The following is a 115,343-nucleotide window of genomic DNA, read 5'->3' as shown; positions in this document are numbered from 1 at the left end:
CGTCGATGCCCGCCCAGGCCGCCACCTGGGCCGTCGACGCGACGGTGGTGGCGGCGCTGCGCCCAAGGGCGCACAGCACCGGCAAGTCCCGGATGGACGCCTTGGGCAGGTCGGGGCTCCGGGCCACCCGCTCCAGTTCCGCCCGGTTCAACCCCACCCGCAGGCAGCCGTCGAGGATCGCCACCGTGGCCGGGACCGCACCCGCCCGCCGGACCTCCTCTTCCACCGCCAGGGCCATCTCCAGGTTGTCAGGATAGGGAAAACCGTGGGCGATGATGGTCGACTCCAGGGCCACCACCGGCCGGCCCCGGCTGAGCGCCTCCCGCACCTCGTCCCCCAGGTGGAACCGGGGCGGTGGGGAACCCGGGGGGAACCCGCCCTGGAGCCCGGTGCGAGTCCCGCTCCGGAAAGGGGCGGGTGGCGCCGCGGGTCCGGCCGGGGCCACCGGGCCGCCGGGACCCTCCTCTCTTGCCGGGGACGCCCCGGCCTGGGACGGGGTCTGGGACCGGGTCTGGGACGTCATCCTCGTGCTCGCTCCTCCTCGGCCCGGGGGTGAATGGGGCCCGGCCGGTCGCGGAGGAACCCGCCCTTCCGGCCGTACCGCACCGCCTGCACCTCCGCCAGCAGGCTGCAGGCGATCTCCTCGGGCGTCTCGCCCCCGGTGTCAAGCCCCACGGGGGCATGGATCCGGGCCAGTTGTTCTTCCGCCGGCTCGATCCCGCGCCGGCGAAGTTCGTCAAAAAGCCGCTCCGCCCGGTGGCGGGGGCCCAGAAGGCCAATATACCGCACCGGGCTGTTCAGAACGGCCTCGAGAAAGCCCGCGTCCTGCAAAAAGTTATGGGTCATGATGACCACGAAGGTGCGGTCGTCCAGGGTGACGTGGCGCCGCAAGTCCTCGGGGTGGGTGCGCACCACCCGCCGTGCCCGGGGGAACCTGTCGTGCCGGGCGAAGGCCGGCCGGCTGTCCGCCACCACCACGTCGTAGCCCAGGGGCGCCGCCGCCTCCACCACGGGCACCGCGTCGTGCCCGGCCCCGCAGACCAGGAGGACCGGCGGCGGCAGCACGACCTCGATGAAGAACTCGCCCTCCCCGGGCACGGCCAGGGTGCCCGTGCGGCCGGCGGCCAGCCACTGGCGGGCCGCGGCGGCGCAGTAGGCGTCCCGCTCCGGCGAGCCCAGGGAGCCTTCGCTGCCACCGCCCGCCCACACCACCAGCTGCCGGCGGGGGACGAACCGGCCGGCCCCGCCCCCTGCCGGGCGGCCGGTCCCGCGGGCCCCCGCCGCGCCGGTCTCCGTCCCGCCCTCCGCCGCCGTCCCGGGCAGCGGAGCTCCCGGGGCAGCGCCGGCACCGGCCCCGGGGGAGACGCCGTCCCCCTCGCCCGGCCACGCCGTCGCGCAGCCGGCCACCACCCCGCTCGCGTCCGAACGGCCCGCGGTGCCCGCTGCCGGCTCGGCCCCCGCCGGGTCCCGGGGCTCCAGGGGCGGCAGGGGCACCACCACGGCCAGGCGATGCCCCTGCTCCCGCCAGCGGAGCACCTGCCCGTGCCCGGGGTGCAGCGGCTCGACCAGCACGTCGACCGCCCCGTTGCAGCCCAGACCCAGGCCCCAGACGGCATCGTCGTCGGCCGTCATATCGTACCCGACCCGCCGGGGTCGCCCCGTGGCGATGACCTCCGCCGCCACGGCCAAGACGTCGCCCTCCAGGCAGCCGCCGCTCAGGCTGCCCACCGGCTCGCCCGCAGCGGGGATCCACATCCGGGCCCCTTCCCGCCGGTAGGTGGACCCCCGCGCCCGGGTGATGGTCGCCACCGCACCCGCCCGGCCCTCCTCCAGGGCCGCCAGGATGGCTGCCGTCACCGCCTCCATGGTTCCACCCCTCTCCCGGACTCTCCCGAACGCCCTCGCGTACCACGCTCCGTACCCACCGCGCCGCCCGGCATCGCCCCCGGCGCCGGGAAACCGGTGCTCACCCGGCGCCGGCCCCCACAGCGCCCTCAACGCGGGCCTAGGGCTCGCCCCGCACCGAGGCCAGGATCTTCTGCAGCTCCCCCCGGCCCAGCCGCTCCACGTCTTCCACGTGCTTGAGGACGCAGCCCAGGGTCGCCTCCACCGTCTCCTCGTCCAGCTCGTCCCGGTGCAGGGCCACCAGCGCCCGGGCCCAGTCCAGGGTCTCGGCCACCCCCGGCGGCTTGTTCAACCCGAGGGTGCGGAGCCGCTGGATGAACCGCACGATCTGCTCGGCCAGCCGCCGGTTGATGCCGGGCAGGCGGGCCTCCACGATCCGCGTCTCCTTGGCGAAGTCGGGATAGCCGATCCACAGGTACAGGCAGCGTCGCCGCAAGGCCTCCGACAGCTCCCGCACCCGGTTGGAGGTGAGGACGACAAAGGGCCGGTGCCGCGCCCGGATCGTGCCCAGCTCGGGAATGGTGACCTGGAAGTCGGCCAGCACCTCCAGCAGGAAGGCTTCGAACTCCTCGTCGGCCCGGTCGACCTCGTCGATGAGGAGCACCGGCGCCCGGTCTTCCCGGGTGATGGCGTCGAGCAGCGGCCGCTTGAGCAGAAACTCCGGGGAGAAGATCTCGGCCTCCCGCTCGGCCGCGTCCCGCCGGTCCCCCTCCTGCATCCGGATCCGCAACAGCTGGCGCGGGTAGTTCCACTCGTACAGGGCGGAGGCAGCGTCGAGCCCTTCGTAGCACTGCAGGCGAATCAGATCGGTCTCCAGGACGTCGGCCATCACCCGGGCGATCTCCGTCTTGCCCACCCCGGCATGCCCCTCGATGAGGAGAGGCTTCTCCAGCCGGATCGCCAGGTGGATCGCCGTGGCGATGGACCGGTCGCCGATGTAGCCCCGTTCCTCCAGCCGGGTCAGGATGTCCTGAACGGCCTCGTGCACCCCCGTGTCCCTCCCGCAGCCGGGGCTCCGCACCCCGTGCTCCGTTGCGTTGCGTCAGGAAAGGACATTCGCCGCCGGCCAGCCGATTCCCCCCCAGTCCGGCGGCTCCCACGGCCCTCCGGGCGCTGGCTGGGGTCTTGGGGAGCCGGGGCCGGCAGGAAACGGGGCCGGTTCCAACTAAGTTATTTACCGTTAGCAATTATCTTGGGAGGTCCGCCACCGCACCATGAAGCGCCGGCCCCCACAGCAGGGCAAGGGCAAGGGCTTGGCCACACCTTCCGGCCGGCCCCAGCTGCTGCGGCTCCACAACCGCACCCTGATCCTTTCCCTGCTCCGCCAGCAGCCGCTCTCCCGGGCCGAACTGTCCCGCCGGGCCGGGCTGGCCTTGCCCACCGTATCCCGCCTGGTCGACCAGCTGATCCGCGACGGGCTGGTGGAGGAAGGCCAGAAGCAGGCCACGGGCGGGCGCCACGCCACCCGGCTGCACCTGCGGGCGGAGGCCGGCTTCGTCCTGGGTGCCGAGCTGGGCCGGGACCAGATCTCCGTGGTGCTCAGCGACCTGCAGGGCGGCGTCCGTGCCCAGGCCGGCCAGCCGCGGGGCGAGACGGCCGAGCACGACGTGGCCCGGCTGGCCACCATGGCCGGTGGCCTGTTGAAGGAGGCCGGGGTGGATCCCCGGCGCCTGGTGGGCATCGGGGTGGGTGTGCCCGGCCCGCTGGACGCCAGTGCCGGCACGGTGATCCAGCCGCCCAACTTCCGCGGCTGGTCCTACGTGCCCTTGCGGGACCTGCTCCGGGAGCGGTTCCGGGTGCCGGTCTGGATCGAAAACGACGCCAATGCCGGTGCCCTGGCCGAACACGTCCTCGGCTATCCCCAGAGCCGCAACCTGGCCTTCGTCCTGGCCGACGCGGGCGTCGGCGCGGGCCTGGTGCTGGAGGGCCAGCTGTACCGCGGGGCCGGCGGCGCCGGCGAGCTGGGCCACTGCCCGGTGCAGCTGGGCGGCCCGCCCTGTCCCTGCGGCCGGCGGGGCTGTGTGGAGGCCATCGCCTCCACCGATGCCATGCTGGAACGCTTCGCCGCCCTCCGGCACCAGCCTGCCGGCCCGGCGCCCGCCGGTTTCGATGATCTCCTGGCGGCCGAGGCGGCGGGAGACCCCCTGGCTCGCCAGGTGCTGGCCCGGGGCGGGCGGGCCCTGGGCGCCGGTCTGGCCATCCTGGCAAACCTGGTGAGCCCCGAAGTGGTGGTCCTGGGGGGCCGGTCCATCCGCAGCCCGTCCTTCCTCCAGGCGGCCCGCCGGGAGCTGGGGCGCCGCCGGTTCGGCACGGGGGAGGTGAAGCTGGCCACCACCCAGCTGGGTCGAACCAGCGTGGCCCGCGGGGCCGCGCTGCTGGCGCTGCAGGGTCTCTTCCAGTCGCCCTTCACCATGGGTGCTGAGGCGCTGCCCCCCTCGGGGCCGGTGCCCCAGGGGGCCGGGGGCTAAGCGAAGAGGCGACCCGCCCTTTCGGGATGGGCTGCTGCGACGATGCGGCAGGCAATCCCCAGGAGGGGGGTCCCGTCCAGACGAACTCCGCCCGGAGCCGGAGCCGGGCGCGAAAAGGGGGAGCTACGGTGAACCTCGTCGCCTGGTTCAAGCAGCGGGCACTGGGCCGCTGGGCCCGAACCCTGACCGTGCTGCTCGCCACGGCCGTGCTGGCCACCGGCTGCTCGCTCCCGTCCGCCGGTGGCGGCCAGCCCTCCGGTTCGACCGGCAGCAGCGAGCCGGCCGCCGGCGGGTCCGGCGGCGAGAAGGTGACCATCCGCCTGGCCACCTGGGCCCATGCCGAGGAAGCCAAGGAGCTGCAAGCCATCCTGGATCGGATCAACGCCGAGAGCGACCGCTGGCAGATCGTCCACGAGCCCATCCCCAGCGACTACGCCACCAAGATCCAGACCATGCTGGCGGGCAACACCGCCCCGGACCTGTTCTGGCTGGTCCAGGAGGACGTGATCCCCTTCGCCGCCTCCGGGGTGCTGCTGAAGCTGGACGAGCACCTGCAGAATGATTCCCGCCCCGCGGCCAACCTCGGCGACTACTTCGAGCCCATCCTGGGCGCCTTCACCCATGAGGGCGGGGTCTACGGCCTGCCCTGGATCGCCCAGCCCGTGGTCCTGTACTACAACAAGGCGCTCTTTGACGAGGCCGGCGTGCCGTATCCGGACGAGACCTGGACGTGGGACACCTTCAAGGAGGCCGCGGCCAAGCTGACCCGCGACACCAACGGGGACGGCAAGCCCGACGTCTACGGGTTCACGATGAACGGCTGGCCGCCCTTCGCCATGTTCGCCTGGCAGGCCGGCGGCGACATCGTCGGCGAGGACGGCCGCACGGCCCCCATCGACTCGCCGGAGGCCCTGGAGGCGGCCCGGTTCTACCAGGAGCTGATCTACAACCCCAAGTACGCGGTGCCCGAGGAGGTCATCGCGGAGCAGGGCTTCGCGGACATGTTCAAGGCCGGCAAGGTGGCCATGTTCATGGGCGGCGCCTCCGACGACCTGGACCGGGTTCCCGGCCTGGACGTGGGCGTGGCACCCGTGCCCAGCGGGCCCGCAGGCCGCGTGACCTTCGCCTGGACGGCGGCCACGGTGGTCAACGCCCGCTCGCCCCACGTGGAAGAGGCCGTGGACGCCCTGATCGAGTTGACCGAAGGCATCCACCACTGGAAGATCGTGGCCCCGCGGAAGTCCCTGGCCACCCGGGAGCACCTGCTGGCTTCGGAGCCGCGCAAGGAGAAGGCCGCCGATGTGATCCTCCAGTCCCTGGAGTTCATGCGGCCGCTGCGCATCGTGCCGCAGTACAAGGCCTTCGACCAGGCCCTCTGGGAACAGTACCTGGATCCTTTGTTCCACAAGCAGGGGAAGCCGGAGGAACTGGCCCCCAAGGTGCGGCCCGAGCTGGAGAAGATCCTGCAGCAGTCGTCGTGAGCGCGTAGCCCGGCGGGGGCGGGGGCTCGGGGGTACCGGCCCCCGCCCGCCCTGCCGGAAAGGAGGGGGTGGCGGTGTGGTCCTGGTACGCGGACGCCCTGCGGGACTACGTGGCCACGGTGGTCCTGCTGGGCGCGCTCATGCTCCTGGTGTACGCGGGCTTGCGAGCCCTGGGGCGTAGCCGTGACACGGCCCTGGGCTGGACCTTCGTCCTGCCCTGGCTGGCCGGTTTCCTGGCCTTCCAGCTCTTTCCCTTCGTCGCCTCGCTCTACCTGGCCTTCACCGACTACGACGTGCTCACGCCTCCCCGCTGGGTCGGCCTGGCCAACTTCGCCCGCCTGCTGGACGATCCCAAGTTCGCGGCGTCCCTGAAGTTCACGGCCCTCTATGCGCTCTTCAGCGTGCCCCTGGGGATCGTGGGGTCGCTGGCCTGTGCCCTGCTGCTCAACCGCAACATCAAGGGCGTGGGGTTCTGGCGCACGCTGTATTACGTCCCCGCCGTGATTCCCGCCGTCGCCACCGCGGTGCTCTGGCGCTGGCTGCTCTCCACCGACGGGCTGGTCAACACGGTGCTCGCACCCGTCTACGCCCTGCTGGGCATGGAGAAGCCCCGCTGGTTCCTCGACCCGGAGACCATCCTGCCGGGGTTCGTGCTGATGAGCCTGTGGGGCGTCTTCGGCGCCAACACGGTGATCCTGCTGGCGGGCTTGAAGAACATCCCGCGGGAGCTCTACGATGCCGCGGCGGTGGACGGCGCCACGGGCTGGGGCCGGTTCCGCCACGTCACCCTGCCCATGCTCAGCCCGACCCTGTTCTACGTGCTGGTCACCGGGCTGATCGGCGCCTTGCAGATGTTCACCCAGGCGTTCTTCATCGAGACGCCGCGCTCCACCGTCACCTTCCTGCAGGTTTACATCTACCAGGAGGCCTTCGGACTCCGGCACATGGGCTACGCCTCGGCCATGGCCTGGGTCTTCCTGCTGGTGATCCTGGGGTTGACGCTGCTGGTGTTCCGCTCGTCGCCCCTTTGGGTGTATTACGAGAGCGAGGTGCGAGGTGAGGACCGTGCCGCGCGAGGTGCAAAGGCGCCTGGCCGACGCCTTGACGTATTTCGTGCTGGCCTTCGGCGGCGCCTTCGTGCTGGTGCCCCTGCTGTGGATGATCAGCACGTCGCTTAAGGGCCGGGACCAGCTCTACGTCTACCCGCCGCAGTGGTTCCCCTCGCCGGTGCGGTGGGAGAACTACGTGGAGGTCTGGACCACCCTACCCTTTGCCCGGTTCTTCCTGAACAGCCTGTTCATCACCATCCTGGCCACGGTGGCCGAGGTGGCCAGCGTGGCGGTGGTCGCCTACGCCTTTGCACGTTTCAACTTCCGCGGGCGGCACTTCCTGTTCATGTTGATGCTGAGCACCATGATGCTGCCCAGCGTCATCGGGATGATCCCCACCTTCCTCATCTGGCGCGAGCTGGGGCGGCTCGACACCTTCACCCCCCTGACGGCACCCGCCTGGTTCGCCTGGGGGCCGGCCAGCGTCTTCATGCTGCGCCAGTTCCTCCTGAGCCTGCCCCGGGATTTCGAAGACGCGGCGGTGCTGGACGGGGCCGGGCCCCTGCAGGTGCTGCGGCACGTGGTGCTGCCCATGGTGCGACCGGCCTTGCTGGTGATCGCGCTGCTGGCCTTCCAGGGCAACTGGACCAACTTCATGGCGCCGCTGCTGTACCTGAACACGCCGGACAAGTTCCCGGTCACCCTGGGCCTCAAGTTCCTGGAGACGTCGCTGGGGCCGGGCAGCGAGGCGCCCATGTGGAACCTGATGATGGTCGTCTCGCTGCTGGTGGCGCTGCCGATCCTGGTGCTCTACGCCCTGGCCCAGCGGGCCTTCATCGAAGGGATCCGGCTGGGCGGGACCAAGGGCTGAGGGCTGAGGGCTGATATTCCCGAAAGGAGTTGTAGCGGTTGCTTCGCGTCCTCGATCCGCAGCACGCCAGGGCCTATCTTCTGGGGCCCTTTGCGAAACACCCCGGGAACCCCATCCTGGGTCCCCAGGGCACCACCTGGGAGGCCAAGGACGTCTTCAACCCTGCCGCGGTGGTCAAAGACGGGCGGGTGTACATGCTCTACCGGGCCGAGGACCACACGGGCCCCGGCCAGTGGAACGGGACGTCCCGCATCGGCCTGGCCGTCAGCGACGACGGCATCCACTTCGAGCGCTACCCCGACCCGGTGCTGGAACCCACGGAACCGTACGAGCTGCCCGGCGGCTGCGAGGACCCGCGGGTCGCCTGCATCGACGGGCGGTTCTTCCTGACCTACACGGCCTACGACGGCACCTCCGCGCGGCTTTGCCTGGCCACCTCGGACGACCTGGTGCGCTGGGAAAAGCACGGCGTGCTGTTCCCCGAATGGGACGGGGGAACGGGCCGCATCTGGTCCAAGTCCGGGGCCATCTGCCCGGTGAAGATCGGCGGCCGCTACGTGATGTACTTCGGGGACACCTCCATCTGGATCGCCACCTCGGAAGACGGCCTGCTCTGGGAGCCGGAACCCGAGCCAGTTCTTCAGGTCCGCACGGCCGGCGACGCCTTTGACACCCTGCTGGTCGAACCCGGCCCCTCGCCCCTGATCACGGACCGGGGCATCCTGCTGATCTACAACGCCGCCCACCGCCTGGCGGACGCCCCGCGGGTCCGCCGCCGCGTCCAGGCCGCCATGGCCGGGAACGGGGCCGGCGGCCCGGCGACGGAGCTCGAGGGAGAGAACCCGGTCGCCGTGGGCCAGCCTGCCGCCGGCCGGGCGCCCGGCGCGGAGCAGCCTGCCGCCGCGGGCCAACCGGCCGTCCCGGGCGAGCCCCCCGCCTACGGGGGACCCGCGGGCTCGGGCTATGTACGTTACGCCGCGGGGCAGGCGCTGTTCGACCTGAAGGATCCGCGCAAGCTGATCTGGCGGTCGGAGATCCCCTTCTTTGAACCCGAAACGCCCGAGGAGATCCGCGGCCAGGTGGACCACGTGGTCTTCGTCGAAGGCCTGGTCGAGCACCGCGGCACCTGGTTTTTGTACTACGGGATGGCCGATTCCCGCATCGGCGTCGCCACGTACCGGCCCCAATCCTGACACGAGGTGACGCCATTGGCCAGCGAGATCCTATCGCCGATCCAGGGCGCGGCCCCCCAGCCGGGGGCCGCGCGGGGTGCCGGCATACGGCCCGGCGCCCCGGCCCGGCCGGCCTCGTCCTTCTGGCTGGGCGTCAACTACTGGGCCAGCGGCCAGGGGGTGGCCATGTGGCAAGACTGGCAGCCTGAGGCCATCGCCGCCGAACTCCGGGCTCTGGCCGCAGCCGGCTGCCGGGTGGTCCGGTTCTTCCTCAGGTGGGTCCACTTCCAGCCTGAAGAGGATCGCGTGGACCCCACCGCCCTGGCCCGGCTCAAGGCCTTTTGCGACCTGGCCCATGGGGTCGGCCTGGCCGTCATCCCCACCTTTTTCACCGGCCACATGAGCGGAGAGAACTGGGACGTGCCGTGGCGGCGGGGTCGCTGCCCCTACACCGACCCGGCCATGCTGCGGGCCCAGGTGCGCCTGATCCGGGCCGTGGCCGAGACCATCGGGCACCACCCCGCGCTGCTGGCCTGGGACCTGGCCAACGAGCCGGACATCTTCGCCCGGCCGCCCTCGCCCGACGCCGGCTGGCTGTGGTGCCGGCTGCTCTACCGGGAGCTGAAGTCCGTGACCCCGGGGGTTCCCGTGACCCTGGGGATCCACGTGGCCTCCCTTGTGGACGACTGCGGCTTCCGGCCTGCCGACGTGGCCGAAGCGGCGGACTTCCTCTGCATGCACCTCTACCCCATCTACTCGCCCTGGTGCCCCGATCCCGTGGGGACGATCCGGCCCAACCTGCTGGTGCCCTTCGGCGACCGCCTGGTGGCCGCCATGGGGCAACGGCCGGCCCTGGCCGAGGAGTTCGGCGGGACGACCCTGATGATGTCGCCCGCCCGTCACGGCCGTTACCTCAGCGCCGTGCTGGGCAGCCTGCTCCTCCACGGCAGCATGGGGGCCGTCGCCTGGTGCGGCCTGGATTTCCGCTGCCAGGAAGACCTGCCCTACGACAGCACTCCCTACGAGGTGGCCTTCGGGATCCTGGACGACCAGGGCCGGCCCAAGCCTGCCGGCGAGGCTTTCGGCCGCTTCGCCCGGCTGCTGGAGCGGCTGCCCGGGGGGCTGGCGCCTGCCCCGCGCCCCGCGGCCATCCTGCTCCCCGAGCGCTATTACGAGAACCAGGACCCCGACATCACGCCGGAGCGCAACTTCGCGGTGCTGTTCAACGCCTTCGTCCTGGCCCGGCGGGCCGGCCTGCCCGTGGACCTGGTGCGCCCCGACAGCGACTGGGCCGGTTACAGGCTCCTGATCGTCCCCTGCCTGCCCCGGCGCAACAGCCTGTCCAACCGGACGTGGAACCGGCTGCGCCGCTGGGTGGAGCAGGGCGGCACCCTCTACCTCTCCTACGACGGGGCCGCCCTGCCCGGGATGGAGGCCGTCTTCGGCATCCGCATCGAGGACGCTTACCCGCGGGAAGCCGTCCACGGGCCGGGCCCGTGGGATCTGGTCCTGGATCTGGACCTGCCGCCCGAGCCGCAGGGCGGCCCGGAGACGCGGTGCGGCCCGGGGCCGCGTGGCGGTCCGGAGCCGCAGACCAGCGGCAAGGGCAGCCGGGACGGTGCCGCACTGGGGACACTGGCGCACTCCGGCCTGCAGCCTGTGGTCCGGCTGATCCCCGCGCCCCGGCCAGCCCCCCGCAAAAGGCTGGTGGCCTCGCCCGCCGGCGCCCGCGTAGCCGGTTGGATCCGCCCGGCCCCCGCCACCGGCACAGGCCCAGCGGGTCCGGTCCACCCTCCGGCCGCCGTGGCCCACGGCGGTCACCCCACAGGGCCCCTGGAGGAACCGGCCGTGTTCGTCCACCGGTACGGGCGGGGATGGGCGGTGCTGGTCACCGATCCCCTGGAATGGATCCTGGCGTGCACGCCCGGCGCCTATGGGAGCCAGGCCCACGGGAGCAGCGCCTGCGGGAGCGGCGCCTTCGGGAGCAGCGCCTGCGGAGTCGGCGCCAGCGGGAGCGGTGGCGAACACCACGGGCCCGAACCACACCGCGGATACGGGAGAAGCCAGGATGGCCCCGGCAGCGAGGGGGGCGCAGGACCCGAGGGCGAAGCGCGGGCTGAAGCACCCGCAAGCTCTTCCGGCCTCGCCACCGCCGGCCGCACCCGACCGGAACAGGTGTACCGGCTGGCCGCCCGCCTGGCCGGCATCGTCCCTGAATGGGAGGCCGACCACCCGGATGTGGAGGTGGGGGTTCTGGTCCAGGGCGCGCCGGGCCAGCCCTTGACCGGCGGACTCGAGCCGGGCAGCCGGGCCACCGGAACCGTTCCCGAAAGCCTGCCCGTCACCGGGCCCGCCCGCTATCTCGTGGTGGTCAGCCACCACCCGCAACCCGTGATCGTGGTCCTGTCAGGGCTGGCACCTGCCCGGCTGGTCGACGCCGAAACCGGCGCCACCCTCTACGCCCGCGCCGAAACCGCTCCACAGCGTGGTGCGATACATACGAACGGCCGAAGGCCCGTACCAGCCCCCTGGCCCCGCGCCGCCGTTCCCGACCCTGGTGCCAGGCCGGCTCCCGGCACCAACTGGGCCGCGGAGGCCCCTCCGGCGGGCGCAGGTGCTCCCCACCCCTGGAGCCATGGCGCGAGCCATGGCAAGGCGGGGCGCTGGCAAACGCCCCCCGTGCGGCTGGAACCGGGCAGCTGGCGGGTGTTTCGCATCGAAGACCTGGACCAGGAGATCCCCCGTGGCGATGACCCGCCTTGTCAATCGTCCAATCCAGATGTTGCGATCCAGGTTCATCACCGTTGACAGCCAGGTCCCAAGGTGCTGAACAGCCCGCTCACCGGTGACGGACACCCCGGCCGAACCCCCGGCCGGAGCCGGGGCCGGTACCGGCGCCCGTCCGGGACAGATACCGGCGGGCGCCGGGCCGGTTCCTCCGGTGAAGCTGGCGGAAGGTCGAAGGATGCCGCCGCAACCACAAGGCCAGTTCAACCAGGCTTTGCAGGCTGTGGGCCGGCGCCAGGACATCGATGTGGGGAAGGGCCACCTGCATGCCCCGGGCCAGCGGTTCGTAGCGAGGATCTCCCGCCAGGGGGTTCATCCAGACCACAGCCCGCACCCGGCGGCGGCACCAGCGCAAGGCCCGGTCCAGCAGGTCCAGGTTGCCCCGGTCGAGCCCGTCGCTGATGACCAGCAGCACGGTGTCGGCGTCGAGCAAATATGCGTACCGCTGCGCCAGGACCCAGAGTCCCTCGCCGAGCCGGGTTCCGCCGGACCAGTCCACGGTCACCACAGCGGCCCGGGCCATGGCGATCTCCGGCCGCGGGGTGCGCAGGACAGACGTCAGCCGGGTCAGCCGCGTTCCGAGGGCGAAGGTTTCAACCCGCCCGCCCTGCTGCTGCAGGCCGTGAAGGAAGTGCAGGAAGAGCTGGCTGTAGACGTCCATCGACCCGGACACGTCCAGGACGGCGACGAGGCGCAGCTGGCCGGGACGCCGGCGCCGGCGGGGCCAGCGGAACAGGTCGCCCGCCTTGCGGGCCGCCTCCCTGAGGGCACGGCGGCCATCGATGGGGCCCTTCCGTGCCCGGACGAACCGGCGAGACGGGCGCGTGGCCAGCCAGCGCCCCAGCTCGCGGGCCGCGGCCATGACCAGGCGGCGGCTGGCGTCGTCCAGCAAATGGACGTCGCGGCGAGTGAGGACCGCCAAGGGGCTGTAGCCGCCGGGGCTTCCTCCTGCCCGTGCCCGCCAGGCGAGGCTGCTGGCTGGCGCATCCTCGGACCCAGGGTTGCCTCCCTGCCCACCCGGTCCCTCGCCACCCGGTCCTTGGCCGCTCGGCCCCTGGCCGCCCGGCGCCTCGCCTCCTGCCCCCGCAGCCGTGGAATCGTGCCCGCCCGCACCCCCCTGGCCCGGGCCCTTGCTGGGGTCATGACCTGCGGTGTGCGGGTCATCCGGATTCGGGCTGCCTGCGCCTTGAGCTCCCGAACCCCAGCCGCCGCCGGGGGTATCGGGGCCGGGACCGGTGGCGTCACCGCGGGCACCCGGGGCACCGTCCGGCCCCCCCAGGGACACGGTGCCCGCCGGCGAGAGCAGGACCATGATGAGGTAATCCGCCAGCTCGGCCGGATCGACCACGAGGTTCGTGCCGTAGGATTCGTGTCGATCGCCGGGCTGGCCGGGAAGGGCGGTGATGTCCGGCACTCCGGGGTCCACCCCGGCCAGGCTGGGGTCATGCACGGGGAAACCTGCCGGCCCGTACGGGGAACCCAGGCCGGGGATGGAGCCGGGGCCGGCGGCGGCCATTGCCTCGCTGGGCGAGGCTGCGGTGGCGGCGGGTGCACCTGCGGAGGATGCGGCAGCGGCATCTGCGCTGGCGGCATCGACGCTGGCGGCAGCAGCGCCGGCCGAGGCCGCGTTGGCGTTGGCGGCGCCGGCCAAGTCCGCAACTGACGGCGGAGCTCCGGTCGGCGGCTCACCATCACCCGCCCCCCAGGGACCACCAGCGGGATCGCCCGGATACCCTGAAGGGCCTGAATCCGCCACCGGGCCTGCCTGGCCCGGGCGCCGGCGGGCCAGCCATTCGGGAACCCGCCGGTTCACCGGTTCACCCCAGAAGAAGGCATCCAGCGCCCGCTCCAAGACAGCCAGGTGCTCGGGCCGGCGGGCCAGGATCACCCGCAAGGCCGCTCGCACTTCCGCCGGATCCTCAAGGTCCACGTGCTCGAGCGCAGCGAGGACGTTGACCGCGTCGGCCGGACTTGTGGGAACTCCCGCGGCCCGCAAGCGACGCACCAGGTGGATCACGTGGTCCCGCAAGGTCTTGGCCGGCGCCTCCAAGGGATCATCCCCCCCGCGATGTTTTCGGCGATGTTTTCGGCGCTCTTTTCGGTGCTGGTCCGTAGGATCGGCTTTTCATGCAGCTGTTTCCGGTTGTTCGCGCAGCCGCGCCCGTAGGCGTCTCTGTAACCGTTGCCGCAGTCAGTGTCCACCTACCCTAATGTTTTCTGTCGACCTCCGAATTCCCCCAAACCCCCGGAGGTCGACAGCAGGACCCACGTTTTTCCACCCCTTGGCCAGCAAGGCTTTGTCGCCTATTTGCATACATGAGGACCCAGTTGACCATTTTCTGGATCGACAGCACTGCCGTCGGTGAAGCCAAGAAGGACAAGGCTTCGGCGGGGCGAATGACGGGTTTGTAGGGTACCTATGAGGGATCGAAACTCACTTCCTTCGTAGCAACCGCCGCAGCTACTTCCGGTTTGTAGGGTACCTATGAGGGATCGAAACGCAAGAGAGGAGGATAGAGCTAACTGCCATGTCGCGTTTGTAGGGTACCTATGAGGGATCGAAACGACACTTCGCACTCAATGCCGAGGGAGACCGTCGACGTTTGTAGGGTACCTATGAGGGATCGAAACGGCGAGATGGCGAGCCGCGACGAGTTTGCGCGGGCTCGTTTGTAGGGTACCTATGAGGGATCGAAACGTGCGTCCACCTCGTACCGCACCCCCAGGCGCGCGCAGGTTTGTAGGGTATCTATGAGGGATCGAAACAATTCCCTATCGCACTCAATCGCAATCGCATTCTTGGTTTGTAGGGTACCTATGAGGGATCGAAACTCCGGCACCCGCTGGCAGCCGGGCGTGGTGGAGTGGGGTTTGTAGGGTACCTATGAGGGATCGAAACAAGTCGGGGCGGAAAAGACGATCACGAAGAGCAACAGTTTGTAGGGTACCTATGAGGGATCGAAACGGCATTCCGCCACGAATCCGGTGCCATGGCACTCAGGAGTTTGTAGGGTACCTATGAGGGATCGAAACTCAGAAGATTCAGCGCATTGACCAGCTTATGCAAGTGTTTGTAGGGTACCTATGAGGGATCGAAACATGTCCACGAGCCGAAATCCGTTGGTGTTCGAGGCCGTTTGTAGGGTACCTATGAGGGATCGAAACTGGGACCGAATTCACCGGCCGCTTTTTGCCCACGTGTTTATAGGGTACCTATGAGGGATCGAAACTACACCACGAGCCCGTTACCGTCGATGTAGACCCAGGTTTGTAGGGTACCTATGAGGGATCGAAACCACGGGTGACTCAGATGGCTTCACTGAGTGAGCAGGTTTGTAGGGTACCTATGAGGGATCGAAACGCAGGACCGGAATCGGCACCAACACCAGGACGCAGGAGTTTGTAGGGTACCTATGAGGGATCGAAACTTCCGGCGGCTCCGGATCCGGGCCGCCGAGCGCGGCGTTTGTAGGGTACCTATGAGGGATCGAAACAAGAACCTCCGAACGCGGCTCGTGTCCCGCACCTGCGGTTTGTAGGGTACCTATGAGGGATCGAAACCGGTGTGTCCCCCATGTCGCGTGGTAGGCTGTCACAGTTTGTAGGGTACCTATGAGCCTGTTTCACTGACCCTGACGAGATCAGAACTGGGGGAACGTACCGGGTCGATTCGGCCATGTCCCGTGGGCTGACGGTCAGGACGGGGTAGGCCGGCGGCCCGGTCGTTACCCTTCTACGCCAACCCCCCCGCCATCCAACCCAAGGGCGAGGATGAGGACGCCTCCGTGACCCTTCGCCAGAGCTTCAGCAAGTTATGGGTCAGGCAGAGCAGCTTCCACTCGCTGTCACACGCCGCCAGACCCCGACGGAGGAACCGGTCGGCGCCTCGCACGGTCTTGATCTGCCCGAACACCGGCTCCACGGTCTGGCTGCGCTTGGCGTAGATCGCCTGCCCTCGCCGGGTCCGCAGCTTGCGTTCCATCCGCTCCCGCAGGCTCAGCCCCTTGGGGATCCGGCCCCGCGGAGGGGGTGCATCCTTCCAGGCTTGGCGCTGCTTCCACTCTTTACTCGTCGCCAGGAACAGTTCCGGCCCATCCGCCGGCTGCGCGTGCTAATCGAAAACTTGACCACCGTGCTAACTTAATTGTTGACCACCCCGGCATCGGAGTTGACCCGGTTTCGTGGACGGGTTGAGGCTTATGCCACAATCCCTTCCTGGGGCTGAACCTTTCGCTCCTGCTTCCAACGCTCCTCGTATTCGTCGGGCGAGAGGTAGCCAAGTGCCGAGTGACGGCGCCGCCGGTTATAGAACCCTTCGACGTACTCGAAGATCGCCATGCGCAGCTGATCCCGGCTCGCCCAGGTTTGCCGGTCGAGGAGTTCTGTCTGCAGCGTCGCGTAGAAACTCTCCGCCACGGCGTTGTCCAGTGCATCGCCCACCGAACCCATCGATCCGGCGATGCCGAGGGCCTCCAAGCGACGGGTGAACGCCAGCGAGGTGTACTGTGCTCCGTGGTCGGAGTGGTGGATCAGGCCGGGCCCCGGCCGGCGACGCCGCACCGCCATGGTGACGGCGTCGACCACCAGTTCCGCCACGGGCCGGTCGCCCATGGCCCAGCCCACCACGGCGCGGGAGAAGCCGTCCACCACTGTGGCGAGGTATAACCATCCCTCTTCGGTGCGGTGCTGCGTGAGGTCCGCCACCCACACCCGGTTGGGGGCATCGGGCACAAATTGGCGATGCAGCCGATCGGGGTCGACCGGGCGCCGGGGATCCCGGCGTGTGATCCCCCGGGCTCGGCGCCGGTGCACGCCAGCCAGCCCCATGGCCCGCATCAGCCGGGCGATGCGCTTCCGCCCGCAACGGACGCCATGAACCATCCGCAGTTCGGCGTGAACGCGCGGAGCCCCGTAGGTGCCCCGGCTGGCGGCATGAATGGCTCGGATCTGCTGACTCAAATCCGCGTCCTCCTGGGACCGTCTGGAGGCACCACGTTGCCGCCATGCGTAGTAGCCGCTGGTCGAGACGCCCAGGACACGGCACAGCGTGGCGACCGGGTGGTGGGCCTTCTCCTGCTCGATGAACCGAAACACCGTCACCGGTTCCGTCGGCTCTCCTGGGCAAAAAAGGCCGCGGCTCCCTCGAAAATGCGGCGTGGGCTTAGGCGGCGGACATGGGCTTCTCAAGTGTGACCTTGTAACCCAGCGCCTCAAGACGTGCCACGGTCCGCCGGACGGTGGCCTGCTCGTTGAGCCGTTCGAAATGCGCCGCCCCAAGATCGTTATAGCGTGTGCCGTGCTTGATCATGTGGTAGATGATCACCAAGATGCTATGGGCGACGGCCACTTTGGCACGGTTCTTGCCCCGCCGCGCAGCGAGGCGGCGGAATTGGGCCGCCAAGTAGGTGTCGCGTGTCCGCGCCGCAGCCTGAGCCGCGCGGACCAGGGCCGCCCGTAGATAGGCGTTCCCTTGCCCCGTGTTCCCACTCCGGCGCTTTCCGGCACTCTGGTTGTTGCCCGGACAGATCTTGGCCCACGAGGCCAGGTGACGATGCGTCGGGAAGCGGCTCATGTCGACGCCGATCTCCGCCAGGATCTCCTCGCTTGTGCGCCGGGCCAGGCCATCCAGCTCGTCCATCCGCTCCAGGATGGCTTCATAAGGGCGCATGCGCTCAGCGATCTCGCGATCCAAAGCGGCAATCTGCTCATCCAGGAACTCGACGTTGGCCAGCTGTGCAGCCAGCAACCGCCGTTGGTGCGGGCCGATCAAACCCGTCAGCGCTTGGACCAAGCTCTCCCGCTTGCTCCGCAAACGACCCCGGGCCAAATCCGCCAGCTTCTCCGGATCCGTCTCTCCGGCAATGATGGCCTTTAACATCTGCCGGCCGGAGACACCCAGGACCACGCTGGTCACATCCCCGAGTTTGATGTTGGCACCTTCCAGCACCTTTTGGATCCGGTTCGCTTCCCGGGCTTGCTCCTGGATCAAGCTCCGGCGGTAGCGCACCAGTTCCCGCAGCTCCCGCTGGTTGCGATCCGGGATGAAGCTGCCCCGCAGCAGCCCATGCCGGAGCAACTCCGCGATCCACGCGGCATCCTTGACATCCGTCTTGCGACCCGGTACCTGCTTGATGTGTTGCGCATTGACCACCAGGACCTCGATCCCGGAGCCCTCGAGCAGGTTGTAGACCGGCTTCCAGTACACCCCCGTGCTCTCCATGGCCACGTGCGTCACGCCGTGGTGTTGCAGCCAAGCGACCAACTCCAACAACGGCGCCGTCATCGTGCCGAAGGTCCGCGTCTCACGGACCTCCGGGGTGATCACACAACCGGTCACCGTCTGCTTATGCACGTCCAGCCCCGCGCACCGCTCGTGCACCACGTCCACCGCCACCGCCCCCCGTCCCAGGGAACTCACCGGCGTGGCGATCGCCTCGGTCAAGATTCTCCCTCGCGTGCTCCCCCGTGCGGAGGGCAACAGTTCGTGGTGCCGCGCGATCGCCAGGATCAGACTTTTTTGCGGGCTTGCCGGCACCAAGCAAGCTCGATCTCATGCAACCGGTGGCACATACAACTTTGGCTGGACGCCATTTTCGTCCTTCGTGGTGCCGCCGTAGGCGGCATGGAGGACTTTTTTTAGGATTTCACGCTCCTCCCGCAGGATCCGGTTCTCCCGCCGCAGCCGGTTCAGCTCCTCCCGCTCGGCTGTGGTCAACCCGGGGCGCTGCCCCGCATCGATCTCGGCTTGGCGGACCCACTTCCGCAAGCTGGCTTCCGAAACGCCGAGATCGGCAGCAACCTGCTGGAGCTTCTTCCCGCTTTCCCGGACGAGGCGGACGGCTTCGGCCCGGAACTGGGGAGGATACGGCGGCTTGGTAGCCGGCATGGGGATCACCCTTTCCGGGGCTTACGCCCCAAGTATCGGGGTGTCCACTAAACCGGGGCAAGTCCAGGTGTGTGACGATCGGCGCCATGCGAGAGCGGGCGCCGGCATAGGGTTTCAATCCTCACCCGGCCTTTCGGCCGGGTGTGACGGCGAGCAGGCGAGCTTGGCGCTGCCAGCGGGCGATGTTTCAATCCTCACCCGGCCTTTCGGCCGGGTGTGACCACGCCTTGATGCGCCGGTTCGGCTTGAGCAACCGGTTTCAATCCTCACCCGGCCTTTCGGCCGGGTGTGACCGGGAGGGTCGTGTGATGGGGCGCGTCGTGCTCCTGTTTCAATCCTCACCCGGCCTTTCGGCCGGGTGTGACACCATCCCCGAGTCCGGGGAGCGGGAGGGCTACGGGGTTTCAATCCTCACCCGGCCTTTCGGCCGGGTGTGACCGCAAGGTGGCCGGAGGTACGCCGGTGCCAACGCGTTTCAATCCTCACCCGGCCTTTCGGCCGGGTGTGACATCCGGCACGGGGATCTCCCCGCGCTCGTACCGTGTTTCAATCCTCACCCGGCCTTTCGGCCGGGTGTGACGTATGTCGCCTTTGTTTACGACGGAAACGGTGGCTTGCGTTTCAATCCTCACCCGGCCTTTCGGCCGGGTGTGACGGTGCAGGTGATTCAGCAGGGCGTTGTACGCCTCGCCGTTTCAATCCTCACCCGGCCTTTCGGCCGGGTGTGACGGTTCAGGGGCGTCCAATCGATGCTGAGGGGCTTGTTTCAATCCTCACCCGGCCTTTCGGCCGGGTGTGACGGTTCAGGGGCGTCCAATCGATGCTGAGGGGCTTGTTTCAATCCTCACCCGGCCTTTCGGCCGGGTGTGACTGCAGAGCGGGCCCGTGTGGGTTGAGCGGGATCAGTTTCAATCCTCACCCGGCCTTTCGGCCGGGTGTGACCACAAACCGCGTCGTCGACGCCAGCAGTGCGATGTTGTTTCAATCCTCACCCGGCCTTTCGGCCGGGTGTGACACGGCGACTATGCCGAGGAGAAGATGCTGGCCCCGTTTCAATCCTCACCCGGCCTTTCGGCCGGGTGTGACACGGCGACTATGCCGAGGAGAAGATGCTGGCCCCGTTTCAATCCTCACCCGGCCTTTCGGCCGGGTGTGACTCAACTACGCCCCCGACGGCAAGCTGGCGAGCGTGTCGTTTCAATCCTCACCCGGCCTTTCGGCCGGGTGTGACCCGCCGCTCTTGCGGCCAGCCTCCGGCGCCAGGCGGTTTCAATCCTCACCCGGCCTTTCGGCCGGGTGTGACGACGAAGAGACCCCGGCGGCCGTCGAGCGGGTCTGGTTTCAATCCTCACCCGGCCTTTCGGCCGGGTGTGACGCCCCTGGTCGACCGCCGCCTGAAGGGCCGCGTGAAGTTTCAATCCTCACCCGGCCTTTCGGCCGGGTGTGACCCTCGCCTCAAGCACGGCCCTTGCCAGGTACCGTGCGTTTCAATCCTCACCCGGCCTTTCGGCCGGGTGTGACCAGCACCCTCGCAATCACGTCATGCAGCCAGGCGTTGTTTCAATCCTCACCCGGCCTTTCGGCCGGGTGTGACTGTGGCGGTTCGCCGAATCCAGCAGCTCGTAGCGGTTTCAATCCTCACCCGGCCTTTCGGCCGGGTGTGACCTGCCCGCGTAGAGCCGTTCGCCCCACGGCGCGGGGGGTTTCAATCCTCACCCGGCCTTTCGGCCGGGTGTGACCTAGCCAACGGCGTGGAACTGTAGGGGGTGTCGCCGTGTTTCAATCCTCACCCGGCCTTTCGGCCGGGTGTGACACGCCAAGCTCGGTCCAGGAACCAACTCCACCGAGGGTTTCAATCCTCACCCGGCCTTTCGGCCGGGTGTGACGGCAGCCTTACGCGCGAAGTCGCTTGTGCGCAGGGGTTTCAATCCTCACCCGGCCTTTCGGCCGGGTGTGACGCTCCGGCGCCGTCCATTGCTGGTCCTCGATCTGGTTTCAATCCTCACCCGGCCTTTCGGCCGGGTGTGACCTGCGAGCGCTGCAGGCGTTCGCCACGGCCGCCGGCGTTTCAATCCTCACCCGGCCTTTCGGCCGGGTGTGACCGAGCGCATCGAGGCGTGCTGCAGCCTGTTCGCCTCGTTTCAATCCTCACCCGGCCTTTCGGCCGGGTGTGACGCCGCTCGCGCTCCGCTCGCGGGCCACGGGGTCCACGTTTCAATCCTCACCCGGCCTTTCGGCCGGGTGTGACGGCCGATGAGCTGCGCCGGAGGTTGGGCCTCAAATGTTTCAATCCTCACCCGGCCTTTCGGCCGGGTGTGACCTTTGTGGCCTTGCCGAGCTCGTCCTGGCCCCGGGGTTTCAATCCTCACCCGGCCTTTCGGCCGGGTGTGACCGATGCTCAGCGTAGAACTGGCGGAGCCAGGTGAGTTTCAATCCTCACCCGGCCTTTCGGCCGGGTGTGATGGCGCGGGGTAAAAACGCCCATCGTGCTTGAACTTCTCGACCCAATTGCGCGAACCCCGTCTGGAATCTCTATATCGGAAGCGCCCGTCCTCACCCATCACGTCCCAAACCCTTGTTTCACAAGGCTTTTCGCGCCCCGCGAACCTCCCAGGTTTTCCGTGATCACTAGGGGTTCGCGCACCCCATCATGGCCACGCTGACCGATTCTGATGCCCCGGAGATCCCCACATGGTTATACAATGAGCGGATCCTCGAAATCGATGTAGCGGTCGATTCCATGAACCCTTACAAGGCGGTTCCGACCCCCCGGTAGAATGTAAATGCGCAGGCTGTCCTTCTTCCCGTCGATGATCTTCACCAGCCTTGCCTCGAGTTCTTCCAACTGGGCCTGTGTTACGCGACATTCAAAGAGGGATTTCTGCACCCTTTGCCCAAAGCCGGTACAAACGCGGGCCACACGTCGCAACCGCCGTTGTCCCTCTTTCGTTTCCGTGTTCACGTCATATGGGACCAGTATGTCCACGGCATCCTTCACCTCTCGGGTTCTTACCGAATGCTGTACGGAACGTACTTCGGGGTGTCGCCGCGCAGGAACCGCGCCAGCAAGCGTGCCTGGACATAGGGGACGAGCCCGATGGGTATGCGCTGTTCTAGAAGTGGATGGGTGACTTCCTCCTGTTTGCGCCGCTGATACGCATCCAAGAATACTCGCCTGGCGTCATCCTTGAGGACGACAGCACCACCCGGCCGAACGTCGAAGTCCCCCGGCTGAACCTGGCGACGGTTGATCAGAGAAACAACCAGGCGGTCGGCGAGCACACTTCGGAACTCTTCCGCAAGATCAAGTGCGAGCGACGGACGACCCGGCCGGAGGGCATGCAGATAGCCAACCTGGGGATCCAATCCCGCACCCTCGCAGGCCGCGACGCAGTCGCTGACGAGCAACGCGTAGGCAAAGGAGAGCAACGCATTGATCGGATCCCGGGGTGGACGCCGGGTGCGCCCCGTCCAGACGAACTCGCCGCGAATCAGGTGTCCGAGTGCGGTGAAGTAGAGATTCGCGCCACGCCCCTCGATACCGCGCACCCCGTCCAGTGACGATGCCTGTTGGACTTCGTTAACAAGGACTTGCAGATTGTCCGCCGCCTCCTCGATCGCTGGTACAGAGCCCGGAAGGTCACGCAGCCCCCGAAGCAGGACCTGACGTGAATTCCTGAGTTTTCCTGAAACGATATACCGAGCAAGATGCAAGGTACGAGCACGATCACTCAACACCTCGTGCTGCGCGCGGCGCAATAGCACGTTGCCCGACGTTGGGCCGTGAAGGCGACCGACGAAGCGTCCCGATGCCGAAAACCACACGATAAACCGGCCATCTTCCGCAAATCTTTGAATGAGATAAGGACTCACCAAGACATTGCCAAACACCACCACGCCCCCAAGATGGTGCAAGGGCACCTGCAGCCTGACCTCTTCTTCGACCTCTACCCGGACCGTATCCTGATAAAGGTGGATGTAGGCACCTTGGGTTTGGACGTAGAGCGTGTTGAGGATCACGTGGGTCACGTGGACTCGCTCCCAGAATCCCCGGCGATACAGCGACGTATAGCAAATGGAAGGCACGTATCCAAGAGTGAGCAGTGGCAGCAGCGGCGGTCTGCCACCGGTGCCGGCAGTTGCTGCTGCTGCAACAGTCGGCGAACCTCCTGAGTCACCCGCTCGACCTCCTCCCGCAGGGAAGGGGTGAACGCAATTTCCCTTCGTCTCCTGCCGCCATGGTAGTAGAGGGCGCCACGGGGTACGGGTCGTCCAAACATCGCCTCCAAGCAGATGGCTTGAGCGCAAAGTTGCACCTCGTCGGCCCGGCGAGCCAATCGGGGACCCGATTTGTATTCAACCGGAAACGGCGTACCGTCGGGGAGAAACTCGACCACGTCAGCCTGCCCGATCAGGCCAAGCCTCTCCGACCAGATCGGCAAGGCCCGCTCCACCCGCACTCCCTCGCGAACCATCGTCCCGGGTGTATCGGCACGCTCGTGCACACGCCGACCACGCAGTGTGAAGACATTCTCCCCCCAGGCGCGCTCGACGTGGATCAGGGCACACTGCCGGGGGCAGTACACGTAGTGCTGTAGGGCGCTGATAGGCACTGGCTCGTCATCCGAGACGGTTCCTGAATGCACCCGCTTCTCCCCTCTCACTGGGCGGAAGAGGCTGGGGGCGCCACTCCGGTGATCCGAGGTTGCGCCCCCAGCCTGGGAATGCCTACGGCTCCACCAACACGCTCAGGGTGACCCCCGGGGGCAGATCGTCGCGGTGGATGACCACCGCATAATCGTGGTACCCTCGGGGCACCGACACCCCGTCACGCCGCCTGACCGTCACAAGGTCAAATAGCTTGTGTGCCGGAGCATTTCCCTTGGGGTTGTCATGGGTGAAGACGATCAGGCCGCGGACATGCATCTCCCCACGGGCCGCCGAGCGGTCGAACTCGAACAGGTTCTGCAGCGCGTCCCACAACGTCTCGAGGTCCTGGGTGGTGACCCCCGTTTCCTTGGCGAGGTACGGGTTAAAGTAGCCGTGCGCGCGGTAGAGGCCATACGGCACCACCGGCTTTCTGCCCATCTCAGCATTGCCCTTCTTGCCCATGCGCACGGTGTTTGTGCGGGCCTGCCGTGTGATCGTGAGGTCCAGGGGTTGAATAGGATCCACAGTACGGGCGAAGGTAAATTGTACTGGTCCCCGAACCTGCCCGGCGTTGAGTCCCGTCGAGAGGACTGCACCGAATATGCGGATGTCGTAATACTTGCGGCATAGTTCCTTGCGCGCGTCCTCCTGCTTTTCTCTGGCACTGACCTGGCCAGCACCCTTGTTGAGCACGTCACCTAGCCGGCGGGCGATCCTGGTCAGTTTTTGGCGGAGCTGCTGGTGCTCTTCCGGCAGGCCGTCGGTCAGTTCCCGCTGGATGTCCCGCCGGTTCCTTGACTCCCCCGAGTAAAGGAGGCGTTTTCCGTCCACAGAGAAGCCCACATCTCCTTTCTCTTGGAGCCACTCCACTAGGTCCTGATCATCCAGTTCTTCAGGGTCGAGGTCTATCCCAGGCGGGACGTAACCCACGCTCTCGAACGCTTCCCGAATAAGGGTGTTGAGAGTTGTGCGGCTCTGGATGAAGATAGGAATGTTCAGGACCCCGGACACGTAATCCCGCACCTTGCGCTTGAGAGCGACATCGGTCACCAGCCCATACATGGTTTCAGGGTCGATCCGGGGCATGTTGCCCGCATCGGGGTCACCATTGGGGTTGCCATCCCTGACGTCGAACAGAAGTACAAACTCGTGCCGCCTCGCAGGGTCCGTGTATACCATCACCACTCCCTGCCTCCTTCATCCTTGATTTTGCGGCGCTGGTCCCGAAATGCGGCGCGCTGGTGGTAGAACCCCAGACCGAACTCCGCCTGTTCGACTAGGCTCAGCGTCCGGGGGAAACCCCCCGCCTTGTCGAGGCTGGCCGCCACCTCTTCCACAAGCCGGTTTAACTCCTGATCGGTCTTCGGCAGATGGGCGGTGGTCGCCAGCCTAAGTAATCCACCGAATGTTGCCGCCGGGGCCGTCGAGGCCGCCCCGTAGAACCGGCCCACCAGCGTACGGTTCAAGTTGAAATTGGCAGCCCGGAGCTGAGCCTCCTCAAGGATGGCCAGGAGCCGCCCGCACAAGTAGGCCGGGCTGTTCAAGGTGGTATCAAGTGCGCTCATCCGTTCTACGCCCTCCTTTCCATACCACAGGCTGAGTTTAAGGACGCTCGCCACCGCGTGCAGGCGTGTGGTCTCCCGCAGGTCCTGCAGGACGCGAGGATTGCGCAGGACCGCAACGCCTCGAACCAACAGGCCCGCGGGAGGCCGGGTGCCGGTGAAAGCGGTGCGCAGCAGACCGCGTACCATTTGCGGGTTCTGCGTCCCCAACCCGTCGATCAGGCTGCCGATGGCCAGGGGCCATGGTGGATCACCGAAGGGTGAGACAATGCGAACAGCCTCCAGATAGCGGCGCAGGTGTTCCTTGAACTCCTCCAGCGAAACCTGGATCCATTCGCGGAGAGCGACGCGCGCCACGTTAGGCGACACAACAGCGAGGTAAAACGCATAGTCATCGAGCCGGAGCGCAGCGTCTGAGGGCTTCCACGGCACTCTGAGCAATTCCAGTAGCTGGGATGGCATCGGCTCCGGCGCCGACTCCGAGGCGTGGGTCTCCATCAGTATGGAACCCCAGTCGACCTCTGTCAGATCAGCTACATCCACTACCCGGTCGCCTACCTGCACCGGCACCGGTGCTGGCGCCTTCAACCAGAAAACGGCTATCTGGTTGCCCAAACCTTCGCGTTTCTGGCCGTCACGTACCAGCTCCCGGTGATGCTGGTCCGAAGTGCTGAGATGGTTGAAAGCGCGCGCGGCGGTATCGCCACATCGGAGGCACACGCTCAAGTGCGACCGCTTGGATGTACCGCCACCGCCGTAGAACGAAGTAAAGGCGTCCCTGTTGAGCGAGTGCAGGGGTATCGGCCTTAGCCCGGGCAGCTTGACTCCCAGAGGGATCCGCTTCACTAGAGGCCGTACGTCACCGCAGACCGCGCACTGACCGGATAGGCGGAACTTTTTGCTCGCCCCTCCCACATCGGTGCGCCGCTCGAGCTCCACGAGCCAAAAGGCTTTGGCGTCGGGATGTTCAAACAGGTGACGCCCTCTTAACGGACCCTCCTCGGGTACGAACGAAACCCAGTCCTTTGCTAGGATCTGTGGGTAACGCGGATCCTGGTGAACGAGGCCATCATCCAACGCCCGGCATAGCCATTCCAAAACTTCCCGCAACGCCGGGTCCTGCAGGCCGTCCCAGGCGCGGAACGCGTCCACCAACTTGCGGAAGGCGGCATGTTTTTCCCGGGCGCGCTTGTCGTCACCGCCGTCCTTCTCTTTACTCACAGCCAACGCATACGCCGCCTCGTCTGTCAGCAAGTACGCCCGGATTCCTCTCGTACGGCCCGCGTCGTACGGCCGTGGTACGTATATTTCGGCCGCTTCCAGATACACGCGGTCCGGCCAGAGATGGACAATCCATTTGATCGGCTGGGTGTAGTCTCCATGAAACCCCGGCGGCAGGAGGACGCCATCTTCCTCCAGATGCCGCCCCAACACAACAAGCTCCTCAAACACGCTGACCCTCCTCCAACCGGTAGAGTTCGAGATACCTCTCACGAGGGATGGCAAGCCACCCGTGCTTCACCTCCGCCTCGAAAAACAGCGCCATAGCGTACCCCTTGACCGGTTCCGCCCTGCCGGGCCGCTTGAATTCAAGCTCGGCACGGTTCGGGTCTTCGACAAAGGCGATATCGAACAGCATCGTCCCGATGGTCAGGTTGAACGGCGCCGGTGCTTCGCCATTGACGGGGGCAAAGTGCGCCGCGAACTCGCGGGTTCCTAGGTAAGGCGTGTGGTGGTACTGTCCCCGTTCGACCCGCCTTTGGAACTGCTCCACGTACTTGATCACCGGATCTGAAGCATGGGGTCGCAACTTCATCTCCGCCTCGATGATGTAATCCACGTCCTTCAGCAGCAACGTGGAACGTTGCTGGCGATGATCTTCAACATAATAGGGCTTGCGTCCCTGACGTTCCCCGAGCTCGTTGCGCAAGATCACCATTTGTTTGCCAGGTTTCACCACGCCGATGCGCCGAATCTCGTACCTGAATTCCGGCTTCCAAAAGATCGCCTCGAGCAGACCCCGCGCGGCACTAGGGGTCATGACGGGGTAACTCACGCGCTCGACCTTGAACTCGGGCCGCGTGAAGCAGGCGTACTCGCCCCACACGCGTACCCTTACCGTGCTGCTGGTGAAACCCAACCGGCATCCCCTCCTACACGATCAGGTCCGCAGGATCGGCGTAGCCCTCCACCATGCCGAGACGTTCATCGTAGGCGCCCTTCCAGAGGTACAGGCTATCGGCGACCCTCTCGAGCCACTCGCCCCTGGTCGCCACCTCATACGCAAACAGGTTAACGATATATGGTTGCAGACGACGCCAAGCGACGTAACCGGGCCGCGCCAAGAACTCCTCGAGCTGCGCTGCGGCATCCATGTAAGGGACGACGACGGGCACGGTATCGCTCTCGATCAAACGGTAGCGCTGCGCGACCTCCGGGTAGTTCAGCGCTTGGCGATACTCCTGGATCCGCTTCTTGTCGAGGTCGACATCCGCGAACAGGCGCCGGAAGTACTCGCGATATAGATCGGGATCGTGTAGATGGCTTACAGGGTGATGGCGGAGCAGCAACCGGGCTTTCTCGAGGCCTACTTTGTAAGGTCCCGAAGGAGTCCTGCCTCCTGCGGGCTCGAACACGATCACCCGGCCCGGTCCCGAAGGCAGGCGGCCCTCGCGATTACACCGCCCCGCGGCCTGCACGATCCGGTCGAGCGGTCCGACGGCTCGATACACTACGGGGAAATCGAGATCCACACCCGCCTCCACGACCTGCGTGCTGACCAGCCTGACGGGCTCGCCTTGCCGGAGCCGCCGCTTGACCTCTTCAAGAACCCTCTTCCGATGCGCCCCGCAAAGCAGAGTCGACAGGTGAAACACGTCCGGGACGTCTTCCAATGCGGACAGCAGGGCGAAGGCGTCCCGTCGGCTGTTGAGCACCACCAGAACCTGATGCAGCTGCTCGACCTCACCGGCGAGTGTATCCCACGTTATGGCGTCAGGACGCCACTCGTACTCCACCCGCTTCAGCAACGCAAAATGCTTTGGGAAGTCGGGGACGATCTCAATAGCCCGGGCCAGGTGCGGGTGCTCGGAACCGCAGACTGCCTCCAGCGCGGGTTGGGTGGCGGTGCTCAGCACCACCGTCGAACCGAAGCCCCCCTCCTCGACCGGCGTCGCCAGCCATCCCAGCACATCGAGGGTGGGGCGCAAAAGCTCGGGGGGCAACGCCTGCACCTCGTCAAGGACGATGACTGCTCCGCTTAAGCGGTGAATCTTGCGTACCTTGGACGGTCTGTTGGAAAAAAGACTCTCCAGCATCTGGACGGTAGTGGTGACGACGATGGGCGCGTCCCAGTTCTCTGTCGCCAACCGGTGCCGCACGACCGATTCATCTTGTCGTTCGTCCTCCTCCGGCACCTGCAAGGCCGAGTGGTGCTCGAGTACCGCTTCGTCGCCTAGAATCTCGCGGTACACCCGGGCCGTCTGATCGATGATGCTCGTATACGGGATGGCCACGACCACTCGACGCAGGTCGTGAATCAGCGCGTGCCGGAGGGCAAACGCAAGACCACTGCGCGTCTTGCCACCACCCGTAGGCACCGTCAGGCGATATACGCCCGGCGGACCAGATGCCGCCCGCACACAGGCCTCGTACACCTCCCGGCGGATCCGATTCACCACCGTCGAATCGTCAAGGATCTTACGCTGTGCGGCCTCGAGCCGGTGCCACAGGGTCTCGAGCGAGGGTCCGCGACCGCGCAGGCTGGCCTGCTCGGGTTCGAAGTGCCTCTCGGTGTCCAGGTAGTCCGCGTCCACCAGAGCCGAGAAAACCATCCGGATGGCGAACTCCCGTTGCGTGGAGGTCGTGAAGGCCGGCACGCGGGGCACTGGCAACCGCAGGCCAGCCGCGGCGAGGCGCTTCTGAGCCTCTACCACCTCTGGTCCGCGCTCCTGCCAGAAAGCATCGAGCTTGGTAGCCGCGACGCCCGCGTCCTCCAGACCGGCGTGATGACCAAGAATGGGAAGAGCGAGTTCCTTCCAAACGTCGGTGCCGCCGCGGATACGGGCTAGACCATAAAGCAGAGCGGCTCCCCATACAGCATGGGGCACCGAAGAAGTGGCCCTCCCCTCGTGCGTAGCTCGCAAGTAGTGCTGGAACTCGGGGTTGAACTTGCCCAGGTCATGCAACAGTCCTAAGAGGTACGCGATATCCCCCATTCCGAACGCGTCGGCAAACGCACGAGCCATCTTGGAAACAGAACGCAGGTGTTCCACAAGTTGATGCCATTGACCCGTCGCACCAGGAGAATGGGCGTAAAACGCCAGGCTTTCCTCCATGAAATGTCACCCTCAGCCGGCATCCGGTGCTCGGTTCAGCGAATTACTTCGGCCTTGATGAGGCGTGGCTGGCTTGTTCAATCAACAACCTGTTCCGCCTCCCCGGCCGCCGCTGCCTCGACGGTGGCTTCGCCGTTGGCGGCGGGCCGGCCGCCAGGGACGATCGTGGTGGCGGGGCCCCCGTCCCGGTGGGGCAAGGGCCACCCGCGCGGGGGCAGTACGTCGCAGAGCCCAAATCCCTGAGCGTTCTTCGAACCAAAACCGGCCTCCAGCCCCAGGGCGATCAAAGCGGGATCGCCGGTGGCCTCGAAGATGCCTGTAAAACCTTTGATGATTCCGTGGCGGAACCGGGCCACATGGCCGCGGGCGGCGCCCCGCCAGCGGATCTGAATGCCCGGCCCCTCGTAGGTGCGCCCGGTGAAGGCCTCCCACTTGCGCACCACATTCTCGGCCACCAGCCGCTCGAACTCCCCGCTGCGTGGCTCGAAGAAGTACGTAAAGCGGCTGCCGTCGGGCCGGTTCACGGTGCTGTACACGGTGATGGGCGTCCGCGCCCGCAGGGTGACGGGCGGGGTGATGGAAGGCAGCTCTTCAAAGCGAACCGACTTGATTTCCACCAGCTGGCTGCCAAGCCGGAGCGTACCCAGCTGCAGGGCCCGGGAGGCCAGGGCATGGACCACCGGGGCGTAGGGCGAGCTCACCGTAAGGCGGACGCTCCCCGCAAACCGGATCATCTTGTTGCCGGTCGAACCGTTGGAGCCGGTGCCGCTGCGAAGGCCGGTACCGTTGCTGGGGCCGGTGCCGATACCGTGATCGGGGCCGCCGGCCTTGTGCGGGCCCATGGTGCCGCCGGTGCCAACAGGGATGGTAACGCCGTTGGAGCCGGTGCCGGACCTGCCGGCGTTTCCGGACGAACCGAGGATGCCAGCGGCGTCGCTGGTGCCGGCGGTGCCGCCCGCTTCTCCCTTGCCAAGCGGGCCGTTGCCATCCGGGCTGCCGCCCGCGCCCAGCCCGCTCCGGCTCCCGCGCCCAACGGGCCCTCCGGGCGACCGCTCGATGGTGTACAGCCCCTCCAGCCGGGAGAAGGTGAACATCTTGTACCGGCGAGCGCCGCGGGTGAACCCCTGGTCATGGAGGAACTCCGCCACATCGGTGCCTTCGAGAAGGTGGTAGACCAGCCCCTGAAGCAGGCTGTTGTACTGCAACGGCAAAACCAGCTGGCCCGAAACCGGTCGCAACTCCATGATGACCCGCATGGATGATGACTCCCCCCTGCTCCCCCCCGCTGGGGACATCGCTCGGCTTCCCCTCACCCGGCGGCCCCACGGGCCCGTGGACTGCCTCAACCCTTGGTGCCGGCCCGGCGGCCCCGTTTGGTCCAACCGGGCTCCGTACGGGCCGGCTGCGCCACCTCCTTTCGGACCCGGCCGTTAGGGTGGTCATCTCTCCACCCTGGGTCCCTCCGTGTGCTTTCATCGCGAGGGCTTTCAGTGCGTGTGCTTTGCGTGTGCTTTCGTACTCAAACGTAAGGGATCCGGGCTGACAAAACGTGTCATCCCCACCCGCGCCCTGGAGGGGACCCGTTTCCGGACCCTCCGCCAGCCCGCCACCATCCCGCCGCTCCGGGCCGCCCTCACCGGTAGAGGCGCGCCATGGCCTCGACTTCCGCAACCATGGCCTCCCGCAGGGAGGCGGGTTCCAGCACCTCGACCCCAGCCCCAAACTGCAAGAGCCAGCGCATGATTTCTTCCGTTCCGAGCACCCGGAAGGATAGCACCAGCGATCCGTCCTGCTCTTCCCGGGACTCCTGGCTGGGATGCCAGGTCCGGCCCCGGACGTAACGTGCCTGGGGCGGATGGAACCGCACCACCACCTTCTGCCGCTCGGCGCCCCTCTGCAGGCGCCAGGCCTCGCCGAAGTAGACGTCGGGGGAAAAGCGGTCGGGGGTCGGAGGAGGGAAGGTTTCCGCCAGCACCTGGATCTCCCGGATCCGGTCGACGGCAAAGGTCCGCACGTCCTGGCGCCAGCGGCAGAACCCCGCCACGTACCAGGCACCGTCGTAGTACCGCAGGTGGTACGGTTCGACCAGGCGCGTGGTCTCCTGGTCCCGGGAGGCGGTGTAATACCGCAGCCGGACCACCCGGCACGCCTCGATGGCGGCCCGCAGGGCTCCCAGCCGCTCGCCCACGGCCTCCGGGTCGCCGCGGGCCGGCTCGAAGAAGAAGGACACCCGGTGGGCCAGGGACGCCAGGTCGACCGTCACCTGGTCCGGCAGCAATTCGGGCAGCCGTTGCAAAAGCGCCCGGAAGGCGTCTTCCAGCCCGTGGGCCCGTACCGCCTCCAGGGCCTGCAGGCTCAAAACCAGTGCCAGAGCCTCACCGGCGCCCAGCCGGGCCAGCCCCGCGCCCACCGGCGGCTGCCAACCCGGATCCGCCAGGTAATAGCCGTTGCGGCGCCGGTCGAACTCCAGTGGAGCGTGCCAGTCGTCGCGAAGCACGTCCAGGTCGCGGTGGATGGTCCGGGAGGTCACCTCCAGTTTCTCCGCCAGGGTACGGGCATTGGGATAGCGTTTCGCCCGCAGCTCGTCGACGATGCGCACCAGCCGGTGGAGCTGGGCACGGTTCATCGGCATCGGGTTCCCCCACCCCCAGGAACTCCCCCGAAAAACGCTGAAAACTCCCCTGTGGGATATGACGCTTCAGGAAAGAATTCCAAGGGATGGGTCAACTTCCTGCCGAATGTTGGCGCGAATTGTCGTGCATTGTCCAAATCAGCGAATGTGAACAAAAGCGCCGGGTAAGCCGCCCGAGGCGGCCCACCCGGCGCAGCCACGCTCGCCACCCGCCGCAGGCGGCCGGCAATCCAACGAGGCGGGCGCCACCAGTTGCCGGTACCGGTCGCCAGCTCTGACAGCCTCAACCCCCCAACCCCTTGCGGCCTGCTCGCACTCCGGACGAACCCGGTTCGCTCCAGTTGCTCCCGGTCACGCCGCTCCCCGGCCGGACCTTGCGGCCCTCTCGCGCTCCGGACGAACCCCGCCCGCGACCTGGACACACAAGGCCCGGGACCGGGACGAACCCGGCCCCGGGGCCGGCGTCAGCGGGGTGCAAACATCAGGCGGTACAGGGCCCGGGCGTAGATCCGGACGCAGCGCACCAGGTCATCGATGCTCCAGTACTCGTCGGGCTCGTGGGCCAGTTCCCGCTGTCCGGGGAAAAGGGGGCCGAAAGCCACGCCGTTCCTGAGCACCCGGGCGTAGGTCCCGCCGCCGATGGCCAGGGGCCGGGCCGCGGGATCCTCCGCCTCCTCCCGGTAGACGGCCAGGAGCTGGCGCACGATCTCGCTGTCCTCGGGCACGTGGTGGGGCGGCATGTCCTCCCGGGATTCGAACCGCCAGCCGGTTCCCGCCAGGGCGGCCACGACGCGCCGGGCCAATTCCTGGGCCAAAGCCGTGACCGGGTAGCGCACGTTGCAGTCGGCGTAGAGGATGGCAGCCGCCGTCCCGGCCCGCACGGCACCCCGGGAGGCCTGGGGCGCCGCCTCCCCCGGCGGATCACCGGGCAGGCTCGCCGCCCCTGGCGCCGGATCGTCCCCCACCAGCCGGATCAGGCCCAGGTTGACGGTGAGCGGCCCCGACACCGGGTCCGCCACGGCGATCCCAAAGCCCGAGCCGTCGGTCCGCACCCCCGCCCCGGCCAGGAACGCCAGGTCGGACGAGCGCGGCAGGGCGGGCCCCAGCGCCCGCACCAGGGCGTTCAGCAGACCGGCTACGGCGTTGATGCCCTTCTCCGGGTGCATCGCATGGGCCGCGGCGCCGCGGGCCTCGACCACCAGCCGTTCCCCCTCCACCCGGGCCGTGATGCGGGCCCGCCCCGGGCCGCCGCCGTCCTGGAGGCGGCGGGCCAGTTCGTCCAGGGAGGGGGCCCCGGGACCCTCGACGACCAGTTCCGCTGTGGCATGTTCGGGTACCACGTTGACCCGGGTACCGCCCTCCAGGCGGAGCAGGCGGGCGCGCCAGCCGGCGCCCGCGGCCTGGGCCTCACCGGGCAGCTCCAGGCTGAGGCGGAAGGTCCAGATCCCCTTCTCCGCGTTGACCAGCGGGAACATGGCGTCGGGGCTGAAGCCCAGGGCGGGCTGGGGCTCGCGGGCGAAGTAGTACTTGACGCACTCGAAACCCGACTCTTCGTTGCCACCCACCACCAGGCGGGCGCGGCGGGCGGGCCGGCGGCCTCTGGCCAGGGCCAGATCGGCCACGGCCTTCAGCGCATAGAGAGCCGCCACCGTGGGGCCCTTGTCGTCGACGGCGCCACGGGCGTAGATGCGGCCGTCGTGGATCTCCGCCCCGTACGGCGGGTAGGTCCAGCCCGTGCCTTCGGGCACCACGTCCACGTGGCCGAGGACGGCGATCCACTCCTCCCCCTCGCCGATCTCGGCATCGACGGCATAGCCGTCGATGTTCCGGGTTCGGAAGCCCATGGCCTCGGCATGCCGGCGGATCCACTCCAGCGCTTCGGCCACCCCGGGCCCGAAGGGCTGGCCGGGGGCCGGTTCGTCCTGCACGCTGCGGATGCGGCAGAGGGCCTGGACGGCTTCGATCATGGCCTGGCGGTGCTCGCCCAGCCAGCGGTCGAGCTCGGCAACGAAATGGGCCTCGCCGGCAGCATCCTCGCCGGCCTGAGGCCCATGCCCGGCACCGCCTGCGTTGTCGCGCACCTCACCCTCGCCTGCCACGGCTGGCACTCCTTCCTGAATGGCAATGGCCCGGCACGGCACCGGTCGGGGGCGGATCAAGCCTGGGCGTGCCAGAGGACCCGGCCCAGGAAATCCCGGGCCCGCGGGTGGCCGGGATCGCGGAAGAACTGCTCCGGCGGCACGTCCAGCAGCACGCGCCCGTCGTCCATGAACACGATGCGGTGGGCCACCTCCCGGGCAAAGCCCATCTCGTGGGTGACCACCACCATGGTATACCCCTGCCGGGCCACGTCGAGCATCACGTTCAGCACCTCGCCCGTCAGCTCGGGATCAAGGGCGGAGGTGGGCTCGTCGAAGAGGATGACCTTGGGCCGCATGGCCAGGGCCCGGGCGATGGCCACCCGCTGCTGCTGGCCGCCCGACAGCTTGGATGGCCGGTGGTCCATGCGGTCCGCCAAGCCCACCCGGGCCAGCATCTCGCGGGCGATCCGCTCCGCCTCCTGGCGCGGCATCCGCCGGACCGTCACCAGCCCCTCCATCACGTTCTCCAGGGCCGTCATGTGGGGGAACAGGTTGAACTGCTGGAAGACCATGCCGATCTCCTGGCGCTTGCGGTTGATCTCGGCCGGGGAGTCTTCCACCCAGCGGTTGCCCTGGCGGCGCCGCCCGATAGGCTCGCCGTCGACCAGGATCTCCCCTTCCTGCACCGGCTCCAGGTAGTTGATGGTGCGCAGGAGGGTGGACTTGCCGCTGCCGCTGGGACCGGCGACGACCACCACCTCGCCGCGGCCGATGGTCAGGTTGATGTCCTTGAGCACGTGCAGGTCGCCGAACCACTTGTTGACGCCACGGAATTCGATCATGGGCGCCTCACTCATACTCCTTCAACTTCCTTTCCAGCCACGACCCCAGGGTGGTGAAAAGCGTCGTCATCACCAGGTAGTAGAACGCGGCATAACCGAAGAACCATACCGACTTCAGCGTGGCAGAGGCAAACTGCCGCGAGTTGAGCATGATCTCCTGCAGCCCAATGACGGACACCAGGGACGAGTCCTTGAGCAGGATGACGAACTCGTTCACCATGGGCGGGATCATACGGCGGTACGCCTGCGGCAGGATGACCCGGCGCATGGCCTGGCCATAACTCATCCCCAGGGACCGGGCGGCTTCCATCTGGCCCCTCGGGATGGACTCGATGCCCGCCCGGATAATCTCCGCCAGGTAGGCTCCCGAGTTGATGGACAGCGCGGCCACTCCCGCGGGGAAGGCTTCCAGAACGATCCCGTAGTCCGACAAGCCAAAGTAGATGAGGTAGATCTGGACCAGCAGGGGCGTCCCGCGAATGATCCACGTGTAGGCGGAGCCGATGGTCCGCAACACCCCGAAGCGAGAGAGTTTCATGAGGGCCACCAGCAAGCCGATGGCCAAGCCGAGGACGATCGAGACCACCGTCAGCTTCAACGTCAACCAGGCACCGGCCAGGTAAATCGGTGTCACCCGGTGCAACGCACCCCACAAGCCCAGATCCACCAGGCCTTCTTGCGGCATCTTCCGTCGCCGTCCTCCCATCCCCCGGGGTCGAGAGCCCGCCCGGCCCCGCACGCGGCTCCGGAAACCGCACGCCGGCGCTGCGGTTGCCGCGCGCCGGCGTGGCTCGTGCTCCGGACTCTCATCTCACCCGGCGTCGTGTGCTGATCGTGGTGGCGCAGGCGGGCCGGCCCACCTGCGGCCCGCCGGGCGGCCGCTCACTGCCCACCGAACCACTTGGCGTAGATCTGGTCGTAGGTCCCGTCCTGCTTCAACTCGTCCAGGGCCTTCTGGATCGCCTGCACCAGGTCCTCGTTGCCCTTTGCCACGGCGATCCCCACCGGCGCCCGCTCAAACGGTTCGCCCACGAACTCGTACTTGTCACCCTCGATGTTGGCGTAGTAACGGGCCACCGGCTCGTCCAGGATGGTGGCGTCAGCCCGCCCCACGTGGACCTCCTTCAAGGCGTCGGGGAAGGTCTGGAAGGTCTTCACCGTCGCGCCCTCGATCCCCCGGGCAATCTCTTCGTTGGTGGTGCCGATCTGGACGGCGATGACCTTGCCCTTCAGGTCATCCAGCGAGTGGATGCCCTTGGGGTTCCCCTTCGCCACGACGATCATCTGGCCCATCTCGAAGTACTGGACGAAGTCGGCGCTCTTCTGCCGCTCCTCGGTGATGTTCATGGAGCTCATCACCACGTCGTAGCGGCCGGACTCCAGACCTGCCAGGATGCCGTCCCAGTCCACCACCACCGCCCGGTGCTCCACGCCCAGCTTCTCGGCGATGGCCTTCCCCAGATCGATGTCGAACCCGATCAGCTCGCTGGGGTTCTCCGGGTCGGGGAACTCCATGGGCGGGTACGCGCCGTCGGTGGCGAAGGTCATGTACCCGCGCTCCTTGATCTCATCCAGCAGCGACTTCTCGCCACTTTCGCTCCCGGCGCCGGTGCCCGTGCCGCTGCTGGTACCGGAGCTGCTGCCCGAGTCCCCCGCGGCCGGCTGGCCGGATCCACCGCATCCGGCGACGATCACCAGGGCGGCCACCAGGGCCAGGGCGGCCCACAGCCGGGCCATGCGCCCCCTACGACCGAAGATTGCCAACACGTTCTCCCACCCTTCCTGCCGGAAACGCATAAAAATACAAGCAACACGTTTGAAAATAAAGATTCGGGGCCGGCTCGTCAACTCCTTGTGGACAGCGGCGAATTTCTGTCGTTTTTCGTTGCGGGGCCCGTTGGTTTCCAGAGGGAACGGCGCACCCGCGGCGAATCGCTGACGGGTTACGACAGCGATCGACACCGGCCCGGCAGTGCTCTTGGGCCCCGGCGCGGAGGGCGAAGGGTGCCGGCACCGGGCCGGCCAGCGAAAGGAGGCATGTCCTTTGCAGTTCGAGGTCGTCATCGTGGGCGGCGGCATCGCCGGCCTGCAGGCCGCCTGGCACCTGCGCGAGACGGGGATCCGGCGGATCGCCGTCATCGAGCAGGGGGCTGTGGGGGGCGGCGCCACCGCCCACGGGGCGGGGTTCCTCTCCCACTTCACGTGGAACCCGCTGGACGCCCACCTGGTCCGGCGCAGCGCGGAGCTCTACGCGGCCCAGCAGGCGGAACTGGGCGGCTCCTTTTTCCGGGTCACGGGCTCGTACGTGGTGGTGTCGCGGGCCGTGCCGCAGCCGGGGGCCAGCGGCCATGGAAGGGCGGCAGCAGGGATGGCGCGGGCCCGGACCCGGCAGGAGCCACGGGCCGAGGCGCCTGCGCCGCCCCACCGGGCAGGGGAGCCAGCACAGGCGGCAGCCACCGGCGGCCAGGCGAACCAGGGTGGCGAGTTGGACCAGGAGCCCATGGACGAGGCGGGCCGGGAGCACAGGGCCGAACAGGTCGCCCGCCAGCTGGCCGCGCGGGCTGCCATGGTGCGGGAAGCCGGCATCGCCGTCCACGACCTGACCCCCGCCGAAGGTGCGACGGCGGTGCCCGCCTGGAACTGGGCGGACGTGGAGGCGGCCTGGTTCGTCCCCGGAGACGGCACCTTGCTGCCAGGCGAGGTGGCCCGCACCCTGGCCCGGCGGCTGCGCCAGCGGGAGGTGGCCATCCTGGAGGAAACGCCCGCCCTGGAGCTGGGGCTGGGGCACGGTGCCGGCGGCCCGGCGGTGGCCGGGGTCCGCACCCCCCAGGGCCCCGTGGCGGCCGATGCGGTGGTGGTGGCCACGGGCGTCTGGACCCGCCGGCTGCTGCAGACGGCGGGACTGGACGCGCCCATCAAGCCCTATCGCACCCAGCTGTCCTTCTGGGCGCTGCCCGGCGATCTTGACCCCTCCACCGTGCCGCCCCTGCACGACGTCACGGGCGAATATTACTGGCTGCCGCGGGAGGGCTTCCTGGCCGTGGGCGACGGCACCCAGCTGGTGGAACAGGACCCTGCCGCCTTCCGCCGCGAGCCCGACCCCGAGTTCATCGCAGCCTGCCGGGCACGGCTCGAGCACCGGCTGCCGGCGGCCCGGGGCGCCGAGCTGGTTCGCGGCTGGGCTCACCTGTGTGATGCCACCCCGGACCGGCGGCCGCTGCTGGGTCCCTACGGAGGCGTTGAAGGCCTGCACCTGGCGGTGGGCTTCAACGGCTTCGGCGTGATGCGAGCACCGGCGGTGGGGGAGCTGGTCGCCCGGTTCGTCCTGGGGGAAGAACCGGCGCTGGGCGGCCGCCCGCTGGAAGGCACCGAAGCCCTCCGCGCCAGCCGGTTCAGCGGCTATACCGACTTTGAGATGGGGCAGGGCTTCAACACGGCCGGCGAGGGGTAGCGGGTGGCCGCGCGAGAGCGCGGGTGCGGACAGGAGCGGGCCGGGCGCCCCACCAGGCCCGCAGCCCCGGCCAGCGGCGTGTTCGGCAGGAACCGGGCCGCCCGCCCCTAAGCAATCACAAAGGACAGCCGTTCAAGGAATCTTCGCGCGCCTTCGACTTTCGGGTCGCGTCGTCTGGAGGGTCATGCCCGTGGACAAGCAGATTCCGGCCCCTGCCGCGGCCGCGGCGGGGGCCATCGACCTCTCCTGGTGCCGGGCGGAGTTCCCCGCCCTGGAGCTGACCGTCAACGGCCATCCTGCAGCCTTTCTGGACGGGCCCGGCGGGACCCAGGTCCCCCAGGCGGTGATCGAGGCCATGGCCGCCTACCTGGTCAAGAAGAATGCCAACACCCACGGTGCCTTTATGACCAGCAGGGCCACCGACGAAACCATCGCCGAGGCCCGGGCCGCCCTGGCCGACTTCCTGGGGGCCACGCCCGCCGAGATCGCCTTTGGTGCCAACATGACCACGCTCAACTTCAACCTGGCGCGGGCCATCGGCCGCACCCTGCGCCCGGGCGACGAGATCGTGGTGACCGAGCTGGACCATGACGCCAACGTCAGCCCCTGGCTGGCCCTGGAGGAACAGGGGGCCGTCATCCGCTGGCTGCCCGTGGACCCGGAGACCTGCACCCTGGACCTGGATCAGCTGGCAGGCCTGCTGGGGCGCCGCACCCGGGTGGTGGCCATCGGCTGGGCCTCCAACGCGGTGGGCACCATCAACGACGTGGCCCGGGCCGTGCGCATGGCCCACGACGCCGGCGCCCTGGCGGTGGTCGACGCCGTCCACTACGCGCCCCACGGGCCCGTCGACGTCCGGGCCGTCGGCTGCGACTTCCTGCTCTGCTCGGCCTACAAGTTCTTCGGCCCCCACGTGGGCGTGCTCTACGGGCGCCGGGCGGCTTTCGAGGCGCTGGCCACCTACCGGGTGCGGCCCCAGTCGCCCTCGGCACCGGAGAAGATCGAGACGGGGACCCTGAACCACGAGGGGCTGGCCGGGGTGGTCGCGGCCATCGACTTCATCGCCCGCCTGGGCCGCCGCTACCTGGACACCTTCCGGCCGGTGCTGGGCGAGGCCACCGGCCGCCGGGCCGAGATCCTGGCCGGCATGCACGCCATCGAGGCCCACGAGGCGCCCCTGGCAGCGCGCCTGCGGGCCGGCCTGGCCGCCCTGGCGGGGGTCAAGGTCTACGGGCCTCCCGAAGGCCATCCCCGCACCCCCACGGTGTCCTTCACCGTGGCCGGGCATCATCCGGCCGACGTCGCCCGGTACCTGGCCGAGCGGGGCCTGTTCGTCTGGGACGGCGACTTCTATGCCGTCACCTTGGTCGAACGCCTGGGCCTGGCGGCGTCGGGCGGCCTGGTCCGGGTGGGCCTGGCGCCCTACAACACGGTCGCAGAGGTTGACCGGCTGCTGGCGGCAGTGGAGGAACTGGCCCGCCGCTGATCCACGGCCCCGCCGGCGCCGGCCCCGCCGGGGCCCCGAGGGGAGGGAAGCCCACCACCATGGAGCTTGCTGGTCAAGGGCCGGCCCGCCCCCCGGCCCGCCGGCCGCGCCGCCTGCGGCGGCACCGGTTCGTCCCCGTGGACTTCGAGACCTTCACGTCCTGGGCGGAAGAGATCGTCGACCGGCTGCCGCCCCGGCTGCTGCAGGAGCTCGAAGGCGGGGTCCAGATCGACCCCAAGGCCCGGCGCATCCCCTCGGACCCGCCGGGAGTCTACCTGCTGGGCGAGTACATCACCGAGCCCTACCTGGGCCGGTTCATCCGCATCTACTACGGCTCCTTCGAGCGGGTGCTGGCGGGAGAACCCGCCGGCGTCTGGTACGCCGAGCTGGAGGAGACCATCCTCCACGAGCTGCAGCACCACGTCGAAGGGCTGGCCGGCGTGGACTGGCTGGGGCTCGAAGACCTCCGCCAGCTCCAGCAGCTCTGGGAGGAGGCACGCCGGGGCAGGGCCCCGGCCTCCGGCGCAGCCCCCGGCCCGGAGGCGCCCGGAGAGGCCGCCGGTGCCCAGGCCGGCACCGGCGCAGCGGCCGCCGTTGAACAGGCGGGCACCGGCCCAGACCCCGCCGGGCCTGCGCAGGGTACCCTCGCGGGCACCGGGGCCGGGCCGGAAGGGGCGCCCCGGGCGGAAGCCCCCGGCAACGCGGAGGAGCCGCCCAGGCGGGGCGGCTGAGGAAGTACAGGCCGCGCTCCGCACCAGGGGGCTGCTCCCCGGGGGCCTCGACCCCCGGAGAGCTCCGCCCCCGCGGGCTCCGCACCCGGGGCCACCGCAACCGCGGACTCGGCAGCCGGAAGTAGGAAGGCAAGGACCCGCAGGCCATACGCCACCGGAGGGAGGAACGGACGGTGAAGGGCCGCCAAGGACCGCTTCAGGGCATCCGCGTCCTCGACCTTTCGCGGGTGCTCAGCGGGCCGTACTGCACCATGATGCTGGCCGACTTCGGCGCCGACGTGATCAAGATCGAGCGGCCCGAGACGGGGGACGACACCCGGGCCTGGGGACCGCCCTTCGTCAACGGGGAGGCGGCCTACTTCCTGTCGGTCAACCGCAACAAGCGCAGCGTGGTGGTCGACCTCAAGGCGCCCGAGGGCCGCGACCTGATCCGGCGCATGGCGCGGCAGTGCGACGTGGTGGTGGAGAACTTCCGCCCGGGCACCGCCGCCAAGCTGGGCATCGGGCCCGACGACCTGCTGCGGGAGAACCCGCGACTGGTCTACGCCTCCATCTCGGGCTTCGGCCAGGACGGGCCCTACCGGGACAAGCCCGGCTATGACGCCATCGCCCAGGCCATGGGGGGCATCATGCACGTCACCGGCGAGCCCGACCGGCCCCCGGTGCGGGCCGGCGTGGCCATCGCCGACATCGGCGCCGGGATGTGGGCCGCCTTCGGCATCCTGGCCGCCCTGTGGGAGCGGGAGCGCTCCGGCCGCGGCCAGGTGGTGGACGTCTCCCTGCTGGAGGGCCAGATCGCCTGGCTGACCTACGTGGCCGGCAACTACTTCGCCACCGGCCAGGTCCCGCGCCGCTACGGCTCGGCCCACCCCAACCTGGTGCCGTACCAGGCCTTCGAGACGGCCGACGGCCACCTGATCGTGGCGGTGGGCAACGACAGCCTCTGGCGGCGCTTCTGCGAGGCGGCGGAACGGCCCGACCTGGCCGCCGACCCCCGTTATGCCACCAACGCCGGGCGCGTGGAGCACCGGGAGGAGCTCCTGCCGGAGCTGGAGGCGCTGATGCGCCGCCGGACCACCGCCGAGTGGCTCCGGCGCCTGGACCGGGCCGGGGTACCGGCGGGTCCCATCCTCAGCATCGCCGACCTGGCCCAGGACCCCCACGTGCAGCACCGGCAGATGATCGTCTCCCTGGAGCACCCCCGGGCCGGGGTCATCCGGGTGACGGGCATCCCGGTCAAGCTCTCGGCCACCCCGGGCGCCATCTACGCACCCCCGCCCCTGCTCGGCCAGCACACCGACCAGGTGCTGGAGGAACTCGGCCTGCCGGCCGAGGAGCGCCGGCGGCTGCGGGAGGCCGGGGTGATCGGCTGACGACCGCCCTGGCGGCCTCCCCGGCGCAGGGCCGGGCCGGGCGGGGCGGAGGACGAGCCAGCGGAACCGCCACCACATCCCAGAGAAACCGGATCGAGGAGAGGTGAGCATCCCCTGCGGCGAGAGCCGGTGACGCGCAACCCTTCCTTCGACGAAGTCCTCGAGTCGCTGGGGGAGGTCCTCGAGGCCGCACCCGAGCGGATCTTCTGGCGGGGTCGCGACTACGCCGACGACGGGCGCGTGCTGGACCTGGCCTGGGGGCCGGGGCCGGCGCTCCGGGCGCAGGTCGAAGGAACCGCCCGCGAGCCGTACCGGGTCGCCGTCTGGTGGGACCCCACCTCCGACTGCTGGCAGGCGACCTGCTCGTGCCCGTATGAGGGGTGGCCCTGCAAGCACGTGGTGGCGGCCATCCTCCGTTTCATGGACCGGTTCGAGGCAGGGGAAGACCTGCCGGACGACCCCGGGACCACCGGGCCCACCGCCGCCGCGGCGGGTGACGGGACGCCCCCGCCGGCTGGGGCCCGGCCTGGGGAACCGGCAGGCGGCCTGGAACGTGCCATGGCTGCGGGCGGGCCGGCCCGAGCCGTGGCCTCCAGCGGACCGGACCGGGTCCCGGCCCCCGGCGGATCGGACCGAGCCGTACCCTCTGGCGGATCGGCGCCTGCGCCCGCATCGTCTCCCCCGCCTGGACCGCCGGCATCGGCACCGCCAGCGGGCTCGGCGCCGGCCGGCCGGCCCGGTTCCGCCGGGTGGCGTGCCGAGGTGGACCGGTGGCTCGAGCGGGCGGGGTCGGATGCTCCGGCCGGCCGCGGCCCGCAGTCCGGCCGTGACGGCCACCCCGGTGCCGGGCCGCAGCCCGGGACCGACCAGGTGGTGGTCCGCCTCTATTTCTACCCCGACGGCCTGCGGATCGCCATCCACCGCGCCCGCTGGGGCAAGCAGGGGCTTGGCAAGGAGCGGCCGCTGCACTTCGACCCCCTGTCACCGTGGCTGCCCTCGCCGGCCGGGCCCCTGCACCGCCTGCTCTTCCGGATGCTGGAGCATCCCGTCCCCCACCCGGGACGGCCGGGGGCCGCCACCTACGACCCCCTCTACGAGATCCCGCCCGGGATGGTCGACCTCTGCCTGGAGCTCCTCGGCCGGTTGCCCTTCGTGTTCGCCGGGGACGGGCGCGAGCCGTTGCGCATCGAGCACGAGCCCTACCGGGTCGAGGTCGTCGCCGTCCCTGCGGGGGACGATCTGACCCTCACCACCCGCTGGTTCACCGGCGACGGCCGGCCGTGGTCGCCGCCCGCCGGCAGCGTCGGCATCCCGGGCGAGCGCTACCTGTGGGTCCAATGGGGGCCGGTCCTGCGGCCCGTGCTCACCGCTGGCGACGTGGCCCTCCACCTGGCCGTGGGCGCCCGGCCGGTGACCGTCCCGGCCGCCGAGGTGCCCGACTTCATCGGCCGGTACCTGCCCCGGCTCCAGCGGCGGGCGCGGATCCAGCTGCCGGGCGCCTTGCAGCAGCAGATCCGCGACGGGGCGCCCCGTCCTGTGATCCTGCTGTCCGAGCAGGAAGGCGCCCTGGTGGTGGAACTGGCCTTTGCCTACGGCGACGGCGAGCCCTCGATCCGCGCCGGCGACGACGAGCCGGCCCTGGTGCCGGGAGGCGTCCGGGTCTGGTACCGCCGCCGCCCGGACCTGGAGCGGGCGGCGTGGGACCAGTTCGCCGCCGCCATGGCGGCCGTCGACGCCGGGCCCGGGCCCGACGGCAGTGTCCGGCTCTTCGGCGACCAGGCCCTGGACTTCCTGGCCGAGACGCTGCCTCGCCTGGCCCAGCGCTGGGAGGTCCGGGGACAGGAACGGCTGGTCCGCTTCCGGGTGAGCCGCAGCCCCCTGCGATCCCAGGTCCGGGTCGCCACCGGCATCGACTGGCTGGATCTGGACGTGACCTTGGCATCCCCGGAGGGCACGGCCGGTTGGGAGGCGCTGCTCGATGCGCTGCAGCGGCACTCCCGGTACGTGCGCCTGGATTCGGGGGTCATGGCGCGGCTGCCCGAAGCGTGGCTGCAGCGGCTGGGCGTCCTGGCTGAGCACGCCCGCCATCACCGGCGGCGCCGGGGGGCGGGCGGCGAGCCGCGTTCGTCCGGGGAGGAACCGCTGCGCCTCAGCCGCTGGGCATTCGGCGTCGCCGCCCACCTGCTGGAGGCCGCCGACCGCCGCGAGGCGGACCAGGGCTTCCGCCACCTGGCCCGGCTGCTGGACGGCTTCGAGGGCATCCCCGAGATGCCGCTGCCCCGGGGCCTCAAGGCCCGGCTGCGGCCGTACCAGGTCCGGGGTTACCACTGGCTGTGCTTTGTGCGCGACCACGGCCTGCACGGCATCCTGGCCGACGACATGGGTCTCGGCAAGACCGTCCAGGTCCTGGCCCTGCTGCTGGCGGAGATGGAGGACGGCCGGGCCGCGGCACCCAGCCTGGTGGTGGTACCCACCTCGCTGGTCTTCAACTGGGTCGAGGAAGCCCGGCGGTTCGCGCCCGACTTGCGGGTGCTGGCCTTGACGGGACCGCGGCGGGCGCCCCTGTTCCGCCAGGCCGGGGAATACGACCTGCTGATCACCACCTATCCCCTGATCTGGCGGGACATCGCGCACCTGGAAGCGCGCGACTACCACTACCTGATCCTCGACGAGGCCCAGCACGTGAAGAACCCGGACACCCAGACCTGGCAGGCCCTGCGGCGGCTTCGCGCCCGCCACCGGCTGGCCCTGACCGGAACGCCCGTGGAGAACCACGTCCTGGACCTGTGGGCCCTGTTCGAGATCCTGATGCCGGGGTACCTGGGCCGGCAGGAGGCCTTCGTGCGCCGGTACGCGGGGGCTGCCGCGGAGCCGGCCCCGGCGGACGGTCGCCCCGACCCGCGGGTGGCGGAGCTCCGGCGCCGGGTCTTCCCCTTCATCCTGCGCCGGGTCAAGGACGAGGTGGCCCGCGACCTGCCGCCCCGCACCGAGGTGGTGCAGTACTGCGAGATGCTGCCCGCCCAGCGAAAGCTCTACCGCGAGCTGCTGGCCGCCTACCGCGCCCGCGTCCTGGCCGAGGTCGACCGGGCGGGCATCGCCCGCAGCCGCATGACCATCCTGGAAGCCCTGCTGCGCCTCCGGCAGGCCTGCTGCCACCCGGCGCTGCTGGACCTTCCGGGCTACCGCAACGCGGGCTCCGCCAAGCTGGAAGCCTTCCGGGACCTGGTCCATCATGTCGCCGGCGGCGGCGGCAAGGTGCTGGTCTTCAGCCAGTTCACCAGCATGCTGGACATCCTGCAGCGGGAGCTGGACCGGCTAGGGCTGGGCTGGGAGCGCCTGGACGGGCGGGTCCGCAACCGCGAGGAGCGGGTGCGGCGGTTCCAGGAGGGCGACGTGCCGGTCTTCCTCATCAGCCTCAAGGCCGGCGGCACCGGCCTCAACCTGACCGCCGCCTCCTACGTGATCCACTACGACCCGTGGTGGAACCCGGCCGCGGAGGAACAGGCTACGGGCCGTGCCCACCGCATCGGCCAGGACCGGCCGGTGTTCAGCTACAAGCTGATCACCCGGGGCACGGTGGAGGAGAAGATCCTGCAGCTCCAGGAGCAGAAGCGGGCGCTGGCCGGCGCCCTGCTGGCGGGCGACGGCCAACTGGGCAAGGACCTGACCCGCGAAGACCTGGAGTTCCTGCTGGCGCCGGATTGATTTCCGGCGGGCCGTTCCGGCATGGTGGGACCGGACGGGCGCGGGACGGGAGCGGTGGGATCGGCACGTCCCCGCCCACGGACCCGGAAGAACCGGACGGTGGTACGCCCAGCCGGACGGACCGGCTCTGCCGGCGCGGCCGGACGCGCCGGCTCACGGCGGGGACGACGGGAAGAACCGGCCCGCAGCGTGCGAGGGAGGGAGCCCGGCGGCATGAGCAAGCGCGATGACGGAATCCACCAGGCAGAAGCGGCGGCCGCAGCGGCATCCCCGGCCGCGTCGAGGACGGGCGAACCCGGTTCGGATGCCTTCCCGGTGCCGCCTGACGTCCGGCGGCGCCGGCGGCGCATCGCCCTGGCCGTGGCCCTGGTGCTGGCCGCCGCCTTCCTGGTGGGGGTCCGGTCCATGGGGCACATCCTGGCCTCGGCACCGGCACCGGGCAAGCCTGCGCCCGACTTCACCCTGCCCCAGCTGGACGGCCCGCCAGTGCGGCTCTCCGACCTGCGCGGCCGGGTGGTGGTCCTCAACTTCTGGGCCTCCTGGTGCATTCCGTGCCGCGAAGAGACGCCGGCCCTCAAGGCCTTCTACCAGCAGTACGGCGACCGGGTGGCCTTCTACGCCATCAACGTCGCCGAACCCGTGGACACCGTGCGCGCCTTCCTGGCGGAGTTCGGCGCCACCTACCCCGTGCTGCTGGACCGGGACAAGACCGTTTACCGCCAGTATCGGGTCACGGGGTACCCGGAGACCTTCTGGATCGACGAGCAAGGGATCGTGCGGATTCACTGGCGCGGCCCCATGACCCTGGAAGACATGGAGCGCTTCTACCGGGAGACGGCCGCGGCGAGCCGTTCGAGCAACCCGCCGCCGGCCGGGTGAGCGGCGGGCGCGTCACCCGCCGAACAGGACGTCCAGGATTGTCGAAAGGGTGCCGCGCTTGCCGCCCAGGATGCGGGGGTCGTATACCTCGGTGTAACCGCAGTGGAGGCACGAGACAAAAAGGTAGTGGTTGTGCTGGATGTCGAAGAGCTTGCTGAGCCCCGTACCGGTCATGGCCAATTCCTTGACCCGTGCCTGGTCGTTGCCGCACTTGCTGCACTTGAACCGCTCCTGGATCGGCGCCGCCACGTCCACCGGCACCGCCTCCTTCGCTTCGGGCAGGATCCCGACCGGGTCGCGTCGCCATCGGGTCGTCATCAGGGCAAGGATTCGGCCCGGGGTGCGCGGCCTCCTGTAACGTCCACCGGATGGCGAATGGATCGACGAAGGGATAGAAAACGGCCCGGGGCACCGGCATCCGCATGACCCATGCTGGATGCCGGTCGCCGCCGGGCCACATCGGACCGCCAAGCCTGGCGGGTCGCCCGTAGGGGCGCCTGCGCACCAACTCCGGCGCTCTGGTTCCAAGCGCCTTGAGGCGTTACGCCACCTCGTAGCCGGCGTCCTCGACGGCCTCCCGAACCCGGGTGTCGTCCAGGTCGCCCTCGTAGGTCACCGTCACACGGCCGGTGGCCAGGTCGACCTCCACATCCTTCACGCCCGCAATCCCGGAGATCGCCTTCTTGACCGCCGACTTGCAGTGGTCGCAGGACATGCCCTTGACCTGGTAGACCCGCGTCGCCATGGGATCCCCTCCTTGCATGCGACCGGCAGGCCCTGCAGGGCCCGACCGGATGCCCCCGGCGTTTAGGATAGCCCCAGGGGACGACTCCCCTGACGGAGCGGCTCCAAGCGGAACATACCCCGTAGGGGTATTCTGCATTCATGGTAGACCAGGGTCTCCTACCCTGTCAAACCCACCTATCGCCACCGGCCTGGGCCGGTGTTCGCACCCACCGTTGACTCAATATACCCCATGGGGGTATGATCGTGGCGAACGTCGCGTGAGTCCACGTCGAAGGCGCACCGCGGAACCAACGGGAGGGAACCACTTGACCGGCCGAAACGAGAGTGTGGCGACCGAAGACGCACGCCGGCAGCCCGCGGGGGCAGCCGGTCATCCTATCCGTGAACATTGCCATCCCGTGGTGCAGGCCGGGCTCCGCGATGATCGCGGTCCCGATGAACCCGGCACCGGCGGCGCCGGACGGAGCGCGACCGGTACCGCCGGCGGGAGTGGAACGGACGCCGCCGGAAGGGACGACGACGGCGCGGGCGGGATGCAGGCGGGCGGGAACCGGCAGCGCCGGATGACGCCCTATGCCGACCGCAAGAAGCTGCTGGACCGCCTCCGCCGCATCGAGGGCCAGGTCCGCGGCCTGCAGCGCATGGTGGAAGAGGAGCGCTACTGCGTGGACGTGCTGGTCCAGGTGGCGGCGGTACGGGCCGCCCTGGACGCCGTCGCCCTGCAGCTCCTCGAGCAGCACACCCACCACTGCGTCCAGGAGGCCGTACGCAGCGGTGACGGCGACGCCGCCATCGACGAGGTCATGGCGGTGGTGCAGCGGCTGCTCCGGACCCCGTAGCCACGCCGTCTTCAGCCCGCTGGCCTGTTCGCAGCAAGACAGCCTGTAAGGAGGTTCCCCCATGGCCGATACCAGCTTGCTTCAACAGCGCGCCGGCGCCGGGACCGGCCCCACGCCTCGCCCCGGCCCGGGTACCGGCACCGGCGACCGAACCGGCGACGGCGTCAGCCACCACACCGGCCACGGTACCGGCGGCCCCACCGGCCCCGGCAACGGCACGGTGGGCAACGGCACGGTGGACGGCGCCCGGAACCCGCGTGCCAGCGCCGACGGTGCAAGCGCCGCGACACCCTCCGCCTCCACGGCCGAGGTCACCCTGCCCATCGAGGGCATGACCTGCGCCGCCTGCGCCAACCGCATCGAGCGGGGGCTGAAGAAGATGGACGGCGTCGCCGACGCCGCCGTCAACCTGGCGCTGGCCCGGGCGCGGGTCCGGTTCGACCCCAGCCGGGTGACGGTGACCGACATGGCGGCGCGGGTGCGTGACCTGGGCTACGATGTACCCCTGCAGCAGGTGCGCCTGGCCATCAGCGGCATGACCTGCGCGGCCTGCGTCAACCGGGTGGAACGGGCCCTGCGCCGCGTCCCCGGTGTGGCCGAAGCCGCGGTGAACCTGGCCACAGGCACCGGCACCGTGCGCCTGCTCCCCGGCACGGCCTCGGTGGCCGACCTGGTGGGCGCCGTCCGCGACGCCGGCTACGAGGCGGAGCCAGTCGGCGAGGCCGGCGACGAGGCCGAGGCGGCGCGCCAGCGCGAGATCCGCGGGTGGTGGAACCGGTTCGTCCTGGGGGCCGTGCTGTCGCTGCCGCTGCTGGTAGCCATGGCCGCCCACTTCTTCACGTGGCACGGGCCGGTGTTCGACCTTCTTCAGAACGGATGGCTGCAGCTGGCCCTGGCCACGCCCGTGCAGTTCTACGTGGGCTGGATCTTCTACCGTGACAGCTACTTCAACCTGAAGAACCGGAACGCCAACATGTCGGTGCTGGTGGCCCTGGGCACCACGGCGGCCTACGCGTACAGCGTCGTGGCCCTGCTCTGGCCGGGCCTGGGCATCACGGGGCTGTACTTCGAGATCAGCGCCATCCTCATCACCCTGGTGGCGCTGGGCAAGTACCTCGAGGCCGTGGCCAAGGGGCGCACGTCGGCGGCCATCAAGAAGCTCCTCGGCCTGCAGGCGCGGACGGCCCGCGTGATCCGCGACGGGCGCGAGGTGGACGTCCCCGTGGAGGAGGTGGCCGTCGGCGACGTGGTGGTGGTGCGGCCCGGCGAGAAGATCCCCGTGGACGGGGTGGTGCTGGAAGGCCGCTCCGCGGTGGACGAGTCGATGCTCACGGGCGAGAGCCTGCCCGTGGAGAAGGGCCCCGGCGACGAGGTGATCGGCGCCACCGTCAACACCACGGGCACCTTCAAGTTCCGCGCCACCAAGGTCGGGCGGGACACGGCCCTGGCCCAGATCGTGCGCATCGTGGAGGAGGCCCAGGCCTCCAAAGCGCCCATCCAGGCCTTTGCCGACCGGGTGTCCAACGTCTTCGTCCCGGCGGTGATGGCGCTGGCCGGCGTGACCTTTGCGGGGTGGCTGGTGGCGACGGGCGACCTCACCCGGGCGCTGCTGGCGGCCACGGCGGTGCTGGTCATCGCCTGCCCGTGCGCGCTGGGCCTCGCCACGCCGACGGCAGTGATGGTGGGGACGGGGCGCGGCGCGGAGAACGGCATCCTCTTCCGCGGCGGCGAGCACCTGGAGGCGACGGCCACCCTGGACGCCATCCTGCTGGACAAGACGGGGACGCTCACCGTGGGCAAGCCGTCGGTGACGGACGTAGTGGTGCTGGAGGCGCTGGAGGCGCTGGATGCCGGTCCGGGCGTTGACGGCGACGTGGTCGAGGATGCGGCCGAGGATGCCGGCGAGGCCCCAACCGGTGCCGGCGCCAGCGGGAACGCCGCCCCGGGCGGTGACGCAGCCCCCGGCCGCGGCGGGGCCGGTTCCTCCGACCTGGATGCCGCGCAGCGGGCCCTGTTGCGGCTCGTGGCGTCGGTGGAACGGGCCTCCGAGCACCCGCTGGCCGCCGCCATCGTGCAGCGGGCCCGGGAAGCCGGCCTCGACCTGGACGAACCGGAATCCTTCGAGGCCATCCCCGGCCACGGGGTGCAGGCGCGGTTGGCCGGCCGCGACGTGGTGGTGGGCAACCGGCGGCTGATGGAGGCGCGGGGCGTCGCCGTGGACGCCGCGGCGGACCGGCTGGCCGCCCTGGAGGAACAGGGCAAGACGGTCATGCTGGTGGCGGTGGACGGCCGCCTGGCGGGCCTCATCGCCGTGGCCGACACCCTCAAGGAGACGGCCCCCGAGGCGGTGGCCGCCTTGCACGAGATGGGCCTCGAAGTCTGGATGATCACCGGCGACAACGCCCGCACGGCCCGCGCCGTCGCCCGGCAGGCGGGGATTCCCGCCGAGCGCGTCCTGGCCGAGGTGCTGCCCGCGGACAAGGCCGCCAAGGTGCGCGAGCTCCAGGCCCGCGGCCGCAAGGTGGCCATGGTGGGCGACGGCATCAACGACGCCCCGGCCCTGGCGGCGGCCGACGTGGGCATCGCCATCGGCACGGGCACCGACGTGGCCATCGAGGCGGCCGACGTCACCCTGATGCGGGGCGACCTGCGCACCCTGGTGGCCGCCATCGAGCTCAGCCGGGCCACCCTGGCCAAGATCCGGCAGAACCTGTTCTGGGCGCTGATCTACAACACCCTGGGAATCCCGGTGGCCGCCCTGGGTTACCTGAGCCCGGTGCTGGCCGGCGCGGCCATGGCGCTGAGCTCCGTCTCGGTCACGACCAACTCCACCCTGCTGAAGCGTTTCGATCCCATGCGGCGCTTCCGCCGCGATGAAAGGAGCCCGGCGTCATGAGCCGCCAGGGCCGCCGCAAGGGCCGCGGTTCGTCCCGGACAGAGCGCTGGCGAAGAACCGGCGTGTGGGTGGCCGTCATGGTGGCCGTGGCCGCCGTGGCCGGCGTCATCGTGGCGGGCGGGGTCCTGGGGTGGGGCGGGGCGGCCTCGTCCCCGTCCATCCGCCACGTCCACGGCATGGCGGTGGATCCCGGGGATCCAAACCGGCTCTGGGTGGCCACCCACGACGGCCTGCTGGTCTGGGAAGAACCCGGTGGCTGGCGCGGCCGCGTGGGCCCGGTGGCAGACCTGATGGGCTTTTCCGCGGGGCCTGACGGCCGCCTCTACGCCAGCGGGCACCCGGGACCGCAGTTGAACTTGGACAACCCCCTGGGGCTCGCCCGCAGCGAGGACGGCGGCCGGACCTGGGAACCCGTCAGCCTGGAGGGCGTCGTCGACTTCCATGCGATGGCGGTGAGTCCGGCCCACCCCGGCCTGATCTACGGTTACTTTTACGGTGACGGGCAGCTCTACCGCAGTGAAGACGGCGGGCAGACGTGGACCCGCACCCCCGCTTCGGATCTGGCCGGCCCCCGTGGTCTGGGCCCGCTGCAGTTGGTGGCCCATCCGACCGATCCCGCGACGCTGCTGGCGGCCGGGGAGAACGGGCTGCTCCTGAGCACGGACGGCGGGCGAACCTGGGAACGGCTGCGGGACGGGGTGGTGACCGCGGCGGCTTTCGTTCCCGGAACGGACCGTGGGACCATCCTGGTCTACGACGCCGCCGAGGGGCTCCTCCGCTCCACCGACGGCGGCCGGACGTGGCAGCCCGCGGGGTCGGGCTTGCGGGTGGACCCACAAGATCCGCTGGCCGCCCTGGCGGCCCGCCCCGACGCTCCGCAGCGGATCTACGCCATCACCATGACAGGCACGCTCTGGCGCAGTACCGACGGCGGCGGGACATGGGAAACGATCGGGGCACCGCAATGACCCACGGCGCGCCCATTTTGACGGCTCCCAGCGCACCCTCCTTACCCTCAGGCCATAGGTTGCGGACAGGTGGGGCCACGTCCGCCGCGGCCCCACCTGTTGTCGCCGGGGATCCCTGGCAGACCTGTGGCGAAAGGAGCGGTGTGCGATGCCCATGCCGGACGTCGCGGGGCAAGAGGGTCACCTCGAGCAAGCCAAGGCGCCCCGTTGCCTGCCGCTGGCCGCGGACACCCACCACACCACCCGGGTGGCGGGCCGGCACCCCATCGCGACCAGCGTGGCCGCGTCGCAGACGGCGTTCCCCGACCCGTCCGTCCCCGAACTTCGTCCCGGCGTCGCCATCCTGGCCCGAGGCGACGAGGACCACTTTCAGGACGCCCTGGTCGCGTCTCCTCTGATGCATCACCCGCGCAACGGGCCGATTCTGCTGACCCTCCCCGACGAACTGGACCCGCTCGTCCGCGACGAGCTCCTCCGGCTGCGCCCTCCGGGTGTGGGCGCGCAGCCAGGGCACGGCACGGCGCCCGGTGCGGCGGAACCGGCCGGAACACCAGCGGGTATGGTCGCAGAGGGCACGGACTCCGGTCCCCTGCCGGAACTGGAGCCTGCCCCCGCCCCCGGTCCGGCGGAAGGCACGCACCAGGGTCCCGTCCAGGTGTTCCTGGTCGGCGACTTGTCGCACGCCGTCGAGCACCAGGTCCGGCGGCTGGGCTTCCGGTCCCTGCGCCTGCGAGGCCGCAACGTCTTCGAGACGGCCGCCCAGGTAGCGCAATTCGTCGGTGTAGGCAGGACCGTCATCGTCGTATCCGGCGAAGAGTTCGCCGAGGGGCTGGCGGCGGCGGCGTGGTCGGCCCACACGGGTCAGCCCATCCTGTTGACGCGCCGTGACACGCTACCCCTGGCCACGGCGCGGGTCATCGCCCTCGCCCGCAATCCCAACGTCTACATCGTGGGCAGCGAGCGGACCGTATCTCGAGAAGTGGAACGAGCCATCCGAGGTCTTACGACCGGTCTGGTCCACCGGATCAGCGGGGCGTCACCCTTCGCCATCTCCGTGGAACTGTCCCGCTTCCTCAGCCCGGCGGGCGACTTCGGCTGGGGCAAAACCGAACCCGCGGGTCACTTCTTCCGTTTCTCCGCCGTCGACGCCTGGCAGTCCGCCATCGCCGGCAACCTTTTCTCGCACCTCGCCTCCCACGCGCCGCTGCTGCTGGTTGAACGCGGGCAGGTCCCCGACGTGGTCCGCACCTATATCCTGAGCGTCAACCCTCGCCACACGGACCCCGCCCCTCCGTTCATGCACGGCTACATCGTCGGCCCGCCCGGCGAGGTGGCCTGCCGGGTCCAATTCGAGCTGGAGGTGCTCCTCCGCACGGTCATCGAATGAAGCAGGCCGGCCGCATCAGGCCGGCCCGTCCGCCAAGGAGAGGCATGGCGCCCGCCGCCGGCGGCCCATGCCTCTCCCCTTGCTCAGCCCGCTCTCCCGCCGCTCACTCGAGCCGCAGTCGCCGCAGCAGCATCGCGTTGACCGCCACCGCGACCGTCGACAGGCTCATGAACACCGCGCCCATGGCCGGTGAGAGCAGGAGTCCCCACGCGGCGCCGACGCCTGCCGCCAGTGGCAGGGCGACGGTGTTGTACCCGGTCGCCCAGAACAGGTTCTGGACCATCTTCCGGTAGGTGGCTCGCGATACTTGCAGCGCACCCGCCACGTCCAGCGGATCGTCTTCGATCAGGACCAGGTCCGCCGACTCGATGGCGACGTTGGTACCGGCTCCGATGGCCACGCCCAGATCGGCTTCCAGCAGCGCCGGGGCATCGTTGATGCCGTCGCCCACAAAGGCCGTCGGACCTTCCTGCTTGAGCTGGCGAACGATCTTCGCCTTTTCTTCCGGCAATACCCGGGCGTGGTACCGCTGGATCCCCAGTTCCGAGGCGACCGAGCGGGCCACCGCCTCCGCGTCGCCGGTGATCATCACGACCTGGATGCCCATCTGCCGCAGCCTGTGCACGGCCTCCCGGGCCCGCCCCCGCACTTTGTCGGCCAGGGCGAACAAGGCCAGTGCGCCCTGCTCGTCCATCAGGGCGATGACGCTCTCGCCGCGAGCTTCCGCTTCATCCAGACCCCGGCGCAATGCGACGGGCAGTTCCAGCCCGAGCTCGGCGATCCACTCGGGGCGACCGATCCGATAGACCTTCCCACCCACCGAACCGATCACCCCCTTGCCGGCGACCACCCGGAAGTCCTCCGCCGCCGGGACTTGCAGATTCCGCTGGTCCGCCAGTTCGACCACCGCCCGGGCGAGGGGGTGCTCAGAACGCCGTTCCAGCGCCGCGCCGATGCGCAAGGCTTCCTCTTCCGGCAAGCCGGCTGTGTAGATGCGGCGCACGCCGAACTTGCCTTCCGTCAGCGTGCCCGTCTTGTCGAAGGCAACGATCTTCAGGTCCCGTGCCCGCTCGAAAGCTTCCCGGTTCCGCACCAGGATGCCGGCGCGCGCCGCCATCGACGTGGCGTTGACCGTCACCAGCGGAATCGCCAATCCGAGGGCGTGGGGGCAGGCGATGACCAGCACGGCCACCGCCCGCGTCAGCGCGAAGTCCAGGGGCTCCCCGGACGCCCACCAGGCCAGGAAGGTCAGGGCGCCGGCGCCGATGGCGATGTAGGTCAACCAGCCCGCCGCCCGGTCGGCCAGGTTCTGAAAGCGGCTGCGGGACGCCTGGGCTTCCCGCACCAGGCGCTGGATCTGGCTCAGGGTCGTGTCGTCGCCGGTGCGCGTGACCCGGACCGTCAGGGCGCCTTCGCCGTTGACCGACCCGGCGACCACCTCGTCGCCCGGTTCCTTGGGAACCGGCCGCGATTCCCCGGTCAGGAACGCCTCGTTGACACTGGAGCTGCCTTCCTCGACCACACCGTCCACCGGTACCTGCTCGCCGGGCCGGATCAGAATGCGATCCCCTTCCTTCAGCTGTTCCACCGGCACGTCGGTCACCGTACCGCCTTCCAGCTTGTGGGCCCGGGAGGGTACCAGCGCCGCCAGGTGCTCCAGCGCCCGGCTGGCTCCCTGGACCGACGACATCTCGATCCAGTGGCCGAGCAGCATGATGGTCACCAGTGTGGCCAGCTCCCAGTACAGCGGCATCCCCTTGAAGCCAAAGGTCACCGCCACGCTGTAGACGAAGGCCACCGTGATGGCCAGCGAGATGAGGGTCATCATGCCCGGGGCGCGCGCCCGCAGCTCGTGAGCCGCGCCTTTGATGAACACCAGTCCGCCGTACACGTAAATGGCAGTGGCCAGGAGGGCTTGGACCCATTCCGCCCCGGGAAATTGGACCGCCCGGTAGCCCAGCCATTCCTGGGTGAGGGGTGCGAAGTAGAGGATCGGCACGGTGAGAGCAAGACAGACCCAGAACCGGTCCCGGAACATCTCCGGGCTGTGACCCGCGTGCTTGTCGTGGGCGCCGTGGTGGTCATGGGCACCGTGATGATGGTCTACACTTTGCGCGTCGCGGAGGTCACGGCCGTGGACACCTTTCTCAAGCCCTTGGGCTTCGGATGCAGAGACGGCCCTTTGAAGTGGAGATCGACCACCGTCGCTCCGGGAAGGCTTGTCCTCCGGCGAAACACTCTTCGCCGCAGGATGGGAAGGGTGGTGATGGTGGTGATGCGGGTGATGGGGTGGATGGGAGTGCACCGGATCGTGCGGGGCGTGCTCACCGCGATGGCGGTGTGGGCTCGATTCATCCATGTCATCGACGACCTCCTATGACCCTATGACCGGTCCGGCCACCTGGGGGATGACGGCTGTCGACGACACGATACCCCTACGAGGTATCACAGCCATGAATAACTTACCATCCGACGGGTGGGGAAGCAAGACGAGAGCCGGCCATCCCACGCCGACCCCGCGGCGGTCGGCCGTGGGGCACCGGCCGCTGTAGCGCGGCCTTCCGACGCCGATCGAGGAGGAGCGGCGAAGGAAAGCCCCGTCCTCCCGCACCCGGGATACGGGGCCGCACCGGGCGTTGATCGAGCATGGCGGGGGTGGAACAACCCCGGCGCGAGAGCGGAAGGCCGCTGGAGGATCCAGCGGCCTTCCGCTGCGCTGTCCCAGTCCCGTCCCGCCACGCGGCGAACGCGGTCACGCGGCCATCCGCCGGCACTCCTCGGCGCACGCGCGGCACTCGCGCGCGCACTCCTGGCAGTGCTCGTCTTGGAACCGGCCGCATTCCTGGGCGCAGGCTTCACAGATCTCGGCACAGACCCGGCAAATGGCCCCGGCAAAGTCGCTGCCTCGGGACATCACCCGGGAAGCCAGCGCACAAATGTCTGCACAATCGCGCAACAGCTGCACGCACCGGCCGCGCTGCGCGGCGTCCGGCTCCTTCAGGCAGGCCGTCAGGCATTGCTCGCAGGCCTGCATGCAGCTGTTGCAGGCGTCAATGCACTTTTTGTACTGCTGCACGTCCGTGTGAACAACCGCCACCCCGATACCCCCTTTCTTCCATAGGCTAGGATCGTGCCGGCCCGATTCCCGCGCCGGCACGATCCCCGTGGATAACGTCCTGCCAGGGCCGTCGCGCCATGCTGGCAATATACGGAACGAGAGACGGGTACCTCTCCGGGTTCTTCACTTCGTGACGGTGCTTGTCGCGCAAGGCTTCCGCCCGGGCCTCACACCGGACGCAGAGGCAGCCAAACGCGGAACGTCGCCCCTTGCCCGCATCTGCTTTCCGCATGGACCCGGCCACCGTGCAGCTCGACGATGCGCCTGACGATGGCCAAGCCGAGCCCCGCCCCTCCGCCGGCGCGGGAGCGCGACTTGTCGACCCGGTAGAGGCGCTCCCAGATATGCGGCAAGTCGTCGGGTGGAATGCCTTCCCCCGTGTCCCGCACGGTCACCACCGCCTCCCTCCCCTCGCGGCCGATGCTAACCGTCACCTCTCCTCCGGAAGGGGTGTGCCGGCGCGCATTGTCCAGCAGGTTGATCCACACTTGTTCCAGCCGTTCGCCGTCACCGTCCACCCAAAGATCCTCCGACGCATCCACCCGGAGGTTCACACCCTTTTCCGCAAAGGCCGGCAACAGGCGCGCCACCACCGCTTTGACGGTCTGGCCCACTTCCACCGGCTGGCGACGGAGGGAGAAGGTCGGCTCCTCCAGGCGCACCAGGGTGAACAGGTCCTGAAGGAGGCGGGTCAACCGGCCCGCCTCCTGGTGAATGGTGGCCGCCATCACCCGGCGCTGGGCTTCGTCCCCGTAACCTTTGACGAGGGCCTCGCTGTAACCCTGGATGTACGTCAGCGGAGTCCGCAGTTCGTGCGATACGTCGGCCAGGAACGCCGACTGCTGGGCGCGGTACGTTTGCAGGCTTTGGGCCATCCGGTTGATGGAAGCGGCCAGGCGAGCGATCTCGTCGTTGCCACGAATCGCCACGCGCTGCGTGTAGTCCCCTGCGGCAATGGCGGACGTGACGGCCGTCATCTGCCGCAACGGTCGGGTCAATCGTCTCGACAACACGACCGTCACCGCCGTTGCCAAGACCGCCATGATGCCGAGGGCGATCCAGCTGGCGACCTTGAACGCCTCCAGGTCACGTCGGAAGGGTTCCGTGGGTTCGAAGAGGACCACCGTGGCCACCCACTCACCGTTTCTGAACACGGGCGACCATACAACGAGGTAGGGTTCCTCTCGCCAGTCGCCACTGACGACGGCCCCTTCCGGCGTGGCGAGGGCACGGCCGTCTACCTGGAGGTAGCGCGCCTGCTCGGGGCCCAGCGGTTCCGAGGACGCCAGGACCGTTCCCCCACGATCCACGACGGCTGCGATCAGGGGGGTCTGTCGCTCCATGGCGACCACGTGGTTCAGGGCCTCCGGCCCCCACCGGCCGCTGAGCGCTTCGGCATGCCCGTGGCCGCGGTGCAATAGATCCGCCGCCGCCTGGGCCACCAGGGAGCGGCTGAAGACCACGTAGAGGACGGCGAGCAGGATCAGGCAGAGCGAGCTGAACAGGGCGAACAACAATAGCCCCAGTTTGGTCGACAGTTGCAGACGACTCATGGGATGGTCCCACCACGTCCGTCGTGTTGCGGGTTCAAACGGTACCCGATGCTGCGCACGGTCTCGATCAGGTGCCGGGAACAGCCGGCTGCGACCAATTTGGCGCGCAACGTCTTGACGTGGGTGTCGACGGTGCGCACGTCGCCGTCGTAATCCCAGCCCCATACCCGCTCGATGATCCGCGCGCGGTCCAGCACCTGCCCCGGATGCCGTGCCAACAAGGCCAGGAGATCGAACTCCTTAGGCGTCAGATTCAAACGGCGTCCATGGCAGTATGCCTCCCGGGCCGGCACGTCGATGAGCAGGGGCCCGGCGATCACCCGGTCGGCCGGTCGCCCCTCGACCCTTGGGGTGCGGCGCAGGACCGCTCGAATGCGGGCCAACAGTTCTTCTTCTGCAAAGGGTTTGACGAGGTAGTCGTCCGCCCCGGCTTCGAGACCGGAGACCCGGTCCCGGACGTCGTCCCGGGCCGTCAGCATGATGAGCGGAACATCACTCTCCCTCCGGAGGATCCGGCACACCGCCCAGCCGTCGATGCCCGGCAGCATGATGTCCAGCAGAACCAGATCCGGTCGCTCGGTCCGGACGCGCTCCAATGCCTCATACCCGTCTTCCGCCTCGGAGACCGCAAACCCGTGCTGCTCGAGGAACAGCCGGAGCAAGGCGCGCATCGGAGCCTCGTCGTCGACCACCAGGATGCGCATGGTCTGCCCTCCCCGCCGCCTGGAGGATGCAGCGGCCCCGTTCCCCGGAACGCACCACCGGCCGCTGATCCCCGATCCGCTCCCCTTCAGCTTGACAACGGCGGCATCGACGGACAACCCGGCCTTGGCCGGCGCGCATCGTTTCCGTCCCAACAATCGAGTAGGAGGGGCCGGTCACGGCCCCGTCCTCTCACACCACCCGGCATGCGGGTCCGCACCGGGCGGTTCGTCGAGCATGGCGAAGTGGGTGGTAGTACTGGGTCAGGCTCAGCAGCCCCTGGGCAAGCCAGTAGCGCTTGCCCAGGGCGCTGTTGAGCGGGCCACCGGCCATGGCCCAATAACCCCGGCGCGAAAAGGCCCACTGCCGGGCCTTCCACTCGGGATGTCCCAGGGCGCGGAGTTCCCGCAAACGGGTGCGGGGCCGTTTCCATTGCTTCCAAAGGCACGCCTGCAAGCGTCGCCGGAGCCAACCTTCCACGGTATCGAGGAGGCTTGCCATGTCCGCAATCCGGAAGTACGCAAGCCAGCCCCGCAGGTAAGTGTTGATCCGGCGGATCCGCTCGGCCATGGAAACGGACCACGTCCGGCTGGTCAGGGTGCGAAGCCGGTCTTTGAGCCGCTGCACCGTTTGGGGGGCCACCCGCAGGCGGACGCCGTCCCGGCCGTGATACATGCTGAAGCCGAGGAACTTGCGTCGCCACGGCCGATCAACCGCGCTCTTTTGTTCGTTGACCTTGAGCCGAAGCCGCTGCTCGAGGAAGCGCCGTACGCCTGCCATGACCCGGTGCCCTGCCCGTTCCGAGCGGACGTAGATGTTGCAATCGTCCGCATAACGGACAAAGCGGTGTCCCCGCCGTTCCAGCTCTTTGTCCAGGTCGTCGAGAAGGATGTTGGCCAAGAGCGGGCTGAGGGGGCCGCCCTGGGGCGTCCCCTCTTCCGTCCGCACCTTCACCCCACCGACCATCACGCCGGCCTGCAGGTAGCGGCGGATCAGCATGCGGACGCGCTTGTCCGCGACCTTCCGCATCACCCGGGCCATCAGGACGTCATGGTTCACCCGGTCAAAGAACTGTTCGAGGTCCAGGTCGACCACCCAGGCGTACCCTTCCTCGACGTGCCGCCGCGCCGCTTCGACTGCCTGGTGGGCGGAGCGTCCCGGCCGAAAGCCATAGCTGTGCTCCGAAAAGTCGGGGTCGAAGATCGGCGTCAGCACCTGCAGCAAAGCCTGCTGGATCAGGCGGTCCAGGACGGTCGGAATCCCCAGGAGGCGCGTGCCGCCTCCGGGTTTGGGGATCGCCACCCGGCGGACGGGCTGCGGCTGGTAGGTTCCCGCCAGCAGCTGGGCGCGCACCTGCGGCCACCGCTCCCGCAGAAAACCCCGCAGTTGTTCGACGGTCATGCCGTCGATACCCGGCGCGCCCCGGTTCTGCTCGACCCGTCGTAGGGCGGCCCCCATGTTCTCCCGGGCCACCACCTGCTCCATCAGGTCCACGCCACCACGTCCTCCGCGGGGAGGGGCGCCGGTCTGTCCCGGCCGGGTGCTCCGCTCTCACCCAGGCCCCGGTGGGATTCACCACCGCTTCCTGGGCGAGGCCCTCTCGGGTTGGCTGCTCTCCTCGCACCCGGCGCGAACGCGCCAACACCCTCCCGGACTCGACGTTCGGCCCTTCCCGCCGGCCCGGCCGGCGGTACTACGGCCTCTGCTGACTCCTGCCGGCTCAGCCGCGCCTTGCGGTCGCGGGTTGCCAGCTCCGCTGGCCTACCGGCAGGCCTCCCCGGGTAAGAGCGAGCACTTTCGTCGCACACCCGCCGCGTTTACAGCGCCGCCCTTCGGCCCATCTCGGGCTTCGCTGTGTTGTGCCAGCTCGCCCAGACGGCGCCGCCTCGCCCGCGGTTCCTGGTCGTCGGGTCGCGACTTTGCCTCCGGCTTCCTTCGGATCCCGCGTCGCCGCGGGCACCCTTGCCTTCGGCTAGCGGTTGTACGGGGCCACCCTCCGCAGGGGACTTTCACCCCTTAGCACTCGCCCATGCCGGGCGCACACAAACGGAAGACCAGAAGGGAGGCACCCCTTCTGGTCTTCCGCGTCCCGCAACGGCCGGCGTCATTCCGGCCTGGCGTCGGGTTCCGGCTGCACGTTGCTGACGTACCCGTCGTAGAGCACCTGTGTCACCATGCCGCCCGCGGCGTGATGCAACTCGTGGCAATGGAACACCCAGTTGCCCGGGTTGTCCGCACGGAAGGCAATCACGTATTCTTCGCCGGGCTTGACGTTCAGCGTGTCCTTGATCACCGGGGCACCCGTCAACGGCTTTCCGTTTCTGCTCAGAACCTGGAAGAAGTGTCCATGGAGGTGCATCGGGTGCTCATCCGTCGGGGAGCGGTTCACGATGCGTACCTGTACCAGATCGCCCTCCTTAACGCGGATGGGCGGCGTGTCCGGGAACGTCTTGCCGTTGATGGTGTAGATGACCCCGTTCTCGCCCATGCCCGTGCCCAGCTCCATCGTGTACTGGACGTCATATTCCTGGTCCAGGGTGAAGGGCCCCTGCTCATCCTGCCCATAATTCAGCAAATCGACCACCGGAAGCTGTGCCGTCTCGTTGGGCTGGCCCGTCTGCTGCGAGGCGCCGTCGTAGGCGATGGCCACCTTCATCCCCGAAGCGGCCGCAGCGCCCGCGTCGTGGGCCTCAAGGTACCACGTACCCGGATTGTCCGCCGCAAAGGCGATGTCGACACGCTCACCGGGCGCGATCGAGATCAGTTGATCCTTCAACGGTCGGCCCCCGGCCACGGGCTGACCGTCGCGGGCCACCACGGTGAAGGAATGCCCGTGGAGATGCAGGTCATGCCGGAGGTAGCCCATGTTGATCAGGCGGATCCGAACCCGTTCCCCTTCCTTCACCGTCAGGGGCTGTACCAGGGAACCCGACTTGCCGTTGATGGTGAAGATGTCGTACTGCATCGTGTGCATGGGCATCGACATATCCTGCGGGCTACCCATCCCGTCGTTCTTCGTGTCCCCGGACATGCCCGGCATGTCGCCCATACCCTGCATGCCCTGCATGCCCTGCATTCCCTGCATGCCCTGCATGCCCTGCATGCCCTGCGCTTCCGTTCCCTGGCTCGATTGGCCGGACATGCCCCCCATGCTCCCGTGATCCATATCGGTCCCGGCCGGCTCTGCGTCGCTTTCTCCCGCCTTGGTCCACTCGTCGAGAATCAGCGTGAAATCACGATCGTACGCGGACTCGGGTTCCTCCACCACCAGCGCACCGTAGAGTCCCCTGTCGACCTGTTCGGCGCTCTCCTGGTGGGAATGGTACATGTACGTCCCCGCAACGGTCGCCTTGAACTCGTATACGAACTCCTCGCCCGGCTTGACCAGGTTTTGCGTCACACCCGGTACACCATCCATTTCATTGGGGACCGGATACCCGTGCCAGTGGATCGTCGTCGGGACCGGAAGCTCGTTCTTGAACCGCACGCGAATCGTCTCTCCCTGCTTGACCCGGATTTCCGGTCCCGGGACGCTGCCGTTGTAGGCCCAGACTTCCTTCTCGACGCCCGGGGCGACTTCCAGCCTCGCCGGCTTGGCCACCAGGCGGATCTCACCGGTTTCATCGGGACGCAAGATCGCCGGCGCCGTCGCCATCTCGCTGCCGGCGGTGTCGACCGGTGCCGCGCCGTCGCCGCCGCCCGCTGTGGGGCCGGCCGGTCCGACGCTCGAGCAGCCGGCCAGCAAGGCCAGCCCCGCGGCAAGCAACGCCGCGGTCCATCTCCTCCGCAACACGCGCATCGCTGGCTCCTCCTCGATGAGAGTGGAACTCTGAACCCGCCTCGACGGGTTCGACCACCCCGCTTGGCCGCTCGGGCCGCCACTGCGCGCTCCGATGCGGCCCGATGCGGCCCGCGCCGGCGATTTTAGGCCAGTCGTGTGAGAAGCGTGTGAAGAACGAGGGGAGAGCGTGCGCCCCACGGTGGCGAGGCGCCCTGCCTCGCCGGGGCGCGGCGCTGCACGCCACCTTGCCGTGCGCCGCGTCTGGCGCTTCCTTGCTGAGGAGGGTCACGGTTCCTTGACGACGGGGTGCTGCGGTTCCCCGCGCTCCGCTCTCCCGCGGGCCCGTGCGATGGCCACGGCGGCCCCATAGGCCAGCAGGCCGGTGATCGCGGCCATGACCTGGAAACGGCTGATGCCGCCAAGCATGACCGCTGCCGGGCGGAAGAAATCCGCTCCGACAGCCGCCACGCTGGCCAGAACGACGCCAGCCAAAGCGGCATGGCCCGGGAACGAAGCCAGTGGACGCAAGCGGGCGAGGATCCCTGCCGCCAGCACGAGACCCGTCGCCAGGGGAAATGCGCGCGGGTCGCGCAGCCCCAGCGCGACGACGCCCAGGCCCAGAAGCAACGGCGTCGCGACCACGTCAAGAACGGCCGGGATCTCGCGCCACCGCCGCGCCAAGGGACCGGCCAACAGCAAGGCTCCGATCAAGGCCCCGATCGCGGCGGTGGAACCGCCGGGCCAGGCGATCAGCAGGCGGGGGTTGTGGATGTAACTGGACGGCGAGCCCAGGATGTCGGCTGCCTTGGCGCCCAGCAAGAGACCGATGGCCACCCGTGTGAACAGCCGGTCGACGAGGGCCGGATCGGCAACCGGGGAAGGGGCCTGCGGGGAATGCGGCACCGTGGCCGGGGACGGTGCGGGCGCCGCCGGTCCCGCCGGGCCGGCGCGCGCGTCCGCTCGCTCGGCGAGCTTGACCGCGAGGACGTACGCCACCAGCGTACCGGCCACAGTGGCCAGGGGCCCGGTCGGGAAAGCCAGCGGGCCGAGGCCGATCACGTCAGGTAGAACCGGCAGCGACAAGCACCGTCCCTCCCTTGTCGACCATGCAGCGCGGGGCACCCGCCGGGGCTCACCCTCCCTGGCGCGCCCGTTCTACGTAGCTTTCCATGACCGGCAGGCTCATCGGCCCGATATACTTTGCCCAGACGATGCCATCCGGCCCGATGAAGTAGCTGGTCGGCAGGTAGACCACCCTGTAGATGCGGGCCACACGGCTGCCCGCATCGTAAGGAACGCGCCAGGTGAAGCCGTTCCGCTCCATGAAGGCCTTGACCTCGGCGGGCGTGGCCGGATCGCTGGTGTTCACGCCCAGCACCACCAGGTCCGGGACGCCCTTGTCGACCAGCCGCTGGATCTCCGGCATCTCCTCGCGGCAGGGCGGGCACCAGGTGGCCCAGAAGTTCAGGAAGACCACCTTGCCGCGGTAATCCGAAAGCCGCACCGTGCGACCCGTGACGTCCTGCAGTTCGAAGTCGGGTGCGGGCATGCCGACGGCGATCACCGGCGGGGACGGTTCCTGCGCCGTCCCGCCCTGCCCGGCGGGCGGCGGCGTCCCCTCGGGCGCCGGTGCCAGGCGCAAGTCCCCCGGCGGAGGGGCCGAAGGCGCCTCCGGCCTAAGGCTTCCGCCGGCAAGCAACATGGCCACGAGCAGCAGGACAGCTCCCCCGAGAATCCGGTTCATCGAGACCCTCCCCGTACCGGCGCGGCCGCGGCCCGAGGGGGCGCAGCGGCGGATCGACTATGAACGGCCGCCTCCCGGAGAACGGCCGCCGCCTGGACCACGCCCGCCTCCGGGAACGCGAAACAGGGGCAACGCGCCGTCCCCGGATGTCACCATGCAAGCACCCTTCCTCGTGTCTACACCGGGCGCCGCGCCACACCGAAAGCCTGCGGCCTGACGGGACCACCCACCGACAGGTCGAACCGCTCCAGCTCCTCCAGGACGAAGCCCGCGGCCTCGATCACCTCCGTCGTCCGCCGGTTGGGATGGCATCCGGCGGCGACGAAGCGCCATACCGGGGTCAGGCGGTCCTGCCAGCGGGCCGCCCGTTCATCCCGGGCCCGCACGTGTTCGAGGAACCGGAAGGTCCCGCCCGGCCGGAGCACCCGGAAGACCTCGCGCAAGGCCCGCTCCAGGTCGCTGACGCTGCAGAATACATGGGTGGCCACCGCGGTATCGAAGGATTGATCCGCAAAGGGCATGTTCTCCGCCGGAGCGGCGACCAGTTCCATGGGGATGCCGAGGCGGCGGGCCCGGGCCGCCGCCCGCCGGCGCATGTGGGGGTCGGGCTCAAGCCCGACCAGCCGCGTGATTCGCTCCATCCGGTAAAACGGCAGGTTGAGGCCCGTACCGACACCGATCTCCAGGACACGGCCGGTCGCCCCACCCGCCACGCGCCGGCGCCAGGGATCGATCAGGGGCGCCGCCGGGCGCTGGAACAGGTCGTACACGGCCGCGAAGAATGGGTGGCCTGCCACGGTGACTCCTCCCCTGGCCGTGGTCGTACCGGGTTCGGGAGTTCCCGGCCGCGATGCCGAAGACCCGCCCACCCCGCAACCGTACCGGCGGCCCGGCGTCGGGGTAGGCTTCTCGCTCCGGCCCGACCCCTCCTACCTTTTCACCGGACACCCTTCATTTCATTGTACCCCCCGGTCCCTCCGCTGCGGCGTTCCCCGGGGACGCCGGGTTGCCGCTTCGGAGCCCCCCGGGAGGCCGTTGGACGGCAACCACGGGATGGGATCGAAAGCCCCTGCCGCGCATACGGCATAAGTGACGGCCCGGGCGGAAGGCCACCCCTGGAAACTATCCCCCTTCTCCGCGCCTGACAGTGGCCTGTGCAGCCCGCTCGCGGCCCGCCGCACCTCGGCATCACGGGGAGGTGGCGCGGTGCTTGGTGACGCCCTGTTCCAGCGTTCGGCCTGGGCCGGGCTGATCGGGAGCTTCCTCGACCACAGCCTGTCGCTGCACGGGTTGCTGGCAACCGTGCTCGCCCTGGCCGCGCCGCTGACGGTGCGGCCCGCGGCGGAGGAGGAACATGCGGCCATGACCCTGGCCGGGCTTGGCGCTCTCGCCGGGAGCGCCCTGGCGGCGGCATCGACGACGTTCATGGACCTCTGGTCCGGCACGGCGGCGCACGGGCTCTCCGCCAGCGTGATGATCACCATGGGCGCGTCCATGGGCGGCATGCTGGGTGGCGGCTGGCACCTCTGGCGGTGGCGACGTCACCGCTGATCTTCGCCCGGAGCCCACCGCGGGCCACCCCGTGGGACGGAGGCACGGTCGGCAGGAGAGCAAGGTCCGCTGCCCAGAAGCGCCCGGCGGGCAAGCGCACTGGTCAGGCAAGCCCCCTCCTACCCCCGCACCGCACCGTGGGCGTCCCCTGCCGGCTCTTCCATGCCAACCGTGCGTGGCCAACCTTGCGCGGAACCAGCCCCTACGGCGGTAACAGGAAGCGGGGTGGACGCCACTGCCGCGCCGTCTCCCAACGTGGCACCGCGCCCCCACACCTCAACCACGGCCGCCCGGTTGCGCGCCGCGGGCGAAGGCATAGCACGCCTGCAGGATGGTCCACACGACCTCCAGCTCATCGTCGTCCCGGGGACCGTAGACCATCATCGCCGTGGGCGGCAGCCAGCCCCGGCGGGCAACCGGATGCAACTCGCCCCAACCCTTGGCGACCACCACGCGGGCCGTGGCTTCGGGCAGCATGAGATGCAGGCTCCCGTCGTAGGGCGGGTGCAGGTGGGCGAACTCCCGGCCGATCATGAACGCCTCCGGTGGCCCCGCCGCCAGCTCCTCATCGAGGATGAAGGCCCGGGCTCCCGGAACGGAAATCCCGCTAGGCCCCACGCGCACCCCGGGCAGAGCCCGGGCCCGCTCAAACAGCGCCTCCTGCAGCCGGGGGGGAGCGTTCTGGTCCAGCTGCTGGTGGGGGTTCGCCGGGGTGGTCCGGGGCCGTGGACCCCGTCGTTCGGGCAAGGAATCGATCGCCGGCATGGATACCACCATCACCAGGCTCCCTTGTCCATGCCTACTCCACCTCGAAACAGGTGACCGGAGAGGGCAAGCCCGCGATCCGGCGAGAGCCCTCTCCGGTGGCTGCGGTTCGGCCCCTACGGGCCGGTCTAGCGGCAGCACCTACAGGTCGATCCAGCGGCAGGGCGGGCCCCTGCCGGAAGGTTACTGCCCCGGCCCGGCCGGTTCTTCCGTGCTTCCCGGCTGCCCGGGGTGCAGATCCAGCGCCCGCCAGATGGCCGACCAGAGATAGTCCTCCGGCACCGCGCCCTCGAATGAGACACGGTCGTTGATCACCGTCTTGGGCACGGCGAATACCTGGTACTGCTGGGCCAGCTGCGGGTAGGAGGTGGCCTCCACGGCCTCGGCGGTCACCAGCGGGCTCTGCATGGCCAGGTTGATCGCGGAGCGCACGGCCCGCGGGCAATGCGGTCAGGTGGGGGTGAAGAAGACCCGCAGGTGAACGGGCCGGCCCGCCTCGCCAAGCAGGGCCAGAGCTTCGGCCTGGTGACCGGCCTGGCTCCCCGCCCCGCCGGCAGCGGGTGCGTCGCCCCCGGCACCTTCACCGCCGGCGGGCACTGGCGCCGAGGCCTCGATCAGCGCTTCGACCAGCGTCGCGAACTCGTAGCCGAGGGGCGGTCCGACGAACCGCACCCGGCCGCCGGCCCGGCCGTGGAGCACCACCGTGGGCGGCCGCTCGACGCCCAGTTCCCTCGCCCGCTGGCTCTCCCGGTCGATGTCCCTGACCTGGAGGCGGATCGAAGGATGAAGCTGGGCCAGCTCCTTCATCAGCTCGACCGTTTCCTCGCAGCCGGGACACTCGCGGCCGGGAACGAACAGCCGCATGTCACGGGTGAATACCTCCACATCGACGGGGCCCGCCAAGTCCTGGAGCCGTTCCTGCAGCACCTTCCGGTCTTGCTCGCGAATCAGCGCCATGCCATCGCCTCCACTGCGGGAGCCAGCCCGAGCCCCGTCCCTGTCGGCCACGGGGCTCGTAGCCGGGTGTTTGCTTCCCCGGCACGGCCCACCTTTCCGCCAAGGGCACCGGCGCTAGCGGGCGCCGTCATGGCCGCGGCCGCCCGCACCTTCTTGTGACGGCCGCGCGTAACTTCCAGCCCCAGCATAGCCTGGGCGCGGAGGCGGCTCAAGGCACCACCGGCACCGGAGAGGGCCACGCCCTGGCCAGCGGCCGGGACGGCAGGCCGGATACGGGTCCGGACTGGCGGGTTTCCTGCGCGCAGGACACGGGGGCATGCGGGCGCCCCCTGGTGCACCGTCCCCTGTCACTTCGTGGCCGCCGCAGCGCCGCTGGTCATGGCGGTGTGGTGGACCTGACAGAGGCGGATCATCTCGTCATACGACATGTTCATCATGGTCTGGTGCATCGCGTCCATGCCGGCCCCGGCCATGGGTCCCCGGGACGAACCGGCCCTCGCGGCCGCCATGGCCGGATGGTGAACGGCGCGCATGCCCGCCGGCATTAGAGCCCCGTTGCGTCCCCGCGGTCCGGCATTGCCGGACGCGGCCAAGGCGGCGGAGGACACGCCCAGCACGAGAATGAGAACCAGCCCCAACAGCAGCGCCCAACCTCTCCTCACCACGCGCTTCATCCCCTGCACCTCCTGTCACTGGCGCCGGCCGTTCCGCGGCGGGCCAGCCGTTCCGGAGCAGCCTGGCCTTCCCGGCGCGGAAGGCCGGGACGGGTTGGCAGGGCCCTGCTGTGCCGGCCCCGGCCCACCGTCACCGTAACACGCCCCTGTGGAAGTCCCGTGCCGGCGGCGGGGAGAATCGGTGGAGGGGTGAAGGGCTCTCTTCATGCTTTCTGCACAGATTCTGCACCCGGGTCGCACACGCGGGCGGTACACTGACCCTGGGAGGCGGGCCGGATCGCGGCGGGGGTATCTGGCGTGCCCGGCCGGTTCGCTGGGCAGGCGGGTCACGCCGGAACCCTGGCGAGCCGCAACGGCGACGGATCCCCGGCGACCTGGAACGGAAGGTTGGATCGACCGGTGCGTCCGAAGCCGCTGTTCCTCAGCCTGTGGGCCTTCGGCGCGGGCTTGAGCCTGCTGACCGCCCTGGTCCTCGGCTTCGTGTTCATCCCCCTGGCCGCCCAGGCCGGTCCGGCCGGTCGCGGCGGCGCGGCGGTGCTGCGGACCGTCATGGTGGTCATGGTCCTGGCTTCGGCCGGCGCCCTGTCCGTGGCCACCGGCCTCGCCTGGTTGATCTCCCGCCGGCTGGCCCGGCCCCTGGAACGGCTGGGCCAGGCCGCCCGAGCCATCGCCCGGCAGCCCCTGGGCTACGTGGTCCAGCTTCCGCCGGCCCCATACCGGGAGGCCGCCGATCTGGCCCGAACCCTGGAGACCCTGTCGGCCGAACTGGCCCGGGAACAGGCCCAGAAGGACGCCTTCCTGGCGGCGGTGGCCCACGAGTTGCGCACGCCGCTGACCTACCTCCAGGGCTACGCCCGGTCGTTGCTTGACGGCATGGTGGCCGACCCGGAGGCCGTGCGCGACCACCTGACGGTCATCGACCGGGAGGCCCGGCGGTTGGGGCGGATGGTCGGGGATCTGCTGGATCGGGAAGCCCTGGCCTCGGGGCGGGTCTCCCTGCGTACCGGGCCGGTCGACCTGGCCGTCCTGGCGGGCGAGGCCGTTGAGGATGCGGCCCCGGCCGCCCGGGAAAAGGGCGTGGACCTCGAACTGGAGGTGCACCCGCCCTTGCCTGCCGTGCAGGCCGACGCCGGCCGGCTGCGCCAGGTGCTGTGGAACCTGCTCGACAACGCGCTGGCCCACACCCCACCGGGCGGCCGGATCTGGGTGGAGGTCTGCCGCGCCGGGCAAGCGGTCGAGGTGACGGTCCACGACACGGGCACCGGTTTCGACCCCGCGGAGAGCGAGAACATCTGGCGCCCGTTCTACCGCGTGGACAGGCATTCCGGAGGCCCCCGGCCCCCGGGGCGGCGGGGTTACGGCCTCGGGCTCGCCACGGTGCGGCAGGTCATTGAAGCCCATGGCGGTACGGTCCATGCCGACGGCCGGCCGGGGCAGGGCGCCTCGGTGGGCTTTCGCCTGCCGGTGATGCCGCCGGCCGGCGTTCCTGCCGCGGCGGCGCCAGCCGCCCGGCCGGGGAGGGCGATCCCCAATGCTGCGGGCGATGGCGATTTTGGGATGCCTTCCGCGGACGAACCCGGCCGCCGGGCGGCGTCCGGTCCCGGGCCGCGCGCCTCCGTGCAAAAGCCGGCCCCGGGGCCGCTGCCGAGGGCCGGGGACCGTGCCTGGGCCGGCGGCGAGTCCCTGGTCGCCGCGCTCTTGGTGATCGTGGGCGTTCTGGCGCTGGCGACGGCCTCGCTCCTGCCCCGGCTGGTATCCCCGGCGGGTGCCGGAGGCTTTGCCGACCTGTTGATCATCGCCCTGACGGGAGCCGTCAGCACCGTTTTGCTGGCGGGCATTATCGCCCTTTTATACAGGGCCTGGATGGGAGGCCGGTCGACATGATGATGCATCCCGGGTGGAGCAACGGTTGGGGCTTGTGGGGGATGTGGCTGGCCATGGTAGCCTTCTGGCTCGTGCCGCTGTTGCTGGTGGCCGGCATCTTCTGGCTCTTCCTGGGACGGGACCGCCATCGTGGGGACCGGGGGTCCGAGCCGGCGGTTTTCGACGAGAACCGCCGGGCCCTCGCCGTCCTCAAGGAGCGGTACGCCCGGGGCGAGATCAGCCGCGAGGAGTTCGAGCGGATCAAGGACGACATCATGAAATCGTAGGTGGCACCGGCGTGGACGTCCTGGGGAGGTCACCCGGGAAATGGGGACGGGAGAATACGGCTACCATTCCGGTGATGCACCGTCACCGGACCGCCATCGCGGCGCGGACGCCCCGGCCGTCCTGGTGGTCGACGACGAGGCGGAGATCCGGCGCCTGCTCCGGCTGTACCTGGAACGGGCCGGGTTCGTCGTGATGGAGGCCGGCGATGGTCCGTCCGCCCTGGCGGCTTTCGATGCCGCCGGGCGGCAAGGCCGCCCCGTGGCGGCGGTGGTGCTCGACCTGATGCTGCCCGGCATGGACGGGTGGGAGGTCTGCGAACGGCTCCGGGAACGCAGCCCGGTGCCCATCCTCATGCTGACCGCCCGCGGTGAGATCCACGAGCGGCTGCACGGCTTCCACCTGGGGGCCGACGACTATGTGGTCAAACCTTTCGACCCGCGGGAGATCGTGGCCCGCGTCCGGGCCCTCCTCCGCCGCGGGATGCCGGCTGCCGGGGCGACCCGGCCCCCGGGGGCCGAACCGGCCCTTGAACTCGGCCGGCTGGTCATCGATCCCGGCGCCCGCACGGTGACGGTCGACGGGCAACCCGTCCCGCTGACCCGCACCGAGTTCGACCTTCTCTACATCCTGGCCCGCCACCGCGGCCAGACGCTGGGCCGCCAGCAGATCCTGGACCGCCTGCGGGGCGGCGACTATTTCGGCGACGAGCGGGTCGTCGACAGCCACGTTCGCAACCTGCGAGAGAAGCTAGAGCCCTTCGGGCTGCGCCACCTCATCGCCACCGTCTGGGGCGTGGGGTACCGCTTTGATGGTTAGGGCGATTGCAGCGCCCGGCCCCGCAGGCCCTTACGCCGAGCCCAGCCGCTGTCGCAGCACATGCCGTTGCAGCTTGCCGCTGGCAGTGCGCGGCAGGGGTTCGGAGGTGAAGAGGACCCGGCGGGGTACCTTGTACCGCGCCAGCCGCTCGGCGCAGAAGCGCAGGAGAGCCTCTTCCGTCACCGGAGACGGAGGCCGGGCCGGATCCGGGGCCGGGGATCCGTACCGGCTCGGTTGCGCAGCCAGGACGGGGGCTGAGGCGCGGCTCCGTTCCGGGTCCCGGGCAGGGACTGGAGTGCGACCCGCTTCCGGGACCGCGTCCCCCCCGGAGCCAAGGCCCGCGCCCGGTGCCGCATCCAGGTGGGGTGCACGCAGCCGCACCACCGCCACCGGCACCTGCCCCCACTCCGGATCCGGCACCCCGACCACCCCGGCCTCCTCCACCGCCGGGTGGGCCAGCAGCACCGCCTCCACCTCCGCCGGGTAGACGTTCTCGCCGCCGGAGATGATCAGATCGTCCCGGCGGTCTGCCACGTAGAGGTAGCCCTCCTCATCCATGTAGCCCAGGTCGCCGGTGTGGAACCAGCCGTCCCGCCAGGCGCGGCTGGTGGCATCGGGCCGGCGGTGGTACCCCGGGCTGACCGTGGGGCCCTGCACGGCGATCTCGCCCACCTGGCCGGGCGGCAGGTCGCGGCCGCGTTCGTCCACGATGCGCAGCCGGTTGAAGAACAGCGGCTTGCCGGCCGAGCCCAGCTTGCGCAGGGCGTCGGCCGGCGCCAGGGTGGCAAACTGGGAGGCCGTCTCCGTCATGCCGTAGGTCTGCACCACCGGGATGCCGCGGGCGGCGCAGGCCTCAAGCAAGGGCCGCGGGGCCGGCCCGCCGCCCAGCAGCACGCAGCGCAGGTGCTCGGGATACGGCCGGGGGCCGCGCTCGTCCAGCATGCGCTGGAGCATGGTGGCCACCACGGAGATCACCGTCACCCGGTGCCGCTCGATGGAGGCGTTGACCGCCGCCGGGTCGAACCGCCGGTGCAGCACCATGGGGATCCCGTAGATCGCCGACCGGAAGACGATGGACAGCCCGCTGACGTGGAAGAGGGGCACGCAGCAGAGCCAGCGGTCGTCCCGGTGCAGGCCCAGATTCAGGGCCGACTGGACGGCGCTCCAGAAGTGGTTGCCGTAGGTCAGGACGGCGCCCTTGGGCCGGCCCGTGGTCCCCGAGGTGTAGATGATGCAGTGGGGCGCCGCCAGGTCGATGGCGGCGGGAAGCCCCGCGGTCGAGGCCGTGGACGGAACCGCGGCAGAAGCCGGGACCGCGGCAGCCCCGGTGTCCCCGGTGGAAGGTGGGGCCGTGGGACCGGCGGAAGTCGTGGTAGCACCCCCGGCGGAAGCCGTGGCGCAAGGGGCTTGGACCGGTCCCTGGGTCGCCGCCCCCGCCATCAGCAAATCGCTGGCTAGGCCGGCCAGGGAGAGAAGGCAAGGCCGCCCCTTCGAGCCGGACGGTGCCCGGTTGGCTTGCGCCGGCTCGGAAGAAGGGTGGGCCGCCACCGCCGCTGCGGTCTCCCCGAACCCCTGGCCGTAAATCAGCCAGCCGGCGCCGCTGTCGGCCACCTGCCAGGCCAGTTCGGCCGGCGTCAGGCGCACGTTGAGGGGAACCAGCACGGCGCCCGCCCGAATCACGGCGTGGATCAGCACGACGTATCCGGGCTCGTTGGCCGCCAGCACCGCGACGGTCTGGCCCGGCCGGACACCGGCTGCCCGGAGCCGCTCGGCCAGCGCCGTCGCCGCGGCGTCCAGCTCCGCGAAGGTCCAGCAGCGTTCGTCACGCGTGGAGGCTGGGTCGCCGGCCACCAGCAAAGCCAGGCCGTCGGGTTGCAGCTCCGCCTGGCGGTGAAGCCAGTCGGGCATCGGCCCGGTCCATGCCCAGGCAGCCGGCCCCCCGGCCGTTCCGGGTCGACCCGGCCCAACGTGCTCCGGCCGTCCCGCCTGATCAGAAACGGGGGGTTGGGGCGCGGTCACGTTTCCTCCTCCACCTAGCCTGGTCGGCGTCGTCGCCGGGCAGACGTCACGGCCCCCTGCGCACCACCACCATCATAGGACTCGTCGCCGAACCAAGACAGGCCTTTTCCCGGTCGCCACCGAAATGGCATCCAGGGACACCAGGCCGTTTGCAAGGAGGGAACCCCATGGCCCACACCATCCACTCCCGTCACGTCCACTACGGCTGGGACAACGGCCTCGAGCCGGTGCTGGAGGTCGAACCCGGCGAGGCGGTTGAGTTCGAGGTGGTCGATGCCTCGGGCGGCCAGCTGAACCCCGGTTCGACCGCCGCGGACGTGGCGCGGCTCGACTTCGAGCGGGTCAATCCCGTCACCGGACCGGTGTTCATCAAGGGGGCGAAGCCGGGGGACGTGCTGGAGGTCGAGATCCTGGAGTTCGGTCCCGCCCGCTGGGGCTGGACGGCCATCATCCCCGGGTTTGGCCTTCTGGCCGGCGAGTTCCCGGAACCCTACCTCAAGATCTGGGACCTGTCGGGGACCGGTGACCGCGCCTGGTTCAACGAGCGCATCGCCGTGCCCCTCGCCCCCTTCCCGGGCACCATCGGCGTCGCTCTGCCCGAGCCGGGGCGGCACAGCATCGTCCCGCCGCGGAAGAACGGCGGCAACATGGACATCCGCCACCTGACCGCCGGCACCCGGCTGCTCCTGCCGGTGTGGGTCGAGGGGGCGCTCTTCTCCATCGGCGACACCCACGCCGCCCAGGGGGACGGGGAGGTGTGCGGCACGGCCATCGAGACGGCCATGCAGGTGGCCTGCCGCTTCCGCATCCGCCGCGACCTGCGCCTGGACGAACCGGCCTTCATCGTGCCGGGGCCGCTGGCGTCGGGCCAGGACCCGCGGGGCTACTTCGTCACCACCGGGATCAGCGACGACCTGATGGAGGCCAGCCGCAAGGCCGTGCGGGCGATGATCCGCTATCTGGGGGAGACCTACCATCTGGAGCCTGCGGAGGCCTACGCCCTGGCCAGCGTGGCCGTGGACCTGAAGATCAGCGAGGTGGTCGACGCGCCCAACTGGTTGGTCTCGGCGTTCCTCCCCCAGTCCCTGTTCGTCCGGTGAGGGCCGGTGAGGAAGGGCAGGCGGAGGGCTATCGACCGCGACGTGCGGCCGGCAGCAAGGGGCGGTGCGGGCGGGACGCGCGCCGCCCCGACACGTTGGTCTGTAAGGGGCGCTCGGTCGATGTTCACGACAACTTCGCCTGACCGTCTCGTCTCCTGACCCACCGCTCCACCCATCGTGCCAGTTCCCGCTCATCCATGTGACCAACCGCTACCCGTTCCATGACCTCAACCGCCTCCGCTGGTGGCGGATCGAAAACGAGACCTTCGGACGCAAGCCAGAGGCCGAGTGCCAAGAAAGCCGTCCGCTTGTTTCCATCCACAAACGGGTGGTCGCGCACAAGGGCATGCGCACACGCCGCTGCCTGTGCAACAGGCGTCCGGTAAGCAGGTTGTCCACCGACAGTCTGGAGTGCCCTCGCACCAGCCGCGTCAACGCGACCTACGTCAAGAACCCCTGGCGCGCCACCGCCGAACTCAAGGGCCAGGTCGTGTAAATAGAGGATCTGAGCGGGGGTGAGACTCATCGCCGGGCGAGCTCTTCGAGGGTGACCCGGTGCCTTTCGGCGAATCGCCGGGCCTCCTCGACGAACGACGGGTCAACGCCTGTCGCGGAGTCCAAGGGCCGGATGACCACCTGCCGCTGGACACGATCCACCTCGACCTCGACCGGAGCACCCTCCTTCAGCCCCAGCTCATGAAGCTCCCGGGCGGGCAGGGTAACACCAAGGCTCTGGCCGATCCGTAAGATTCGCCGGATCCCCATGGCCAACCCTCCCACGCAGATCCTGATGAAAACATTCTAACACCTGGTAGGTCCAGCTGCCGCCGCTGTTCCTGGGGTTCCTGGCGCTGGCGGTCCTGACCGTGACCCGCCGCGACGTGGTCTGAGCCCGCCCCTTTGGCCATCCTATCGGACAGGCCGCCGGGCAGCGGAGCACGGATGCGGCAGCCGCCGCGAGGGAGGATCGCCGCCATGCCGACCCTCTGGCCCTGGGTCATCACCTGGGGACTGATCGTTGCCGCCGGAATCGCCCTGTGGGCCTTCATGCGCCGGGCCCACTACCAGCGCCAGCGCCGGGACAAGATCTAGCGGCCGGTACCAGCGCATCGAGCCGCCGGTACTGGCGCATCGAGTCGCCCACCGGCGCAAGGGGTCCTAGGCGGCACCGGCCGGGAAGAACACGCCCGGATTGAGCACCCCCGCCGGGTCGAGGGCGGCCTTCAGCGCCCGCAGGGCCGCCACGTGCCCGGGGCCGTGCTCCCGCTCGAAGAACGGTGCAAAGTCGCGGCCGGTGCCGTGGTGGTGGCTGAGGGTGGCGCCGTGGGCAAGGAAGGCCTCGAACCCTGCCTGTTGCACGTCCCGCCACGCCGCCCACATCGCGTCCCGCGGCGGCTTGAGGACGAAGGTGAAGTAGAGCGAGCATCCATCGGGGTACGCGTGGGTCACGCGGCAGAGGACCATGGCCACCGCCGACCATCGCTCCATGCGCCGGAACAGCGCCTCCCGCACCGCCTCCCGCAGGGCCGCCGCGCGGGACCACGCCGTCGCCGTCTCCAGCGTGTCGACCACCAGGCCGTGGTCGATCATCACGTCCCGCCAGTAGGGTTGCTGGACGAACCCCTCCCTCCACGCCTGCACGCCGGCCGGCGGCACCTCCCGGCCGCCGGCGGCCCGGCACAGGCGGGTCGCCTCCTCCCAGGCCACCGTCACCGCCCGCTCCCCGTCGGGTTCCGTCACCTCGAAGCCCAGGTGCAGGAAGGCCCCCGGTTCCATCCCCGCCCGGCCCCAGAAGGCCACCATGGCCTCGTACTCGTCCAGCAGGCGCAGGACCGGCGGGTAGATGCCGGCCTGGACGATCCGGCGCACCGCCTCGAGCCCCTCGGCGAACCCCGCGAAGCGAAAGCCGGTGGCCCGCTTCCGCGCGGGAGGGACCTGCAGCCGCAGCACCGCCTCGGTGATGACGCCCAGGGCGCCCTCGGAGCCGATGAACCAGGCCTTGCCGTCGGGGCCGGAGGCCGACTGGGGCACCTCCCGGGTCTCGACCCTGCCCCGGGGCGTCACCACGCGCAGGGATTCCACCGCGGTCTCGATCTTGCCGTACAGGGTGGCAAAATGCCCGCCGGCCCGGGCGGCGATCCAGCCGCCCACGGTGGAGCAGGCGTAGGACTGCGGGTAATGGCGGAAGGCCAGCCCTTCGCTGCGCAGGGTCTCTTCCAGGTCCGGCCCCAGGGTGCCCGCCCGCACCCGGGCGCGCCGGCTAGCCCGGTCGATGGCGACCACCCCCCGCAAGTCCCGCAGGTCCACGTTGATGACGCCGTTGTAGCTCGCGCGCACGTCGGGCTCGATGCCGCCCACCACCGAGCTGCCGCCGCCCGTGGGGATCAGGGCCACCTGCCGGGCTGCGGCGTACTCCAGGAGGCGCAGGACGTCCTCCTCGTCAGCCGGGTAGGCCACCAGGTCGGGGAAGCGCAGGTTCGTACCGGTGCGCAGGCGGATCAGGTCCCCGGTGCTCCGGCCGGCGGCGTGCAGGGCCCGCTCGTAGGGGGTGGCGGCCAGGCGCCCCCGGAACCCCTGCAGGCCAGGTAGACACCCCGCCCCGTCTAGTTCGAGGCGCGCCGGAGGCAGGCGCAGGCCGTCCAGCGGTACCGGTGACCGGTAATCCTCCGCCCGCACGCCGGCCAGCACTCCCAGCGACCGCCGCCAGCGCTCCACGGCCTCCGGGCCGGGTTCTTCCCCGGCATAGCCCCACCCGTTCCAGTGCCGCACCTTGCCCGCCCACGAGGACATGACCATCCCCCTCCGTCTTCCGGTTTGAGCGGTTCTTTCGCCCTCCCCCGCAGAGGACCCTGGTCACCGTTTCTGCCGCGCACCCCCGGTGTCCCCTGATCCCCTCAGGTCTGAGCCGCCCCCCAACCCCCTGGCAAAAAGGCGGGCCGCCGGTTCCCCCTTGGGAACCGGCGGCCCGCAGGCCGGCGCGTCCCGGCCCGTCCAAAGCTGTCCTCTCTATTCCCGCCGCGTCCCACCGCGATGCCCGCCGGGCTCTCGACCCGCCGGGCCTTCCAAACCCTTGCAGGCTTCCGGCGCTCAGGCGCCCACCCGCACGCCGGCTTCCGCCCCGGTCCCGGTCCCCGGGCCTGGCACCCGGCGCCCGCGGTACACGTCAACGTCCAGGCGTCCCGCCAGGCGGCTGGTCAGGATCCCCGCCGTCATGGCGCCGCTGACGTTGAGAGCCGTGCGCCCCATGTCTATCAGGGGCTCCACCGAGATCAGCAGGCCCGCCAGCCCCACGGGCAGGTTCAGCATGGACAGCACCAGCAGCGACGCAAACGTGGCGCCGCCGCCCACGCCCGCCACGCCGAAGGAGCTGATGGCCACCACGCCGACCACGCTGAGCAAAAAGCCCGGCGTCCAGGGGTCGATGCCGGCCAAAGGCGCCGCCATGACCGCCAGCATGGCGGGATAGACGCCGGCGCAGCCGTTCTGCCCGATGGACAGGCCCAGGGACCCGGCCAGGTTGGCGATGCCCTGGGGTACGCCGAGTTCCTCCACTTGGGTGCGGACGTTGAGCGGCAGGGTCGCCGCGCTCGACCGGGACGAGAAGGCGAAGGTGAGCACGGGCAGCGCCTTGCGCACGTAGGCCGCCGGGCTCAGGCCGGCCGCCCCCAAGAACAGCAGGTGCAGAAGGAACATGGCCACCAGCGCCGCGTAGGAGGCGACGACCAACTTGCCCAGTTGCCAGATGGCGCCGTAGTCGCTGGTGGCGGCCACCCGAGTCATGATGGCCAGGATGCCGTAGGGCGTGAGCCGGATCACCTGCCGCACCATGCCCATGACCACGCCCTCCAGCGCCCGGACGATCCCGGCGAAGGTCTCGGCCGCCTGGGGGTCCCGGTGCCGCAGGCCCAGGTACGCCGAGCCGACGAAGGCCGCAAAGATCACCACGGCGATGGTCGACGCGCGCCGCTGCCCGGTGAAGTCGAGGAAGGGGTTGGCGGGCAGCAGCTCCAGCAGCCGCTCGGGCGCCGACATCTGCTGCAGCTCGCCGAAGGTCTGCTCCAGCTGCTGGATGCGCTGGGCCTCCGCCTGGCCCTGGTGGAACTGGCTGGCGTCAAGGCCGAACAGGCCGACGGACCCGATGCCCAGGACGGCCGCGATGGCCGTGGTGGCCACCAGGATCGCGACCACGGTCAGGGCCAGCCGGCCGGTGTTGTCGGCCAGTTCCATGCGGGTGAAGGCGGAGACGATGGCGACGAACACCAGCGGGATGGTCACCATCTGGAGCAGCTTGACGTAGCCCGTCCCCACCAGGTTGAACCACTCCACCGAGGCAGGGATCACCCCGGGCTGTGCCTGGTAGGCGGTGTGCAGAATGAGGCCGTAGATCACGCCGAGCCCGAGGCCGGCGAACACCCGGCTGGAAAAGCTGAACCCGCGGCCCTTCATCCAGTAGAGCACCGCGATCAGGACGAACAGACCCGCGACGTTCAGCGCCACGGGAAGCCATGCCATTGCGGGATCCTCCTTACCTGCCCGGTTTCCCCTGCTGCGGCCGCCGCGGTGGTCCCGCAGCATCCCTCCTAATCCGCTCGGCATACTCATTAAATCCCAGGGCGCTCCCGGGCGCAAGGGACACCGGTCACGGTAACCCGGCCTGCACCGAACCCGCTGCAGCCGTGCCTACTTGAAGCAACACAATGGCCCCGCGGAACAGCGGGGCCTCCGGTCAACATCGGTGGGCGGACCGAACCCATGCATGGAACCGCGGTGTGCCCATCAGGGAAACCGCGGGAACTTGCTCCAGTCGGGCTTGCGCTTCTCCAGAAAGGCCCGCTGGCCTTCCTTGGCCTCGTCGGTGAGGTAGTAGATCAAGGTGGCGTCGCCCGCCAGCTGCTGCAGGCCCGCCAGCCCGTCGGTGTCGGCGTTGAAGGCCGCCTTGAGCATGCGGATGGCGATGGGGCTCTTGTCCAGGATCTCCCGGGCCCACTTGACGCCCTCCGCCTCCAGCTGGTCGGCAGGCACCACGGCGTTGACCAGGCCCATCTCCAGGGCTTCCTGGGCGGTGTACTGGCGGCAGAGGTACCAGATCTCGCGGGCCTTCTTGTGCCCCACGATGCGCGCCAGCAGGCCGGCGCCGTAACCGCCGTCGAAGCTGCCGACCCGGGGCCCCGCCTGGCCGAAGCGGGCGTTGTCCGCGGCGATGGTCAGGTCGCAAACCACGTGCAGCACATGGCCGCCGCCGATGGCGTAACCGGCCACCAGGGCGATGACCGGCTTGGGCAGCGTGCGGATCTGGCGCTGCAGGTCCAGCACGTTGAGCCGCGCCATGCCCCCTTCGTCCACGTAGCCGCCGTGGCCCCGCACCTTCTGGTCGCCACCGCTGCAGAAGTTGCCTCCCGCCCCCGTCAGCAGGACCACGCCGATGCGCGGGTCGTTGCGGGCGTCGGTGAAGGCGTCCTGCATCTCCATGACCGTCTCGGGCCGGAAGGCGTTGAGCACGTGGGGCCGGTTGATGGTGATCTTGGCGATGCCCTCGCCGTCGGCCTTCTCGTAGATGATGTCCTCGTAATCCTTGACCTTGATCCAGCGCGGAAGCTGGACGTCCGTCGCCATCCCCTTCCCTCCCCGGTGACTCTGCCCCTTCGGGCTGCCTGTCCATCGTAGTACGCCATGGTACCTACCACGCCGTGGTACCCGCCGCGCCATCGTAGCACGCCGGGCGGACCTTGGGCGGGCCGGACTCTTGGGGCGGCGGCGACCCGCGCCGCACCGGCAACCGGGCGGCGGGGCCATCTTCCGGCTGCCCGGGGCCCGCCAGGGCTTTCGCGCCCGGGCTTTCCCGGATCACGGCCGGTGCTCCCGCCAGAAGGCTCCCACCTCCCGGACGAAGGCGGCCGGTTCTTCCAGGTGGACGGTGTGCCCTGCCCCCGGGACGATCACTGCCCGCCCGCGCGGAATCCGCTCGGCCATGGTGCGGGCCAGGGCGGCGTACTTGGCATCGGCCGCGCCCGCCAGGCAGAGCACCGGCATGGGCAGGTCCGGCAGGCGGTCCCAGAGGGGCGGCTGAACCCCGGCCCCCATGCCCCGCAGGCTGCCGGCCAGCCCCCGCGGCCGCTGGGCCAGGCGGGCGGCCCGGACCGACGCCCGGGCCGCGGGGTCGAGGTCCTTAAGCCCGGCAAAGAGGGGCAGCTCTTCCCAGGCCCGCGTGAAGGCCCCGACCCCCTCCTCCTCGATCCGGCGCGCCAGGGCCTCGTCGGACCGGCGGCGGGCCTCCCGCTCGGCGGGATCGGCCAGCCCGGGCGACGACGACTCCAGCACCAGCGAAGCCACCCGCTCCGGCGCCGCGGCCGCCAGGCTCAGGGCCACCCGCCCGCCCATGGAGTAGCCCACCAGGTGCACCCGCCCGATGCCCAGCCGGTCAAGCAGGGCCACCAGGTCGGCGACCTGCTCCTCCATGCGGTACCGGTCCGGGCCGGCCGGCGCCGCCGAGCGGCCGTGGCCCAGAAGGTCCACGGCCAGCAGCGGCCCCGCGGCGGCCAGCTGGGACCAGACCCCCACCCAGGTGGCGGTGCTGCCGGTGAAGCCGTGGAGCAGCAGCGCCGGCTCCGGGAGCCTGAAGCTGCCCCCTGCCGGCAGGAGCGCCGGTAGGAGCGGCCCCAGCTCCAGATGGTGGCGGAGTGGCCAGCCTTCGGCTTCGACGTAATAGCGGGCCCCGCGGACCCGGACGAACCCGGCCTGGGCGCCCCCGGCCGGCGGCGCAACCCCAGGCTCTGGAGCCTTCCCACCGGCTCCCGGGGCTCGAACCTGCCCGCCGGCCACTGCCAGCACCTCTGCCGGCCGGGATGCCGGGTCCTCCTGGCCTGGCCCCCCCCTGCCTTCCGCTGCCGGGGGGGCTGAACCCGCCGCAGCCCCATCGCCGGCGGGCTCCAGGGCCCGGGCGGTGGCCGCCTCCGGCGGCGCGCCGGCCAGCCCGGCCTCTGCCAGCGCCGCCGCCACCGCCTGCCAGATCTGCCGGTGGTGGTCCACATTGCGCTGCCGGTTCGTCCGGATCTCGATGATGGACGGGCCAGGGGTGCTGCCGTCCGCAGGGCCGGTGCGCTCCGCAAGGGTGCCCGGGGCCGGGGCGCCCGGAAGGCCGGTTCCACCACCACCCCGCGCCCGGTCCAGCGCCTCCTGCACGGCCGCCCGGAAGTCATCCCAGGTGTCGACCCGGCGGTAGGGGATCCCGTACAGGGCCGCTGCATGGCGAAAGTCCAGCCCGTGGGGCGTGCCCCAGAGCACCTCGAACTCCGCCGGATCCAGCCGGCTCTGGGCCAGGAAGGAGAAGATCCCCCCGCCGTCGTTGTTCACCACCACCGCCACCAGCGGCAGCCCGTAGCGGGCGGCCGCCCAGAGGCCGTTGAGGTCGTGATAGAAGGAGAGGTCGCCGAGCAGCAGCACCACGGGCCCCTCGCCGGCCGCCGCCACCCCTGCGGCGGTGGAGACCACCCCGTCGATGCCGGCGGCTCCGCGGTTGGCCAGGATGCGGACGGGGTGCGGGCCCGCCGGAAAGAAGGTGTCCACGTCCCGGACGGGCATGCTGTTGCCGGTAAAGAGCAGGGTGCCCGCAGGCAGGAGCCGGGCCAGTTCCGCCGCCACCCGGGGCTCGGCCGGTTCGTCCCACCGGGCCAGCTGGCGGGCCATGGCCTGGCGGGCGATGTGGTTGAGGCGCTGCCAGAGGCCCAGCCAGGAACTGCCGCCCGCAGGACTCAAGGTATCGCCGGGCACCGGAACCGGCTGCGCCGGACCGCCGGCGGCTGCCGAACCGGCCGGGACGATCGCGCTGGAGAAACCTGTGGAGGAACCGGCGGCCCCCGGGCTGGACAGCGCGCCCTGATCCCGGGTCGCCGGCGGGCCGCCCGCCCGGGATGCCATCCCCGTCCCGGCGGGCTCCGTCCCCGCTACGGCTTCGGCCCCCGTCCCCGGGGGTCGCAGGGTCTGCGTCCCCGCGACGGCTCCGGCCCCCGTCCCGGCGCACCGCCGGGTCTCCGTCCCCGGGGCGGCTTCACCCGCCGCACCAGCCAGGGCCTGGGGCTCGCCTTGCCCGGCCGCCGGCTGGTCCTGCCGGGCCCGGGCCGGTTCGTCCCCGCCATGGGCCGCCGCTAGCTGCGCCAGCTGCCAGCAGGCCTGCACGGGGTCCGCCCGTACCACCAGCGCTGCCCCGTGGCTGGGGTCGGGCCAGCCGCCCTCGTCGATCACCACCTGCACGGCCCCGGGGTGCCGCTCCAGGAACTGGGCCAGGGGCTTGGACACCGGCATGCCGCCCAGGCGCAGGACCACGTCGGGGGCCAGGGCCCTTGCCAGGCCGGGGACCCGCAGGAACGCGTCGTAGGCGTCGATGATGGGGCCCGGGACCGGCCCCGGCACCACATGGGAGCCGCACCGCACCCCGGACAGGGGGTCCGCCAACACGGGCAGGCCAAGGCGCTGGGCCAGCCGGGTCACCGCCACGGCCAGGGGCGGTCCCTCCGCCGGGGAGGCCGGTGCGCCGCCGGGACCGCCTGCCGCCGGCCCCACACCGGGGGCCGCCGCCAGTGCGGGGGAAAGGGGCCCGCAGACGATGAGCCCCCGCCTCGCGCCGGCCAGCAAGCCGAAGAGCTCGTGGGCCTGGGCTTCCGTCAGGGCACCGGCGCCAAGCCTCGGCTCGACGAGCCGCGGCCGGGCAGGCCCCGGCTGTGCAGGCCGCGACCGGGCAGGCCACGGCCCAGCGAGCGGCTGGGCATGGCCCGCCCCGGCGAGCCGCGCTGCGGCGCCGAGCGGCGCCTGGCCCGCCGGCCGCACCTGGCCGGCGAGGTGCGCCTCGACGGCTTCCCGTTCCGATGGCCGCTGACCAACCGGCTCCCCCCCGGCCCGCCGCCGTTCAACGGCCGCGAGGCCTCCCATCAGGCCAACGGCTTCAGCGGCTGCGGAGCCGCCCACCGCAGCGGGATGGGATGAGGCGCCCTGCCCGGCCGGCCAGAGTTCGACCGGCGCCTCGGGCACCAGGGGCTCCCGGAAGGGCACGTTCAGGTGGACGGGGCCCGCCGGGGCCGCCAGGGCCTCGGTCACGGCGCGCACCGCCGTCCGGGTCACGTAGGCGCGGGCGGCGGGGTCGTCTTCCGGCAGGGGCAGGTCGGCGAACCACTTGGCGTGCCGGCCGTAGAGGTGGATCTGGTCGACGGTCTGGGAGGCGCCGAACTCCCGCAGCTCGTGGGGGCGGTCGGCGGAGAGGACCACCAGCGGAACCCGGCCGTAGCGCGCTTCGATCACCGCCGGGTAGAAGTTGGCCGGCGCCGTCCCCGACGTGGCCACCACCGCCGCCGGCCGGCCCGTGGCGCGCCCGAGCCCCAGGGCGAAGAAGGCCGCCGAGCGCTCGTCCAGCTGCACCCAGAGCCGCACGCCCGGATGCCGGGCCGCCGCCAGGGCCAGGGGCGTGGACCGGGACCCCGGGCACACCACCACGTGCTCGACCCCCGCGCTCACCAGGCCGTCCACCAGGGCCAGGGCCCAGACCAGGTTGATCCGGCCCCGGTCCGGCCCCCCGAGGGCGGCAGATCCGGGCGCCACGGCGGGCGCAATGGCCCCCGGGCCGGAGGGCCCGGCGGACCCAGCAGGCCCGGCCGGCACGGCCGCCCCAGCGGCGCCCCAGGCTCCCGCGGTCCTGCTGCCGGCATCGCCCCCGCCGGAGGATGCACCGGCCACCGCACCCCCCGCGGCGGGCCCGGCCGCGGCGCCGGCCCTTCCTGCGCCGGGCTCCTCCCGCCGCCCTTGGGGGCCTGCTCCGACCGGCTCAGCCACCGTGGTCCACCTCCGGGGCGCCGGGTTCCACCCCCAGGGCAGCGGCCAGCGGCTGCAGCTTCAGGGCCGTCTCCTGCCATTCGCGCCCGGGGTCCGACCCCGCCACCACGCCGCAGCCGGCAAAGAGCCACGCCTCGGGCCCCCGCACCACCCCCGAGCGGATGGCCACCGCCATCTCCCCCTCCCCCCGGTGGTCGAACCAGCCCAGGGGAGCCGCGTACCAGCCCCGGCTTCCGCCCTCCCAGCGACGGATGAACGCCAGGGCCCGCTCCCGCGGCCAGCCGCCCAGGGCCGGTGTGGGATGGAGCCGCGCCACCAGCTCCGGCACCGTGGCGCCATCGACCACCCCCGTGATGGGCGTGTACAGGTGCTGCACGTTCCGCAGCTGGAGCAGGCGGGGCTCCGCCGGGACGTCCAGCACCCGGCACACCGGCCCCAGGGTGTCCCGCAGCATCCGCACCACCAGCGCATGTTCTTCCCGTTCCTTGGGACTGGCCAGCAGCTCCCGGGCCAGGGCAGCGTCGGCCTCAGGGGTCGCCCCCCGCGCGGTCGAACCGGCCACCGCGGCCGTCTCGACCCGCCGGTCCCGCAGCCGCACCAGCCGTTCGGGCGTGGCCCCCAGGAAGACGGTCCGGTCTCGGGCCACGGCGAAGATGAAGCATTCGGGGTAACCGGCCTGGAGCCGGCGCAGGGCCGTCCCGGGATCGAAGGCCGCCGCGGCCCGCAGGTGCAGGCGGCGCGCCAGGACCACCTTGGCCAGCTCGCCCCGGCCGATGGCGTCCAGCGCCGCGCCGAGCATCGCCTCCCACTCGTCCCGGCCGGGCACCGCCCGCGCACCCAGCAGGGACGGGAATCCACCGGCCCCGTGCGGCCGGGCGGACGAACCGGACCCCTCCCGACCGCCGGCTGACCCAGGCCAGCCCGGTGCACCGGGCGCAGCACCGAGCCCTGCGGCTCCGGCCAGTTGAAGACCGGCCCGGCCGCCTGGCCCGGCCTCCGCCTTGCCCGGCCCGCCAGGGCCCGGGGCACCGGCAGGCCCTCGGGGGTCCGTCCCGCCGCTTCCCGGGCGCCGCCCGGCCGTTGAAGCGACGGCCAGCAGCGAGAGCCAGCGGCGGCCGCGCTCGCCGGCGGCGGTGGTGGCCGCCGCGGGCACGCGCAGCCGGATGCCCCCGGGGAAAACCCACCCGGCTCCCTCGCCACCCGCGCCCGCGGCGGCCGGGGTCCCGGCCCCCCTCTCCGCCGCCGTCACCACCCCGGGGACCACCACCCGGTTGAAGGTGAGCCAGGTCCCGCCGCCTGTCCGGGTGACCAGCAGCTCCGGCAGGACGAAGCGCGCCGCGGGGAAGCCGGCCCACAGCGAATCCGCCGCCTCCTGGGGGTCGAAGGCGAAGCCCCCCACCACCACCGGTCCCGTTCCCCACACGCCGTGGGGCGCATCGATGAGCGCACCCTCGCACAGGGCCTGCCAGGCGGAAGCCAGGGCCGGGGCGATGGCGGCCAGGGGCGCGGCGGGGCCGGCGCCGGCCGCTTCCGGCCCGGCCGCCGCATCCGGACCTGGACCGGCTTCCAGGACGGCTGCCGCCCCCAGGGCGACCATGGCCATGGTGCCGCCCGGAGCAGACCAGAGCGCCCGCTCGTGGGTCAGGATGGCGGCGCCCTCCCACAGCGCGATGGGGTCCAGGTCCTCGGCGGCGACGGTAAAGCTCACCACGGCAGGCCGCCGCCCGCGCCGGGCCTGGTCCCGGGCCCGGGCATGGAGCCGGTCCAGATCGCGACTGACGGGTCCCGTGAGGGACGCAAGACGGGGCACTTCCCTGGCCAAGGGTGTCATCCCTCTATCCTAAGGATCGTAAGTTCGCCGAACCCGGCGGATTGCTGGTTCCTCGAATCGGCAACGGCTGGCGTCCCCGGTGAACTCTGGGTGAACATTCATTCACCGGCGACCCAAAGCAGGGATGTTCGTGAGCGAGGCCCAGATCCCTTCCTCAAGGCCACCCGGCCGGGCAGGGTCGGCCACACCCGTGCGCCCGCCTCGCCCGGCGGCTCGCCCCGCCCGGCTGCCGGCTACGCCGGCCCCAACCCCGTTGCACCCAGGCCGCCGGGACCCTCAAGACCGGCGGCCCCGGCGACGGGCTCGGCCCATGGCGGGCGGCCGGGCCCGGCCGGCCGGCTCGCTCCCGCAAACCCCCGGTCCTGTCAGGACCACAGGGCCGACCGCAGCCACCACCAGCCGTATCCCGCCACCAGCGAGACCCCCGCCGCCTTGTAGAGCCCCAGGGCCAGCCGGCCCAGCCGGTAAAGGTCCTGGTGCCGGTAGGGCCGGGCCAGGAAGAGCGGGGCCTGCCGCAGGCAGCGGGCCGCGGGCACCAGCGTGACCAGCACCAGGGCGGGCAGCCGCCCGGCCGCCACCCCGGCGACGATCAGCACCGCCGTGGCCGCCACCCACCCGAAGTACAGGCGCAGGGCGCGCGTCTCTCCCAGCCGCGCCGCTACGGTCATCTTGCCGGTGGCCCGGTCTTCTTCGATGTCGTGGATCGACTCGGCATAGAGGATCAGGGCCACCAGGGACACCAGGGGCAAGGAGGCCACCAGCGCCTCCAGGGAAAGGGTGCGGGCCTGGACGTAGTACGAACCCAGCACCAGCACCGCGCCCATGTTGAGTCCCACCATGACCTCGCCGAGCCCGCGGTAGCCGTAGCGGACGGGCGGAGCCGTGTAGAAGAGCCCGCTGGCGATGCCCAGCAGGCCGAAGGCCAGGGCGGGCCAGCCCGTGCGGGCGGCCAGGTAGCCGCCCACCAGAGCGCCGAAGCCGAAGGTGGCCCAGGCTCCCCGGCGCAGGCTGTCCGGGCTGAGCCACCCCGCCTGGATCACGCCGCTGCCGCCGGTGAAGGGCGCATCGCCCTCGTACATGATGTAGTCGAAGTAGTCGTTGGCCATGTCGGTGCCGGCGTGGATGGCCAGGCTGCCCAGCATGGTGAGCAGCGCCAGCCAGGGGTCGAAGTGGCCCTCCCCGCCGGCCACCAGGATCCCCACCAGCACGGGGATGATGGTGACCGGCTTGAGGTGGGGGCGGCTGGCCTGGAACCAGGCCCGGGCCAGCAGGCGCCAGGAGCGGGCGGTGGGCGCCTCGGCCCCTGCGCCCGCGGCCGCCGCCCGTGCCATGGCCGGGCCGTGTTCGTCCGCCTGGTGCACCGGATCTCTCCCCCATCCTGCGCCTGCCCGCCGGCCGGGTGAGCCCCCGTCTGGGCGTCCCGCCTGCGGTTCCACCGCTCAAACGTACCGGCGGCCCTGCCGAACGTCGCCGGTTGCACGCCTTTTATTGTAGCGAAGGAAACCGGCTCTGACCTGTTGTCGGGATGGCGGAACCCGGCTATACTGTGCGTAATCTCCATTGACAACGGATGCGGCCGGCCGAGCCGGCCGACCCCTCTCTTATCCAGAGCGGTCGAGGGACGGGCCCGATGACGCCGCGGCAACCGGCGACCTTGGTCGTGCGGTGCCAACTCCCGCGGCTCCCTCCGGGAGCCGAGAGATGAGAGAAGGGGGACGGGGACCCTGCTGCGATCACCAAGCCCCTTCCTCCTTCGGAAGGGGCTTCTTCTTTGGCCGCCAGAGCTTAAGGGACCGGGGACCCCAGGTACCCAGGGGGTCCCGGAGCCCGGCGAGCCAGGGGCCGGTGGGGCCAGGAAGGGCCCGTTCCCCCCCATCCTGCAGCGCCGAGCGCCGTGCGGAAGCCCAGGCACCCCGTGCCGGGGCGCTGTCGCCGGCGCCGCGAACTGGAGGTGACGACCAGGGTGACCCAGCCCTTCCGGCCGGCCGCCGGACCGCGACCTGCCCACCCGGCCACGGCCGACTCCCAGCCCGGCCACGCGGCTCCGCCGCGGGCGGCCTTCCCTGCCGCGGGCCACCCGCCCGAGGACAACGGCCCCGCGGGCCCTGCCGGCCTCCCTCCGGCACGCCCGGTTGCAGGGGGCGGGGGCGGAGGAACCTTCGTGCCCTTCGCCCCGGATCCGGCTCCCCGAACCCTGCCGGCGGTGAGTCCTGGACCCGCTCTGCCCGCCCTGGCCGATGGCGACCCCTCCTGGGCCCTGGCCGCCCGCCCGGTCCGGCCCTCCCCCGCGGGCGACAGCCCGTCCGGCGGCGGACCCGCGCCGTCCCAGCCGTGCCCCGGGGCGCCCGGGGGGCCCCGGGGCACGGCCCGGGAGGAGGAAGAACCGGCTCTAGGCACCGCCCTCCTTCCCCTCACCGAACCCGCCGCGGTGGAAGGCGTCCACCTGGCGGCCATCCGGGCCGGAGCCCGCCTGGTCCGCACCGCCACCCGCTGGGCCAGCCCCTGGTGGCTGCCGTCCACGTCCCCGGAGCGGATCGAGGAGATCAACCTCTGGGCCGCCAAGCTGGCGCGGTCCGCCCGGGAGCTGGCCGGGCGGCCCTGCCTGGTGGCGGGGTTGTTGGGACCGCTGCCCGCCACCGCCGCTGCCGGCGGCAGCACCGAGCCGGAGGCCGTCCTGGAAGGATACCGCCGCCAGGTGGCCGGGCTGCTGGCAGGGGGCGTCGACCTGTTCTGGGTCGAAGCCCGCCACCCCCTGGAGGCCGGCCTTGCCCTGAAGGCCGTGCGGGAGGCGGCCCGGTTGCCGGTGGGTGTCCTGCTGGTGGGGGAGGGGGAGCCGCCGGATGCCCTCCCCTCCCCCTGGCTGGAGGCGTTCCACTCGGCCGGCTGGCCCGACGCCCTGGGTGTGGCCACCGGCGGCGGGCCGGCACGGGCGGCCCGCTGGCTGGCGGCGGTGCGGCGGGCCGGGTGGAGCGGCCCGCTGTGGGTCACCCTGGGACGGCTGGACGACGGGCCCGAACCTGTGGCCCGTGGGCTGGCCGGCCCCAAGCCGGCCACCCAGGACACCGGCGGGTGGGATGCGTGGGATGCCCTGCGCCTCCTCGGACCCGGCTGGGTGGGTGGAACCGGCCCCTGGCAGCCCGCGGACCTGGAGGCTCTGGCCGGCCGCATCCAAGCGGTCCACCCGGAGCCGGAGGGCCCGGCCCCGGCCCTGCCGGTCCTAGGCCCTCTGAACCGGACGGGTTCGGGCAGCGGCCCCGCCGGGCCGGGCGCCGGCCATCCTGACGCCGGCCATCCTGACGCCGGCAAGCAGGCCGCCTCCTTGCCCGCCGCTGCCCATTGGGGCAGGAGCCGGCCTGCCGGTGCAGGCTCCCTCCCAGGCGCAACCACCAGCGGCGCGGGCGGGGCCACCGGCCCCGGAAGCCCCGCTCCGCTGCGGGAGAAGCTGGGGCGCCGGTTCGTCATCAGCGTCGAGCTGGATCCGCCGCGGGGTCCGGTGGCCACCAAGTTCCTGGCCGATGCCCGCACTGTGGCGGCGGCCGGAGCCGATGCCGTCAACGTGGGCGACAGCCCCATGGCCCGGCCGCGGATGGCGGCCTGGGCCGGTGCCCTGCTGGCCCGCAGCGCCGGCATCGACGCCATCATGCACTGCACCACCCGGGACCGGAACCTGATGGCCCTGCAGGCCGACCTGCTGGCCGCCCATGCCCTGGGCGTCCGCAACGTCCTGGCCCTGACGGGCGACCATCCCCGCCTGGGTTCCAGCGGCGCCTCCCCGGTCTACGACGTGGACTCCATCGGCCTGCTGGAGGTGCTGGCGGCCCTGCGCCGGGGCGAGGATCCCCGGGGCAACGCCCTGGGGGCGCCGGCCGACTTCACCGTGGCCTGCGCCCTGAGCCCGTCGGCGGACGATCTGGACCAGGAGCTGGACCGCTTCCGCCGCAAGCTGGCGGTGGGCGTGGTGGACTTCGTCATGACCCAGCCCCTCTACGAGCTGGAGCCCCTGGAGCGGGTCCTGGACCGGCTGGGCGGGTGCCCGGTACCCCTCGTCATGGGCGTGATGCCCCTGCACAGCGGCCGCCACGCCCATTACCTGCACCATCAGGTACCCGGGATCTCCATCCCCGCCCGGATCCGCGAGGCCCTGGACCGGGCCGGCGAGCGGGGTCTGGAGGTGGGCCTCCAGCTGGCCGAGGAAGTGGTGGAGGCGGCCCGGCCCTACATTGCCGGGGTCTACGTGGTGATCTCCTACGGGAAGGCGGAGCCGGTGGCCGAGTTCGTCCGGCGCTTGCGGGCATGGCTTGACGGCCCCCTTCCCGCGGCGGCAGCCCGGGGCCCGGCAGCCCGGAGCCCGGAGGAGGTGCGCCACCATGCCGGTTGAACCGGTCCCCGCCCGGTCCCAGGGCGGGGCGGTCCCGGACCCGGAGGGGACCCTCCCCGTCCCCCGGCTGCAGCCCGCCACCCGGGTGGTGCACGCGGGCGTGCGCCGCGACCCCCGCACCGGGTCCGTGGCCGTGCCCATCTACCAGACGGCCACCTACGAGCACCCGGGGCCCGGCCAGACCACCGGCTGGGATTACAGCCGGCTGCACAACCCCACCCGGGAAGCCTTCGAAGAGGCGGTCAACGGGCTGGAAGAAGGCTTCGCCGCCCTGGCTTTCGCCTCCGGTATGGCCGCCCTCACGGCGGTGCTGCACCTCTTCCGGCCCGGCGACCACCTGGTGGTGACCGAGGACCTGTACGGCCACACCTGGCGGGTGCTGGACGAGCTGTTCCGCCACCTGGGCATCGGCTACACCCTGGCCGACACCACCGACGCCGCGGCCGTGGCGGGCTCCTTGACGCCGGCGACCCGCGCCGTGCTGGTGGAGAGCCCGACCAACCCCCTCATGCGGGTGGCCGACCTGGACGGGCTGGCCGCCCTGTGCCGGCACCATCGCCTGTGGCTGCTGGTGGATTCGACCCTGTTCACGCCCCTCTTCCAGCGGCCCCTCACCCGGGGCGCCGACGTGGTGATCCACAGCGCCAGCAAGTACCTGGCCGGCCACAACGACCTGGTGGCGGGCGTGGCCGTGGCGGCGACCCCGGCCCTGGCGGACGAACTGACCTCCGTGCGCACCGTCACGGGCGGTATCCTGGGGCCCCACGACGCCTGGCTGGCCGTGCGGGGCCTCAAGACCCTGGCGCTGCGCATGGCCCAGGCCCAGCACAACGCCCTGACCCTGGCCCACTGGCTGGCGGCCCACCCGGCGGTGGCGGCGGTGTACTATCCGGGGCTGCCGTCAAGCCCCTTCTTCCGGCGCTGCCGGCAGCAGGCGGAGGGCTTCGGGGCGATGCTCAGCTTCCGCTTGCAGGATGCCGGCCGGGCCGGCCACGTGCTGCAGCGGCTCCGGCTCATTCTCTTCGCGGAAAGCTTCGGCGGCGTGGAGAGCCTGATCACCCACCCCGCCAGCACCACCCACAGGGAGATGCCTGCCGCCCTGCGGGAGCGGCTGGGCATCGACGAGGGGCTGCTGCGGCTTTCGGTGGGTATCGAAGCGGTGGACGACCTGGCCGCCGACCTGGAGCAGGCGCTGGAGGGGCCGTCGGCCCTGTCCCTGGCGGAGGCCCGCGCCCGGGCCGAAGCCATCCTGGCCGGCCGGGCGCGGCAGGAGGCGTGAGAGCGGAGCCCCCCGTGCTCCCGGCTGGCCGGAGGCCTGTGCCGGCGGCTCGCCCGCATGGCGGCCCGGCCCCTGGGCTCGAGGTCCCCGGCCTCGAGCCCAGGGGCCTCGAGCCCCGCCTCGGCCTCACCCTCAGCCCAGGGACGAGCCTTACGGCGTAACGCCGGTCAGTTCGGCATACACCACCAGCCGCTGCCGGGACGAACCCGGCGGGTGACAGGTGGTGAGGATGAGCCCCGGCCGGGGCCCCTCCAGCACCGCCCGCCAGTCGTTGCGGTGGGTGGCGAAGACGCGGCGGGCAGTGTACCGGTACCAGCGGCCCTGATACCACAGGGCGAGGGCATCGCCGGGCTGCAGCCGGTCGAGGTGACGGAACCAGGCGCCATAGGTGGTCCGGTGGGCGGCGATGGCCACCCGGGCCCCAGGTCCGGGCAGCTCGGCCTCCGGGTAGATGCCGGGTCCGCGCGCCAGGACGGCCCGGCTCGTACCGTAAAGGACCACGGCGTCCACACCGGCCCGCGGGATCACCAGCCGCGCCACGGGCTGCCCCGGTTCCCGGGCGGCCGCTTCGCGGCCAGCCGCCGCGTCTCCGCCGGCGCCTCCGGCGCCCCGCCCGGGTGCCGCCTGGAGCTCCCCGCCGCGGAGCTCCCCGGAGCCAGGGACGGCCGCCGTGGCGGCCAGGCCGGGGTCTTCCCACCACCAGGCCAGCCACCCGTCAGGCACGCCCGCCTCGGTCAGGAGCTCCCGCAACCAGCCGAGAAGCCTTTCGAGCCCGCCCAACCAGCGGCCAAGGAGCTCGAGGAGCCGGTCCGCGGCGGGGGACGCCCAGATCCGGCCGGCAGGCCCCAAGCCCGGCGCCGCGGGTTCCCCCGGGTCCCCGCCCGGATCATCCGGACCCGGCCGTACCAACTGCGCCTTCAGGTGGGCCTGCCAGCCGGCGCCGTACACCCACTGCAAGGCGGGCGCCGTGGCCAGGGCGACCCCCACCAGGACGAGGACCCAGCCCGCCAGGGTTCCCCACCACCGGCGCGTGACCCGCACTGCCACGGCGCCTTCGCCTCCCATCAGGCTGGGATCCGCCCGCTGGGTCAGCAGGATGGGGCGGGCTCGCCGCCCTCCGGCGGTGCGGGCGCGCCGGCCGCCATGCCGGCGGGGAATGGGCCGGCAACACCCGCCTCCGTCATCGTCCCGCAGGCTGCCCGCACGCCCCGGGCGCCACCGTTCAGTGCCCACCGCCGAACGGCCAGGCCGGCGCCGGCCGCCAAGGAGCCGGCGAGCAGAAAGGCCAGGCCGTTGCCGCCGGTGAACGGCAGGCTGCCCCAGCTGGCCCGCTCGTCGCCGGTACCGCCGCTGCCGCCGGGGCCGCTGCCGGTGGACCCGCCACCTGACCCGCCCGTGCCCGGTCCCGTACCAGGGCCGGGAGTGCCACCGCCCGGGCCGCCGGGTGGCGATCCCCCGTCACCGTCCTCACCGGGCTGATCGCCGGGAGGGTTTTGGGGGCCGGTGCTGGCGCGCTCCAGGCAGACCTTCACCGTGGCCGTGCCGTCGGGCCCCAGGGTGACGGGGCCGGAAGTGGCCACGGCGTATCCTCCGGCGCTGGCGGTGATGGTCAACCGGCCGCTGGAGGTGCGTCCGATGTCCAGGCTGAAGTTCCCGCCCAGGTCGGTCCGGGCGATCCCCAGCGCGGCGCCCAGTTCCTCGCCCACCGACACCGTGGCGCCCGGGATGGGAAGACCGCTCAGGGCGTCGCACACCAGGCCGGTGATGGTGCCCGTGGGCAGGTCGACCCGCACCGGCTCATCCCCTCCCCCGCCGGACGGGCCGCTATCGCCGGACCCACCGCCGGGTCCACCGCCGGACACGTCGCTGTCGGACTGGTCCCCATTGCCGCCGTCCGAACCTGACAGGAGCCCCCCCGTCGGGTCCGGGCTGATGCGGAGGCCGCCGTCCAGGCTGACCTCCACGTTCTGGTCGCCGATCTGCAGCTTCAAGGAGGGCCCGCTACCCGTGTTGCCGTCCTGGTCTCCGCCTCCCCCCGTGGACAGGAGGTCGCCGGCCGTGCCCAAGATGGCGCCGGTCAGGGTGCCGGCGGCGCCTTCCACGGTCCCGGCCACCCCCTCCACCAGGGAGCCGAGCGGGTCTCCCGCCAGGGTCCCGGCCGCCCCACCGGCCGTCTGGCCCGCCTGGTCCACCGTGCCCTCGACGGCCTCACCGCCTGTCCCTCCGGTAGGGGCGCCCGCCAGCTGGCCGGCGGCCTCGCCGGCGGTGGCGGCGATGGTGCCGGCGGTTCCTGCGGCGGTCCCGGTCACCACGCCGAGGCTGCCGGACAGCATGCCCGTCGTTGCCGTCGCCAGCCTGGCGGATGCCGCTGGCGCATCCCGCGACGTGCTGCCGCCGGCGGCCGGTACCCCCTGGGTCGCCTCCTGCACCTTCTCCGAGCCGGGCAGGCGCGGGCCGGCTGCCTTGGCCGCCGGCCCCCCTCCCAGCAGGACGCCGCCACCGGTGGCCACCACCAGGGCAAGGCTGGCGACCCAGGCCACCGGGCGCCGCCAGCGGGAGGCCTGTTCCGCTTGCCGCATGCTCCCCCTCCCCCATACCGACTAAATGGACGTTTAGTATTTAGGATTCGTTGGGCTTGGCCTTTTTATGGTAGGGGTACGATTTTAAAAGAAATGGTTTGATTCGACGCGGTATTGAGGCACAGTAGCGTCCATAAACAAGTCATTATTCGACAAAGGGTCCATCACGCCTATACGATACTTGCCGAAAATGCAGAGGACGACTTCCCCTTCCCAGGGAAGCCGTCCCCATACCCCTGCCGGCCCCTTGCCGGTTGTCGAACCCTGTCGCCATCCGTCGCCTGCGGGCTGCAGGCTCCGGCCTACCGGCCGCCGGTGGCGGGAGCGGGTGCCCACTCCTCCCGCAGTTCCCGGGCCGCCTGGACCATGTGCCGCAGGGCCGGTTCAACCTCCTCGTAACGCCGGGTCTTGAGGCCGCAGTCCGGGTTCACCCAGAGCTGGCCCGGGTCGAGCACCGCGGCCGCCTTGCGCAGCAGCGCCTTGATCTCATCCACCGGCGGCACCCGGGGCGAGTGGATGTCGTACACCCCCGGGCCGATGTCGCTGGGGTAGCGGTGCTGCACGAAGGCGTCCAGCAGCTCCATGCCCGAGCGCGACGCCTCGATCAGGATCACGTCGGCATCCAGGGCGGCGATGGCGTCCAGGATGTCGTTGAACTCGGAGTAGCACATGTGGGTGTGGATCTGGGTCTCCTCCCGCACCCCGCCGGTGACCAGGCGGAAGCACTCGGTGGCCCAGGCCAGGTAGGCGGGCCGGTCCGCCTGCCGCAGGGGCATGGCCTCCCGGAAGGCCGGCTCGTCGATCTGGATGACCCGGATGCCCGCCGCCTCCAGGTCCTGGACCTCGTCGCGGATGGCCAGGGCGATCTGGCGGCAAGTCACCTCCCGGGGCTGGTCGTCCCGGACGAAGGACCACTGCAGGATGGTGACGGGCCCCGTCAGCATGCCCTTGACCGGCCGGTCCGTCAGCGACTGGGCGTAGGTGATCCACCGCACGGTCATGGGGCCGGGCCGGGCCACGTCGCCGTAGAGGATGGGCGGCTTCACGCAGCGGCTGCCGTAGCTCTGCACCCAGCCGTGGCGGGTGAAGGCGAAGCCCTCCAGCTGCTCGGCGAAGTACTCCACCATGTCGTTGCGCTCGGCCTCGCCGTGAACCAGCACGTCCAGGCCCAGCTCCTCCTGCAGCCGGATCACCCGGCGGATCTCGGCGCGGATGCCCTCTTCGTAGGTGGCGGTGTCGATCTCCCCGTGCCGCCAGCGCGCCCGCAGCCGGCGCACCTCCGGAGTCTGGGGGAAGGAGCCGATGGTGGTGGTGGGCAGGGGCGGGAGGCCCAGCCGCTCCCGCTGCAGCGACCGCCGCTGGGGCGCCCGGGAGGGCCTGCGGGCCTCGTCCGGGTTGAGCCGCGCCAACCGCTCCTGCACCTCCGGCCGGGTGCGCCGGGGCGAGCGGCGCCGGGCCTCCACCGCCGCCCGGCTGGCCTCGAGGGCGCCGGCCACGGCCTGCCGGCCCTGGTTCAAGGCGCGGGTCAGGACCGCCACTTCCTCCAGCTTCTGCTTCGCGAAGGCAAGCCAGCCCTTGATCTCCGGATCCAGATCCGTCTCCAGGTCCAGGTCGATGGGCACGTGCAGCAGCGAGCAGGAGGGGGCGACGAAGAGCCGCCCGGCCCCCAGGGCGTCCCGGGCCCGCTCCAGCAGGGCCAGGGCCGCCTCCAGGTCCGCCCGCCAGACGTTGCGGCCGTCCACCACCCCCAGGGAGAGGTGCAGGGTGGGCGGAACCCCGGCGGCCAGCACCTGCTCCAGCTGGCCGGGGTCCCGCACCAGATCCAGGTGCAGGGCCTGCACCGGCAGGCTCAAGGCTAGCTCCAGGTTGTCCCGCAACCCCTCGAAGTAGGTGGCCAGGAAGAGCCGGAGCCCCGGGGCCGCCTGGGCTAAGGTGGCGTAGGCGCGGCGGTAGGCGGCCCGGGCCGGTTCGTCCAGGTCCAGGGCCAGGAACGGCTCATCCAGCTGGACCCAGGTGGCGCCGGCCGCCGCCAGCTCCCGCAGCACCTGCCCGTACACGGGCAGCAGGCCGTCCAGCAAGGCAAGGCGCGGCCCGGCGACCCCTTCCCCGCCGGAGGAACCGGCCGCCCCGCCGCCCAGACCCCCGGCCTCGCCGCGGCTCGCCTCGGGGGCCCGGCCGGCGGCGCCCGCCCCGGCCGGAGTGCGGAGCTTGGCCAGCAGCAGGAAGCTCACCGGGCCCAGCAGCACGGGGCGGGCCTCGAAACCCAGGGAGCGGGCCTCGCGGAATCCCTCCACCACCTTGCGGGACGCCAGGCGGAAGGCCTGCCCTGGTTCCAGCTCGGGCACGATGTAGTGGTAGTTGGTGTCGAACCACTTGGTCATCTCCAGGGCGGGGACGCCCCGGCCGGGGGTGCCCCGGGCCATGGCGAAGTAGACGTCCAGGGGGACCTCCCCAGCAGCCGCGGCGGCCGCCGCGCCCGGGCCCGCCTCCGCCCTCTGGCCCGCCGCGGGGGTGGCCCGGCCCGCGCCGGCGGCATCGCCACCAGGAGCCGGGGGGATTGCGGCGCCGGCTTCCGCTGAAGGGGCCCACCCGTAACGGGCGGGCACGGCCCCCACCATGCAGGCGGTATCCAGCACGTGGTCGTAGAGGGAGAAGTCCCCCACGGGCACCACGTCGATCCCCGCCGCCCGCTGCAGCTCCCAGTGCCGCCGCCGCAAGGCCGCCGCCGTCGCCAGCAGAGCGTCCGCGGAAATCTTGCCGTCCCAGTAGGCCTCCAGGGCCTGTTTCAACTCCCGGCCGGCCCCGATGCGGGGGAAGCCCAGGTTGGTTGCCACGGCCATGGGTCCGCGCCTCCTTCGTGGGATGGGACTGAAAATGAAAAACCCCTCCGGGAAAGGAGAGGTTCCTCGCCTTTCCCTATCTCCCGGGAACGCCTCCCGCGGGAATTGGCACCGTGCCGCCTGGGTGGAGCCGGCGGCCGGTTGCCGTGGCGTCATCGGGCCCGTCCCTCGGCCACTCTCGATAGGGCTTTGTCCGGTCATTCCCTTGTCAGCGACCGCGGGGTTGCAGGCGCTGCGGCCTGCAAGGCCCCCCGGGTTTCCGCATCCCACAGCCAAGGAAGGGGCCCATGGCCTCGCGGCCTGCGGTGCGTCATCGCGGTCCGCGGCCCTCCGGGTCTCGTCCGGCCGGCGTGGGCCCGGTGGGCTTGCAGGGCCCGTTGCCCAGGTGCGGCCTGGCGCCCCGGCGCCGCAGCGGGCTGGAACCCTCGCGCGGGATGCGGGCATTGGGGACTGCTATTCGGGGCCGGGGACGAAAGTCCTGCTGCCCCCACACCCCAGGGTGGGGTGAAACCGCGCCATCCCCGGCGGTCGCCCGCTGCGGGCCCTGCCGGCCGCCGGCGTGCCATTGCGGCCCGGGCACTGCCGGCCCGAGGTGGCCCGCATCCTGCCGGCGGCAGCCTATAAGCCTATAATTGAAGGGAAAACGGCGCAAGGAGGCAGCCCAGCCATGGACCGCCTGCAGCCCGGCGGCGCCGCGACGGGGGGCGGGGCGGCACCGGCCCCCGCCGGCGCCGTGACCCCCGAGGCAGCCGCCCAGCATCCTGACGCCGCCCTGGTGGTGGTGGACGTCCAGAACGACTTCTGTCCCGGCGGTGCCCTGGCCGTGCCCCAGGGCGACCAGGTGGTGCCCGTCCTCAACCGCTGGATCGGCGCCTTCCACGCGGCGGGCCGGCCCGTGGTCTTCACCCAGGACTGGCATCCCTCCGGCCATGTGAGCTTCCGCGAGCAGGGCGGGCCCTGGCCGGTCCACTGCGTGCAGGGCAGCCCGGGGGCCGCCTTCCACCCGGACCTGCAGGTCCGGGGCACCGTCTTCCGCAAGGGGTTCGCCCCCGACCGGGAGGCCTACAGTGGCTTTGACGGCGCCCTGGCCGCCGGTGAGGCCGGGGTCCGCCCCGAGGTCACCCTGGCCGGCTGGCTGCGGCAGCAGGGGGTCCGGCACCTGTACGTGGGCGGCCTGGCCACCGACTACTGCGTGCGGGCCACGGTGCTGGACGGCCTGCGGGAGGGTTTTCGGGTCACGGTGCTGGTTCCGGCCGTGCGGGCCGTCGACGTGACCCCGGGGGACGGGGAGCGCGCCCTGGCGGAGATGGAGGCCCACGGGGCCCTGCTGGCCGCCGGGGACGCCGGGGAGGCCCGGTGACGGTGTTCTTGCGGGACGAACGCGGCCGCGGCGAGCCGGCGGGCCCGGCCCTCGATGCGGGCCAGGCCCGGCCCCCGGCCCGACGCCTTCCCGCCGGGCCACCGGCGCCGGCGGCCGCCTCCACCCCAACCGCCCGCCCGGCGCCGGCTTCCGCCGGCGGCAAGCCCTCCGCCCTGGCGCCGGCAGCCCCCGCCGCCCGGCCCGGCCCCGGTCCGGACGGGCCGGCACCGGCCGGTCCCACCGTGCTGGTGGTGGACGACGAGGAGTCCCTGCTGGAACTGGTGGCGTACAACCTGCAGCGCAACGGCATGGCACCGGTGCTGGCCCGGGACGGTGCCGAGGCCCTGCGCCGCCTGGAGGAGCGCCGGCCCCAGGTGATCATCCTGGACGTCATGCTGCCCGATACCGACGGCTTCACCCTCTGCCGCCACCTGCGGGAGCGGGGCATTCAGACGCCCATCCTCATGCTGACCGCCCGGGACAGCGAGATCGACAAGGTGCTGGGGCTGGAGCTGGGCGCCGACGACTACGTGACCAAGCCCTTCAGCCCCCGGGAGCTGGTGGCGCGGATCAAGGCGCTGCTGCGCCGCACCGAGGGCCGGCGCCAGCAGATCGGCCCCATCGTGATCGACTACGCCGGCCATGAGGTCTACCGGGACGGCCAGCGGGTGGCCCTGACCCCCACGGAGTTCAAGCTGCTGGCCACGCTGGCTGCCGAGCCGGGCCGGGCCTTCACCCGGCAGGAGCTGCTGGACAGGGTCTGGGGTGAAGAGGCCTTCGGCGACCCGCGGACCGTGGACGTCCACGTACGCCACCTGCGGGAGAAGCTGGAGCGCAACCCCAGCCAGCCGGAGTGGATCCTCACCGTGCGGGGACACGGCTACAAGCTGAACTCCCCGGTGGCCGGGCTGTGAGCCGGGGGGCCGGCCTCGGTCCGGTGCAGCGGTGGCGGGAGGCCTGGCTCCGCCGGCGCATGCCCCGGCCGGGCCGGGAAGCGCCGGACTTCACCCTGCCCCTGGCCGGGACCGGCGACGAATTCTTGCGGCTGCGCGATCTCAGGGGTCGCCCGCTGGTCCTGCTGTTCTTCCCCTTTGCCTTCAGCCCCGGCTGCTGCAACGAGATCGAGGACTTCACCGCCCGCTACCCGGACTTCGCCTCCCGGGGCGCCCAGGTGGTGGGGATCAGCACCGACAGTCCCTATGCGCTCCGGGCGTGGGCCGACCGCTACCAGGTGCCCTTCCCCCTGGCCAGCGATTACAACCGGCGGGTGATCCGGCGCTACGGTGTGGCCATCAGCCGCTGGGGCCTGGGCGATTTTGCCGACCGGGCCGTGTTCGTCCTGGATGAACGCGGCGTCGTGCGCTGGGTCTGGCGGGCCCCGGATCTGGGCTACCTGCCCGATCCGGACCAGGTGCTGGCCCACTTGCCCGATCCGCCCGGTGACCGGCCCGGCCCGGCCGGCCACCGCCCGGGCCGGCGCTGAGGGTCGCTGCCGGCAGCCGAGCGCGGAGGGGAACGCCGCGGCGAGGGGCATGGCGCAGCGCGGAGATGGTCCTCAGCGTGGCGGTGGGCCTGGCGTCGCACGGAGATGGCCCCGAAGTCGCATCGCCCCGGCCCCGGCGCAGCAAGGGGCCGCCGCCGCGGCCCCTTGCCGGTTCGTTCTCGCAGCCGCGCAACCCCCAGCCCCGTGGGCCGGACCGTGAGAAGCGCCCCGCGGCCCGGACCGTCAGAAGCCCTCCCGCCAGGCGTGCATGGCCTGCACCTGGCTGAGGTACGCGGCCACCTCACCGTCCCGCCGCTCCTCGTCCCAACCCAGGATCTCGCCCATGGCCGCCGCCGCGTCGGCCGCCACCCCGCGCCCGTTGTCGGTGCTCCAGAGGGCCTCGGGCACCCGCCGCCAGAGGGCGTCGGCCAGGGTCTGGGCCATCTCCTCCGCGGCGGCGTACCGGGCCGCCGCCCGGACCCGGGCCGCCCGCGGCCCCGCCTGCAGGTCTTCGGGGCGCAGGTAGCCCAGGACCCGGTCGATCTCATCGCCGTAGTGGCGGGCCAGCCACTGCAGTTCCTCCACGGGCAAGCCCGTCTGGGCCGCCTTCTGCCGCAATTCGGCCTCCGCCGGCACGCGGGCGCCGCCGGGCAGGGGCTCCTCGTCCACCGGTGCCCCTTGGGTCTCGGGGAACACCTGATCGACGATGTTGCGGGCCATGGCCTTGTAGGCCGTCAGCTTCCCGCCGGCCACCGTCACCAGGCCCGAAGGGCTGGTGTAGAGCTTGTAGTCCCGGGAGATGGCGCTGGGATCCCGGGTATCCCCCGGGTCGATGAGCGGCCGCAGGCCCGCCCAGGCGCTGATCACGTCGTCCGGTCCCAGGCGGGTGGCGGGGAAGGTGCGGTTGAGGGCGTCCAGCACGTAGCGGACGTCGGCGGCCTCGGGCCGGGGACGGGCCGGATCGTCCCGGTATACGGTGTCGGTGGTACCGGCATAGGCGAAGGCTCCCCGGGGCACGGCGAACATGATGCGCCCGTCCGGGCCGCGCATGGTCACCGCGTGGCGGATGGGCAACCGGTCGCGGGTGAAGGCGATGTGGATGCCCTTGGTCAGCCGCAGGAGGCGAGGCGAGCCGGGGTCGTCCAGCTGGCGCACCCGGTCGGCCCAGGGACCCGTGGCGTTGAGGATCCGGCGGGCCCGGATGACGAACTCGGCGCCGCCGGTGCTCGCCTGGCCGGCCGCGCCACCGGCCGCCGCCTGGCCGGCCGCGTGCACCGCCGGGCCGCCGGCGGCCCTCTCCTGCCCCGGCGTAGCTCCCTGGCCTGCCCCGGGCGCGACCTCGGCGCCGCCTGCCTCCGGCGTGCCGGCCGCCGCCGTCCCTACCCCGGTCCCGCCGCCCGCCAGCAGGTCCCGGACCCGGACGCCCACCACCTGCCCGCCCGCGTCCTTGACGAACCCGGTCACCTCGGCGTAGTTGACCACCACCGCCCCTGCGGCCACGGCCTGGCGTGCCACCGTCGCCGTCAGGCGCGCGTCGTCGGTGACGGCGTCGACGTACATGCCGGCCCCCACCAGCCCTTCCTGGCGCAGCAGGGGCTCCTCCTGCTGCACGCGGGCCGGGCTGAGGATCCGGTGCCGCAGGGTGCCCAGGCTCCGGCCGGCGTACCGGTCATAAAGCCAGAGGCCGATGCGCAGTTGCCACAGCGGGTCGGGGTCACCCCGGTACACGGGAAAGACGAACCACTCCGGCCGCACCAGGTGGGGTGCCAGGCGCAGCAGGCGCATGCGCTCCACCACCGCTTCGTGGACCAGCCGGAAGTCCCGCTCCTTGAGGTAACGCAGCCCGCCGTGGATCAGCTTGGTCGAGCGGCTGCTGGTCCCGGCGGCAAAGTCCCGCGCCTCCACCACCGCGACCCGGAGCCCCCGGTGCGCTGCCTCCCGGGCCACGCCGGTACCCGTGATGCCGCCCCCGATGATGAGCAGGTCGAAGGTCTCCCGCTGCAGTTGGGCCAGCGCCTGCTGGCGATTCACTGCCACCGCCTCCCACCGTCGAACTGCCGGCCGCTGCCGGCTGCCACTCCTTCCCCAGGGCGTGCGGGGCGGCCGGTCTGCCGGCCGCCCCGCCGCTCCCTCACTGGGCCGGTTCTTCCCAGGCCCTGGCCCGCCCCACCGCCCGCTTCCAGCCGGCGTAGAGCTTCTCCCGCACGTCCTCCGGCATGGCCGGCTCGAACCGCCGGTCCCGCTGCCAGAACTGCTCGATCTCCTCGCGATTCCGCCAGAAGCCCGCCGCCAGGCCGGCCAGGTAGGCGGCGCCCAGGGCCGTGGTCTCGTTGACCACCGGCCGGTCCACCGGCACCCCCAACAGATCGGCCTGGAACTGCATGAGGAAGTTGTTGAGCACGGCGCCCCCGTCGACCCGCAGGGCGCTCAGGGACAGGCCCGAGTCGGCCTCCATGGCGCCCAGCACGTCGCGGGTCTGGTAGGCGATGGACTCCAGGGCCGCCCGGGCCAGGTGGGCACGCCCCGTGCCCCGAGTGATGCCGACGATGGTGCCGCGGGCGTAGGGATCCCAGTAGGGCGCGCCCAGCCCGGCGAAAGCGGGTACCAGGTAGACGCCGCCCGTGTCGTCCACCGACCGGGCCAGGGGCTCGGTGTCGGCCGCCTTCTCGATGATCTTGAGCTCGTCCCGCAGCCACTGGACCACGGCGCCGGCGATGAAGATCGAGCCCTCCAGGGCGTACTCCACCTTGCCGTCCACGCCCCAGGCCACGGTGGTGATCAGGCCGTGCTCGGAGCGGGCAGGCCGGTCGCCGGTGTTCATCAGCACGAAGGCGCCGGTGCCGTAGGTGTTCTTGGCCATGCCGGGCCGGAAGCAGGCCTGGCCGAAGAGGGCGGCCTGCTGGTCGCCGGCGATCCCGGCGATGGGAATGGCGCCGCCGAGCCAGGCCGGGTCCGTCTCGCCGTAGACCTGGCTGGACGGCCGGGCCTCGGGCAGCATGGCCCGCGGGATGTTGAGCTCCTGCAGCAGCTCGTCGTCCCAGTCCAGGGTGTGGATGTTGAAGATCAGGGTCCGGGAGGCGTTGGAGTAGTCGGTGACGTGGACCCGGCCGCCCGTCAGCTTCCACACCAGCCAGGTGTCCACGGTGCCGAAGATCACCTCGCCGCGCTCGGCCCGCTCCCGCACCCCCGGCACGTTGTCCAGGATCCAGGCGATCTTGGTGCCCGAGAAATACGGGTCGACCACCAGGCCGGTCTTCTCCCGGAACAAAGCTTCCCGCCCGCGGCGCTTGAGGTCGGTGCACAGGTCGGCGGTGCGCCGGTCCTGCCAGACGATGGCGTTGTACACGGGATCGCCCGTGGCCTTGTCCCAGACGATGGTGGTCTCCCGCTGGTTCGTCACGCCGATGGCGGCGATGTCATCCGGGGTGGCACCGGCTTCCTTGAGCACCGCCCGGGCCACGGCCAGCTGGGAATCCCAGATGTCCAGGGGGTCGTGCTCGACCCAGCCCGGCCTGGGGTAGATCTGGCGGAACTCCTGGTTGCGCACCGCCACCACGGTGCCCTGGCGGTCGAACAGGATCGCCCGCGAGCTGGTGGTGCCCTGGTCCAGGGCGAGGACGTAACGTGCCATGTCCCTATCCCTCCTGGGCTTCTCCGCCCCGCGGGGACCGGCCGCTCCTGCGCCCGGTCCCCGGTGCTGGGTGTTCCGCACGCGTCGCCAGTGCTTTCCGGCGACGGCCCGTCAACGGCTTCCTTCCGCCGGAGGAACCGGCTCTTCAGGCACCTTGCGCATGCCCCGGGCCTCCTCGGCCCGCTCCCGCACGGCGGCCGCCCCGTCCCCCACCGAAGCCGCCACCGCCGCGATCACCGCGCCTTCCGCCAGGGGCGCGTCGGCCAGGACCACCCGACCGCGCTTCTCCTCGGGCAGCAGGTCCAGGGCGGTGGCGGTGTTCAGGTAGGCGCTGCCCAGGTCGAACAGGACCACCGCCTCCCTTGCCTGCTCGAGGGCCGCCTCGAGGGTGGACAGGATGGCGGCCGCGTCGGTCCCCAGGCTGCCGTCCTCCAGCCCGGCGGCGATGAGGATGGGGACGCCGGGTCCTGCCATCTGGGCGGCCAGTTCCCGGACCCCTTCGGCCAGGGTGCGGCTGTGGGAGACCAGCACCAGGGCGGTGGGGGCGGCCGGCCCGGTCATGACGCCGGCCCCCCCGCCAGGGTCTCGGCCGCCGCTTCCATCATCAGGGTGGCGCTCAGGGAGCCCGGGTCGCGGTGGCCCCGGGAACGCTCGCCCAGGTAGCTGGCCCGCCCCTTGGTGGCCACCAGCGGAATGGTGGCATCGGAGCCCTCCCGGGCCGCCCGGGCGGCCTCCGCCAGGGCCTCGCCCAGGGAAGCCCCGCGGGCCAGGGCCGCGTCCAGGGCCTCCACCGCCGGCGCCAGGGCGTCGACCATGGTCTTCTCACCGCGGCCGGCCTTTCCCCGTTCCTGGATACCGGCCAGGGCCGCCTTGAAAAGGGCCGCCACGTCCCCAGGCTCCAGGGTGGCCTTGCCCGCCACCGCGGCGGCGGCCCGCAGGAAGGCCGTGCCGTAGAGCGGGCCCGAGGCCCCGCCCACCTTCGAGATCAGGGCCATGGCGACGGCCTTGAGCAGGTCGCCGGGTGCAGCGCCTTCCCCGGGCAGCCGCTCCAGGGCCGCCTGCAGGCCGCGGTCCATGTTGGTGCCGTGGTCCGCGTCGCCGATGGCCGCGTCCAGGGCCGTCAGCTCGTCCTTCTGGGCGGCCACCTTCTCGGCGAAGCGGCGGATGAAGGCCCGGATCCGCTCGCCGTCGACCGCCGCCGCTGCGTCCCCTGCCACCGGCGTCACCTCACACGCCCCACCGCAGGGCCGGCGTGTGGACGGGCGCGTCCCACAGCCGCAAGAGCTCGTCGTCGGCCCGCAGCAGGGTGATGGAACAGCCCTGCATCTCCAGGCTGGTGATGTAGTTCCCGACCAGGTTGCGGGCGATGGTGATGCCCCGCTGCCCCAGGATCTCCGCCAGCTTGCGGTACACGATGTAGAGCTCCAGCAGCGGCGTGCCGCCCATTCCGTTCACCATGGCGATGACCTGCTCGCCCTGCTTGAGGCCCAGATCGTCGATCACGGGCTCGGCCAGCATGGCGGTGATCTCGTCGGCGGGCCGCAGCTTCATCCGCTCGCGCCCCGGCTCGCCGTGGATGCCGATGCCGATCTCCATCTCGTCCTCGCCCAGCTCAAAGGTCGGCGAACCCTTGGCCGGCACCGTGCAGGAGGTCAGGGCCATGCCCATGGAGCGCACGTTGTCGCTGACCTTGCGGGCGATGCGTTCCACCTCGTCCAGGGACGCCCCGGCTTCGGCGGCGGCCCCTGCGATCTTCTCGACGAACACGGTCCCGCCCACGCCCCGCCGGCCGGCGGTATAGAGGGAGTTCTCCACCGCCACGTCGTCGGCCACCAGCACCGAGCGCACGGCGATGCCCTCGGCCTGCAGGAGTTCCGCGGCCAGCTCGAAGTTCATCACGTCGCCGGTGTAGTTCTTGACGATGAAAAGGACCCCGGCGCCGCCGTGCACCGCCTTGGCCGCCTCGACCATCTGGTCCGGCACGGGGCTGGTGAACACCTCGCCGGGGCAGGCCGCATCCAGCATGCCGCGGCCCACGTAGCCCCCGTGCAGGGGCTCGTGGCCGGAACCGCCGCCGGAGATCAGGGCCACCTTGCCCTGCACCGGCGCGTCCGCCCGGGCCACGAAGCGCGGCTCGGCCTGGACCCGCACCAGATCGGGGTGGGCCAGTCCGAGACCCTGGGTGGCCTCGTCCACCACCGCTTCCACCCGGTTGATCAGCTTCTTCACGGAGTGGACCTCCTTCCCCCGGGCACCCGCGCCCCCTGGGGCGACCTCCCCGCTGCGAGGCGGTGCCCCGCTGGGGCAGCCGCCCTCCGGGCGGGCGGCCGCCGGTCACGCGCCAGGGGGCCGGGTTCGTCCGGAACCATCAGCCAAAGGGGTGAACTGCCCCAGGCATCAGCCGAACAGGCTCTGGAAGAGCACAGCGCCTACGATGCCGCCGATGACCGGCCCCACCACGGGAATCCAGGCGTAGCCCCAGTCGGAGCTGCCCTTGCCGGGGATGGGCAGGACGGCGTGGGCAATGCGCGGCCCCAGGTCGCGGGCCGGGTTGATGGCATAACCCGTGGGGCCGCCCAGGGAGAGGCCGATGGCCCAGACCAGGAAGCCCACCAGCAAGGGGTTGAGGCCGCCCGCCAGGTTGTTGGCCGGGTGGCCGATGCCCAGGATGCCCAGCACCAGCGCCGCCGTGCCGATGATCTCCGTCACCAGGTTGGCGGCGGGGCTGCGCACCGCCGGCCCTGTCGAGAAGACCGCCAGCTTGAGTTCGGGATCGTCGGTGATGCCCCAGTGGGGCAGGTAGGTCACGTAGACCAGCACCGCGCCCAGGAAGGCGCCGATCAACTGGGCGATGATGTAGGACGGCACCTGGGCCCAGTCGAACTGGCCGATGGAGGCCAGGGCGATGGTCACCGCCGGGTTGATGTGGGCACCGCTGACGTGTCCCACCACATAGACCGCCACGGTCACGGCCAGGGCCCAGCCCGTGGTGATCACGATCCACCCCGAGTTCTGGCCCTTGGACCGGTTGAGCAGCACGTTGGCCACGACACCGTCGCCCAGCAGGATCAGGATCGCGGTGCCGAGGACTTCCCCAAGAAACGGGCTCACAGATCAACCCCCCTGAATGTTGTGGGCGGTCGCTCCCCTTCTTATCCCTGCTCCTTCAGCCCTGCCCGCCCCGCGGGCTCCGTCCCCGCCGGGCGGCCGGCGCGGCCTGGCCCCTGGCGCCGCCGCGCCCCGCCCCCTCCCCCCTTCCTGCCCGCCGGCGCGCCACCCGTTCCCGCCCCGGCCGGTGGCCCATCCGCGCACCGGGCCCAAAGCAGGAAAGCCCTGCGCGAAGCGTGGTGCGCCTTGCGCAGGGCCTTTCTCCCAGGTCTCCGGCCCATGCCAGCGGGTGCCGCGCCTTGAGGCAGCGGATTTTGCATGATGATTGCCGTTCTGCAAGAAGGGCTTCGCGGAAGGGCGCCGTTCTCCTGCCGGTCCCCTGGGGATCACGGAGGGAATTCCGAACGGCAGGGCCCCGGCCATCGGAGCACACCGGCGCGTTGGGCGGGAGGCGGTGCCGGGGGATCGTCCCCGGCCGGCAAAGGGCGGTGCCATGGCCCCGGTCCGGCACGCCGGGTGTGGGTGCCCGCGGACCGCCGGCGGAGGATGGGGGGCGAGGTGGAGACCCGCTGGGGGCTAACCGGACTCCAACCCGCCCCACAGGGCAGGACTACTGGTGGAGACGGCCGTGGCACCGGCCGCCAGCACCTTCTTGATGTCCGGGAGGACCCGGACCAGTCCCCCCGCCACCAGGGGCCCCCCGTGCACGGTGCGGATCTCGGCGAAAACCCAGGCAGGCAGCGAAGCCGGCAGCACTTCCACGGCCCCGGGCTGGGTGCGCCGGATCACCTGGACCGCGGTGGCCACGGCCGCGCTGTCCAGGGCGAAGATCCGCAGGATGGTCTCCAGACCCGCCTCCAGGCTGTAGCGGGTCACGGTGCTGCGGGTGGTGATGATCCCGTCGGGCCGGGCGTAGCGGGCCAGGAACTCGACCCCGCTGCGATCGCCCGCCAGCCCCTCCACCAGGTCGTAGTGGACGAACACGGCCTTGCCCGCAGCCCGGCAGCGCTCGATCACCCGCGGCAGGGTGAGCAAGCTGGCGCTGAGCAGGAACAAGGCTCCCGCCGGCGAGCCCAGGGCCGCGTCCAGGTCTTCTTCCCGCCGCACCGCCGGGATGATCGGGTACCGGTTCAGCGCCTGCCGCGACGACACCCGCGGCGCCCCATCCATCTCCGTGTCCCCCATGTCACTCCTCCTCGCCGCCGTCTCCCACGCCCGGAGCGAGACCGGGACGACCGGGCGGAAGCAACGCTTGCCGGATACGCCGGAGCAGCTCGTCGCGCACCCGGCGAAAGGCGGCCAGCCGTTGTTCTTCCGTCCCCTCGACGGCCGACGGATCGGGCAGGGACCAGTGCAGCCGCCGCACGTGGGGTGGGGTCACCGGGCAGCGCTCGGCCGCATCGTCGCACAGGGTGACGATGAGGTCCATCCGGTCGAGCAGTGCGGGATCGATGGGCTTGGAGGACTGAGCGCGGATGTCGATGCCGATCTCGTCCATGGCGCGAACGGCCAGCGGGTGTACCCCCTTCGGATCCAGGCCTGCGCTGTACACCTCCCAGGTCCCTCCGAGCAAGGATCTGGCCAGTCCTTCCGCCATCTGGCTCCGCGCCGAATTGCCGGTGCACAGGAACATCAAGCGCTTCGCCACACGTCGAGCCCCCTTGTCGCGTTGGCGCCGCACCGGAAGTCCGGCTCAGTCATTGAGCTCCTGGCGGACGCCGGTCACCAGGTAGATCACCCACTCGGCCAGGTTGGTCGCGTGGTCGCCGATGCGCTCCAGGTGGGAGCCCACCATCAGCAGCTGGGTGGCCTGGTCCACCGTGCCCGGCTTTTCGCGCATGATCATCAAGAGCTCGCGGAAGATCTGGTTGAACAGGTGGTCCAGCTCATCGTCCCGGGCCACCATGGCCCGGGCCAGTTCCACGTCGCCTTCGACGAAGGCCTTCAGGCCATCCCGCACCATCTTCTCCGCGACCTCCGCCATGCGCGGAATGTCCACCAGCGGCTTGATCAGAGGCTCATCGCCCAGGCGCAACGTCACTTTGGCGATGTCGTGGGCGTGATCGGCCATGCGTTCCAGGTCGGTGATCACCTTTAGGGTCATGCCGATCTGCCGCAGGTCGCCTGCCATGGGCTGTTGCAGGGCGATCAGGTTCAGGCAGCGCCGTTCGATGTCCAGCTCCATGCGGTCGACCTCGTCCTCCAGCGCCAGGACCCTGTGGGCCTTCTCCGCATTCCGCTCCTTGAGGGATTCCACCGCCAGCCGGATCCCTTCCTCCACCTGGGTCCCCATGCGCAGCAAGTCCCGGCGCAGGGCATCCAGCTCGGCATGGTAAGAGACGCGCGCCATGATCCCATTCCTCCTCTCCGCGGCGGCCCCATGGCACCGGCCTCACGGCGCCCCACGGCCGCCCGGGTGCTCACCGGGCGCCCTGCGCAAGGATACGTCACTCCCCCTGGCCCCGGAACGCCCGGGCCGCCTGCACCGCCACGATCTCTCCGCCCGCCGGCCTCGCGGCAATGGCGGCGCCGGGAGCCCGACGTCAACCAAAGCGACCCGTGATGTAATCCTCCGTTCGCTTGTCGCGGGGCCGGGTGAAGATCGCCGACGTCGGCCCGTACTCGATCAGCTCGCCGTTTAGGAAGAAGGCCGTCCGATCCGCGACGCGGGCCGCCTGCTGCATGTTGTGCGTAACGATGACGATGGTGTACCGCTGCTTGAGTTCCGTGACCAGGTCCTCAATCCGGGCTGTGGCCGCCGGATCCAGCGCGGAGGTGGGTTCGTCCAGGAGGAGCACGTCCGGGTCGACGGCCAGGGCCCGGGCGATGCACAGCCGCTGCTGCTGGCCGCCCGAGAGGGCGGTGGCCGGTGCGTTGAGGCGGTCCTTCACCTCGTCCCACAACGCCGCCGCCCTGAGCGCCTGCTCGACCCGTTCCGCTATCTGCGGCTTCGGAAGACGCCCACCCAGACGCAACCCCGAGGCCACGTTGTCGAAGATGGACATGGTGGGGAACGGCGTCGGCCGCTGGAACACCATGCCGATTCGGCGCCGCACCATCACCGGGTCCACGCCCGGTGCGTAGATGTCGGCCCCGTCCACGTAGACGCTCCCTTCGACCCGCGCGCCCGGTACCACCTCGTGCATGCGGTTGAGGCACCGGATCAGGGTCGACTTACCGCAACCCGACGGACCGATGATGGCGGTGATGGCCTTTGCACCGACCTCGAGGCTCACCCCGTGCAGGACCTTGCGATCCCCGTACCAGGCCGACAAACCATGTACGGACAACTTGATCGAACTCTCCATGACACCCTTCCGTTCCCTGGTATTCGCTTCGCCGGCGGACGCGGGCGTACTCGCAGCGTCCCTCTCCGCCACACGCAGCACTTCCATGGCTTAGTTCGTCCCTCCTCCCTGCCGCCGCGCCACCAGCGTCCGTGCCACGATGTTCAGGGCCAAGACCAGGGTGATCAGAATGAACGCCCCGCCCCACGCCTTCTGCTGCGCGTTCTCAAAGGGGGTCAAGGCGAAGGTAAACACCTGGACCGAGAGGGTGGCAATGGGCTGGTCGAGACGCCAGGACCAGAAATTGTTGTTGAGCGCCGTAAAAAGCAACGGTGCCGTCTCGCCTGCGATGCGGGCCACGGCGAGCATCACGCCGGTCAGTACGCCACCCGCTGCCGCCGGGAGAACGATTCGCAACGTCACCTTCCAGGGTGAAATGCCGAGGGCCAGTCCCGCCTCGCGCACAGCCCCGGGGACGAGGCGCAGCATCTCCTCGGTGGTGCGGGTCACCAGCGGCAGCATGATCACGGCCAGGGCGATGCTTCCCGCCAGAGCCGAGAACGTGCCCGTGCGTAACACAACGAGCCCGTAGATGAACAGGCCCACCACGATGGACGGCACCCCGCTCAGAACCTCCGTCAAAAACCGGAGCAGGGTGCCGAGGCGCCCGTCGCCGAACTCGGCCAGATAGATACCCGCCAGGATCCCCACCGGCACCGCCACCAAGGACGCGACCAGGACGACGATCAACGTGCCCACGATGCCGTTGCCCACGCCACCACCCTGGTCGGTCACCGCGCCCGGCAGCGAGGTGAGGAACTCCCAGCTGATCGCTGCCATCCCTTCGCGAACGACATACGCCATCACGATGACCAGGGAAACCAGGACAATGCCCGTGGCCAGGACCGGCAGCCACCGCAAGACCCTGTCGGCGACGACCCTGCGCCGTAGCACCGGATCCGGAGCAAACGGGTGGGCGTTCTCCGCCGGTTGCATCATCGCGCTCCCTCCACCACCTGCAGGCGCCGGAGCAACAGGCGCGCGAGGATATTGACCAACAAGCTGATCACCAAGAGCAACAAACCGATTTCCATCAGCGCCGCCCGGTGAAGCTCGGTTGTGGCCTCGGCGAACTCGTTGGCGATGACGCTGGCCATGGTCGCCGCCGGCGCCAGCAGCGAGGTCGAGATCTCGGGAGCGTTCCCGATGACCATCGTCACCGCCATCGTCTCTCCCAGGGCGCGCCCCAGGGCCAGGATGACGGCGCCGGCGATGCCGGACCGGGCAAAGGGCAGCACCACCCGAAAGATCGTCTCCATGGGCGTGGCACCCAGCGCCAGGAAGGCCTCTCGCTGGCTGCGGGGCACGGCACCGATGACGTCCCGGGAGATGGCGCTGATGGTGGGAACGATCATGATGGCCAGGACCAGTGCACCGGCCATCATGCTGATCCCGTACGGAGCTCCCTCAAACAGCGGGAGGAAGCCAAGGTGCTCGCCCAGCCACGGCTGGATCCTCTCCTGCAGCCACGGCACCATGACGTACAAGCCCCAAAGGCCGTAGACCACGCTGGGCACCGCGGCCAGCAATTCCACCAGAAAGGACAGCAACGCCCGCCAGCGCGGGGGCGCCAGTTCCGCCAGGTAGATGCCCGTCAAGATGCCCAAGGGCGTCGCCAGGAGCAGCGCCAGCAGCGATGAGACCACCGTTCCGTAGATGAAGGGCAGGGCACCAAACTCGCCGGCCACCGGGTCCCACGCCCGCGAGCGGAGGAACCCCCAGCCAAAGGCCGCGCGTGCATCCTGGGAGTTCCGGTACAGCTCCACCGCCAGCCCCAACAGCACGAGACCCACGGCCGCGGCCGCGAGAAGCGTGATCAGCTGGAAACCGCTTAGCTCGAACCGACTTCTCCACCACGGTCCTGGTCGTTGCCGCACGACGGCGACACCTCTCATTCCAGGCGTTGTCAAACTGCGCCCGGCAAGCAACCCAAACGGGCGCGCGCCCGCGGAACGACCGGAACGCACGCCCGAACGGGAGGGGGGGGTAACCCAAAACCTCTCTGGATCGATTCCTTACTGCAGAATGGGCTGGCCGTTGCAGGTGATGGTCTTCACCGCGTCCAGCGCCATCTGCTTGACGTTGTCCGGCAACGGCGCGTAGAGGAGGTCCGCCGCGTAAGACTCGCCCTCCGTCAGCGCCCACTGCAGGAACTCCACCAGCGCCTTGCCCTTCGTGCAATCCGTCTGATCCTTGTAGACCAGCAGCCAGGTGAAGCCGGAGATGGGATAGGCGTTCTCGCCGGGCTGGTCCACGATGAAGATCCGGAAGTCCTCGGGCATGTTCGCCGCAGCCCCGGCGGCCGCCGCCGTGACCGTGTCGATGGAGGGCTCGACGAAGTTGCCCGCCTTGTTCTTCACCAGGGCGTAGGGCATGTTGTTCTCGATGGCGTAGGCCAGTTCGACGTAACCGATGGAGTTCTTCAGCTTCTGCACCTGGGTGGCGACGCCCTCGTTGCCCTTGGCGCCGATGCCGGTGGGCCAGTCGACGGAAGTGCCGGCCCCCACCTGGCTCTTCCACTCCGAGCTCACGGCACTCAAGTACTCGGTAAAGATGTTCGTCGTACCGCTACCATCGGACCGGTGGACCACGACGATGTCCGCGTCCGGCAGGTTGACGCCGGGATTGACGCTGGCGATGGCCGGATCGTTCCACTTCTTGATCTTGCCCAGGTAGATCCCGGCGATCGCCTCCGGAGTGAGCTTCAGGCCGCTTTCCACCCCCGGCAGGTTGTAGGTCAGCACCACCGCGCCCATGACCGTGGGGATGTGCATCAGCTCACCCTGGACCTTGGCCAGCTCCTCGTCGCTCATCGGGCCGTCCGAGGCGCCGAAGTCCACGGTCTTGGCCGTGATCTGCTGCTTGCCGCCGCCGCTACCGATGGACTGATAGTTGATCTGGACGTCAGGACGAAGCTTGTGATACTCGTCGAACCACTTGGAATAGAGCGGATACGGGAAGGTCGCGCCAGCCCCGTTCAGGACGACGGTCTGGGCAGAAGATCCGGAAGAAGAGCCCCCCTGGTCCGTACCTGGGGCCTGCCCGCCCTGATCCTGTCCTTGCCCGCCCGACGAGCCGCCGCCGCAGGCTGTCAAGACCAGTGCGCTGGCAAGCAAAACCGCCAGCCAGATCCGGCGCGTGAAACGTTTCGCCACGCCTGTCCCTCCCTGGGGATGAAGATTCGTTGCGCTTATCACGTTACCGGACCCTCCGCGGGGACAGGTTGGTGAACGGGGAACCTTTTGTGAAGCTTCTGTTAAGGTCTTCGCAGCCGGCCGTCAACGTCCACCCTCGCAGCCGCCGGGGAATTCCCCCACCCCCTTCGCGCCCGCCGCGACGTCGTCGGCAGCCAGCGGGATGCGGAAACGGATCACGGTGCCAGCACCCAGCTGGCTTTCGGCCCCGACCACCCCGCCGTGAGCCTCGATGATGTGCTTGACGATGGCCAGGCCGAGACCGGTCCCACCGGCCGCCCGGCTGCGACCGGGGTCGACGCGGTAAAAGCGCTCGAAGATCCGCGGCAGGACATCGGGAGGAATGCCGCGCCCAGTGTCCCGCACCTCACCGACCGCCATGGCCTGGTGGCCCTGCCCCTCTCGACCGACCGCCACCGTCACCGTCCCGCCCACCGGGGTGTACTGGCGCGCATTCTCCAACAGGTTCGTCCACACCTGATCCAGGCGGTGGCGATCGGCCCAGACCGGCACAGGCTCGGGCGGCGACTGCACCTCCAGGCGCAACCCGGCCGCCTCCAGGCGCGGCCGGAACCGCTCCGCCGCTTGCACCGCGCTGTCCCGCAGATCGAACCGCTCCCGCTGCAACCCCGGTTCCGGCGACTCCAGGCGCGCCAGGTCCAAAAGATCCTGGACCAGACGGGCCATGCGCTCGGCCTCGCGGTGGATCACCTGCGCGAAGTGTTCGGCCGTGGCCGGATCTTCCCGGATGACGCCCTCCAGCAGGGTTTCCGCGAACCCCTGGACGGCGGCCACGGGCGTGCGCAACTCGTGGGAGACGTTGGCTACGAAGTCGCGCCGGATCTGCTCCAGCCGCCGGATCTCGGTGATGTCGTGCAGGACAACGACCACGCCACCGCGCTTCCCTTCCGCAGCCGTGACGCCGCGCCCGGCAGAATTGGAGCCGGCTTCGCAAGGGACATCCACACCATCCGGCACCGTCGCCCCCCCGGCATCGGTACCTAGAGGCACCACCGTGACCCGCACGTGTCGCGGCGCTGCACCGGGATCGGGTGGGATGGTCACGTCGTGCTCCACAACCTGCCCTCCGACAAGGCCTTCCTCAATCACGCGCGCCAGGCCGTAGTTCCGGGTCACGCTGATATAGTCGCGTCCCAGTGCCTGCTCAGGAATATCCAGCAACCGGCGGGCGGCCGGATTCGCCAGGCGCAACCGGCCATCACCGTCAATGAACAGCACCCCGCTGGTCATGGCACCTACCACGGTGGCAAGCCGCGCCTGCTCCGTCCGCAGCTCGCGCAAGGTCACCTGCAGCCGGGCGGCCATCTCGTTGAAGGCGCGGGCCAGGGTAACCAGCTCGTCGGGCCCGTCGACGTGCACCCGGCGCTCGAACTCGCCCGCGGCCAGCTGGCGCGCCCCCGCCACAAGTTCCCGCACCGGCCGGGTCACCCGCTCCGCCATGGCCCAGCCAAGGCCGGCACCGGTCAGGGCGGCCACCAGCAGACCCAGGATCAGCGTCGGCAAAAAGTCCCGGGAAAAGAGCTGCGGCAGCTCCCCCAGCAACAGGGCCGTCACGGTCCCCACCACGGCCACACCCAGCGGGAAGTAAACCGCCAGTCGCCAGGCCAAGTACCGCCGCAGCCCCCCCGCCATGATGCCGCCTCCTCCCTCGTTCCGCGCCGCCGCCCGCCCCGGTGGCCCGCGGCGCCAGGTCTGCCCGGACCCCGGCCGGCGTAGATCTGGGATGAACCGGTCACGGGCTCACCACGGTCCGCCCGGGCCGGACGACCAGGGGGGAGTTCCGTGCCGGAAGCCGCCGCACGGGTCGCGCGCCCGCCCTACCGGCCACCCACACCGGACGAACCCGGTCCCCGGGGGCGGGGTACTGGCCGCCCGCCCGTCCCCCGGGGATGCCCTGCCGGTCGCCGTCCGAGCGCACCCGTTGGGGACACCGCCGCCGGGTCCAGGGGGAGCCGCCGGGGGCACCGGTTCCGGTTGCGGTTGCGGTCCCGACCCGGGTGGCGCATCCCCGGGGTGTGGGCGCTCCGGCACCTGGCCCCCGCGCTGGGCATCCTGGTGGTCGCCCTGCTGGCGGCCGGCTGCGGTGCGCGCCCCTGGGGTCCCCGGACCATCACCCTCACCCTCACTCCGGAGTTCACCATGGAACCCCGGGAGGTGGTGGTGCGCCCGGGGGAGACGGTGCGGCTCGTGGTGGTCAACGCCGACACCCGCCTGCCCCACCAGGTGCGCTCCGCCGCCAAGCTGGGGCCCGACCTGGAGCTTGAGCCGGGCCAGCGCCAGGTCCTGGATTGGAAGGCACCCGCCGAGCCCGGCGCCTTCCCCATCTGGTGCGGCATGCCGGGCCACCGGAAAAACGGCAT

General features: G+C 70.7%; 88 protein-coding genes, 2 pseudogenes, 2 CRISPR repeat arrays and 2 riboswitches (2 of these 94 cut by a window edge). Of the genes and pseudogenes, 29 read left to right on the top strand and 61 right to left on the bottom strand.

All coding sequences use genetic code 11. The features are described from left to right. From THESUDRAFT_RS04620 to THESUDRAFT_RS04610, 3 genes are all read right to left on the bottom strand, one after another. Nucleotides 1–523, bottom strand: partial view of a pseudouridine-5'-phosphate glycosidase gene (locus THESUDRAFT_RS04620; protein WP_006903573.1) — the beginning only. 626 nt of this gene lie to the left of the window's left edge; only the first 523 of its 1,149 coding nucleotides appear in the window; the start codon lies at nucleotides 521–523; the stop codon falls past the left edge of the window. Beyond that, nucleotides 520–1,866, bottom strand: a complete 1,347-nt coding sequence (locus tag THESUDRAFT_RS04615; RefSeq protein ID WP_006903572.1) for an XdhC family protein — start codon at nucleotides 1,864–1,866, stop codon at nucleotides 520–522. The genes THESUDRAFT_RS04620 and THESUDRAFT_RS04615 overlap by 4 nt, the downstream gene beginning before the upstream one ends. Nucleotides 1,867–2,005: 139 nt before the next feature. Then, entirely contained in the window at nucleotides 2,006–2,893 is an 888-nt protein-coding gene (locus tag THESUDRAFT_RS04610; RefSeq protein WP_006903571.1) for an AAA family ATPase, read from the bottom strand. A 226-nt stretch (nucleotides 2,894–3,119) separates the two neighbouring features. Here THESUDRAFT_RS04610 and THESUDRAFT_RS04605 point away from each other — a divergent pair, with 226 nt between their 5' ends. The 6 genes from THESUDRAFT_RS04605 to THESUDRAFT_RS12145 all read left to right on the top strand — a co-directional run bounded on the left by THESUDRAFT_RS04605 (nucleotide 3,120) and on the right by THESUDRAFT_RS12145 (nucleotide 11,754). Then, on the top strand, nucleotides 3,120–4,373 hold the full coding sequence (locus THESUDRAFT_RS04605) for an ROK family transcriptional regulator (RefSeq protein WP_006903570.1): 1,254 nt from the start codon (nucleotides 3,120–3,122) through the stop codon (nucleotides 4,371–4,373). A gap of 128 nt (nucleotides 4,374–4,501) precedes the next feature. Next, nucleotides 4,502–5,854, top strand: a complete 1,353-nt coding sequence (locus THESUDRAFT_RS04600; RefSeq protein ID WP_006903569.1) for an ABC transporter substrate-binding protein — start codon at nucleotides 4,502–4,504, stop codon at nucleotides 5,852–5,854. Between the two features lie 74 nt (nucleotides 5,855–5,928). Continuing rightward, complete coding sequence (locus tag THESUDRAFT_RS04595; RefSeq protein WP_006903568.1) at nucleotides 5,929–7,032, top strand: carbohydrate ABC transporter permease; 1,104 nt, start codon at nucleotides 5,929–5,931, stop codon at nucleotides 7,030–7,032. Continuing rightward, entirely contained in the window at nucleotides 6,920–7,774 is an 855-nt protein-coding gene (locus THESUDRAFT_RS04590) for a carbohydrate ABC transporter permease (RefSeq protein WP_242823242.1), read from the top strand. The genes THESUDRAFT_RS04595 and THESUDRAFT_RS04590 overlap by 113 nt, the downstream gene beginning before the upstream one ends. A gap of 38 nt (nucleotides 7,775–7,812) precedes the next feature. Beyond that, nucleotides 7,813–8,967 carry a glycoside hydrolase family 130 protein gene (locus tag THESUDRAFT_RS04585; protein ID WP_006903566.1) on the top strand — a complete coding sequence of 385 codons (1,155 nt, stop codon included), beginning with the start codon at nucleotides 7,813–7,815 and terminating at the stop codon, nucleotides 8,965–8,967. Between the two features lie 15 nt (nucleotides 8,968–8,982). Further along, the gene (locus THESUDRAFT_RS12145) at nucleotides 8,983–11,754 is read left to right on the top strand and encodes a beta-galactosidase trimerization domain-containing protein (RefSeq protein WP_006903565.1); all 2,772 of its coding nucleotides are present in this window, start codon (nucleotides 8,983–8,985) and stop codon (nucleotides 11,752–11,754) included. Nucleotides 11,755–11,785: 31 nt separating this feature from the next. Here THESUDRAFT_RS12145 and THESUDRAFT_RS12140 read toward each other — a convergent pair whose 3' ends face one another. The 18 genes and pseudogenes from THESUDRAFT_RS12140 to THESUDRAFT_RS04495 form a co-directional block, all read right to left on the bottom strand. Next, nucleotides 11,786–13,783 (bottom strand): vWA domain-containing protein, encoded by a 1,998-nt coding sequence (locus tag THESUDRAFT_RS12140; protein WP_006903564.1) that lies wholly within the window; start codon nucleotides 13,781–13,783, stop codon nucleotides 11,786–11,788. A gap of 354 nt (nucleotides 13,784–14,137) precedes the next feature. Continuing rightward, nucleotides 14,138–15,294: direct repeats of the CRISPR family, unit length 30 nt; unit sequence GTTTGTAGGGTACCTATGAGGGATCGAAAC. Between the two features lie 172 nt (nucleotides 15,295–15,466). Beyond that, nucleotides 15,467–15,835, bottom strand: a pseudogene (locus tag THESUDRAFT_RS04565) (transposase); the annotation flags it as partial. Between the two features lie 95 nt (nucleotides 15,836–15,930). After that, on the bottom strand, nucleotides 15,931–16,827 hold the full coding sequence (locus THESUDRAFT_RS04560) for an IS3 family transposase (RefSeq protein ID WP_242823352.1): 897 nt from the start codon (nucleotides 16,825–16,827) through the stop codon (nucleotides 15,931–15,933). 67 nt (nucleotides 16,828–16,894) lie between these two features. Beyond that, nucleotides 16,895–18,121 (bottom strand): IS110 family RNA-guided transposase, encoded by a 1,227-nt coding sequence (locus tag THESUDRAFT_RS04555; protein WP_040826918.1) that lies wholly within the window; start codon nucleotides 18,119–18,121, stop codon nucleotides 16,895–16,897. A gap of 243 nt (nucleotides 18,122–18,364) precedes the next feature. Then, nucleotides 18,365–18,619: pseudogene (locus THESUDRAFT_RS04550) on the bottom strand (transposase); the annotation flags it as partial. Nucleotides 18,620–18,730: 111 nt separating this feature from the next. Next, nucleotides 18,731–21,082: a CRISPR direct-repeat array (repeat unit 37 nt; unit sequence GTTTCAATCCTCACCCGGCCTTTCGGCCGGGTGTGAC). 232 nt (nucleotides 21,083–21,314) lie between these two features. After that, nucleotides 21,315–21,605 carry a CRISPR-associated endonuclease Cas2 gene (cas2, locus tag THESUDRAFT_RS12765; protein ID WP_006903560.1) on the bottom strand — a complete coding sequence of 97 codons (291 nt, stop codon included), beginning with the start codon at nucleotides 21,603–21,605 and terminating at the stop codon, nucleotides 21,315–21,317. Between the two features lie 23 nt (nucleotides 21,606–21,628). Continuing rightward, complete coding sequence (gene cas1c / locus THESUDRAFT_RS12760) at nucleotides 21,629–22,648, bottom strand: type I-C CRISPR-associated endonuclease Cas1c (RefSeq protein ID WP_006903559.1); 1,020 nt, start codon at nucleotides 22,646–22,648, stop codon at nucleotides 21,629–21,631. Beyond that, nucleotides 22,645–23,232, bottom strand: coding sequence for a CRISPR-associated protein Cas4 (gene cas4 / locus THESUDRAFT_RS15260; RefSeq protein WP_423219086.1), 588 nt, complete (start codon nucleotides 23,230–23,232; stop codon nucleotides 22,645–22,647). The genes cas1c and cas4 overlap by 4 nt, the downstream gene beginning before the upstream one ends. A 115-nt stretch (nucleotides 23,233–23,347) precedes the next feature. Further along, complete coding sequence (gene cas7c, locus THESUDRAFT_RS04540; protein ID WP_040826914.1) at nucleotides 23,348–24,448, bottom strand: type I-C CRISPR-associated protein Cas7/Csd2; 1,101 nt, start codon at nucleotides 24,446–24,448, stop codon at nucleotides 23,348–23,350. After that, nucleotides 24,448–26,283, bottom strand: coding sequence for a type I-C CRISPR-associated protein Cas8c/Csd1 (gene cas8c, locus THESUDRAFT_RS04535; protein ID WP_006903556.1), 1,836 nt, complete (start codon nucleotides 26,281–26,283; stop codon nucleotides 24,448–24,450). Before cas8c ends, cas7c begins: the two co-directional genes overlap by 1 nt. Further along, on the bottom strand, nucleotides 26,276–26,971 hold the full coding sequence (gene cas5c / locus THESUDRAFT_RS04530) for a type I-C CRISPR-associated protein Cas5c (protein ID WP_006903555.1): 696 nt from the start codon (nucleotides 26,969–26,971) through the stop codon (nucleotides 26,276–26,278). Before cas5c ends, cas8c begins: the two co-directional genes overlap by 8 nt. Nucleotides 26,972–26,984: 13 nt before the next feature. Beyond that, complete coding sequence (locus THESUDRAFT_RS04525; protein WP_006903554.1) at nucleotides 26,985–29,168, bottom strand: CRISPR-associated helicase/endonuclease Cas3; 2,184 nt, start codon at nucleotides 29,166–29,168, stop codon at nucleotides 26,985–26,987. Between the two features lie 77 nt (nucleotides 29,169–29,245). Continuing rightward, entirely contained in the window at nucleotides 29,246–30,424 is a 1,179-nt protein-coding gene (cas6, locus tag THESUDRAFT_RS04520) for a CRISPR-associated endoribonuclease Cas6 (RefSeq protein ID WP_006903553.1), read from the bottom strand. Between the two features lie 377 nt (nucleotides 30,425–30,801). Continuing rightward, nucleotides 30,802–31,800 carry a helix-turn-helix transcriptional regulator gene (locus THESUDRAFT_RS04515; protein WP_006903552.1) on the bottom strand — a complete coding sequence of 333 codons (999 nt, stop codon included), beginning with the start codon at nucleotides 31,798–31,800 and terminating at the stop codon, nucleotides 30,802–30,804. Between the two features lie 464 nt (nucleotides 31,801–32,264). After that, nucleotides 32,265–33,899: a Sapep family Mn(2+)-dependent dipeptidase gene (locus tag THESUDRAFT_RS04510; RefSeq protein ID WP_006903551.1), complete on the bottom strand. Its 1,635-nt coding sequence runs from the start codon at nucleotides 33,897–33,899 to the stop codon at nucleotides 32,265–32,267. Nucleotides 33,900–33,955: 56 nt separating this feature from the next. Continuing rightward, nucleotides 33,956–34,738, bottom strand: a complete 783-nt coding sequence (locus THESUDRAFT_RS04505) for an amino acid ABC transporter ATP-binding protein (protein ID WP_278199602.1) — start codon at nucleotides 34,736–34,738, stop codon at nucleotides 33,956–33,958. Continuing rightward, nucleotides 34,731–35,408, bottom strand: coding sequence for an amino acid ABC transporter permease (locus tag THESUDRAFT_RS04500; protein WP_006903549.1), 678 nt, complete (start codon nucleotides 35,406–35,408; stop codon nucleotides 34,731–34,733). Before THESUDRAFT_RS04500 ends, THESUDRAFT_RS04505 begins: the two co-directional genes overlap by 8 nt. A gap of 197 nt (nucleotides 35,409–35,605) precedes the next feature. After that, nucleotides 35,606–36,490 carry a basic amino acid ABC transporter substrate-binding protein gene (locus THESUDRAFT_RS04495; protein WP_242823241.1) on the bottom strand — a complete coding sequence of 295 codons (885 nt, stop codon included), beginning with the start codon at nucleotides 36,488–36,490 and terminating at the stop codon, nucleotides 35,606–35,608. Between the two features lie 277 nt (nucleotides 36,491–36,767). On the opposite strand from THESUDRAFT_RS04495, the gene THESUDRAFT_RS04490 reads away from it, so the two are divergent. From THESUDRAFT_RS04490 to THESUDRAFT_RS04465, 6 genes are all read left to right on the top strand, one after another. Then, nucleotides 36,768–38,174 carry an NAD(P)/FAD-dependent oxidoreductase gene (locus THESUDRAFT_RS04490; protein ID WP_006903547.1) on the top strand — a complete coding sequence of 469 codons (1,407 nt, stop codon included), beginning with the start codon at nucleotides 36,768–36,770 and terminating at the stop codon, nucleotides 38,172–38,174. A 184-nt stretch (nucleotides 38,175–38,358) separates the two neighbouring features. Further along, nucleotides 38,359–39,660 (top strand): cysteine desulfurase-like protein, encoded by a 1,302-nt coding sequence (locus tag THESUDRAFT_RS04485; protein WP_083855341.1) that lies wholly within the window; start codon nucleotides 38,359–38,361, stop codon nucleotides 39,658–39,660. 59 nt (nucleotides 39,661–39,719) lie between these two features. Then, nucleotides 39,720–40,391, top strand: a complete 672-nt coding sequence (locus tag THESUDRAFT_RS12135) for a metallopeptidase family protein (RefSeq protein WP_006903545.1) — start codon at nucleotides 39,720–39,722, stop codon at nucleotides 40,389–40,391. 173 nt (nucleotides 40,392–40,564) lie between these two features. Continuing rightward, nucleotides 40,565–41,764, top strand: coding sequence for a CaiB/BaiF CoA transferase family protein (locus THESUDRAFT_RS04475; RefSeq protein ID WP_006903544.1), 1,200 nt, complete (start codon nucleotides 40,565–40,567; stop codon nucleotides 41,762–41,764). A gap of 129 nt (nucleotides 41,765–41,893) precedes the next feature. Continuing rightward, entirely contained in the window at nucleotides 41,894–45,469 is a 3,576-nt protein-coding gene (locus tag THESUDRAFT_RS04470; RefSeq protein ID WP_006903542.1) for a DEAD/DEAH box helicase, read from the top strand. 213 nt (nucleotides 45,470–45,682) lie between these two features. Continuing rightward, nucleotides 45,683–46,348: a TlpA family protein disulfide reductase gene (locus THESUDRAFT_RS04465; RefSeq protein WP_006903541.1), complete on the top strand. Its 666-nt coding sequence runs from the start codon at nucleotides 45,683–45,685 to the stop codon at nucleotides 46,346–46,348. A gap of 12 nt (nucleotides 46,349–46,360) precedes the next feature. Here THESUDRAFT_RS04465 and THESUDRAFT_RS04460 read toward each other — a convergent pair whose 3' ends face one another. Further along, nucleotides 46,361–46,603, bottom strand: coding sequence for a zinc ribbon domain-containing protein (locus THESUDRAFT_RS04460; RefSeq protein WP_006903540.1), 243 nt, complete (start codon nucleotides 46,601–46,603; stop codon nucleotides 46,361–46,363). Between the two features lie 286 nt (nucleotides 46,604–46,889). Further along, the gene (locus THESUDRAFT_RS04455; protein ID WP_006903539.1) at nucleotides 46,890–47,093 is read right to left on the bottom strand and encodes a heavy-metal-associated domain-containing protein; all 204 of its coding nucleotides are present in this window, start codon (nucleotides 47,091–47,093) and stop codon (nucleotides 46,890–46,892) included. A gap of 307 nt (nucleotides 47,094–47,400) precedes the next feature. Between THESUDRAFT_RS04455 and THESUDRAFT_RS14240 the strand changes: the two genes are divergently transcribed. The 4 genes from THESUDRAFT_RS14240 to THESUDRAFT_RS04435 all read left to right on the top strand — a co-directional run bounded on the left by THESUDRAFT_RS14240 (nucleotide 47,401) and on the right by THESUDRAFT_RS04435 (nucleotide 53,185). Further along, on the top strand, nucleotides 47,401–47,934 hold the full coding sequence (locus THESUDRAFT_RS14240; protein ID WP_006903538.1) for a metal-sensitive transcriptional regulator: 534 nt from the start codon (nucleotides 47,401–47,403) through the stop codon (nucleotides 47,932–47,934). A 61-nt stretch (nucleotides 47,935–47,995) separates the two neighbouring features. Further along, the gene (locus THESUDRAFT_RS04445) at nucleotides 47,996–50,830 is read left to right on the top strand and encodes a heavy metal translocating P-type ATPase (RefSeq protein WP_006903537.1); all 2,835 of its coding nucleotides are present in this window, start codon (nucleotides 47,996–47,998) and stop codon (nucleotides 50,828–50,830) included. Continuing rightward, the gene (locus THESUDRAFT_RS04440; protein WP_006903536.1) at nucleotides 50,827–51,798 is read left to right on the top strand and encodes a F510_1955 family glycosylhydrolase; all 972 of its coding nucleotides are present in this window, start codon (nucleotides 50,827–50,829) and stop codon (nucleotides 51,796–51,798) included. Before THESUDRAFT_RS04445 ends, THESUDRAFT_RS04440 begins: the two co-directional genes overlap by 4 nt. Nucleotides 51,799–51,946: 148 nt before the next feature. Then, entirely contained in the window at nucleotides 51,947–53,185 is a 1,239-nt protein-coding gene (locus THESUDRAFT_RS04435; RefSeq protein WP_006903535.1) for a cell wall-binding repeat-containing protein, read from the top strand. Between the two features lie 103 nt (nucleotides 53,186–53,288). On the opposite strand, the gene THESUDRAFT_RS04430 is transcribed toward THESUDRAFT_RS04435, so the two are convergent. Next, a complete protein-coding gene (locus THESUDRAFT_RS04430; protein ID WP_242823240.1) occupies nucleotides 53,289–55,223 on the bottom strand; it encodes a heavy metal translocating P-type ATPase in 1,935 nt (644 codons plus the stop codon). Nucleotides 55,224–55,241: 18 nt separating this feature from the next. On the opposite strand from THESUDRAFT_RS04430, the gene THESUDRAFT_RS14235 reads away from it, so the two are divergent. Next, nucleotides 55,242–55,565, top strand: coding sequence for a hypothetical protein (locus THESUDRAFT_RS14235; RefSeq protein ID WP_242823239.1), 324 nt, complete (start codon nucleotides 55,242–55,244; stop codon nucleotides 55,563–55,565). A gap of 372 nt (nucleotides 55,566–55,937) precedes the next feature. On the opposite strand, the gene THESUDRAFT_RS04425 is transcribed toward THESUDRAFT_RS14235, so the two are convergent. The 8 genes from THESUDRAFT_RS04425 to THESUDRAFT_RS04390 all read right to left on the bottom strand — a co-directional run bounded on the left by THESUDRAFT_RS04425 (nucleotide 55,938) and on the right by THESUDRAFT_RS04390 (nucleotide 64,880). Further along, a complete protein-coding gene (locus tag THESUDRAFT_RS04425) occupies nucleotides 55,938–56,282 on the bottom strand; it encodes a four-helix bundle copper-binding protein (protein WP_006903533.1) in 345 nt (114 codons plus the stop codon). Nucleotides 56,283–56,470: 188 nt separating this feature from the next. Further along, entirely contained in the window at nucleotides 56,471–57,856 is a 1,386-nt protein-coding gene (locus tag THESUDRAFT_RS04420) for a sensor histidine kinase (RefSeq protein WP_006903532.1), read from the bottom strand. After that, nucleotides 57,853–58,560: a response regulator transcription factor gene (locus tag THESUDRAFT_RS04415; protein WP_006903531.1), complete on the bottom strand. Its 708-nt coding sequence runs from the start codon at nucleotides 58,558–58,560 to the stop codon at nucleotides 57,853–57,855. Before THESUDRAFT_RS04415 ends, THESUDRAFT_RS04420 begins: the two co-directional genes overlap by 4 nt. A gap of 190 nt (nucleotides 58,561–58,750) precedes the next feature. Continuing rightward, a complete protein-coding gene (ltrA, locus tag THESUDRAFT_RS04410; RefSeq protein ID WP_207635430.1) occupies nucleotides 58,751–60,043 on the bottom strand; it encodes a group II intron reverse transcriptase/maturase in 1,293 nt (430 codons plus the stop codon). A 619-nt stretch (nucleotides 60,044–60,662) separates the two neighbouring features. Then, nucleotides 60,663–62,357, bottom strand: a complete 1,695-nt coding sequence (locus tag THESUDRAFT_RS04405) for a multicopper oxidase family protein (protein ID WP_006903530.1) — start codon at nucleotides 62,355–62,357, stop codon at nucleotides 60,663–60,665. A gap of 267 nt (nucleotides 62,358–62,624) precedes the next feature. Beyond that, a complete protein-coding gene (locus tag THESUDRAFT_RS04400; RefSeq protein ID WP_006903529.1) occupies nucleotides 62,625–63,422 on the bottom strand; it encodes a hypothetical protein in 798 nt (265 codons plus the stop codon). Nucleotides 63,423–63,471: 49 nt separating this feature from the next. Further along, nucleotides 63,472–64,083, bottom strand: coding sequence for a TlpA family protein disulfide reductase (locus THESUDRAFT_RS04395; protein WP_006903528.1), 612 nt, complete (start codon nucleotides 64,081–64,083; stop codon nucleotides 63,472–63,474). 176 nt (nucleotides 64,084–64,259) lie between these two features. Further along, the gene (locus THESUDRAFT_RS04390; protein WP_006903527.1) at nucleotides 64,260–64,880 is read right to left on the bottom strand and encodes a class I SAM-dependent methyltransferase; all 621 of its coding nucleotides are present in this window, start codon (nucleotides 64,878–64,880) and stop codon (nucleotides 64,260–64,262) included. Between the two features lie 409 nt (nucleotides 64,881–65,289). Here THESUDRAFT_RS04390 and THESUDRAFT_RS04385 point away from each other — a divergent pair, with 409 nt between their 5' ends. Further along, nucleotides 65,290–65,634, top strand: coding sequence for a hypothetical protein (locus THESUDRAFT_RS04385; protein ID WP_006903526.1), 345 nt, complete (start codon nucleotides 65,290–65,292; stop codon nucleotides 65,632–65,634). A 276-nt stretch (nucleotides 65,635–65,910) separates the two neighbouring features. On the opposite strand, the gene THESUDRAFT_RS04380 is transcribed toward THESUDRAFT_RS04385, so the two are convergent. The 3 genes from THESUDRAFT_RS04380 to THESUDRAFT_RS04370 form a co-directional block, all read right to left on the bottom strand. Beyond that, nucleotides 65,911–66,411 carry a luciferase domain-containing protein gene (locus THESUDRAFT_RS04380; RefSeq protein WP_006903525.1) on the bottom strand — a complete coding sequence of 167 codons (501 nt, stop codon included), beginning with the start codon at nucleotides 66,409–66,411 and terminating at the stop codon, nucleotides 65,911–65,913. Between the two features lie 171 nt (nucleotides 66,412–66,582). Continuing rightward, nucleotides 66,583–67,356, bottom strand: a complete 774-nt coding sequence (locus THESUDRAFT_RS04375; RefSeq protein WP_006903524.1) for a thioredoxin family protein — start codon at nucleotides 67,354–67,356, stop codon at nucleotides 66,583–66,585. Nucleotides 67,357–67,703: 347 nt separating this feature from the next. Further along, complete coding sequence (locus THESUDRAFT_RS04370; protein ID WP_006903523.1) at nucleotides 67,704–68,030, bottom strand: hypothetical protein; 327 nt, start codon at nucleotides 68,028–68,030, stop codon at nucleotides 67,704–67,706. Nucleotides 68,031–68,429: 399 nt separating this feature from the next. On the opposite strand from THESUDRAFT_RS04370, the gene THESUDRAFT_RS04365 reads away from it, so the two are divergent. The 3 genes from THESUDRAFT_RS04365 to THESUDRAFT_RS04355 are packed head-to-tail and all read left to right on the top strand — an operon-like array spanning nucleotide 68,430 to nucleotide 70,997. Continuing rightward, nucleotides 68,430–69,914, top strand: a complete 1,485-nt coding sequence (locus tag THESUDRAFT_RS04365; protein ID WP_156821714.1) for a HAMP domain-containing sensor histidine kinase — start codon at nucleotides 68,430–68,432, stop codon at nucleotides 69,912–69,914. Then, a complete protein-coding gene (locus tag THESUDRAFT_RS04360) occupies nucleotides 69,911–70,180 on the top strand; it encodes an SHOCT domain-containing protein (protein WP_006903521.1) in 270 nt (89 codons plus the stop codon). Before THESUDRAFT_RS04365 ends, THESUDRAFT_RS04360 begins: the two co-directional genes overlap by 4 nt. Nucleotides 70,181–70,220: 40 nt before the next feature. Further along, the gene (locus tag THESUDRAFT_RS04355) at nucleotides 70,221–70,997 is read left to right on the top strand and encodes a response regulator transcription factor (RefSeq protein WP_006903520.1); all 777 of its coding nucleotides are present in this window, start codon (nucleotides 70,221–70,223) and stop codon (nucleotides 70,995–70,997) included. 30 nt (nucleotides 70,998–71,027) lie between these two features. On the opposite strand, the gene menE is transcribed toward THESUDRAFT_RS04355, so the two are convergent. Next, nucleotides 71,028–72,905 (bottom strand): o-succinylbenzoate--CoA ligase, encoded by a 1,878-nt coding sequence (gene menE / locus THESUDRAFT_RS04350; protein ID WP_006903519.1) that lies wholly within the window; start codon nucleotides 72,903–72,905, stop codon nucleotides 71,028–71,030. 278 nt (nucleotides 72,906–73,183) lie between these two features. On the opposite strand from menE, the gene THESUDRAFT_RS04345 reads away from it, so the two are divergent. After that, nucleotides 73,184–74,116, top strand: a complete 933-nt coding sequence (locus THESUDRAFT_RS04345; protein ID WP_006903518.1) for an acetamidase/formamidase family protein — start codon at nucleotides 73,184–73,186, stop codon at nucleotides 74,114–74,116. Between the two features lie 124 nt (nucleotides 74,117–74,240). Here THESUDRAFT_RS04345 and THESUDRAFT_RS12750 read toward each other — a convergent pair whose 3' ends face one another. Together THESUDRAFT_RS12750 and THESUDRAFT_RS04340 are read right to left on the bottom strand one after the other, a co-directional pair. Then, nucleotides 74,241–74,642: a type II toxin-antitoxin system death-on-curing family toxin gene (locus THESUDRAFT_RS12750; RefSeq protein ID WP_006903517.1), complete on the bottom strand. Its 402-nt coding sequence runs from the start codon at nucleotides 74,640–74,642 to the stop codon at nucleotides 74,241–74,243. Next, entirely contained in the window at nucleotides 74,639–74,881 is a 243-nt protein-coding gene (locus THESUDRAFT_RS04340; protein WP_006903516.1) for an AbrB/MazE/SpoVT family DNA-binding domain-containing protein, read from the bottom strand. The genes THESUDRAFT_RS12750 and THESUDRAFT_RS04340 overlap by 4 nt, the downstream gene beginning before the upstream one ends. A gap of 210 nt (nucleotides 74,882–75,091) precedes the next feature. Here THESUDRAFT_RS04340 and THESUDRAFT_RS04335 point away from each other — a divergent pair, with 210 nt between their 5' ends. Next, on the top strand, nucleotides 75,092–75,208 hold the full coding sequence (locus tag THESUDRAFT_RS04335; RefSeq protein WP_006903515.1) for a hypothetical protein: 117 nt from the start codon (nucleotides 75,092–75,094) through the stop codon (nucleotides 75,206–75,208). Between the two features lie 66 nt (nucleotides 75,209–75,274). Here the strand turns inward: THESUDRAFT_RS04335 and THESUDRAFT_RS04330 are convergent, their stop codons facing one another. The 6 genes from THESUDRAFT_RS04330 to menA all read right to left on the bottom strand — a co-directional run bounded on the left by THESUDRAFT_RS04330 (nucleotide 75,275) and on the right by menA (nucleotide 87,124). Continuing rightward, complete coding sequence (locus THESUDRAFT_RS04330; RefSeq protein WP_006903514.1) at nucleotides 75,275–76,906, bottom strand: FAD-binding oxidoreductase; 1,632 nt, start codon at nucleotides 76,904–76,906, stop codon at nucleotides 75,275–75,277. 297 nt (nucleotides 76,907–77,203) lie between these two features. Then, nucleotides 77,204–78,628, bottom strand: a complete 1,425-nt coding sequence (locus THESUDRAFT_RS04325; protein WP_006903513.1) for an L-cystine transporter — start codon at nucleotides 78,626–78,628, stop codon at nucleotides 77,204–77,206. Between the two features lie 264 nt (nucleotides 78,629–78,892). Then, complete coding sequence (gene menB, locus THESUDRAFT_RS04320; RefSeq protein WP_006903512.1) at nucleotides 78,893–79,729, bottom strand: 1,4-dihydroxy-2-naphthoyl-CoA synthase; 837 nt, start codon at nucleotides 79,727–79,729, stop codon at nucleotides 78,893–78,895. 231 nt (nucleotides 79,730–79,960) lie between these two features. Beyond that, nucleotides 79,961–83,701, bottom strand: coding sequence for a 2-succinyl-5-enolpyruvyl-6-hydroxy-3-cyclohexene-1-carboxylic-acid synthase (gene menD / locus THESUDRAFT_RS13850; RefSeq protein WP_242823238.1), 3,741 nt, complete (start codon nucleotides 83,699–83,701; stop codon nucleotides 79,961–79,963). A gap of 223 nt (nucleotides 83,702–83,924) precedes the next feature. Next, nucleotides 83,925–85,763 (bottom strand): isochorismate synthase, encoded by a 1,839-nt coding sequence (locus THESUDRAFT_RS04310; RefSeq protein ID WP_006903510.1) that lies wholly within the window; start codon nucleotides 85,761–85,763, stop codon nucleotides 83,925–83,927. Nucleotides 85,764–86,128: 365 nt separating this feature from the next. Continuing rightward, nucleotides 86,129–87,124 (bottom strand): 1,4-dihydroxy-2-naphthoate octaprenyltransferase, encoded by a 996-nt coding sequence (menA, locus tag THESUDRAFT_RS04305; RefSeq protein WP_006903509.1) that lies wholly within the window; start codon nucleotides 87,122–87,124, stop codon nucleotides 86,129–86,131. Between the two features lie 237 nt (nucleotides 87,125–87,361). Continuing rightward, a riboswitch (SAM riboswitch) is annotated at nucleotides 87,362–87,471 on the top strand. 453 nt (nucleotides 87,472–87,924) lie between these two features. Here menA and THESUDRAFT_RS04300 point away from each other — a divergent pair. Together THESUDRAFT_RS04300 and THESUDRAFT_RS04295 are read left to right on the top strand one after the other, a co-directional pair. Then, on the top strand, nucleotides 87,925–90,141 hold the full coding sequence (locus THESUDRAFT_RS04300; protein WP_006903508.1) for a methylenetetrahydrofolate reductase: 2,217 nt from the start codon (nucleotides 87,925–87,927) through the stop codon (nucleotides 90,139–90,141). Beyond that, complete coding sequence (locus tag THESUDRAFT_RS04295) at nucleotides 90,131–91,420, top strand: cystathionine gamma-synthase (RefSeq protein WP_006903507.1); 1,290 nt, start codon at nucleotides 90,131–90,133, stop codon at nucleotides 91,418–91,420. The genes THESUDRAFT_RS04300 and THESUDRAFT_RS04295 overlap by 11 nt, the downstream gene beginning before the upstream one ends. A gap of 150 nt (nucleotides 91,421–91,570) precedes the next feature. Here the strand turns inward: THESUDRAFT_RS04295 and THESUDRAFT_RS14930 are convergent, their stop codons facing one another. From THESUDRAFT_RS14930 to metE, 3 genes are all read right to left on the bottom strand, one after another. Then, complete coding sequence (locus tag THESUDRAFT_RS14930; protein WP_006903506.1) at nucleotides 91,571–92,467, bottom strand: class E sortase; 897 nt, start codon at nucleotides 92,465–92,467, stop codon at nucleotides 91,571–91,573. A gap of 41 nt (nucleotides 92,468–92,508) precedes the next feature. Continuing rightward, entirely contained in the window at nucleotides 92,509–93,999 is a 1,491-nt protein-coding gene (locus tag THESUDRAFT_RS14925) for a carboxypeptidase-like regulatory domain-containing protein (RefSeq protein ID WP_006903505.1), read from the bottom strand. A 302-nt stretch (nucleotides 94,000–94,301) separates the two neighbouring features. After that, complete coding sequence (gene metE, locus THESUDRAFT_RS04280) at nucleotides 94,302–96,839, bottom strand: 5-methyltetrahydropteroyltriglutamate--homocysteine S-methyltransferase (RefSeq protein WP_006903504.1); 2,538 nt, start codon at nucleotides 96,837–96,839, stop codon at nucleotides 94,302–94,304. A gap of 73 nt (nucleotides 96,840–96,912) precedes the next feature. Continuing rightward, a riboswitch (SAM riboswitch) is annotated at nucleotides 96,913–97,027 on the bottom strand. 479 nt (nucleotides 97,028–97,506) lie between these two features. Here metE and pncA point away from each other — a divergent pair. The 3 genes from pncA to THESUDRAFT_RS04265 are packed head-to-tail and all read left to right on the top strand — an operon-like array spanning nucleotide 97,507 to nucleotide 99,682. Continuing rightward, nucleotides 97,507–98,199: a bifunctional nicotinamidase/pyrazinamidase gene (gene pncA, locus THESUDRAFT_RS04275; RefSeq protein WP_006903503.1), complete on the top strand. Its 693-nt coding sequence runs from the start codon at nucleotides 97,507–97,509 to the stop codon at nucleotides 98,197–98,199. Beyond that, a complete protein-coding gene (locus tag THESUDRAFT_RS04270; RefSeq protein ID WP_341349083.1) occupies nucleotides 98,196–99,113 on the top strand; it encodes a response regulator transcription factor in 918 nt (305 codons plus the stop codon). Before pncA ends, THESUDRAFT_RS04270 begins: the two co-directional genes overlap by 4 nt. A 23-nt stretch (nucleotides 99,114–99,136) precedes the next feature. Continuing rightward, nucleotides 99,137–99,682 (top strand): redoxin domain-containing protein, encoded by a 546-nt coding sequence (locus THESUDRAFT_RS04265; protein WP_242823236.1) that lies wholly within the window; start codon nucleotides 99,137–99,139, stop codon nucleotides 99,680–99,682. A gap of 243 nt (nucleotides 99,683–99,925) precedes the next feature. On the opposite strand, the gene THESUDRAFT_RS04260 is transcribed toward THESUDRAFT_RS04265, so the two are convergent. The 14 genes from THESUDRAFT_RS04260 to THESUDRAFT_RS04195 form a co-directional block, all read right to left on the bottom strand. Further along, nucleotides 99,926–101,719, bottom strand: a complete 1,794-nt coding sequence (locus THESUDRAFT_RS04260) for a glycerol-3-phosphate dehydrogenase/oxidase (RefSeq protein WP_242823235.1) — start codon at nucleotides 101,717–101,719, stop codon at nucleotides 99,926–99,928. Between the two features lie 94 nt (nucleotides 101,720–101,813). Continuing rightward, nucleotides 101,814–103,313 (bottom strand): glycerol kinase GlpK, encoded by a 1,500-nt coding sequence (gene glpK / locus THESUDRAFT_RS04255; RefSeq protein ID WP_006903498.1) that lies wholly within the window; start codon nucleotides 103,311–103,313, stop codon nucleotides 101,814–101,816. Between the two features lie 111 nt (nucleotides 103,314–103,424). Beyond that, nucleotides 103,425–103,874 (bottom strand): dihydroxyacetone kinase phosphoryl donor subunit DhaM, encoded by a 450-nt coding sequence (gene dhaM / locus THESUDRAFT_RS04250; protein WP_006903497.1) that lies wholly within the window; start codon nucleotides 103,872–103,874, stop codon nucleotides 103,425–103,427. Next, nucleotides 103,871–104,530 (bottom strand): dihydroxyacetone kinase subunit DhaL, encoded by a 660-nt coding sequence (gene dhaL / locus THESUDRAFT_RS04245; protein ID WP_006903496.1) that lies wholly within the window; start codon nucleotides 104,528–104,530, stop codon nucleotides 103,871–103,873. The genes dhaM and dhaL overlap by 4 nt, the downstream gene beginning before the upstream one ends. A gap of 10 nt (nucleotides 104,531–104,540) precedes the next feature. Next, nucleotides 104,541–105,542 (bottom strand): dihydroxyacetone kinase subunit DhaK, encoded by a 1,002-nt coding sequence (dhaK, locus tag THESUDRAFT_RS04240; RefSeq protein WP_006903495.1) that lies wholly within the window; start codon nucleotides 105,540–105,542, stop codon nucleotides 104,541–104,543. 168 nt (nucleotides 105,543–105,710) lie between these two features. Continuing rightward, nucleotides 105,711–106,424: an MIP/aquaporin family protein gene (locus tag THESUDRAFT_RS04235; RefSeq protein ID WP_006903494.1), complete on the bottom strand. Its 714-nt coding sequence runs from the start codon at nucleotides 106,422–106,424 to the stop codon at nucleotides 105,711–105,713. Nucleotides 106,425–106,997: 573 nt separating this feature from the next. After that, nucleotides 106,998–107,606, bottom strand: a complete 609-nt coding sequence (locus tag THESUDRAFT_RS04230; protein ID WP_006903492.1) for a glycerol-3-phosphate responsive antiterminator — start codon at nucleotides 107,604–107,606, stop codon at nucleotides 106,998–107,000. A gap of 1 nt (nucleotide 107,607) precedes the next feature. Then, nucleotides 107,608–108,069 (bottom strand): arsenate reductase ArsC, encoded by a 462-nt coding sequence (locus tag THESUDRAFT_RS04225; RefSeq protein WP_006903491.1) that lies wholly within the window; start codon nucleotides 108,067–108,069, stop codon nucleotides 107,608–107,610. A gap of 45 nt (nucleotides 108,070–108,114) precedes the next feature. Further along, nucleotides 108,115–108,771, bottom strand: a complete 657-nt coding sequence (gene phoU, locus THESUDRAFT_RS04220; RefSeq protein ID WP_006903490.1) for a phosphate signaling complex protein PhoU — start codon at nucleotides 108,769–108,771, stop codon at nucleotides 108,115–108,117. Between the two features lie 193 nt (nucleotides 108,772–108,964). After that, complete coding sequence (pstB, locus tag THESUDRAFT_RS04215) at nucleotides 108,965–109,816, bottom strand: phosphate ABC transporter ATP-binding protein PstB (protein ID WP_006903489.1); 852 nt, start codon at nucleotides 109,814–109,816, stop codon at nucleotides 108,965–108,967. Nucleotides 109,817–109,819: 3 nt separating this feature from the next. Then, nucleotides 109,820–110,707, bottom strand: a complete 888-nt coding sequence (gene pstA, locus THESUDRAFT_RS04210; RefSeq protein ID WP_006903488.1) for a phosphate ABC transporter permease PstA — start codon at nucleotides 110,705–110,707, stop codon at nucleotides 109,820–109,822. Further along, nucleotides 110,704–111,645: a phosphate ABC transporter permease subunit PstC gene (pstC, locus tag THESUDRAFT_RS04205; RefSeq protein WP_006903487.1), complete on the bottom strand. Its 942-nt coding sequence runs from the start codon at nucleotides 111,643–111,645 to the stop codon at nucleotides 110,704–110,706. The genes pstA and pstC overlap by 4 nt, the downstream gene beginning before the upstream one ends. Nucleotides 111,646–111,783: 138 nt before the next feature. Continuing rightward, on the bottom strand, nucleotides 111,784–112,923 hold the full coding sequence (gene pstS, locus THESUDRAFT_RS04200) for a phosphate ABC transporter substrate-binding protein PstS (protein ID WP_006903486.1): 1,140 nt from the start codon (nucleotides 112,921–112,923) through the stop codon (nucleotides 111,784–111,786). 123 nt (nucleotides 112,924–113,046) lie between these two features. Then, nucleotides 113,047–114,615 (bottom strand): HAMP domain-containing sensor histidine kinase, encoded by a 1,569-nt coding sequence (locus THESUDRAFT_RS04195; RefSeq protein WP_006903485.1) that lies wholly within the window; start codon nucleotides 114,613–114,615, stop codon nucleotides 113,047–113,049. A 381-nt stretch (nucleotides 114,616–114,996) separates the two neighbouring features. Here THESUDRAFT_RS04195 and THESUDRAFT_RS13275 point away from each other — a divergent pair, with 381 nt between their 5' ends. Then, nucleotides 114,997–115,343: the 5' portion of a cupredoxin domain-containing protein gene (locus THESUDRAFT_RS13275; RefSeq protein ID WP_242823234.1), read on the top strand. Its footprint extends 34 nt past the window's final position; only the first 347 of its 381 coding nucleotides appear in the window; its start codon is at nucleotides 114,997–114,999; its stop codon lies beyond the right edge, outside the window.

This window comes from Thermaerobacter subterraneus DSM 13965 (assembly GCF_000183545.2).
GTDB classification, from domain to species: Bacteria; Bacillota; Sulfobacillia; order Thermaerobacterales; family Thermaerobacteraceae; genus Thermaerobacter; species Thermaerobacter subterraneus.
The sequence above is the reverse complement of the archived record's forward strand: the minus strand, read 5'-3'. Positions and strand labels throughout refer to the sequence as shown.

Excerpts from the sequence above, each read along its gene's own strand:
- THESUDRAFT_RS04325 (WP_006903513.1), bottom strand. The coding sequence starts at position 78,628 with ATGGCATGGCTTCCCGTGGCGCTGAACGTCGCGGGTCTGTTCGTCCTG.
- THESUDRAFT_RS04415 (WP_006903531.1), bottom strand. The coding sequence starts at position 58,560 with ATGCGCATCCTGGTGGTCGACGACGAGGCTCCGATGCGCGCCTTGCTC.
- pstA (WP_006903488.1), bottom strand. The coding sequence starts at position 110,707 with ATGATGCAACCGGCGGAGAACGCCCACCCGTTTGCTCCGGATCCGGTG.
- menB (WP_006903512.1), bottom strand. The coding sequence starts at position 79,729 with ATGGCGACGGACGTCCAGCTTCCGCGCTGGATCAAGGTCAAGGATTAC.
- THESUDRAFT_RS04380 (WP_006903525.1), bottom strand. The coding sequence starts at position 66,411 with ATGGTGGTATCCATGCCGGCGATCGATTCCTTGCCCGAACGACGGGGT.
- THESUDRAFT_RS04525 (WP_006903554.1), bottom strand. The coding sequence starts at position 29,168 with ATGGAGGAAAGCCTGGCGTTTTACGCCCATTCTCCTGGTGCGACGGGT.
- phoU (WP_006903490.1), bottom strand. The coding sequence starts at position 108,771 with ATGGCGCGCGTCTCTTACCATGCCGAGCTGGATGCCCTGCGCCGGGAC.
- THESUDRAFT_RS14925 (WP_006903505.1), bottom strand. The coding sequence starts at position 93,999 with ATGCGGCAAGCGGAACAGGCCTCCCGCTGGCGGCGCCCGGTGGCCTGG.
- THESUDRAFT_RS04395 (WP_006903528.1), bottom strand. The coding sequence starts at position 64,083 with ATGAACCGGATTCTCGGGGGAGCTGTCCTGCTGCTCGTGGCCATGTTG.
- THESUDRAFT_RS04355 (WP_006903520.1), top strand. The coding sequence starts at position 70,221 with ATGGGGACGGGAGAATACGGCTACCATTCCGGTGATGCACCGTCACCG.
- metE (WP_006903504.1), bottom strand. The coding sequence starts at position 96,839 with ATGGCCGTGGCAACCAACCTGGGCTTCCCCCGCATCGGGGCCGGCCGG.
- THESUDRAFT_RS04455 (WP_006903539.1), bottom strand. The coding sequence starts at position 47,093 with ATGGCGACGCGGGTCTACCAGGTCAAGGGCATGTCCTGCGACCACTGC.
- THESUDRAFT_RS04440 (WP_006903536.1), top strand. The coding sequence starts at position 50,827 with ATGAGCCGCCAGGGCCGCCGCAAGGGCCGCGGTTCGTCCCGGACAGAG.
- THESUDRAFT_RS04515 (WP_006903552.1), bottom strand. The coding sequence starts at position 31,800 with ATGCCGATGAACCGTGCCCAGCTCCACCGGCTGGTGCGCATCGTCGAC.
- THESUDRAFT_RS04605 (WP_006903570.1), top strand. The coding sequence starts at position 3,120 with ATGAAGCGCCGGCCCCCACAGCAGGGCAAGGGCAAGGGCTTGGCCACA.
- THESUDRAFT_RS04295 (WP_006903507.1), top strand. The coding sequence starts at position 90,131 with ATGCCGGTTGAACCGGTCCCCGCCCGGTCCCAGGGCGGGGCGGTCCCG.
- THESUDRAFT_RS04485 (WP_083855341.1), top strand. The coding sequence starts at position 38,359 with ATGCCCGTGGACAAGCAGATTCCGGCCCCTGCCGCGGCCGCGGCGGGG.
- THESUDRAFT_RS04340 (WP_006903516.1), bottom strand. The coding sequence starts at position 74,881 with ATGGGGATCCGGCGAATCTTACGGATCGGCCAGAGCCTTGGTGTTACC.
- THESUDRAFT_RS04405 (WP_006903530.1), bottom strand. The coding sequence starts at position 62,357 with ATGCGCGTGTTGCGGAGGAGATGGACCGCGGCGTTGCTTGCCGCGGGG.
- THESUDRAFT_RS04420 (WP_006903532.1), bottom strand. The coding sequence starts at position 57,856 with ATGAGTCGTCTGCAACTGTCGACCAAACTGGGGCTATTGTTGTTCGCC.
- THESUDRAFT_RS12135 (WP_006903545.1), top strand. The coding sequence starts at position 39,720 with ATGGAGCTTGCTGGTCAAGGGCCGGCCCGCCCCCCGGCCCGCCGGCCG.
- THESUDRAFT_RS04195 (WP_006903485.1), bottom strand. The coding sequence starts at position 114,615 with ATGGCGGGGGGGCTGCGGCGGTACTTGGCCTGGCGACTGGCGGTTTAC.
- glpK (WP_006903498.1), bottom strand. The coding sequence starts at position 103,313 with ATGGCACGTTACGTCCTCGCCCTGGACCAGGGCACCACCAGCTCGCGG.
- menE (WP_006903519.1), bottom strand. The coding sequence starts at position 72,905 with ATGCCCGACTGGCTTCACCGCCAGGCGGAGCTGCAACCCGACGGCCTG.
- THESUDRAFT_RS04345 (WP_006903518.1), top strand. The coding sequence starts at position 73,184 with ATGGCCCACACCATCCACTCCCGTCACGTCCACTACGGCTGGGACAAC.
- THESUDRAFT_RS04505 (WP_278199602.1), bottom strand. The coding sequence starts at position 34,738 with ATGAGTGAGGCGCCCATGATCGAATTCCGTGGCGTCAACAAGTGGTTC.
- pstB (WP_006903489.1), bottom strand. The coding sequence starts at position 109,816 with ATGGAAGTGCTGCGTGTGGCGGAGAGGGACGCTGCGAGTACGCCCGCG.
- THESUDRAFT_RS04500 (WP_006903549.1), bottom strand. The coding sequence starts at position 35,408 with ATGCCGCAAGAAGGCCTGGTGGATCTGGGCTTGTGGGGTGCGTTGCAC.
- THESUDRAFT_RS04445 (WP_006903537.1), top strand. The coding sequence starts at position 47,996 with ATGGCCGATACCAGCTTGCTTCAACAGCGCGCCGGCGCCGGGACCGGC.
- THESUDRAFT_RS04615 (WP_006903572.1), bottom strand. The coding sequence starts at position 1,866 with ATGGAGGCGGTGACGGCAGCCATCCTGGCGGCCCTGGAGGAGGGCCGG.
- THESUDRAFT_RS04230 (WP_006903492.1), bottom strand. The coding sequence starts at position 107,606 with ATGGGGGACACGGAGATGGATGGGGCGCCGCGGGTGTCGTCGCGGCAG.
- dhaM (WP_006903497.1), bottom strand. The coding sequence starts at position 103,874 with ATGACCGGGCCGGCCGCCCCCACCGCCCTGGTGCTGGTCTCCCACAGC.
- THESUDRAFT_RS04430 (WP_242823240.1), bottom strand. The coding sequence starts at position 55,223 with ATGTTCCGGGACCGGTTCTGGGTCTGTCTTGCTCTCACCGTGCCGATC.
- THESUDRAFT_RS04310 (WP_006903510.1), bottom strand. The coding sequence starts at position 85,763 with ATGACACCCTTGGCCAGGGAAGTGCCCCGTCTTGCGTCCCTCACGGGA.
- THESUDRAFT_RS04370 (WP_006903523.1), bottom strand. The coding sequence starts at position 68,030 with ATGAAGCGCGTGGTGAGGAGAGGTTGGGCGCTGCTGTTGGGGCTGGTT.
- cas7c (WP_040826914.1), bottom strand. The coding sequence starts at position 24,448 with ATGGTATACACGGACCCTGCGAGGCGGCACGAGTTTGTACTTCTGTTC.
- cas6 (WP_006903553.1), bottom strand. The coding sequence starts at position 30,424 with ATGCGGGTCATCATGGAGTTGCGACCGGTTTCGGGCCAGCTGGTTTTG.
- ltrA (WP_207635430.1), bottom strand. The coding sequence starts at position 60,043 with ATGGAGCAGGTGGTGGCCCGGGAGAACATGGGGGCCGCCCTACGACGG.
- THESUDRAFT_RS04465 (WP_006903541.1), top strand. The coding sequence starts at position 45,683 with ATGAGCAAGCGCGATGACGGAATCCACCAGGCAGAAGCGGCGGCCGCA.
- THESUDRAFT_RS04330 (WP_006903514.1), bottom strand. The coding sequence starts at position 76,906 with ATGTCCTCGTGGGCGGGCAAGGTGCGGCACTGGAACGGGTGGGGCTAT.
- THESUDRAFT_RS04360 (WP_006903521.1), top strand. The coding sequence starts at position 69,911 with ATGATGATGCATCCCGGGTGGAGCAACGGTTGGGGCTTGTGGGGGATG.
- THESUDRAFT_RS12750 (WP_006903517.1), bottom strand. The coding sequence starts at position 74,642 with ATGAGTCTCACCCCCGCTCAGATCCTCTATTTACACGACCTGGCCCTT.
- THESUDRAFT_RS04435 (WP_006903535.1), top strand. The coding sequence starts at position 51,947 with ATGCCCATGCCGGACGTCGCGGGGCAAGAGGGTCACCTCGAGCAAGCC.
- pncA (WP_006903503.1), top strand. The coding sequence starts at position 97,507 with ATGGACCGCCTGCAGCCCGGCGGCGCCGCGACGGGGGGCGGGGCGGCA.
- THESUDRAFT_RS04335 (WP_006903515.1), top strand. The coding sequence starts at position 75,092 with ATGCCGACCCTCTGGCCCTGGGTCATCACCTGGGGACTGATCGTTGCC.